Below are 110,155 nucleotides of genomic sequence, written 5' to 3'. Positions count from 1 at the left end.
AAGCCCGTGATCTGACATCGATGCACACGCGTTCCATCGATCATGCGGCGTCTCGCGCACGGGCTGCATCGCGTTCGTCGGAGATGCGCCGCGCCACCCGCATCAACGTCGGATAGTCGGCACCTTCCCCGAGTGCGACATAACCGGGACACATGAAGGCGGGCACGCCGGCATCGACCTTGCCAAGGGTCAGCGGGTGATAGCTGCCGCCGGCCTGTGTGAGGATCAGCACCGCTGCCGCCACGTCCCAGGGATTGGAGCCGAAGCCGGCTGACGCATCGACCCAGCCGGCAGCGACATGGCAGAGGCTGAGCGCGCCGCTGCCCGGCCGCCGCAACGTCGAAAACGTCTCGACCAGTTCGGCGAAATTGGCCAGCGTCTGCTCTTGCCCGTCGCGCCGGAAGTCGCGCGCCACGGGATAGCCCGTGATCAGCGTCGCATGTCGCTCGTCAGATATGGCGCACGAGCGCAGTGGCTCGCCATTCAGCCAGGCGCCAGTCAGATCGGCTGCAAACAGGTTCCCGGCGACAGGATCATAGACCGCGCCGGCAACGACCGCGCCGTCAATCGCCACGCCGACCGACACACACCAGAAGGCAAAGCCACGGGCGAAGTTGGAGGTGCCGTCGATCGGATCGACATACCAGCGCACCCGGCCGGCACCGCTTTCGCCGGCCTCCTCGCCTATCACCACGGAACCGGGCACCTCGGCCAGGATGAAGGCGCGGATCGCCACTTCCGCTTCCTTGTCGTATTGGGTCACCACATCATGCAGATCGACCTTGTAGTCGACCGCCATGTTGGAGCGGAACGCCGCCAGCAGCGGGGTGCGCATCAGCTGTGCTGCCTGTTCGGCAACCGTCCGCAGGCGCTTCGACTCTTCTATGCTCGTCATGCCGCGATCCCGCGCCCGGCTTCGCGGAAGAGGCCGAGCAGCCCGACAGGATCCGCCACGATGGCATCCGGCTTGAGCTTGAGGTCATAAGGCAGGTCGTATGTACCTTTGGCTTCCATCAGGATGTTGCCGCCGATGCCGGCGCGTTTGCCGCACAGCACGTCGCGGTCGAAATTGTCGCCGACATACCACGCCGCCTCCGGCTCGATGCCGAGCGAACGTGTCGCCAGCCAGATCATCTCGGGGTTCGGCTTGCGCAGCTTGACCTCGTCGCTGTGGACGATGGCGGCGAAGCGCGCGGTGAGGCCATGGACATCGAGGAAATCGATATGCACCTGGCCGCACAGCGCGTTGCTGACGATGCCGACCGGCACGCCTGCGCGATCTGTCGCGTCGAGCAGGTCGAGCATACCGGTGCGCAAGACACGCTCGCTCTTCCAGTTGCCCATCTTGCGGCAGAGGTCGTAGGCCTCGGCCACGACGACATCCCGCGCCTGCTGCGGCCAGTCGCCGGCGACGAAGTCGCCCCAGAACTCCTCGTGGCGCAGCTCGCGCGGCGCAAGTGGTCGCGACATCGCATCCTTCCAGTGCGAGTCGGCGATGCCGCCGGCCTTGATGTCGGCGGTGATCTGCTCGACCGAAAGTGCCGACGCCTGCGCGCCGGCCTGGACGAGCAGGCCATGCACATGCAAGGCCAGCCGCTCCCGCCAGCCGGGCAGGTGCGTCGTCGATACGATCACGCCGCCAAAGTCGAGCAGCAATGCCCTGGGTGGCGCGAGCTTTCGCCCCGAATTGTCAGACATCATCACGTCTCCAGTTGTTCCCGATGAAAGCGGAAAAAAGCGGGACGGAGCCGAAGGAGAAGGGCCCCGTCCCTAGCCCACCGGGAAACTATTTCTTGTAGGCGACGCGCCAGAGGTCCTGCCAATCCTGGCGCGCGTCCCAATCTTCGAGCGCGGTCGAGGCGTCGTATTGCTGCAGCTTGTCCAGCACCTTGCCGATGCCCGACGGCTCGTCGGCAGGCAGGCCGATGTCGGGGTTGGTCGGCAGCTTGCCGTCCTTCACCTGCGGCGCGATGCCCTCCGCGGTCAGGATGTAGTGGATGAACAGCTTGGCCGCGTTCGGGCTCTTGGTGCCGGTGGCGATCAGTCCGAGCTTGACATAGGTCCAGCCCGGCCAGGGATCGAGCCCTTCGCAGAGCCCGAGCTTGAAACCCTTGTCGGCATTGTCGCGGAACTTGGCCGAGCTCATCAGCCCAAAGAACGGTTCCTTTTGGCCGGGCGCGCCGACAGCTTCGGAGATCGCGTCGTCGGCATCCGCAAGCAGCGGCGAATTGCCAGCAAAGCCCTTGACCCAGGCAGCCGTCGCACTGTCTTCGCCGACCTCGATATCCTTGCCGAAATGCGCCTTGTAGGCAGCCTTCATCTTGTCGTCGTCATGCGTCGCAGTCTGGTTGAACCAGTCGGGATAGGTGCCCTTCGACAGCGGATCGTAGAAGGCGACCTTGCCTTTCCACGTGGCATCGGTGAGCTCCCAGATGTTCTTCACCGGGCAGGCATCGTAGGCCTCGGTGTTGTAGGCCCAGACAGCGGCATTGGTGGTGATCGCCAGCGGGTTCTGGAACTTGACCGGGATCTTGTCGGCCATGTCAGGCGGCAGGTAGCTCTCGACGAATTTCTGCGGCAGCAACTGCGCCAGGCCGGCTGGCGCGTCGGTAATCAGCACCACGTCGCCCTTGACGTTCTTGGCCTGGCCCTCGCGCACGATCATCTCGAGCTGCGCGCTCGCCGACACCTTGATGCCGGTTGCCTTCACTCCGTATTTGGCGGTGAAGTTCTCGGCCATTTCGACGATCTTGCCGGTGCTGTCATAGATATTGATCGGCGCTTCCTTCTTCGCCGCCTCGACCAGCGCGTTGAGGTCAAAGGTTTCCGCGCGCGCCGGAGCCGACGCCATCACCATGGCCGTCATCAGCCCGGCCAGCGCCGTCGTTGCCAGTGCAACTTTCCTGCTCGTTCCAAATGCCGGTTTCATCGTTTCCTCCCCAAAAATCCGGCTGAAACGCGCCCGGCGTCAGTGCCGGGCGCGACAATCGCAAGCGCTATTTCTTGTAGTTGATGCGCCAGAGGTCCTGCCAATCCTGGCGCGCGTCCCAGTCACTCTGGGCCGACGCCGAGTCGTAGGGGAAGATCTGGTCCAGCACCTTGCCGATGCCAGAGGGTTCGTCGTCGGGCAGCTTGGCGTCGCTGTTGGTCGACATCTTGCCGTCGGCCGCCTGCGGGGCGATGCCCTCCTCGGTCATCAGATAGTGGATGAACAGCCTGGATGCGTTCGGGCTGTCGGTGCCCTTGGCGATGAAGCCGAGGCTCGGATACATCCAACCGGCAAAGGGCTTCAAATCCTTGCACAGGCCAAGCTTGGAGCCGACGTCCTGGTTGTTACGGAACTTGGCCGAGCTGATCAGGCCGATGAACTGCTCCTTCTGGTCGGGAGCGCCGACCGCCTGGGCAGCTGCCTCGTCGGCATCGGTGAGCAACGGGCCGTTGGCGGCGAGCGCCTTGACCCAGGCGCCGGTAGCGCCGTCCTCACCCGCTTCGAGATCCTTGCCGTAATACTCCTTGTAGGCGGCAGCCACCTTGTCATCGGCGTTGGTCGCCATCTGGTTGAACCAGTCGACATAGGACGCCTTGTTGAGCGGGTCCTGCATGGCGAGCTTGCCTTTCCACTTGGCCTCCGTCAGCTCCCAGATATTCTTGACCGGGCAGCTTTCGTTGAGCTGGGTGTTGTAGGCAAAGACGTTGGCCTCGTTGGAGACGGTCAGCGGGTTCTGGTACTGCGCCGGGATCTTGGCGGCGAGATCCGGCGGCAGCCAGCTCTCGACGAAGCCCTGCGGCACCAACTGCGCCACGCCGGCGGGCACGTCGCTGATCTGGATGACGTCGCCCTGCACGTTCTTGGCCTGGCCCTCGCGGATCACCATTTCCAGCTGCGCCGCGGCATTGGCCTTGGTGCCGGTCGCCTGCACGCCGTACTTCTTGGTGAAGGCCTCGGCCTGCTTCACGATTTTGCCGGTGCTCGAATAGACATTGATCGGCGGTTCCTTCTTCGCCGCCTCGACCAGCGCGTTGAGGTCGAATTCCTCGGCCTGTGTCGCGCCGGCAAACGATCCGACAGCGGCAGCCAGTGCCGTCGCCGCCAGGAGCCGTTTCACACTGAAATCCCTGCTCATTCTCTCCTCCCTTGTCAGGCCGGCGCCATGCCGGCCGTGTCGTTCCCGATGGTCCTGCTTGCTTTGCCCCGGGGCAGTCCTCCACCGCCCGAAGGGAATTCTCCTCAATGCAGCTTCGCCGGCCGCATCAGCCTGTCGGCCACTTCTATGCGCTGGCCTGCCTTGTCGAAGACATGCAGCGCCTTTGATTTGGCCCACCAGGTCACGGCCTCGCCGACCTCGACCTCCGGCGACTGGTGCGTGGTCATGAACAGCTTCTCGCCGCCAGCGGTGAGCTCGATGATCCAGCTGCCGCCGGTGGGCAGGATGCCGGTCACCTCGGCCTGGCCGGCAACGGCGCCGTCGGCCACGCCGCGCTCGGCATCAGCCAGCCGGATCGCCTCCGGTCGGATGCCGATCGAGCCCGCGTCGCGCAACTCAGCGAAACGCGCGCCGAGATAGGCATTGGCGAGCTGCGACACCTCCGATTTTCCATCACCCAGCTCGACGATGTTGATCGGCGGATTGCCGACGAACTGCGCCACGAAGCGGTTGGCCGGCCGCTCGTAGATGTCGTTGGGCGTCCCGACCTGTTGCAGCTCACCCTCGCTCATCACCGCGATGGTGGTGGCCAGCGTCATTGCCTCCCACTGGTCGTGGGTGACAAACACGATGGTGGTCTTGAACTCGCGGTGCAGCCGCTTGAGCTCGGCCCGCATCTCAAGACGAAGAGCGGCATCAAGGTTGGACAGCGGCTCGTCGAGCAAGAGCACCTCCGGATTGACCGCCAGCATGCGGGCCAGCGCCACGCGCTGCTGCTGGCCGCCAGACAGTTGCGAGGGATAGCGATCTCGATACTTCTCGATGCCAAGCGTCTTCATCACCTGGTCGACGCGCTGCTCGCGCTCGGCCTTGGGCATTTTGCGCAGGCGCAGGCCGAAGTCGGTGTTGCGCTCGATGGTCAGATGCGGCCACAGCGCGTAGCTCTGGAACACCAACCCCATCTCGCGCTTTTCCGGCGGCACGAACACGCCATCGACGACCGAATCGACGACACGCTGGCCGACGCGGATCTCGCCCGCCGTCAGATGCTCCAGCCCGGCGATCATGCGCAATGTCGTGGTCTTGCCGCAGCCGGATGGGCCCAACAGGCACATGAACTCGCCATCGCCGATTTCGAGATCGAGATCGGCCACTGCGTTGGCCGAGTTGCCGCCGTAGTTCTTCTCGACGCCGCTCAGGTTGATCTTCGGCATGTCAGTTCCCCAGTCCTTGCGCGAGATTGGTCTTGGTCAGCTTCTGGCCGAGCAGCGCGCCGAAATAGGCGAGGCCGGCGATGATCAGCACGACGGCGTTGGCGGCCTGCGTGTAGTGGTAGTCGACGAGCCGGAGCGAATAGGTGGTCAGCACGTCGGTCGAAGGAACCGCCAGCACGACGAACAGGCTGAGGCCCTTGATGCCCGAGATGAAGGGCAACAGGATGCCCGTCGTCAGCGACCCCTTCTGAATCGGGATGACGATCGAGATCATGCGGCGGAACCAGCCGGCGCCGGCGATCTGAGCCGCCTCTTCCGGATCCTTTCCGAGCTGTGTCATGGCGGCGATGCCGGCGCGCGAGGCATAGGGCATCTGGTCGGCGATCAGCGCCAGCATCAGGATCAGCGTCGTGCCGTAGAGTGCCGGGATCGGCCCGCGCGGCACGGCAAACAGCGACAGATAGGCAGCTGCAAAGGCGATGCCGGGCACCAGATAAGGCAGGAACGTCACCTGGCGCAGGAAGGTACCGAGCGGCTTCACCGGAGTACGCGCCACCACATAACCGACCAGCAGCCCGAGGATACCTGAGGTGATCGAGGCGACACCGACGATGCGCAAGCTGTTCCAGGCTGCGTTCCAAAGATCCGGGCTGAGCAGGATGCCGGTCTGCAGCGCCACCGTGTTGAGGTTGGTGCCGATCCAGTAGTCGAGCGTGAAATTGTCGAGGTTGAACTGGCCGGGCACCCGCATCACAGTCGACAGGAACAGCGTGCCGATCGGCAGGCCAACGCTGAGCAGGAACATCAGCGCGGCAAAGCCGGTCGCCGGCAGCCTGAGGATGCCGAGCGGGCTCAGCCGGTTCATCGAGCCTTTCGAGCCGATGGTGACGAAGCGGCGCGCCTCGCGCATCAGCCGGGCATCGATGGTGATGGTGATGATGCCGATCAGCATGATGGCGCCTGCCAGCACCGCTCCCACGCCGACCTGGCGCGACGAGATGTTCTGGTAGAGCGAGGTCGCCAGGACGTCGAAATTGACCGGCAGGCCGAGCACGTAGGGCACACCGAACTCGCCGAGGCATTTGGCGAAGATCAGCACCATCGCCGACATCAGCGATGGGCGCATCAGCGGCATGATGATCTTGCGAGCCACCGTCAGCCTGCCGGCGCCGAGAATCCGGGCCGAGTCCTCGAGCTGCGAGTCGAAGCGGCGCAGCGCGTTGCCGAACAAAAGGATGACGAAGGGCGAGTAGTGCAGCGCCAGGATGATTGTCACCGGCAACTGGCCGTAGGACAGCCAGTCGGGCGGCGAAAAACCGATCGATTCCAGCCAGCCGGGCTGTCCGCCGACGGTTCGGTTCTTGAACAGGGTCGTCCAGGCCAGTGCGAAGGTCCAGGCCGGTAGCATGTAGGGCACGATGAGGGCGGTGGCGAACCAGCGGCGGCCGAACATGTCGGTGCGGCTGAGCAGCCAGGCAAGCGTGCCGCCGACAAGCATCGACAGCGTGATAGCGCCGGCCGCCACGCTCAGCGTGTTGACCAGCGGCTCCCAGAACAGGTCGTGCGAGATGCGCGAGAGAAAGACGCGGTCGATGTAGTACCAGGTCAGTTCGCCGACATCCTGCTTGATGCGGCGTTCGTCGCCGAACTGCACCCGCATCGCATCCGACAGCATCGAGATGATCGGCACCACGATGAGATAGGCAAACAGTGCCGCGGCGAGCACGCCGATGATCGTCGTCGGCTCGCGCAGCGCCACCTTGGTCCGGTAGCGCAGGCGCTGTGAGCGGGTCGGCGACTTCAGGGTAGCCACAGTCCCGTGGGTTACGGTCGCCGGCTTCACCACCGTCTGGACAGAACTCTGCGATTGGCCGCTCACGAGGTCACGCCCCGCCGGCAGATTCCGTCATGGCTGCTGCACACGTCACCGGGGACGACCCGGCGCAGATGCACTGCATGGCCTGCATGCGATGGCATGAGCATGAATTCTCCTCCGTTGGGCGCCTCGAAGCGGACCTTGCGCCCCGCAGCTTGAGCCGCCCGGACACACCTCACCCGTCCTGCTTCCGACACCACCGCCGCCTCCCGGCGGTGCGGCACATTCCCGTGCCTGTTGGCATATTCATTCCATCGACGGTACGTTCATGTCAATCCAGATTCTGCAAAAATTTGCACAGGCGTGCAAAACATATGATTTTGTCTGAAATGGCCAAATTTTGCCATTGCTGGCTTCATCAACCTCGATTGGACAATCCTTGCATGCCGCAAATATGCACTGCCGTGCAATGCACAAAATGTTGCTGCGGCAAAACATGGAGAAATGCCCGGGAAAGCGCACTCGGCGCATGACCCCAACGCCGCCTCTTTCGCAGTGCACTCAACATCTCTAGGGTGCGCCGCACGCAGGAACCGCAGGAATCGGGCAAGGAAACGGAATGTCGAACGAGCAGAAATCAGCGCCGGCAAAGAACGGCAAGGTGGCGCTGATCACCGGTGTAACCGGACAGGACGGCGCCTATCTCGCCGAGATCCTGATATCGAAGGGTTATGTCGTCCACGGCATCAAGCGCCGCTCGTCGTCCTTCAACACCGGCCGCATCGAGCATCTTTACGAAGACCCGCATGTCGCCGACCCCAGGCTGATCCTGCATCATGGCGACCTCACCGACGCCACCAACCTGATCCGCATCGTGCAGGAAACGCAACCGGACGAGATCTACAATCTCGGCGCCCAGTCGCACGTCCAGGTCAGCTTCGAGACGCCCGAATACACCGCCAACTCCGATGCGCTCGGGCCGCTCAGGCTGCTGGAAGCCATCCGCCTGCTCGGTCTCGTCGGCAAGACGCGCTTCTACCAGGCCTCGACCTCCGAGCTCTATGGCAACATCCCGGCGCCGCAGAACGAGACTTCGGGTTTCGCCCCGCGCTCGCCCTACGCCGCCGCCAAGCTCTACGCCTACTGGATCGTCGCCAACTACCGCGAAGCCTATGGCATCCACGCCTCCAACGGCATCCTGTTCAACCATGAAAGCCCGCTGCGCGGCGAAACCTTCGTCACCCGCAAGATCAGCCGCGCCGTGGCGGCGATCGAGGCCGGCATTCAGGACCGGCTTTATCTCGGCAATCTCGACGCCCGGCGCGACTGGGGCCATGCCCGCGACTACGCGCTCGGCATGTGGATGATGCTGCAACAGGACAAGCCCGACGACTATGTGCTCGCCACCGGCGAAGCCCACAAGATCCGCACCTTTGTCGAAAAGGCCTTCGCCGAGATCGGCACCAGCATCGAATGGCGCGGCGAGGGTGTCGGCGAAACCGGCATGGACAGCGCCACCGGCCGCGTTCTCGTCGAGATCGACCCGCGCTACTTCCGCCCGACCGAAGTCGACTATCTGCTCGGCGACGCCTCCAAGGCACGGCAGGCGCTTGGCTGGCACCACAACACCACCTTCGACCAGCTGGTGGCCGAGATGGTTCGAGAAGATCGTCGCGCGCTGGCAAAAACCGGTGAGCGCAGCAATGGCTGACATCCTCTATCCGCTCGCCGGCAAGCGCGTCTGGGTCGCCGGACACCGCGGCATGGTCGGCTCAGCGCTTATGCGCCGCCTCGCACGGGAAGGCTGCGAAGTCATCACCGCCGGGCGCGACACCGTCGACCTGACCCGGCAGGCCGAGGTCGAGGCCTGGCTGGCCGAGACCCGCCCACAAGCGGTGCTGCTCGCTGCCGCCAAGGTCGGCGGCATCCTCGCCAACGCCACCTATCCCGCCGCGTTTCTCTACGAGAACCTGGCGATCGAAACCAACGTCATCCATGCCGCGCACAAGATCGGCGTGGAAAAGCTTTTGTTCCTCGGTTCGAGCTGCATCTATCCGAAATTCGCGACGCAGCCGATCGCGGAGGATTCGCTGCTCACCGGCGCGCTCGAACCCACCAACGAGTGGTACGCCATCGCCAAGATCGCCGGCCTCAAGCTTGCTGAAGCCTATCGCAAGCAGCATGGGGCCGACTTCATCTCGGCGATGCCGACCAACCTCTACGGCCCGGGCGACAATTTCGATCTCACGTCCAGCCACGTCCTTCCGGCGCTGATCCGCAAGGCGCATGAGGCCAAGTTGTCTGGTGCGGCCGAACTGACGATCTGGGGCAGCGGCACGCCGCGGCGCGAGTTCCTCCATGTCGACGACGCCGCCGACGCCATGGTGTTCCTGCTCAAGTCCTATTCCGGCGACCAGCACGTCAATGTCGGCTCCGGCACCGACGTAACGATCCTCGAACTGGCCGAGACCGTGGCGCGTGTCGTCGGCTTCGAGGGCCGCATCGCCCTCGACACGTCAAAGCCGGATGGCACGCCGCGCAAGCTGATGAGCGGCGACAAGCTCGCCCATCTCGGCTGGCGCCCGCGCATCGAACTCGAAAGCGGCATCCGCTCGACCTACGACTGGTTTGTCAACAACGCGCTTTAGCCGAGACGGGTCGCGCCCGCCCGGGCTGGCCCGAATGCCTAGTTGACGATCTGGATGCTGGTGTTGGACGGGCCATAGGCCTGGACCAGCTCGTAGAAGTCGGCCGCATTGTCGGGGTGCAGGCGCACGCAGCCATGCGAGGCCGGGCGGCCGAGGCGGCTGATGTGGTTGGTCGCATGCACGGCGTAGCCGCCATTGAAGAACACCGAATGCGGCATCGGCGCATTGTCGTACTTCTTCGAATACCACATCTCGTGCATGCGCGTCGGCTTGTAGGAGCCCTTCGGCGTGACATAGCCGCGGCCCGCAGTCGACACTTTCCAGATGAAGGCCGATCGACCATCGATGATGACATGCATGCGCTGCTGGCTGATCGACACCCGCGCCACGATCTTGCTCGCGGCAATGGCGCTGCCCTGGCCGGCAGCCAGCAGCAGTGCAGCGCCGGTCATTGCGATGGCAGCAATGTTGATGATGCGCTTCTTCAGTTCGGAATTCATGACGTCCCCCTTGAGCCGGCCGCGCCGGCAGTAAAAATGCATTTTCGGAATGGACGTCTTTTGCCAGAGCCGTGTTTCAGACATATTTCGTTTAGATATTCTTTACGTTTCATATTCGTTTCCAAATTGCCAAGTTTGGTTTCGCAGTCATTGACGTCCCTAGGTTTGCAACAGCCGCGCGGCGACGCAAACTGGGCTGAAGCAGCGCTCGCAGGCCGCCGCCGCTTATGATTCGTTTGATATGACGCCGGGTTATGCCGCTGAAAGCGCAATGCAAGCGCCGGCCGGCCCGGCAACGTCCTTGAAACATTCGGAAGCACTAAAGGCCATCCGGCGGCATCTTCCCGATACAGCCGGCCGGCACATTCAGCCACGACGAAACGAACGTTGCGAAGGTTGGATGAGCGCGAAACGGCTGGCTGCGAGATGGTTCCTGCGGGTGGGCGTCGCTACGGCGATTCTGTCAGGAATCGGCTTTCTGGCCAGTCCGGGCAACGCTATGGCAGCTGAATTGCCACCGGTGCAGGACATGGCGCCGGTGGCCTCCGCAGCCATCTTCTTCGCAGCAGCCTTGTTCGTCGCAACTCTGCACATCGGCCGGGTCCATGGGCGTGGGTGCCTGGCCTGGGTGAGCAGACCCTCGCGCGTCATTCGCAGCGAGGACAGGATACCCGCGCCGTCCACGGCAGGTCAGGCGGCGCGGGTATCTCGGTAGCCATTTTTGATTGAACCCCTGAAACGGAAAACGGGGCCACTGCAATGAAGAGACAATTCGCAGCATCGGTGCTTTCGGCACTGCTCTATGCCCAGGGGCTGCTTGGCTTCGCGGGCGTAGCGAGCGTACTCCTCAAGGACAGGGCCCATGCCGAAGAGACGGCGATTGTCGAGATGGCCGCGCCGGCGGTCGTTGCTCCGGCAAGCTGACATTTTGGTCAACTCGGCGTCATCAGTTCGGGTTTTCGGTTGGAGTGGTTGTGCCGGCCTCCTGGCCGGCCGTCCTTGTCGGGGGGTCGAAACGATAGCCCGAACCCCGGATGGTCGTGATGCTTTCGGTGTCGAGCTTGCGGCGCAGGCGCACGATGCGCGAGTCGATCGAGCGGTCGAAGGCATCGGCACTTTCAGCCGGCGCCGCCGCCATGATGTCGTCGCGGGTCAGCACGCGCCTTGGTTGCGACAGGAACAGCTTGAGCAGCGCGATCTGGCCGGGCGACAGCTGCTCTTCCTCGCCGGTGCTGTGCATGACGAGTGCGGAGCGCAGGTCGACCGTCGAATTCTCCAGCACCACCAATTCCTGCGTGCCGCGTCCCCGGCGCGTGAGGAGGCCGCCGATGCGCGCGGCGAGCTCCCTCACCACGAGAGGGCTCTCCACGACATCGGCGGCGCCAAGTTCGAGCGCCAGCACCTTGTCGACCAGTTCACCGGGTCGGCAGATCAGCACGAAGTCGGGACCGCCCTCGCCGCCGAAACGGCGCAGCAGGTCACGCCCCTCGGCCGGCGTCACGCCGTCACCGACAACGACGACATCGATCCCCTTCGCCGACAAAAGCGGCTCGGCCTCCCACAGCCGCTTGGCACAACGCACGTCATGGCCGCGCCGTTCGAGATGATCGGTCAGGTCGGAGGCAATCACCTCCGCAATGGCGATAAGCGCTACGACCGATCTTCCAGCCACGTTCCACCCCGCATCGTCAGCCTCCGTGCGACCATGGCCTGCCGGCGCGGACTGCGCGGCGCCTGCCGTGGCAAGAAAATGCCCAGGGATGCGCTCGGCCGGGGATGGGTCCCCAGTCGCCTCGCCCCTAGCCCAAAATCGCCCCTAACGAGGCAGGAAGCCATTGGCAACTGCCCACCTGAAATGATCGCTGGACATCATGTTTATACCCAATCTACTTTCCGCCGGTAGCGGAGGCGAGACTAAACTGCGCGCTCGGATTGTCATCGTCGAAGATGAGCCCGACCTGAGGGATGCCGTCGCCGAATATCTCGGCGCGAACGGCTTCGACGTGACTGCTGTCGAGAGTGCCGCTGCCCTGCGCAGCATCATCGAAACCGAACAATTCCAGCTTGCCATCCTGGATATCGCCATGCCCGGCGAAGACGGGCTGTCGCTCGGCCGCTGGCTCAGAGCGAAAATGCCGATCGGCATCATCTACGCCACCGCCGCAGGCACGGCTCTCGACCGCATCGTCGGCCTCGAGATCGGCGCCGACGACTATATGGTCAAGCCCTACGAACTGCGCGAACTTCTGGCCCGCGTGCGCTCGGTCATCCGGCGCGTGCCGCAGCCCGAGAGTTACCGGCAGTCGCTGCTGGCCGCCCAGCCGCCGCGCCGCACCATCGCCTTCGGGCCGTTCCAGGCCGACCTCGACGGTCGCCTCGTCACCGGCAGCAGTGGCGCCATCATCGATCTCGCCAAGAGCGAATTCGACATGCTCGAGGTTTTCCTGACGCGGCCCAACCGGCTGCTCAGCCGAACCACGATTTCCGAGGCCATCGGCTTTGCCGAAGACCCCGAATCCTCACGTGCCGTCGACATTCGCATCATGCGCCTGAGGAAGAAAATCGAAGACGATCCGGCGAACCCGAAATTTCTGCGCACCGTGCGTGGCGAAGGCTACATCTTCTCCTTGCCCGGCAGCGAAGGCTACTAGCGCATCGACCCGATAATCGCGGTCGATTTTCGGAAAGCACGATGCGCAGATTATGAAACTGGAGCGTCCTTTGTGCGTCCTATTGGACGCATGGCGCACCAAAGCCTCCGGGCCCCGCCAGGAACCGCGATGACATTGTTGACCGTCTCCCGCACCGACAACCCGTCGGGCACGCCGAGCCCCACCATCGTGGCCGGACAGATCGTGCGCCGGCTGCGCGCAGCCCAGGATTGGCAGATCGAGATCGACACGATCCTGCGCAGTCTCGCTACAGGTTTCGGCGGTCATCGCACCATCCTGTTCCGGCTGCGCGACGTGCCCGGCCAGGGCTTCGCGCAGTCGATCGCCGCATTCTGGGTCGACCCGAAGATCGACGCCGTCGCTGCGCCGCCGACGACGATCAACCAGACGCTTGTCGATTCCGACCCGCTGCTTGAACGCCTCGCCGAGGAAGGCCGCCAGGGCAAGATCTTCACCGGCCTGACCCGCGACCTCAGCGGCTTCCTGCGCAATGACTTCGAAAAGCAGCACATCAAGTCGTTCCTGTCGGTGTCGGTGTCGGCGCATGGCCATCTCTGGGGCACGCTCGCCGTCAATGACTGCATCGTCGAGCGCCACTGGAACGACGACGAAATCGCAGCACTCGAGATCATTGCGGCCGCCCTTGGCGATGCCATCGAGCGTTCGCTGTCGGAGTATCATGTCAGTGAGATCATCCGCCGGACGATGCTGCAGGCCTCGCTCGACGCCATCATGGTGGTCGACGAGACCGGCTCGATCATCGAGTTCAACCCGGCGGCCGAGAAGATGTTCGGCTGGACCCGCGACGAAATCCTGGGCAAGGACCTGCTCGACACGGTGATCCCCACCTACTACCGCAAGGGCTACAACAACGGTGCCGAATATTTGGCCGGGCGTGGCTCGCCGATGGTCGGCCACCGGCTCGAGACCGTGACCCAGAACGCGTCGGGCGAGATCATTCCGATCGAGCTCACCGCCAACGAGATGCGGCTCGCCGACCGACGCCTCGTGCTCGGCTCGATCCGCGACCTCAGGGAAAAGCACCGCGCCGAGGAAGAAATCAACCGCCAGCGCGAAAAGCTGCATCAGAACGAAAAGATGGCGGCAATGGGCTCGCTGCTCGCCGGCGTCTCGCACGAGCTCAACAATCCGCTCGCCGTGGTGGTGGCGCAATCGACGCTGCTGCACGAATTTGCCACCGACCCACAGACCAAGGTCCGCGCCGAAAAGGTGCGGGCCGCCGCGGAACGCTGCGGCCGCATCGTCAAGAGCTTCCTCGGCATGGTCCGTCTGCACCCGACCTCGCGCGCCGAGACCGACCTCAACCAGGTCATCCGCGCCGCCCTCGAAGTCACCGCCTATGGCGCACGTTCCAGCGGCATCAGCATCGCCACCGAGCTTGTGCCGGGCACGCTGAGCGTCATGGCCGATGCCGACCATATGACCCAGGTGGCCGCCAACTTCCTGGTCAACAGCCAACATGCGCTGGCCGCGGCACCCGGCGACCGCATCATTCGCGTCAGGACGTTCCGCAATGCCGACGGCAGCGCCGGCTTCTCGGTCGAGGACACCGGCCCCGGCATATCAGAGGCGATCCGCGACCGCATCTTCGAGTCCTATTTCACCACCAAGCCGGTCGGCGTCGGCACCGGCATCGGCCTGTCCATCTCGAAGGCCATCGTCGACCGCCACAACGGCAAGGTCTGGTTCGAGCCGGTGATGCCGACGGGTGCCCGCTTCGTCGTCGAACTGCCGCCGATGGGCGACGGCCACGGCACGATGCTCGAAGCGACGCCGAAGTCGAGCGGGCTGCGCCATGCCGTCATCATCGACGACGAGCCCGACGTTGCCGCTTCGCTGGCCGACATTCTCGAACTGATGGGCGTCAAGTCGCGCATCGTTTCGACCTGGGACTCGGTCTCGGAGGCGCTCGCCGATCAGCCCGACATCATCTTTTCCGATTTGCGCATGCCCGACCGCAGCGGCATCACCATCTTCCGCGACATCGTCGCGACACAGCCCGAGATGGCGCCACGCTTCGTGCTCGTCACCGGTGACCTGATCGGCGCCAAAGCCGAGCTTGAGCAGCTGCCGCCCAACCTCAAGCCGCATATTCTGGAAAAGCCGTTCAGCACTTTCGACGTTCGCAGCGCGCTCAGCGCCGTCAGCGAACAGGTCGCCGACGGAGCCTGAGCTCACTGCGCCGTGTAGCCGCCGTCGATGACCAGTTCGGTGCCGGTCACGAAGCCCGATTCGTCCGAAGCGAGATAGAGCACGCCGTAAGCGACGTCCTCGGGTTCGCCGACCCGACCGAGCGGCGTCAGCTCGACCGCCTTGTTGCCTTCGCCGCTCGCAGCCAGCTTGTCCAGCGCGCCCGACGACATCGGCGTGCGGATCCAGCCGGGACAGATCGAGTTGACACGGATGCCGTAGCGCTGCTTGGCGCAGTGCAAGGCGGCCGACTTTGTGAACAGCTTCACCCCACCCTTGCTCGCGACATAGGCAGCCGTCGACGGGCTTCCAACAAGGCCCATGGTCGACGAAAAATTGACGATCGACCCGCCCTTGGCGGTCCTTCGCATCGCCTCGATGCCATATTTGGTGCCGAGGAACACGCCCTCCATGTTGACGGCCATCACCTGGCGCCAGTCGTCGAGGCTGAGGTCCTCGACGCTGCCGAAGGGCGCGCCGACACCGGCATTGTTGACCAGGATGTGGAGCCCGCCGAATGCTTCGAGCGTCCTTGCCATCACCTCTTGCCAGCCTGCTTCCGAGGTTACGTCATGTTCGGCATGGAGGCTGCGTCCACCGGCGATCCTGATCGCCTCGGCGACCTGGCGGCCCTTGTCGGCCTGCAGGTCGCTGACGACGACGGCGGCACCCTGGCGGGCCAGCAGCCTGGCGCTCGCCTCGCCCATGCCTGACGCCGCTCCGGTGACGATCGCAACTTTTCCTTCGACGCGGCCCATCGCTGCTCCCCTCGCTTGAGGGTACGACGGTCGCGCGACGACGGTCGTTGCTGCATCGTCCCGAGAGACTAAGGCCGGCCGACACCGGAACAAAAAAAGCCCCCGCAGCCGAGGCCGCGGGGGAGGTACGCGCTGGAGGATATCTGTGCAGGCGCGGGGATAGGTGGCAGCGCTCGGAGAGCGCTAGAAGATGTTGGGCGTGGTGCGGACCGGCTCGGCACTGGCGATCAGCCTGACCTTACGGGCTTCGCGCATGCCGGTTTCCTTGGCGATGGTCTCGACGCAGATCTTGCTTTCGGCGCCCCAGGCCTGCCCGCGGCAGGCGATATCGGTCTCGGACAGCGGCAGCCGGTCTGTCTTGGCGGTCGTGTGCGCGCCCTCGAACGCACCGAGCCGCGTGCCCATCGAGGCAAAGGCCGGACCACTGGTCGGCGCCAGGGCCATCGACGCCAGCGAGGCAAATACGAAAATCGAAAACATTGCCATCGGGTGCTCGTTGGCACGCTGGCGGATGGCAAGGCGCGGGCGGTGATAGATGTGTGAACGCGGCTGGAACTTGTGGTCGAACTCGGCAAGCTGGGTGGAACCGGACATTGGGCAGCTCTTTTCGTTAAATTTCATTCCCCTGTTAATGTGAATGTAATCGCGCTTTGTAACACAGCGATGCTGATCAGTGACTCCTAATGCAACAACCGATAAACATCACAAACAGTCAGCATTTCTGTCTAATCGGTCACAAACAGTCGACATTTCAGTCATTTCCACCTGGAGGCTGTACCATTTCGAGAAACAGACAGAGTCGCCTTTGTAACAGCCTGCCTGAAATTCAGGCACATTCGAAAAGAAACGAAAGGCCGATGCAGTCGCCTGCACCGGCCTTTCGCGATCGCTATGCTGCTGCCTGGCCGACGCCAGACAACAACTCTCAATGTCAGCTGTTGAGCACGTCGGCCCATTCGGGGTGACGGCGGAATTGCGCCGCCGCAAACGGGCAGAGCGGGATGATCTTCTTGCCCGCCGCGCGCGCGTCCTCGACCGCCCGCGTCACCAGCCTCAGGCCGGCGCCCTGGCCGCGGAACGCATCGGGCACCTCGGTGTGGTCGATGATGAACAGCGTCTCGCTGACATTGCTGTAGGTCATCTCCGCATCGGCGCCGCCGGCACCGCGTATGACATAACGTCCCTTGCTGCCGCGGTCCTCGCGCTCGATCGCCGCCAGTTCTTCAGTCATGCTGCCGCTCCTTTTGTCACGCCGGCGAAAAGGCTTTTCACCGCTTCGATTTCGTTGGGCCGCACTTCGTGGCCGCCGTCATGCCATTCGAGACTGATATCGGCGCCGGCTTGCCGCAAACAGGCGTCGAGCCGGCTCGTCAGGTCAGGCGGACAGATCGGATCGCGCCGCCCCGCCGTGATCAACACATGCCGGCCGCAGAGGCTGCCCTTCACGTCAGGCGCAAACGGGATCAGCGGGTGCATCAGTGCGACAGCATCGAACAAATCGGGCTCGGCAAACAGCACCGAGGCCAGGATGTTGGCGCCATTTGAGTAGCCGAGCGCCAGCACCTGCGACGGCTCCACTGCCGCGACATGCGTCTTGACGAATTCGGCCATCTTGCCGGTCGCCCTGGCGAGATCCTCCATGTCGTAGACGCCCTCGCCGGTGCGGCGGAAGAAGCGCGCCGCACCCATTTCGGAGACGTCGCCGCGCGGCGACACGATGGTCGCCCCCGGCGCCAGCTCACGGGCAAAGCCAAGCAACTGGTTCTCGTCGCCGCCGGTGCCGTGGAAGGCAAAGACCAGCGGTCCGCCGGGTTCCCCCGGCAGCACCTTGTGGATGTAAGCGTCCTTGCTCATCGGTCCCTCCTCAGTCGCCCAGCGGCTGCAGGTTGTTTTCCAGATAATCCCTGAGATGCGCGTGCTGCGACGGCAGCTTCAAAGCCTCGCCGAGATGGGCGGTGTCCTCGTCGCGGTCGAAGCCGGGTTCGTTGGTCGCGATCTCGAACAGCACGCCACCGGGGGTGCGGAAGTAGATCGCCCAGAAATAATCGCGGTCGATCACCGGCGTCACCTGGTAGCCCGTCTCCATCAGCGCCTTGCGCACCTCGAGCTGCTTGGCCCGATTCTCGACAGCAAAGGCGATGTGGTGCACCGAACCGGCGCCGAGACCGGCGAAGGACGCACCCGGCAACGTCTCGATGTCGATGACGTCGGCGCCATTGCCGTCCTTCAACGCCAGCCGCTTGATGTTGCCTGACGTGTCGACCGTCTCATAGCCCATGAACTTCAAAAGCTCTTCGGTCGCCCCGCCATCGCGCAGCCTGAGCGAAGCCGAGTGGAAGCCACGGATCGCCTCGTCATTGCCGACGCCGCCCTTGATCCAGGGCGCACGGCTGTCGCCCTTGGCTTCGACAAGCGCGAAACCGTCGCCATCGGGACCGGCGAAGCTCAGGCGCTTCTCGCCGAACTGCTCGTCACGCGCGAGTCCGCTGACGTCCTGCTCGGTGAAGCGCTTCTCCCAGAAGGGCAGCGTACCCTCGGGAACGGAGAACACAGTGGTGCCGACCTCGCCGACCCCGGGACGGCCCTTGCCGATGTTCGGGAACGGAAAATAGGTCATGACAGAACCGGGCGTGCCCAGCTCATCGGCATAATAGAGGTGGTAGACGTCGGGCGCGTCGAAATTGACTGTCTTCTTGACCCGGCGCAGGCCGAGCTTGTGGGTGAAGAACCGGTTGTTTTCAGCCGCATCCCCAGCCATCGAGGTAACGTGGTGCAGGCCCTTGATCTGGTTGAGCATCGTCTTGCTCCTTTCGCTTGCCGCGGCCCCTGCCGCTCTGTTGGGCCGAATATGGGCGCATCGATTGTCGCGTCATAGTAGCCGGTCACAGAATGGTCAGTATCCAAAAAGTGAACAATGAAGGCGAGCTCGTTCACACTTTCTGGTATGACCGCTGCGGCAGAGAGGACGCTTGCGCATGGCGGTGAATCCGGCTTCCTTGGCCCGCGATTTCAGTTCCAGGGGGCGAGCTTGGCAGGCACCGGCAGACGGCAGAACATTCTTCTCATCACTTGCGACCAGTGGCGCGGCGACAGCCTGTCGGCTGTCGGTCATCCCGTGGTGAAGACGCCAAATTCGGACGCTTTGGCGCGCGAGGGCGTGCTGTTTTCCCGCCACTATGCCGGTGCGGCCCCCTGTTCGCCGGCGCGCGCCTGCCTCTACACCGGCCTCTACCAGATGAACAACCGCGTCTGCCGCAATGGCACGCCGCTCGACGATCGCCACGACAACGTCGCCCGTGCCGCGCGCCGCGTCGGCTACGACCCGACCCTGTTCGGCTACACCGACGTCTCGCCCGACCCGCGCAACCGCGCGCCGGGCGACCCGTTCCTGCGCAGCTATGAAGGTGTCCTGCCCGGCTTCACCACGCGCCAGCTTCTGCCCGAGCACCAGAAGGGCTGGCTGTCCTGGCTCACCCAGCGCGGCATCGATTCCAGCGCCGGCTTCCCCGATGTCCACCGGCCGTCCAATGCCGATGCGCCCGAGGTCAGCAACGCGGTTCCCATTTATTCGAAAGACGAAACGCCGGCCGCTTTCCTCACCGGCGAGTTCCTGCGCTGGCTCGGCGAACAGGACAAGGGCGAGCCCTGGTTCGCCCATGTCTCCTTCCTCAGCCCGCATCCGCCCTTCATCGTGCCAGAGCCGTTCAACACCATGTACGATCCGGCGGAAGGCCCGGCCTACAACAAGGCGCCGAGCTTCGAAGCGGAGAAGGCAAGCCACCCCTTCCTCGCCTACCACCTCGAGCATCACCAGGGTAAGTCGAGCTTCATCCCCGGCGCCCCCGGCAAGGTCGGCGACTGGAGCGAGGACGAATTCCGCAAGATCCGCGCGCTCTATTACGGCATGATCTCGGAGGTCGATTCCCAGCTTGGGCGCATCTGGCAAGGCATCCGCGACAAGGGCGACTGGGGCGACACCATCGTCATCCTGACCTCCGACCACGCCGAAATGATGGGTGACCACCACATGCTCGGCAAGGGCGGCTGGTTCGACGGCTCCTACCACATCCCGCTCATCGTCAAGGCACCCGGTCATGAGCGGGCGGCCGGCAGCACCGTCGACCGCTTCACCGCTGCCGTCGACATCATGCCGACCTTGCTTGAGCTGGTCGGCGGAGCGGCGCAGCCGCATCTAGACGGCCAATCGCTGAAACCCTTCCTCGATGGCGACGAGCCCGCCGACTGGCGCGACGCCGCCCATTGGGAATACGATTTCCGCTCGGTCGCCAACGGCACCACGGAAGCCTATTTCGGCACCGGTTCGCGACAGCTCAACCTGTCGGTCATCCGCACCGAAGCGGTCAAATACGTGCATTTCGGCGGCGGCCTGCCGCCTTTGCTCTACGACCTCGCCAATGACCCCGGCGAAACACGCAACCTCGCCAATGATCCGGAGTGGCTGGCCGTGCGGTTGGAATTTGCCGAAAGGCTGCTGGCCTGGCGCGCCAGGCATCTCGACCAGTCACTGGCGCTATCGGAGCTGGCCGAGAATGGCCCGACAGGCCATTTCCTGCGCTTGCCATAACCTCAACGAAAAGGCCCGCGCCGAAGCGCGGGCCCCTCCTCTCAGGTACGCCGCAACTACTGAACGATGATCAGGCGCTGCTCGTCGCGCTTTTCGGCCCAGCTGCCCGCGTCATAAACGGGATGGCCTTCGAGCTGCTCCTTGGTGAAGGTGGTGTAGAGATATTTCTTGCCGTCGGCATCGACCATGAAGGCAAGGTTGTCGCTGCCGACCGCGACCTTCTTTTCACCGACGCCAAGGAAGCCGCCAACGTCGATGACATAGGCATCGATCTTGCCGTCGGCGGTCATCAGGATATCGCCGATCTCGCCGATATTGGCATCGTCAGCACCATAGACGGTGGTGCCCATCAGCTCTTCGGCGCGCAGATCGGCCGCCGGCAGCTCCTTCAGAGTCGACTTGTCGATCGCCGCCGTCTTGGTGTCGTCGGCCGTCGCCGCATCAGGCGTGGCGGCCGGCGCCTGGGCGGTCTGTTCCGACGCAGGAGGCGTCGCCTCGGGCGTTGCCGGCGCCTGCGCCGTCTGGTCGGTGGCCGGCGCGGCCGGATCGGTCGCTGCTACGGCTGCGGGAGCCGGATCATAGGCGCGGCGATTGAAATCGGGCAGCGCCTGCAGCTGCTCCTTGGTCGTCGACATCACCAGCCAGCGGTCGCCGTTCTTCTCGGCCCAGTCGAACTTGTCGAAGCTGACGGCGACATTCTTTTCGCCGATACCAAGGAAACCGCCGACACCAATCACCAACTGGTCGGCCTTGCCGTCGGCGGTCAGGACGATGTCGTTGACGTTGCCGATGTTCTCGGCGTCGTCGGCGGTGCCGTTATAGACCTTCTCGCCAATGATGTTGGCGGCAAGGAAGCCCTCGGCATGCGGGATCACTTCAGGTGTCGCGGGGGCAGCTTCCGTGGGAGCTGCCGGAGCAGGTGCAGGTGCTGTGGTGTCCTGGGCATAGGCGCCCGTCGCAAGCAGGCCTGCAATGGCGGTCGTGGCCAAGAGGTTGCGGATCATGGTAAAGTCTCCTCGTGCGTGTTGTTCATGCATGCCGCGCCTTGACCTGTCTTTTGCCGGAACGGTCGGGCGCGGCCTCCTACGGGTTCACAACGCCGTGACCCCGCCATGGTTCCGAATTTTTCCCCTGTCGGAATTGGCCGGCCTGGCCTTCGAAACCGTCGCCCGCAATTGGACGGGCGAGACGAAATCTCCATGGCAACCAAGATACTTAGCCGGGAGCCGTGGTCGTCTGGTTGGCATCTTGATCGATCATCTCGCCATAGAATTCTGCGGCACCCCATGCCGCCATGGCCAGCATCAGCGCTGCCAGAAGCACCAGCAGGACGTGACGGCCGCGCGTCCCCTGACGCGCCTTTCGGGCTGGAATGATCTTGCTCATCGCTGCTCTCCCAAATGGTTCCAGGAGGGCTAACGACAGCATAACGGCATGGTTCCCAAGTTTCGGCCAAGGCTTTTCAAGCGTGCCGCACCCGTCTAGTTTCCCCAGGCCAAGAGGGATGGCCAAGTGCAAGACGACAGAAGCAAGGCGAGCAACGACGCCGACGACAGCGCCGACGAGGCCCAAGGGCGCGCGCAGCGCGATCCTGATTTCGACCGGATGGCAAAGCTTGCAGCCGCCCTGATGTCGGCGCCGGCAGCACTGCTCACCCTCGCCGACCAGGACGGACGACAGCTTGTCCAGGCGGACGTCGGACTGTCCTCCGCTCAGATCACTGAGGCACTGGATCTGGCGGAAGGGTTCCTCGCAAACGGCCCTGCCGAAGCAGTCAACCGTACACTTTTTCTGCATGCCGGCGCGCCGATCGTCATGTCAGGACGCACCTTCGGAGCACTGCTGGTGCTCGACAACGAACGGCGCCCTGCGCCCGATCCGGACAGGCAGGCGCAGTTGCAGGACGTCGCCGCCCTTGCGGGCAGCCTCGTCGTCCTGCGCGACCGCTCGCAAGCTGGCGCGCGCGCCGAGGCCGCGCTTGTGCATGCCGAAACCCGCCGCGCGATAGCACTTGAAGCCGCTGCCCTTGCCAGTTGGGTCTGGGATCCGCGCACCGGCATCGTCGAATGCGACACGCTGCTGCCCGAACTCTTCAACATGCCGCCGGCTGCAAAAATGCGGGCGCGCGACATCGTCGTTTCCATCGACCGTCGCGACATCGGCAAGACACGCAAGATTTTCCAGGAAGCGCTTGAGGGCAGCGACGACTATTCCGGCGAATACCGCATCCGCGGCTTCGACCCGCCGCGCTGGCTCGCCGCCCGCGGCCGCGTCGTCGAGCGTGACGCCGACGGCCGTCCGACGCTGGTCTTCGGCGTCAACTACGACATCACGGAGCGCCGCAGTGCCGAGGAGCGCCAGCGCCTGCTGTTGCGCGAGATCAATCACCGGGTCAAGAACACGCTCGCCACCGTGCAAGCGCTGGCCACCCAGACGGTGCGCCACGCCCGCGAGCCGCGTGAATTCCTCGACGCCTTCAGCCAGCGCCTGCGCGCGCTTGGCCTCGCCCACGGATTGTTGTCGGAATATGAATGGCGCGGCATCGGCATCCGTGACCTCGCGCGGCTGGAACTCTCGCCCTTCGACGACGATGACGCCCCGCGTATTTCAATCTCTGGCCCCGACGCGCTGCTCAGCCCTGATCAGACGCTGGGCCTGGCTTTGATCCTGCACGAGCTGGCCAGCAATGCGCTCAAATATGGCGCGCTATCTGCGCCGGGTGGCAGCGTTGTGGTGTCGTGGACAGTGACCAGCGACAAGCGGCTGGAGCTACAATGGACTGAAAGCGGCGGACCGGAGGTCGTCCCGCCGAGCCATCACGGTTTCGGCTCGATCCTCATCCGCCGCAGCCTGGCAAAAGTCATCTCCAGCGAGGTGACGCACGAATTTCCGAGCGAGGGCGTGCGTGCGCACATTTCGATGCCGCTGGGTGAAACGGCCGAAGCCTGACATCTGGCGGGCCTATTCGCCCGCCACGCCATCGCCGTCGTCCGGCTTGCGATTCTCGCGATAGATCGCATAGGCGGCCAGCGCCACCACCGGTCCCAGCAGCGCACCGATGCCACCCTTGCTGCGCAGCAATGTCGGCAGCACTGCCATCACGGCCGTCGTACCCAGCGCCGCGATATCGGCGCGCCGGCGACGCTCGTCTTCGCGTGCCCGCGACCCGGCCATCAGCTTGTGCACGAGCAGGATCAACCCCGCCAGCAGCAGGAAACCGAGGCCAAAACCGATTGCCGCTTCGAGGTGACCAAATTTCTCAGCCGCCCAGATGAAGGCGGCGCCGACGAGAAAGCCCGCGCCGCATAGGCCAGCGATCCCGGCCGCCAGGTAGGCAGCTGCCGCGCGACGTGTCCGCCTCAGTGCCAAAATCGTCTCGCCGGTCGCGAAACTCGCAATCAGTGATGCCAGCATATGTCCCCCGGCTTGTGCCTGAAAATTGCGCATCGCCGATCGAAGATCGGTTGATCTCCGATCGGCGCGCTAGCGCCGCGCCAGCAGCGCGACGAGAAAACCAACGCCGGCGGCGATGGCAAGCGACGTCACCGGCTTCTCGCGCACGGTGGTCATGATCTGGTCTTCGATGTCACGGGCATTGCTGCGCAACGCTTCGACGGCTGCGTCGCTTTGCGCCTTCATCTGCTCTGCCCCCAGCGCCGCGGCACGCCGCGCAGCGCCGTAGCCATGTTCGCCGGTCGCCGCCAATTGCTTGGCCAACGCCTCGATATCGGCCTTCAATTGCTTGATGTCGGCCTCGAGGTCCGGCGTCGTCTTGGTGCCGTTGCCGGCCTTTCCTGCAGCTGCAGCCATGTCATTGCTCCTTGCGTTCGATGGGGTCGAAACGCCTCATGCGCCTGTCGGTTCCGTCGTTCCAAGGAACCATCGCCGACCACCGGACGTTTTGCCAGCCTCATTCAGCTGGAAAATCTTCGATGCCAACTCGCACCATCAAGAAGGCGCCGACCGTGCGCCTTCCGCCGAAATCCAACTTCGAGATTCTTCTCACGCGCGGCGCACAGGTATCGATCATCTTCATCGGCATCGTCGTCACGGTGTTCGCCCTGCATGCCGGCGAGTTCATCCTCACGCCCATCGGCCTCGGCGTCGTCATCGGCCTGATGCTCGGCCCGCTTGCTTCGCGGCTTGAACGCTTCAAGGTGCCGCCGGCACTGTCGGCGGCGATCGTCGTCCTGCTGTTCATCGTCTCGGTCTGCGTCTTTGCGCTGCTGGTCAGCTCACCGCTCAGCTTCTGGCTCCAACGTCTGCCGCAGATCTGGTCTCAGCTCGCCACCCAGCTGGCTGACCTCAAGGGGCCGCTCGAGACCTTCAAGAGCATGCGCGACCAGCTGCGCCAGGTCACCGGCGGCGAAGGCGTGTCGGTCTCGGTCGACGAAGGCATGGGCGTCGAGACGATGGCGACACTGGCGCCCGCGGTCATCGCCCAGATACTGCTGTTCTTCGCAAGCCTCTATTTCTTCGTCGCCACGCGCGACCAGACCAGGATCGCCATCCTCAGGCTCTGCTTCAACCGTCGCCTGCGCTGGCGCGTCGCCCATATCTTCCGCGACGTCGAGCAACTGGTGTCGCAATATCTGCTGTCGATCACCGTCATCAACGTCGCCGAGGGCATCACCGTCGGCATCGGCCTCTATCTGCTCGGCGTGCCCTCGGCGCCGCTGTGGGGCGCGCTCGCCATCCTCACCAATTTCGTCCCCTTCATCGGCCCGCTGGCCATGGTGGCGATCCTGTTCGCCGTCGGCTTGACCGAGTTCGACACGCTGGCTACGAGCCTGCTGCCGGTGATCCTTTATCTCGGCGTCAACACCGTCGAGGGCCAGTTCGTCACCCCGCTGGTCATCGGCAGGACGATGACGCTCAATCCCTTCGTCGTGCTGCTGGCACTGGCGTTCTGGATCTGGCTGTGGGGCGCCGTAGGCGGCTTCATCGCCATCCCGGCCTTGCTCGTCGGCTACGCCATCATCCGCAATGTGCTGCCCGGCGTGAACTGGGGCGTCGACGAACGCGACCGACAATACGGGCGCTAAGCGCAGTTCCAGGAAAAAATTGGCCGCGTTTTCCCGTCCGGAATTGCGCAAGCACAAGAAGACAACGCTCCTGTCAAAGCAGAGGGCGGACACCTTCGTCGAGGCCGCCCCAGTTCGCCAGCGCCATCAATCCCTCGATGTCGAGCACCTTGCAGCCGCCATCGCGCCACTGCACGAGTTTGCGGTCGATCAGCTTGCGGATGGTCTTGTTGGTGTGGACCAGCGACAGTCCGAGCGTGTCGGCGACGTGCTGCTGGGTGATCGGAATCTCCACCTTGCCGGTCCCGTCCATGCCGACCTTCCGCGCCCTGCTGGCAATGAAGGCGAGCAAATAGGCGGCTCGCTCCAGGGCTGACCGGCGCCCGACACTCAACAGGTTCTCGTCGAGCATGCGCTCCTCGCGCGAGGCGATCCAGGTGATGTCGTAGGCCAGCCCCGGATAGCCGCGATAAAGCTCCATCAGCCTGTCGCGCTCGAACATGCACAAAAGCATCGGCGACAGCGCCTCCACCGAGTGCTGCATCTCGCCCATCAGGCTGCCCTGCAGGCCTATCATGTCGCCAGGCAGCACGTAGTTGAGAATCTGGCGGCGCCCGTCCTCCAGCAGCTTGTAGCGAAATCCCCATCCCGCCAGCACAGTGTAGAGATGGGCACTGTTGCTGCCTTCGGAAAGCAGCGTCGCGCCCTTGTCGACGGACAGCTCGCCGCGCTTGAAGCTGCTGACGAAAGCCAGCTCGTCATTGTCGAACGGCCGGAAGGTCGGCAACGGCCTGAGCGGGCACTTCTCGCACGAAACCTGCCGCACAGTGTCGGTCGGAATGCCTTGCTCGGTCATGAATTCCTCCAGAAATGTGACCGGCAACGCCTTGATGGCGCCGAAGGTTCCTCACGGGTGCGCCGCTGCCGCAGCATGTCTTTTTTAAATGACAGCAGCCGCGACTGCCGTCATGTTCGGCTTCGATTCCATGGAGTGCCCCACGACGTGTCGAGCCCGCTTTCAGGACTGCGTATACTTGTTCTCGAAGACGAGGCGCTGATCGCACTCGACGTCGAGCAGCTTTGCAGGGACCACGGCGCCGGCGAAGTCGCCATCGCTGGCAATCTCCGCGAAGCACGTGAAATCTCCGCGCCCTTTGATGCCGCCATCATCGACGTCATGATCGGCGGCGAGCCGACCTTCGACTTCGCCCGCTCGCTGGAAGCGGCTGGCGTTCCGTTCGTATTCGCTTCGGGCTACGACAAGCTTGACGAGATCTTCGTCGACTTCCCTGACGTGACCCTGGTGAGCAAGCCTTACGCCGGCGCCGATCTCATCGAGGCAGTCACCGAGAGCATTCGCAAGCGCGCGCGCTCAGCTGACAGTTGAGCCCATCACCTGGGCCGCGATCGCGTCGGGGCCGTAGTCGGCCTCGCCCGAGATGTCCAGTATCTCCTGCAGCCTGTTGCGGGCGCGGCTGACCCGGCTCTTGATGGTGCCGACGGCACAGCCGCAGATTTCCGCCGCCTCTTCATAGGAAAAGCCCGACGCGCCGATCAGGATGATCGCCTCGCGCTGGTCTTCCGGCAGTTGCTCGAGCGCCTTGCGGAAATCGTCGAGATCAAGTCGGCCGGGCTGGCTCGGATGCACGGCGAGCCGTGCGGTCAGAAGGCCGTCGCTGTCCTGCACCTCGCGGCCACGCTTGCGCATCTGCGAATAGAACTCATTGCGCAGGATGGTGAACAGCCACGCCTTGAGGTTGGTGCCGGGCTGAAAGCTCGACTGCTTGTCCCACGCCTTGACCAGCGTTTCCTGGACAAGGTCGTCGGCCCTGTCGGCGTTCTGCGACAGCGACATGGCGAAAGCGCGCAGGCCAGGAATGGTCGCGAGCAGGTCGCCCTTGAAACCTTGGGAAGCTGCCATGCCCGGTCAGTCCTTCTGCTGCTCAGGTTCGGCTTGTTCCAGCTGGCTCAACAGCTGGGCAAATCGATCCGGCACCTCGTCGGACACCAGTTCATCGTAATATTGCTTGAGCTTGCGGCCGATTTCTGAATTTGCCCCAAGGGGCTCACCGTCGCGAAGACGGTTCGGCCTGGCGCTGGCGGCGCCACTTGTCTGCCTTGTCATATGCTTGCTTTGCCCTTTTGCCCCGTCGGACGTCCCGCCCCAAACGGCGCGCAACAACCTTTGCGGTTTATCGAATTTTGCACCCAACTCCTCAAATGCGGATAGGTTCCACAAAAGAGGAACTTTTGCATAGACCAAGCGTTGTGTGTCGCTTCACAACAGTTTCAGCAACGTCACATGAGGGAGACGTCGACCATGACATTATCCACGAGAATTGCCCCCCACCTGCCTTATCTCCGTCGCTTCTCGCGTGCGGTGGCAGGATCCCAGGAGAGCGGCGATGCGCTGGTGGCTGCGATGCTCGAAGCACTGATCGATGACATCGATGTGTTCCCGTCCGCTTCCAACGATCGCATTGCGCTCTACAAGATATTTGCCCGTCTTTTCACCTCAGTCTCCATCCGCGTTCCCCAGGATGGCCCGAGCCTGGCCTGGGAAAAGCGCGCTGCCGCCAATCTCTCCGCACTCTCGCCGCGTCCGCGCCAGGCATTCCTTCTGGTTGCCGTTGAAGGTTTCAACGAGGCTGAAGCTGCCGAAGTGCTCGACGCCGACGAGGAAGAGTTCACCAAGCTGCTCCATGAAGCGAGCGGCGAAATCTCGCGCCAGGTCGCGACCGACATCCTGATCATCGAGGACGAACCACTGATCGCCATGGACATCGAGGAGATGGTGGAGAGCCTCGGCCACCGCGTCGTCGGCACGGCGCGCACCCGTGCGGAAGCGATAGCGCTGTTCAAGCGGACGCGCCCGAAGATGATCCTGGCCGACATCCAGCTCGCGGACGGCAGCTCGGGCATCGACGCCGTCAACGAGATGCTGTCGTCAGCGCCGTTGCCTGTGATCTTCATCACCGCCTTCCCCGAGCGCCTGCTGACCGGCGAGCGCCCCGAGCCGGCCTTCCTCGTCACCAAGCCGTTCAACCCTGAAATGGTCAAGGCGCTGATAAGTCAGGCATTGTTCTTTGACAGACAGGCAAAGGCTGCGGCATAGGGCTTTTTGGCCTCGCCTCAGGGAACCATCCTTGCGGCGGCACGTTTTTCATTCATCATTTGAAGGAGATAGATCATGCTGTATTGGGCGCTCGTATTCCTTGTCGTCGCGATTATCGCCGGCGCCCTCGGCTTCGGCGGTATCGCCGGAACTTCTGCCGGCATCGCGCAAATCTTGTTCTTCATCTTCCTGGCGTTTCTTGTCATCTCGCTCATTGCGGGCCTGTTCAGGCGCGCGTGATGACGTCGGTAACATGAAGAACCAACCCGAGACTGGAAGCCGGCCCCCTCAGTCGGAGTCCAGCGCCGCCGGGTAGCGCTCAGCACTGACGCGTTACCCGGCGGTCCCATTTGGTTCCAGCCGAAATCATTCGGCTGAACCGCAAGAAGCAGAGCAAAGGCTCTCGTGGCATGGCCAATCCCTCAGCATCAATGGGACCGAGCTCACGATTGGACGCCGCTCTTCTCCACGTCTCCCGCAATGCCGGCATCGCCGTGCTTTACCAGGATCACACCCTGCAGACAGTGTGGTCACACAATCTGCAGCCGCCTTGGGCGGAGGTGCTGGAGGAGCAGTCCGGGACGGTCAACTCCCTGCCGCAACAGCAGGCCGACCGGCTCGTGGCTGCAAAGAAGAACGTCCTTGCCACCGGCAATTCGGACGGGCTCGAGGTCAGCATCGCCGACAACTCGGCAGGCATGCGTTGGTACGATGTCTGTATCGACGCCGACCATTCGTCGAGCGGCCAGGTCCAGGGTGTCGTCGTCACCGTCATCGAAACCACAGAGCAGAAGCGGCGCGAGCAAACGCTGAAGGCGCTGCTGCGCGAGGTCAGCCACCGCTCCAAGAACCTGCTTGCCATCATCCAGAGCATTGCCAGCCAGACCGGTCACTATTCCGGCTCCATCGACGTCTTCCTCGAGCGTTTTCGCGGCCGGCTGCAGTCGCTCGCCTCGTCGCAGGATCTGGTCACGTCGTCGAACTGGCGCGGCGCAGGCTTTCGCGAACTCGTAATCGGCCAGGTCAAACGCTACAGTAACGACACCGAGCATGCCGTCCACATCCTTGGCGAGGATCCCTATCTCACCCCCAATGCCGCCCTGCATATCGGTCTTGCCGTGCACGAGCTGGCGGTCAATTCAGTGAGCTTTGGCGCGCTTTCGCGTGCAGACGGTCACGTCGAGGTGACGGCCAGCAGGGTATCCGGTCCCGATGGCGAAGGGCAGTTGGCGCTGCATTGGTCGGAGGCAATCGGCCCGACTGCCGACGCGACGACACGCAAGAAGCGCTTCGGCTCGGTCGCGCTCGAGCGCGTCGTCCCGGCGGCGCTGAGCGGCAGTGCCGTACTCGAAATCGGCGTCGACAGGCTGCAATACCGTCTCCTCATGCCCCAGGCGAACTTCGAAATCGACAGGGATTAGCCGTCGCCACATGACACCGGAGATTCAAACGGTTTAGCTCGATTGGATCACGGAACTTTTGCCCGCCACCCGCCGTTTCTTGGCCGAGGTGGTTTGTCATGGAACACATCGCAGCGTTTCTGTTGGTCGTTTCCTGCTCGCAGGATTTGACGGGTTGCCGCGAGACACCGGCGCCAGCGCCCTTGTTCGAGGCATATGACGCCTGCCAGGCCGAGTTGCCGAAGGTTCTGACCGCGTTCACATCGCGCGACAGACGCGCCTTTGCCAAATGCCTCGAGGTCGATCCCGCGCTAGAGGACGACTACGACCAACTGACCTGGAATGTGCTGCCCAACGGTATGCTCGAAGCGTCGCTGTCGGTTTCGAGCGTCGTCGTGGCGGCGGATGCGGCGAGCGGCAAGCCGGCATATCTCCACTGATGCGCAAGCGTATCAGCCTGTCCCCTTCAGACCGAGGAGCCGACATCATGCGGATACGCTAAGCCGTTGAATTGATGCGGCGAGCGGAAAAACGATTCCGATTTTTGGACCGATACGCTAAGTATTCACCGGGCGATGTTAAAGTGAGAGGACTGACCACATGAAGAAGCTTATCCTTGTCGTTGCAGCCGTCGTTGCAATCTCAGGCTGCACGACGACCGAGCGCGACGTAGCCACCGGCACGGGCGTAGGTGCTGTTGCCGGCGCTCTCATCGGCGGTGGCCGGGGCGCACTCATCGGCGGTGCGGTCGGCGCGGCCTCGGGCCTGCTGGTCCGCAACCTGCGCAATGGCTACTGCGAATACCGCAACAGCCGTGGCCAGATTTACACGGCGCGCTGCCGCTAAACGGCTTTGCAGACAAAACCCGGCGAAGGCTCTGGCCTCGCCGGGTTTTTCTTTGTGAACCGGGTCTTCTTGCCGATGTCGCGGCGTTCAGCCGCGATAGGGTATGTCGATCTCCACCAGCAGTCCGTCCTTGGCGTAGCGGCGCATGATCTTGCCATCGAGCTCGCGGGTGATGTTCATGTCGATAAGCTTGGTGCCAAAGCCGGTCCTCTCAGGCTCCGATACGCCATTGCCGTTGCGTTCGGCCCAATTGAGCACCAGCCGCCGTTTCTTGCCCTGGCCGTTCATGCGCCAGTTCACCTTCAGGCCGCCAACCGAGTTGTCGCCGTCGCCATATTTCAACGCGTTGGTCGCAAGCTCATGGAAGGTCAGCCCAAGTGCCTGCGTCGTCGTCTCGTCCAGTTCGACCGTCGGACCATGCATCATGTCCTCCGGCAATTCCTTGCCGAACACCTGGCCCAACTCGATGCGCAGCAATTCGCTGAGATCGGCCTTTTGCCAGCGCGAGCGTGTCAGCATGTCCTGCGATGCTGCCATTGCCTGAAGCCGCGCCGAGAAGGACGACGAGAAGTCATTGATGTTCTCGGAGTGCGCCGCGGTCTGCCGCGCCATCGCCAGCACGCGGGCAATCGAGTTCTTGATGCGATGCTTCATTTCCTGAAGCATCAGGTCCTTTTCCAGCAGGCTCTTCTCGGTCGTCTCGTGCAACTGCGCCGCGGCTTCATAGGCGCGCTGCTGATAGCGCGCGACAAGCGCGATCGCACCCGCCAGCACGAGACCGAAAACCCCGAGCATCAGCGGCGCGGCACGCGGCGATGGCGGCGCAAACGCTGTGCTCGGCCTGAAATTGACGGTCCATCTGCGGCCGGCGACATTGGCCTCGCGCGTCACCGAAAACTCGTTGCCATAGCTGGGATCGGGTGGCACCTGCGAGCGGAACAAAAGCGTGTCATCGCCCATCGTCCCGTCGAATACCTCCACCGCCACCGGCAGTAGCGGCGCCTTGCCGAGTGCTGCCTGGAAAAGCTCCGACGTGCGGAAGGCGACATAGAGAAAACCAGCGGGTGCCGGACCTTCTGCCGCCGGGCGGTCGACGCGTGAAAGCACCAGGATCCCGGGCTGCTTCTCGTTGTCGCCCTGGCCGAGCAGCACCCTGCCCGTCGCCCTGGGTTGGCCCTGGGCCGCCATTGCCGATTCGATGGCGGGCCGGCGCAGCGGGTCGGTTGCCATATCGTAGCCCATCGCATCGAGGCTGGCCTTGCTCATCGGCTCGAACAGCACGATGGGCGTCCGCCAGTTCAGCGTCGTCTCAGGAAACAGCGCCCGGTCGATGCCGTAGCCGTCCTTCAGTTCGCGCATGACCGTCTCGCTCTGGCTGGTCTCGATCAGCCTGAGGAAGCCTATGCCGCGCAGGCTGGGGAAATTCTTCTCCGCATCGAGCGAAGCGAAATAGTCGCGGAACTGGTCGCGCGAAAGATGGCCCTTCTGCGCCACGAACATGGCTTGCGTCGCATGCAGCAAGGCAAGGTCGAATTCCAGCCTGCCCTCGATGCGGTTGAGCGCGTCGTCGGCGACGGACTGGAACTTGATCCGCGCCGCCTCCACGGTCGCCAGATACACGAGCCCGGCCATCGTCAGGCTGACGAGGGTCACGGCGATAAAGATCAGACTGGGGAAGTACTTTCTCAATTCCGGCTGGCTCGCGTCACCCACGCACCATTAAAGCACGATCGCGCAAAGGTGAAACTGCTTTTCGCGATCGTGCATTGAGCCAGACGTGCGGCCTGCTTGAGCCGGCAAAGGGCCTGTTCAGGCAGCGATCTGCATTGCCCCCGGTCCGGGCGTTGCGCCAGGCGGACACTTGCCGAGAATGATCATGCCCAACACCTCATCCTTGGTCACGTCCTCGGTGCGGGCCGTGCCGACGACCTGGCCGTTCTTCATCACGCAGACACGGTCGGCGAGATCGAACACGTCGTGGATGTCGTGGCTGATGAGAAAGATGCCGATGCCATCGGCCTTGAGCTGCTTGACCAGTTCGCCGACCTGCGCCGTCTCCTGTGGTCCAAGGGCTGCCGTCGGCTCGTCCATGATCAGTATGCGGGCATTGAACAGGATGGCACGTGCGATCGCCACAGACTGACGCTGGCCACCGGAGAGCTTGCTGACCGGCTCCTTGAAGCGCTGGAAGCGCGGGTTGAGCCGGCCCATCACCTTGCGCGCCTCGGCTTCCATGGCGACATCGTCGAGCGTGCCATAGGCGGTCATGATCTCGCGTCCCAGGAAGAGGTTGGCGGCGGCATCGACATTGTCGGCCAGCGCCAATGTCTGGTAGATCGTCTCGATGCCGTATTTCTTGGCGTCGCGCGGGTTGGAGATCGCGGCCTCCTCGCCCCGGACCATGATGGTGCCGGCGTCGCGCTTGTAGGCACCCGACAGGATCTTGATCAGCGTCGACTTGCCGGCACCATTGTGACCGAGCAGCGCCACCACTTCACCGGGATAGAGGTCGACCGAAGCATCGTCGACGGCACGGATGCCGCCGAAGGCGATGGAGATGTTCTTGAGGTCGACGAGCGGGATACGGGTCTGTTCCATGATCTTGGCTCCCGGATTTCGTTAGACGCGCTTGCGATAGAGCGTGTCGAGCCAGACGGCTACGACCAGCACCATGCCAACGACGATGTTCTGCAGCGGCGTGTCGATGTTGAGCAGCACCATGCCCGACTGCAATGACTGCATCAGAAGCGCACCCAGCATGGCACCGGCAACGGTGCCGGAGCCACCGGCGAGCGAGGTGCCGCCAATGACCGCTGCCGCGATGACCAGCAGTTCGTCCAGGGTACCGAGCGAGTTGGTAGCCGAGTTCAGGCGAGCACTGGAGACTGCCGCCGAGATCGCCGCCAGCACGCCCATGATCATGAACACCTTCATGGTGATCCAGCGCGTGTTGATACCGGCGAGGTTGGCTGCTTCCGGGTTACCGCCGATGGCGAAGACATAGCGGCCAAAGCGTGTGCGGTTGGTGACGAAGGTCATGACGATGCCCACTGCCACCGCGATCAGGACGGGAATGGCGATGCCATGGGCGATGAACAGGCCGCCTTCAGGGATGGTAATGCCGTTGGCCTCGGCGTAGCGACGCACGATACCGATCGGCCAAGGGTAGGAGTTGGCGATCCAGATCGCGCCAAGGATGACCCCGCAGGTAACGGCGCCGAGCAATGCCTCTGCCCAGACCGGCCGCAGCGGAAACTTGAAGCGCTTGCGTTGCTGGCGGCCACGCAGCAGCAGGAACACCACAGCCAGGCATGCGACAAGGCCGACGATCCAACTCCACGTCGCTCCGATGGCGCCCTGCGGACCACCACCCATGAGCTGGAAGGTGGCATCGAGCGGCGCGATCGTCTGGCCTGACGTGACCCACCAGGCCGCCCCGCGCCAGATCAGCAATCCGCCCAGCGTCACGATGAAGGCAGGAACCTCCATGTAGGCGATGACGAAACCTTGCAGCGCGCCTATCATCAGACCAAGCGCAATACCAATGGCAAGTGCCAACGCCCAGATCCACGGATTACCAAGTTCGAGACCGACGGCTTTGACCAGGAAATGCACCTGGGCAAAGCCCATCACCATGCCGATCAGGCCTTCGGCCGACCCGACCGACAGGTCGATATTGCGCATGACGATAACCAGCACCATGCCGGTCGCCATAATCGCCACGGCAGACGCTTGCACCGACAGGTTCCACAGATTGCGGGCGGTTAGGAAGGTGCGGCTGTCGAATTCGAACGGGTTGACGCCAAGGCGCAAGCTCGAAATCACCTGCAGCCCGACCCAGATCAGGAGCAGCGCACCGACCATGCCGAGCATGCGCGTATCGATCTCGGTTGCCTTGAGAAAGCGTCCGACCGGGCTGAGTTCGGTCGTTCGCGCTCGGTCTGCCGGCGCGTTGGTTGTCGTGTCTGTCATTGATACCTCCCGACCGGATATCCGTCTAAGCGGCAGCCGGTGTGCGCATGATAGGGTCAATCCGCCATGTCATGAAGCGGGCGCTTTTGAAAAACGCCGCGGGCAAGCCGCGGCGTTTGACCGACCGGATCGAACCGATCTCAGTTGCAGGCTGCGACCGAACCGGCCGCCACGCCCTGGCAGACCACGTCCTTGCCAACCCAGCCGGCGTCGATGACGACGTTGAGGTTGTCCTTGGTGATCGGAACAGGCGTCAGGAAGACCGAGTTCAGCTCGAGGCCGCCAGGCGTCTTGAACTTGGTGACGTTGGCGATCTCTTCCATCTTCTTGCCATCGGCGAGCTGCGAGGCGATTTCGGCGGCGTTCTTGCCGAGCTCGCGCGCGTCCTTCCACACCGAGACGGTCTGAGTGCCGAGCGCGATGCGGTTCAGCGCGGCATGGTCGCCGTCCTGGCCCGACACCGGCACCGAGCCGGCAAGGCCCTGTGCCTGAAGCGCTGCGATCGCGCCGCCGGCGGTGCCGTCGTTCGAAGCCACGACCGCGTCGATCTTGTTGTCGTTGGCGGTCAGGAACTGTTCCATGTTCTTCTGGGCATTGGCCGGCAGCCAGCCATCGGTATAGGCCTCGCCGACATTCTTGATCTTGCCGGCGTCGACGGCTTCCTTGAGCACTTCCATCTGCCCGGCGAACAGGAAGTCGGCGTTCGGATCTGCACCGCTGCCCTTGATGAAGACGTAGTTGCCTTCAGGCTTGGCGGCGAACACGCCCTTGGCCTGCATGCGGCCGACTTCCTTGTTGTCGAAGGTCAGGTAGAAGGCGTCCTTGTTCTCGATCAGGCGGTCGTAGCCGACAACAGGAATGCCTTCGGCGACGGCCTTGTCGACAGCCGGTCCGATGGCCGAGGCGTCCTGAGCCAGGATGATCAGGGCGTTGGCGCCCTGGGAGATCAGGCTTTCGACGTCGGTCAGCTGCTTGGCCGGCGACGACTGCGCGTCAGCCGAGATGTACTTGTCGCCGGCGGCCTCGATGGCTGCCTTCATGGCGGCTTCGTCGGTCTTCCAGCGCTCTTCCTGGAAGTTCGACCAGGAGACGCCGATGACCTTGTCCTTTGCCGAAGCCACTGCCGTAAGCGACAGAGTCATGGCAACGCCCGCCAGGATGGCGGTGGTAAACTTTTTCATTATTTCCTCCCTGCGCCCAATGGGCGCGCCTACTTCGCGATAGCCCTTGGAGAAGCTCTTTTTTTCGAGCCTCGAAAAAATACTGACTCAATGCCTGGCCACTGTCAACATGGTTTCGCGAGCGCTCCTTATTTTTTTCGGAGCCCGAAATAAATGGAGACATTTGGCGCTGGCTCTGTCACAATCACTTGGCGCGTAAGGGACTGCCGCTTAAGAAGGGCAGCGCTTCGCCGGGAGGAAGACGAGCACATGTCGGTCGGCATACGTCACGACGATCTGAGACGGCGCAACCGCGCCATGGTTATATCCGCGGTTCGCCGAGCCAGCCAGCCATCGCGCACCGAAATCGCCGCCACCACCGGCCTCAGCCATTCGACGATCTCGACGATTTCCTCTGATCTCATATCAGAAGGCATCCTTGCCGAGGCCAAGTTCAGCGAACCCGTCTCCATGAAACGGGGGCGGCCGCAGGTCGGGTTGATGCTCGATGCCGACGCTGCGTCTGTCGTTGCGGTCGTGCTCTCGCTCAACAGCCTGTCCGCCGCCGTCATCGACTATGCCGGCAACACCGTGACCGAAGAGACCCGGCGGCTTGTCACGCAGCAGATGCCTGCGGAGGCGCTGGTCGACGAATGCGTCGGAATGGTCCGGCGCCTGATCGACGGCGCCGGCGTTTCGGGCGGCGCCGTCCTACGCATCGCCATCGCCGTCCAGGGCATCACCGACGCCGCCTCGCGCAAGCTGTTGTGGTCGCCGATCACCCGCTACGACGACATCCCCTTCGCCGACCGGCTGGAGCAGGAGTTCGGCGTGCCTGTGTCGGTCGAGAACGACTGCAACATGATCGCCGAGGCCCTGCGCTGGCGCGATCCGGTGCGTTATCGCGACGACTTCATCGCCATCCTGCTCTCGCACGGCATCGGCATGGGCCTCGTCATCAAGGGCGAGCTGTTCACCGGCACGCAGTCGTCGGGTGCCGAGTTCGGCCACATGATCCATCGCCCGGACGGCGCGCTTTGTCGCTGCGGCCGCCGCGGCTGCATCGAGGCCTATGCCGGCAACTACGCCATCTGGCGCAACGCAAGGGTTGGCGACGAGAATGCCGAGCCGCTGGCCGACCTGTCCGACGACGACATCAGGGCCGTGGCCGATGCGGCACGTGACCATGATGGCCCCGAACGCGAGGCCTTCCGCAAGGCCGGCGAAGCCATCGGCTTTGGTCTCGGCTCGATGTTTGCGCTGTTCGACCCCGCCCCCCTCGCCTTCGTCGGCGTCGGCGCAACCGCCTTCGACATCATGGAGCCACATGTGCGCGCGGCCATCGCCAAGACGGCGGGCGGGCTGCACTCGAAGGCGATCTCCTTCGACACCGAACCCAACGAGGTTCCACTCAAACGCGAGGGCGCGATGATGCGCGCGCTGCTTGCCGTTGATCAGGAGGTCTTTGCCGCAGGCACGGCTCCACGCCGTGCCGATGCCGACGTCGCCTAAAGCAATTCCAGGAAAAGTGTGCAGCGGTTTTCCGTCCGGAATTGCTCAAAAAGAAAGACATAGAGAGATTCCGCGATTCGAAGAAAAGCGGAAACTCTCTAGCTGAGCGGAAAGAGCCCGAAGCGGCTCAGTCCTCACGGATGGCGTAGCCGGCACCGCGGATGGTCCGGATCACGTCAGGCATGCGGCCGTTGTTGACCGCCTTGCGCAGGCGCCCGACATGCACGTCAACGGTGCGCTCGTCGATATAGATCGTCTCGCCCCAGACATTGTCGAGCAGTTGGCTGCGCGAGAACACGCGGCCCGGGTGCCGCATCATGAATTCGAGCAAGCGGAATTCGGTCGGCCCGAGCTTGATCTCGCTCTTCTTGCGGTAGACGCGGTGCGACTCGCGGTCGAGCATGATGTCGCCGACCTTGAGCACCGAGGACAGCACCTCGGGTTTGGCCCGGCGCAGCAGCGCCTTGACGCGCGCCATGAATTCCGGCGTCGAGAACGGCTTGACCAGATAGTCGTCGGCACCGGTCGAAAGGCCACGCACCCTGTCGCTTTCCTCGCCCCGCGCCGTCAGCATGATGATCGGCAGGCGTTCGGTATCGGGACGCATCCTGAGCCGGCGGCACAGTTCGATACCCGACAGCGCCGGCACCATCCAGTCGAGCACCAGCAGGTCGGGCACGTTTTCCTGGAGCCGGATCTCGGCCTCGTCGCCACGCGTGACGACCTCGACCTGATAGCCTTCGGATTCGAGATTGTAGCGAAGCAGCACGCCCAGCGGCTCTTCGTCTTCGACGACCATGACCTTGGGAGCGATCATTGGCTATACCTTGTCCTTGCGCATGGCCGCTTCTGGACCATGCGCTGATTTAACCTATGCAGCGCCCCCGCGCCAAACGCATGCGGTTGCGGAAATGCTCAGGCCGGAACCGTCGTCGTGGTCTCGTCGACCTTGGGCCGGTTCAGCGGCAGCTGCGTACCCGTCACGACGAAATAGGCGTTCTCGGCGATGTTGGTGACATGGTCGCCGATGCGCTCGAGGTTCTTGGCGCAGAACAGCAGATGCGTGCAGGCCGTGATGTTGCGCGGATCTTCCATCATGTAGGTCAGGAGTTCGCGGAACACGGCGGTGTACTGGATGTCGATCTTCTGGTCGTCGGCGCGCAGATCCTTCAGGCCCTCGGCCTGACGCGCGACATAGAGATCGACGACGCCGCGAACCTGGCCGAGCACCAGCTGCGCCATCGCATCGATCGAATGCGAGAGATTGCGCGGGGTCGGCGACTGGCCGACGGCGCCGACGCGCTTGGCAATGTTCTTGGCGAGGTCGCCGATGCGCTCGAGGTCACCCGCCATGCGGATGGCACCGACCACGGCGCGCAGATCCTGCGCCATCGGCTGGCGCTTGGCGATCAGCGTGATCGCCGAATTGTCGAGATCGCGCTGCTTGGCGTCCATGATCGTATCGTCGGCAACGACGTTTTGCGCCAGTGCCTGGTCGGACGTGAGAAGCGCGCGGATGGCGCCGGCCACCATTGCGCCAGAAAGATCGCCCATGTCGCGGATGAGCTGGTCGACGTGCTGAAGTTCTTCGTCGAAGGACCGGACTGTATGTTCGCCCATGATTTCTTCCTCGTATCGTGTGCCGCGACGAAACCCACTCAGCCGAAGCGGCCGGTGATGTAGTCCTGCGTCCGCTTGTCGTCGGGGTTGGTGAACATCTTGTCGGTCGGGCCTTCCTCGACGAGATAGCCGAGGTGGAACATCGCCGTGCGCTGCGACACGCGCGCCGCCTGCTGCATCGAGTGCGTAACGATGACGATCGTGTAGTTCTCGCGCAGTTCGTCGATCAGCTCCTCGACCTTGGCGGTGGCGATCGGGTCGAGCGCCGAACACGGCTCGTCCATCAGGATCACCTCGGGCGAAACGGCGATGGCGCGCGCGATGCACAGGCGCTGCTGCTGGCCGCCCGACAGGCCGGTGCCCGGCTCGTTGAGACGGTCCTTGGCTTCGTTCCACAGAGCGGCCTTCTGCAGGCTCTTCTCGACGATCACGTCGAGTTCGGCCTTGTTCTTGGCGAGACCATGGATGCGCGGGCCGTAGGCGACGTTCTCGTAGATCGACTTCGGGAACGGGTTCGGCTTCTGGAACACCATGCCAACGCGGGCGCGCAGCTCGACGACGTCGATCTTGGGATCGTAGATGTCTTCGCTGTCGAGTGTGATCTTGCCGCCGACGCGGGCTGCGTCGATGGTGTCGTTCATGCGATTGAGGCAGCGCAGGAAGGTCGACTTGCCGCAGCCCGACGGGCCGATCAGCGCCGTCACCTGATTCTGGCGAACGTCGAGATCGACGCCGAACAGCGCTTGCTTCTCGCCATAGTGCACGGTCACCTTGTCGCCGCGCATCTTGATGATTTCGTTCGTTCTGGCGTTCATCTCAGCATTCACCGCGTCGTCGAGGGATTTTTCGGTCATGATGTTCATAGCAGGATGCTCCTTGTCCATGCCCTACCAGCGGCGCTCGAAGCGGCGGCGCAGGACGATGGCGACGATGTTCATGGCCATGAGGAAGATGAGAAGAATGATGATGGCGCCCGACATGCGCTCGACAAAGGCGCGTTCGGCCTCGTTCGCCCACATGTAGATCTGCACCGGAAGTGCGGTTGCGGGATCGAACGGCGTCTTGGGATAGTCGGCGACGAAGGCGACCATGCCGATCAAGAGAAGCGGTGCTGTCTCGCCGAGCGCACGCGCCAGGCCGATGATCGTGCCGGTCAGGATGCCGGGGGCGGCCAGTGGCAGGATGTGCTGGAACACCATCTGCATCTTCGAGGCGCCGAGGCCAAGCGCTGCCGAGCGGATCGACGGCGGCACGGCAGCCAAGGCGGCGCGCGTCGCGATGATGATGGTCGGCAGCGTCATCAGCGTCAGCACCAGACCGCCGACGAAGGATGCCGAACGCGGCAGGTCGAGGAAATTGATGAACACGGCCAGGCCGAGCAGACCGAAAACGATCGACGGCACGGCGGCGAGGTTGTTGATGTTGACCTCGATCAGGTCGGTGAAGCGGCTCTTCTTGGCGAATTCCTCGAGATAGATCGAGGCGGCGACGCCGATCGGCAGCGCCAGCAAAAGCACGATCACCATCATGTAGAACGAACCGATGAGGGCTACGCCGACGCCCGACGTTTCAGGACGGCTTGATGCGCCGTAGCTGAACAGGCCGGTGTTGAAATGCTCGGCCATCACGCCTTCGGCCTTGAGCTTGTTCATCCACTCGACCTGCTGGTCCGACACCTTGCGGCGGCTTTCCGGCACGTCGAGGTCGATCTGACCCTTGAAGGCCGAGTCGAGATTGGCGGCGGCGAGGATGTCGACGTTGCGGGTCGTGCCGATGACCGACGGGTCGGCGGCGACGATCGCCCGGAGCTGTACCCGCGAGCTGTCGGACAGGAAGCCCTTGAGCTTGCGCACATCGGCCTTGTTGTTCGGGTCGATGCCGAGCTTCTCGATCAGCGCCTGTTCGGCGAGCTTGGGATAGTTCGCAGTGATCAGCACATTCGGATCGGTCGCCCGCTTGTTGGACGGGTCGATGATCTTTTCGTCGAAGTTGATCGGCAGCGTCACCGTCGTCTGCCAGAAGGCCGTGTAGCCCTTGGAAACGATCGAGGTCAGCATCACTGCCAGGAAGGCCAGGCCGATGGCGATCGCCAGCACACCATAGAGTCGGAAGCGGCGTTCGGCGGCATAGCGCTTCTTGAGGCCGATGTCGCGGCGCGGACGGGCAGCTGACGCGGTCAGCGTGTCGAGCGAAATATCGGTCATTCGTACTGCTCCCGGTACTTCCGGACGATGTAAAGGGCGACGATGTTCATCACCAGCGTCAGCGCGAACAGCGTGATGCCGAGCGCGAAGGCGACGAGCGTCTGCGGCGTGTTGAATTCAAGATCGCCGGTCAGCTGGTTGACGATCTTGACGGTGATGGTGGTCATCGCCTCGAAAGGGTTGAGTGTCAGGTTGGCGGCAACGCCCGCTGCCAGCACCACGATCATCGTTTCGCCGATGGCGCGCGAGGCGGTCAGAAGGATGGCGCCGACGATGCCCGGGAGAGCGGCTGGGAGGATGACGCGCTTGATCGTTTCCGAGCGCGTGGCGCCAAGGCCGAGCGAGCCGTCGCGCATGGCGCGCGGCACGGCGGTGATGATGTCATCGGAGAGCGAAGAGACCACCGGGATCAGCATCACGCCCATGACCAGGCCGGCGGTCAGGATCGACTGCGCCTGGATGAACGGGGTGCCGCCGGTGAGCGCCGCGCTGATGTCGCGCAGGAAAGGCCCAAGCGTGACGAGCGCGAAGATACCATAGACGATTGTCGGGATGCCGGCGAGCAGCTCGAGCGCCGGCTTGACCACCGCGCGTACCTTGGGTGCTGCGTATTCCGACATGTAGACCGCCGACATCAGGCCGATCGGCACTGCGACCAGCAGCGCGACGAAGGCAATGTAGAGCGTGCCGGCAAGCAGCGGGATCAGGCCGAACTGGCCTTCGCTGGCGCCCGCACCAGCAGCGGCGAAGCGCGGATCCCACACCGCGCCGAAGAAGAAGTTGGTCAGCGGCACCTTCTCGAAAAAGGCGATCGTCTGGAACAGCATCGACAAAACGATGCCGATGGTCGTGAGAATGGCGAGCGTCGAGGCGCCGAGCAGGCTCCACAGCATCACCTTCTCGACATTGTTGCGTGCCCTGGCGCGCGGGCTGATGCCCTTCAGCCCGAAGCCGACGCCGATCAGGGCGAGGCCGATCGAGACGACGGCCGAGATCATGCCGAGGCGGTCGGAGACGCTGTTGGTCTCAGTCGCGATCGGAATCATGTAGTCCTGTGTGTCGGGAGCCAGCGCCACGCCCTTGGCGGCAAGCATCGGCTGCAGCTCGGTAAAGGTCGAGGGCAGTGTTGCAAGCGTCTGGCTGTCGAGCTTGCGCAATCCGCTGGCGAGGCTCTTGACCAGGCCTGCGGACAGATCTTCATGCGCGACGGTGCCGTCTGCGACATCGGCCGGCAGGGACGAATGGATGTGGCTGTTGAGATAGGCGCTGGCGCCGATGTCCCAGGCGGCGAGGAACAGCACCGCCGGCACGACGCCGGTCAGGAATGCCCACCAGCCATGGTAGTGCGCCCGCGAGTGCGGCTTGACGGTTCCATCATCCTGCGCGCGCGCCCTTTGCCGGCCAACCACGAAGGCGGCCAAGCCTATTGCGAGCACGATGGCGAAGACAAGCAGGAATGACATGGGCCGGCCTCGGTGAATTCGGTTCTTTGTGCCGAACGGGACAGTCGGCGAAATATTCCACGGGGCGCCGGATTTTTCCGACGCCCCGTGGCAGTTCGTTGATTACATGGTCTTGCCGGCGCCGAAGGCTTCGCGCTGGGCAGCGCGCTCTGCGTCCGGAGCAGCAACCAGACCGTAGTCGGCGAGCGGGCTTTCCGGGCCGACCATCTGGTCGTCGAGGAAGAACTCAACATATTCCTTCAGGCCGGGAACAACGCCGAGATGCGCCTTCTTGACGTAGAAGAACAGCGGACGCGACACCGGATACTCGCCCTTGGCGATCGTCTCGACCGAAGGCGTGATGCCGCCGACGGTGGCGACCTTCAGCTTGTCGGCGTTGTTTTCGTAGAAGGCCAGGCCGAACACGCCGACGCCGGTCTTGTTCGAGTCGATGCGGGCCAGCGTCTCGGAGTAGTCGCCGTCGATGTCGACAGCCTTGCCGTCCTTGCGCACGGCCTTGCAGGCGGCTTCCGCGGCCTTGTCGTCGAGGCCGGAAGCCTTGCCGGCGTCAACGCCGCCGAGCTTCTTGCAGCCGGCGATCAGCAGCTTTTCTTCGAACACTTCGCGGGTGCCGTGCTTTTCGCCCGGGATGTAGGCAGCGATGTCCCAGTCGGGCAGGTTCGGGTTGACCTGGTTCCACTTGGTGTTCGGGTTGTCGACCAGCTTGCCGTCGACAGCGATCTTGGCCGCGAGCGCCTTGTAGACGTCTTCCGGGGTCAGCGCCCAGTCCGGGCCCTTGACGTCGGTCGCGAAGACGATGCCGTCATAGCCAATCTTCACTTCCTGGATGTCCTTGACGCCGGCGTCGACGCAGGACTTGATCTCGTCCTTCTTCATCGGACGCGAGGAGTTGGCGATGTCGATGGTGTTCTCGCCGACGCCCTTGCAGAATTCCTTGATGCCAGCGCCCGAACCGCCCGATTCGACGACGGGGGTCTTGAAGTTGGTGAAGGTCTCGCCGAACTGTTCGGCAACGATCTTTGCATAGGGCAGAACGGTCGAGGAACCGGCAACCTGGATCTGGTCGCGGGCCGAGGCATAGCCTACCGAGGCTGCGATCGCGAAGGCAGCAGCCGACGCAGTGAGAAGAGCTTTTTTCATTGGGGCCTGCTCCTGTTGGAGTATCTCTTATGACGCCTTTCCTCGGCGCCCGGTGAGCCAATAGCCCCCCTCTATTACAGTTGCATGACAGTTTCGTGTCACCCCTGTAACGGTTGCTGTGCATGGCGCTGAAGGGGTCGTTTCCTCGGTCCTTTGCCGGCGCGAGGCAAACAACAGGCAGGCAACGAAAGCAAGCCGCCTACGCAACGGCAGGCCGGTCTTTGTCGCCGCAGACTGTCACATTTCCACAATCTTTCAGAGCCGATCCGGCGCGTGTTCCGGATCCGGGTCAGACGGCGCCGCGGCGCTCCTCGTCCTGCCACGACCAGCGCTCGATCTTTTCGAGCAGGGCCCGCGGACTGATCGGCTTGGGCAGGTAGTCGTCCATGCCGGCTTCGAGGCAGCGTTCCTTGTCGCCTTTGAGTGCGTGCGCAGTGACACCGATGATCGGCACGCGCATGCCGGTGCCGCGTTCGAGCTTGCGGATTTCGCTCGTCGCCTCGAGCCCGTTCATCTCGGGCATCGACACGTCCATCAGGATCATCCTGGGACGACGCTCGCCATAGGCTGAAACCGCGCGCCTGCCATTGCCGACAATCTCGAAGCTGAGCTCGGTTTCGGCCAGGATCTGGCTGAACACCATCTGGTTCACCTCGTTGTCCTCGGCAACGAGAATGTCGAGCCCGCCATCGCCGCCCGGCCGTTGGCCGCCGCGGAGGCGCGTTGCTTGCGGCGCAGGGCTGCTGGGAAGCTTAGCCGGCACCTGCGCTTCAACCATCTGCGCCGGCGTGAGGTTGGGCGCCCGCTTGCGCTGGATCGCCGCGACCAGCGCCTCCAGCAGAGCAGACGAGCGCGCCGGCTTGATCAGTTGGGCATCAATTGCGAGATCGCGGTGCCCAGGACCAGAAAGCGACTGGTCGACCGAGGTCAGCATGACGACGGGCGTGTCCGACAGGGTCGGCGACTGCCGCACGATCCGGGCCATCTCGGCACCGGTCATGCCCGGCATCTGGTAGTCGAGCACGATGCAGTCGACATTGATGCCCATCGCCTGCGCGGCCTGCAGCACCTGCAGTCCCTCGGCGCCGCTCTTGGCGGCACAGGAATCAAAGCCCCACGACAGCATCTGTTCTGTCAGGATCGTGCGGTTGACGGCATTGTCGTCAACGATCAGCACGCGCGCACCGGTGACGTCGATCAGTGCTGCCGGCCGCGTCTCCAGCCGGCCGGCGTTGGGCAGGGTCAAGGAGAACCAGAAGGTCGAACCCGCCCCCTCACCGCTCTCCACGCCAATCTCGCCACCCATCATGTCGACGAGGCGCGAGGTGATGGCAAGGCCGAGGCCGGTGCCTTCGTGCCGCCGCGTCGACGACGAGTCGACCTGGCTGAACTTCTCGAACACCAGCTTGAGCTTGGCCTCGGGGATGCCGATGCCGGTGTCGGTCACCGCGACATGCAGCTTGGTCTGCTCGCCGTCGCTGCGGCCTGTCACGTCGACGAGCACATGGCCGGAATCGGTGAACTTCACCGCGTTGCCGAGCAGATTGGTGATGATCTGCCTGATGCGGCCGACGTCGCCGACATAGAGATGCCGGAGATCGGGCTGCATCCTGACGATCAGCTCGAGATCCTTCTCCTTGGCCCGCGTCGACATCAGCGTGGCGACGTCCTCGATCGCTTCCGACAGGTTGAACGGGATCGGGTCGAGCACCAGCTGGCCGGCGTCGATCTTCGAGAAATCGAGGATGTCATTGATGATCGTCAGCAGGGCATTGCCCGATTTGACGATGATGTCGGTGAAGGTCTTCTGCTTGGGGTCGAGGTCGGATTTCGCCAGAAGCTCGGCCATGCCGAGCACGCCATTCATCGGCGTGCGGATTTCGTGGCTCATATTGGCAAGAAATTCGGATTTGGCGCGGTCGGCCAGCACGGCCCGGCGCTGCGCTTCCTCGAGTTCGACTTCACGCTGCTTGAGCTCGGTGATGTTGGTTGTCGAGCCGATCAAATAGAGCGAACCGTCGGAGGCCACCATCGCGCTCTTGCGCGCGAACTGGTGGCGCATCGTCCCGTCGGCGCATGTCGCCGTCTCTTCGATCTCAACCGTCGTGCCGCGGCGCATGACCTCGCGGTCGGCCTCCATGAAGGGCTCGCCTTCGGAGCCGAAAATCTCGAGATCGGTCTTGCCGATGGCCTCTTCCTTGGAATAGCCGGTCAGCTCGCACCAACCCTGGTTGACATACATCAGCCTGAGGTCGTGGTGCTTGGCGTAGATCGACACCGGAACATTGTCGATCAGGCTGCGGAACACCTCGTTCTCGCGCATCGAGTCCTGCAGCGCACGCTCGCGCTGCTTGAGTTCGGTGATGTCGACACGCACGCCGATGAAGGTGCCGTCGGCCAGCCGCTGGTCGAAGATCTGGTACCAGCGGCCATCGGGATTGCGCCGCTCCCGCACCGCCTGGCTGGAATGATAGCGTTCCATCATGCCCTCGACCCACGCCTCAGGATCGGCGTCATAGAGGGCATCAAGGTCGTCGTCGCTGGTGTCGCGGAAGTAGCCCGAGCGCTGCGCTGCCACCATGCTGTCGCGCAGCGTGCGACCTTCGGTGAGTACGTCATGGAGTGCCGGCAAGGCGCTCTTGAGCTTGCGGTTGGCAAGCACGAAACGGTCGTCGCGGTCATAGATGACGACGCCGGCCGGCAGCGATTCCAGCACTTCGGCCAGCCGATGGCGGGCTTCGACCGCTTCGACCTCACGGCGCTTCATCTCGCTGACGTCGTAATAGGAAACCAGCCGCTTGCCGCCGGACAGGGCAGTGACCGAATAGATCATGGTACAGCCGTCGGCGCGGCGGAATTCACGCGGCGCGACATCACCGGCCGCAATCTCGGACTCGCGCAGGGCGACGTAGCTTTCCCAGTCGGCGTCGGCGACGGCATAGACACCGCTGTAGCGATTGATGTCCATCAACGCCCTGAACGGGCAGCCGACGGCGACCTGGCCCACTGTCAGCCTCCAGATGTCGTGGAAAGCCCGGTTGATGAACTGCACGTTGAGGCCGGCATCGACCAGCACCACGCCCATGTTCATCGATTCGATGGTGCGTTCGAGATCGGCATAAGGCAGGTCGAGATCGTCCAGGGCCCGCGCGCCGCCAGCCTCGTTCGTCAGCGCCCGCTCATTGGCCGGCTCGCCGGTCGGATCGTTGACGTCCGAGCCCAGAATTTTCCGCATCCGTCAGCCCTGCATGCATGGAGCGATGCTGCTCCCCCGCAGACCGCCACGACAAACCTTGCCGCAGAAGCATTAACGACTGACTAACCTTAACATCGCAGCGCCGCACATCAGCAATTGCAAATGTAACTGGAGCGAGAAACCACGAAAAACCACACCTGACCTGCGCTTACTTTCCGCGACGTCAGCATCGGGCAACCGGGAAATCGCCACGAGCGGTGCCAGGTCGGCCTGAAACCTCCGCGCTAATCGTCATTGGCCGCGTTGAGCTCTTCCGGCCGCATGCCGCCATTGGGATCAACGAGGCCGAGCGACCGCGCCAGGATCAGCCGGCGCGACTTGAGCAAGGGCGAAAGTGCCGCCTGCACATCCGGCATGCGCGGGTTCCGCTCATGCGCGGCAACAGCCGCTTCATCGGCATAAAGTTCGTTGACCATCACCTTGTTCGCGATCGGCGTGCCGTCGCGCTCCACCGGCTTGATGACCTCGAAGCGCAGGCAGCCCGGCTCTTCCTGCAGCGTGGCACGGGCGTGTTCCGAGATCAGGTCGAGGAACTGCTCCTCCGCCCCGTCCACTGTCTCGAATTCGACGATGATGGTCATTTCAGCCAAGAGCTTATGCCTTTCCTGCGATCCCGCGGCGAGCCAGCGGGCAGCGGCGATAGCGTCAGGCTAAGTCATGCAGGCAGCGTTGGGAAGGCCATGTCAGGGGCCTGAGGCGCACCGGCGGGCGAAGGGTTGTGCAGCCCGCCGGGCGTTGCCAAAGACGCGCACTCGATACATTGCGCACATGAATGGTGGGGAGTTGATGGTGAACAAATGATGAAGGCAAATGATCACTGTCGATGTCCTGATGTAAAGCAAGCGCGCCTGAAGGGAACCATTTCCCACCCCGAAGAGTTGCGTTCTGGCACACCGGGCGTGGTCTTTTCCTTTCAGCCACGTCCAGAAAGGGCCTGCCGTCCCCCTCCTGGCGGGCCCTTTCACCTTCATTCGAGCACCTTTTCCTGCAACTCCGTTGCAACCCAGAGTGACTCGACATCACACAGGTTGTAGAGCAGAATTTCCGCCCTGAAATGACCCACGCCTGCATGCAACCTTTGCCTCAAGGAGGCATATTGATGCGATCGCCTGCGGCAGATGCTTCCACATACGTGACGATGCTGAACTCTATCCTCGTTCTATACCCAAGGGCATGAGCGCGGATTTGGTTCTTGATCGCGATCAGCTTTGCTGACCGCGGCAGCTAGCAGGAAAAAACTCAGCAGCAAAGCATAAGACAAAAGAACAAACACCATATGGGAGAAGACTATGGAGCACGTACTTTTCACCCAGCCTAACTCCCCGATTTATCCCAGGGATCTCGCGCTTCTTCAGCATGTGTTCGACCAGATCTGCCACGAACGCGGCGAAGACCCGAGTTCCGTCTGGGCAAGCGAGATAGCGAGGACGCTCCTCAAGCTTTATCGTAGCGGCGTGCGTGACAAGGATCTGCTGCTGGCAAGCATACCCCGTTTCAGGGCAAGAGCCGCCGCCTGACGAAAAGGCGGTCTGCAACCCCGAATTGCTAGCCCGAAAGCATCAGGCTTTCGGGACCGGGTGAATTGGACGCCAGCCTGTTGGCGCGCTTCACCAGGTTCTGGCATCGACCTGATGCCCGTACGCAGGAGGCGTTCGGGGTTTTCACCCCGATTCAATTTTCCCAAGATTTTTTCCGATCGGCCCTGCCCTGTTGCGGTCCGAAGGCAGAAATCATCCCGCCATTGATCCCGCTACGGCAAGCGGCGACAATGATGTCGACTGATTCTTTCCCGAAAACTGGGAAACAGGTTCGCGGGCAAGGTCACGCTCCAACGAGCGCTCGTTCCTATCCGGGATGGGCTCTGAGGCCCGGGCACATGTCGCGACGCATCGCAATGCTGCTTGCTGCCATCGCCGCCGTCGCCATGGCAACGGCGGCCCATGCTGCCGAGAGCCGTGCTCGCCAATTGCTTGTCGATCCGCATCCGCACGGCGTCGGCATGCTCTATGCGCGCTGGCCGTCCATCGCCGCCGACTACACCACCGCGATGATGCGCTATCGCCTGGCGGCCGAATATGAAGACCTGCCGCCCAGGACCTATCCCTTTGTCATGTTCTCCCGGCCGCCTCTCGGCGGACCCTGGACCTGGACTGCAACCAACGGCTCCCATGCGCGGCGCCTCAAGGACGGCGCCTTGCGCATCAGCCTGACCGACCAGCTCGGCAACTGGTTCGTCGAGATCCTGTGCGCCGACAGCGGCTGGCCGGTGTTTACCTGCAGCGACGGCGTCCAGCGCATCGCCGCCGCACCCGAGCCACACCTGCTTGTCATCGACGGCGTCGAATTCGTGCGCAGCCTGCCAGCCGAGTGAGGTCCAGCCGGACCAGCCGTTCCATGACGCAAAAAGCCCGGCGCGAAGCCGGGCTCTTTTCTAGTCGGGCAGTGCCGGTCAGAACTTGTAGCTGATGCCGGCGCGCACGGTGTGCTCGTTGAGACCGATTTTGATGTCGCCCGGAAACGTCTCCGAACCGAAATCGGCATAACGGTATTCGAGGCGGCCGATCCAGTTGTCGGTGAACGCGTGCTCGATGCCGGCACCCACTGTCCAGCCGAGGAACGTCTTGCTCTCGTCATAGGCCTGCATCTTCACGTAGGTTTTGGCGAAGCCAACGCCGCCCGTCGCGAAAAGCAGCGTACGGTCCATCGCATAGCCGGCGCGCAGGCGCGCGCTGCCTTGCCAGTTGGTCCCGGCTTCGACGGGAATGTCCATCGGCGGGAAATCGGGAACGCTGACACGGACGACCAAGTCCCGCTTGGTCCAGGCATGCGAGAGGTCAACCTCGATACCGCCGACGAAACCGCCGCCAAGCTGCCAATTGTAGCCGGCATGGACACCCAGCAGCCCGTTGTCGAAGCCATCGATATCGAAGGGCCGTTCGGCCGTGGCGACATCGACCGTACCATTGAGCCAGGCGTAGCCGCCATGCAGGCCGACATAGCCACCGGTCCAGACAAAACCAGCGGGCGCCTCCGCCGGCGCCGGCTCGTGGGCAACCACATCGGCGGCAAGCGCGCTGCCCGCAACGGCAAGCATCAAGGTCGAAGCAAGAAGAACTGTTTTCATGAAAAACCCCTGGAATGAAGGGGCACGGCACGACAACCTTTCGTTGCCCTGAACCTGACTGCCGCACGCCCTTCAGCGCGTGATAAGGGCTGCCTGCGCGTCCGGAAACGACCAAATCTGGTTCTATCTTGCCGCCTGTTGATGTCGCGGCATTTCTACATCGTCGCGCTTGGATCAGCCGGTTGCAGAGTGGTTGTGCCCGACAATGTTCTGGACCGCCCAGCAATAGGCCTCGTCAAGGGCAGCGAATTTCTGCGCCTGCCACAGGAAATAGTCGTCCAGGAACGTCGCCGACAGCCACAACACCCTTTGGTCCGATGCCTCCGACCAGCCCATCAGCCCGCTTGTTTCCGCTTTCTTGAACATTCTGCGCAGGTTCGTGACGGAGATGAAGTATCGCGTGGCGAGTTCCGCCAGGCTGGAGGGACCGACGATCACCTTGCCGTCTTGCGGGATGAAATCTTCGATGCGCGATATGAGCTCGTGCAGGATCATCCCGCCCAGTTCCGACTGCAGGAACGAATTGATGCTTTCGGCCGGATAACGCCACACCGGGTTCTCGATCAGCCGCCGGGCTGCGCGTGGCTGGGCGGCGCGGAAGATCCTGTCGTCGGCGGTGCAGCGGGCGTGCCGCCCGCCATTGTCCAGTTCATCGAGGCAGCTCATATGCCCCATGAACCAGCCGGTCATCGCCTTCCGACTCGCCTCGGTCGTGTCGAGCAGGCGTAGCCGCTTGTCATGCGGGGTGGGGATCTCGGTCAGAAACTTATAGGTCAGCAATTCCTGCAGAAAGGCTCGTGCCGTGTTGTGGCTGACAGCGCCGATGCTGGTGGCGATGTCGACCAGGCGCGACTGCGAAAGGCCGGAATGAGGGTCGTCCTCCGTGCGCTCGAGCGTAAGCGCATAGAGCGACTGGGTCATCAGCCATTTGCGGTGCGAAGCCTTGAGCCGCGCCAGCCTTGGCGTCTGCTCGTGGATGGCGATCAGATGGAGAGCCAGGCGCCGGTCGATGCGTGGAAAGAGCGGATGCGCAGTCAGCTCCGCTGCGCTCATCGGGTCTGTCGGGCGGCGGGGCGGATTCTGGGCGGGCATGTGCATGAAAGTCGCGATGGCAATTGCATTTTTGGCAATGAGCCCCCTTCAAAGGCGGCTCCAGTTCCGGTCAGTAACTCGGCCAGTTGATATCAAGCAATCCTGAATTGAACCTTGCCGATCCCTACAGGAGAACCGATAGCACAGGATGATTTCGCGGCGGCATGGCACCTCGAGCGTTGTCGGCCGATGCCCTCTCTTGTTAAGAAAAAATGCTATCGATCGACTGCGCACTGAGGCCCGCCGATGCAACTCTCCGCCATCGGGCGCGTTTTGGTGGATGGATTTTACACCGAACGTCTGGGTCAAAGATGGAGAGTTTTCGCTGCGCGAGGTCGTCTCGGTGCCGGATGCCGTGGAGTTTCTTGACGGCTGGCCGCAAGACAAGCGCAACCCGTTCTTCTATCTTGCAGAAAACGCCCTCCAGGCCGCGATCAACGGCTCGATCCCTGTCGATGAGGCAAGGGAAGCTTTCGAAAGCTTTTGCAACGAGGCCGGAATACTGGCCGCGTCGCCGGATGCGGCTTGAACTCCATTCTTGACGGGAAAGGCTGCCGTCGCCATTTTCCTGGTCTGCCTGTCGCGCCGAAAGCCGGCAGGTTCGCTTGCTCGAAAGACGGTCCATGACCCGGGAGGAAGTGATGACAGCCAAAACCTTTTCCACCCCGATCTTCGTCAGGGACGCCGATCAGGCCATCCTGCAGATTGCCAGTGTCGCCGATGCGCTCGGCTTCCTCGCAAGGTGGCCCGAACAAAGGCGCGGACCGATCTACAACACGGCGATGCGCGCTTGCCATGCGGCACGCGAGGACCGGCTGTCGGTCGATGGTGCCCGCAATGCCTTTGCCGGCTTTGCCCGCTCCGTCGGCATCCGCGAAACCGAAGCGGTGTCGATCGAGCCATGGATCGTAACGCCGAAACGCGGCCGCATGCCCCTCTAACCCAGGGAACGTTTGCCTGTGGCTTTCCTTTGAAGCGGAAAGGAGCTCTGCCATGGAAAACTGTCGCAGCGAGACAATCCGATTCGGCAGCTGCTATTGCCGTGCCGTCACATTCCGCGTGACCGGAGAGCCTCTGCGTGTCGGAATCTGCCACTGCGCCGATTGCCGCAAGACCAGCGGTTCGGCATTTTCCGCCTATGCCGTCTGGCCGGTTTCGACCCTCGAACAGACGGGCCAGGTCAGCACATATGGCAACCGCAGCTTCTGCGTCACCTGCGGCAGCCGCGTCACCTTCGTCAGCGACGACGAGGCCGAAGTCATGCTCGGCAGTCTCGACGTGGTGCCCTCCGATCTGACGCCTCAATATGAACTCTGGACTGGCCGACGGGAAAACTGGCTGCATCCTCTGCCCGAGGCGCAGCAGTTCGACCACGACCGTGAGGCAGATGTCGAGCCCGAACCCGAAACCGGACAGCTGGAGCGGATTCGAACCGACGAGATGGAAGTGCCACGTTCGAGTGAACTCGTTCGACCGGTTTGAGACTGGGCGGGCAACAATCTCAGTGTGTGGTAGCCGTGGCAGTGGCACTCGGCTTCGCGGCCGGCTTGCGGCGACGCTTGGGCTGAGCCGAGGGCGCCGGCACCGGATCGAAATCCGACGGCACGCTGGCGATGAACTCCCGACCGACCCGGTAGGCAGCGTAGCCGACAACAAGCAATGCTAACGTTCGAAGCATGGCAACATTCTCCTCTGCCACCCGCAACGCTTCGGCAAAGGCGAAGTTCCGCAATCGTCACCAGCTGCTGATCGAGCACGTCCAGCGTCATCGAAAAGATCGATGGCGACACCATCACCGTCCGCTACGACGACAACGAGCGTGAAACGACCGTCGCTACGACTGGATGATTGGCTCCAAGGTCGAGTGCAACTTCAAGAGCGCCGGCGAGTGGTACAGGGCACTATCACCTCGCTTGCCGGCGAAAAGGTCGGCATCGCCTATCACGACGGCGACAAGGAAATCACCAAGACCGGACTTTGCCGGACGAAGTGAGTGTTTCGGGCTTTATGCCTGCCCGTTCACCTGCGGCCGTTCGATTAATGAATGGGCCTGGAGAAACTGCCGGCTTTTCCGGATCATCTGCGCCATCGAACTGTCACCGCTTCGGCCGCCCGTAAAAGATTGCTCCCGAGTGGCCAATCAGCCGGACAGCTTCCACCATTCGCGAAGCCAAGCGCTTTCCAAGCAGGCTCAGGACATGCAGCGGGCGACGTGCCGATACAGCTAATTTTGACCCGCAGCACATTTCAGGGAGACGAATTTGTCTCTCCACCGGGAGCCAATCTTGACTTCCAGGGGCGGTCGCAGATGTCCTACGAATTAGAGACAACTAGTCTAGGTAGCACGTAAGCGTCCAGTAGCACGCAACACTACGCCTCTGGCCTAGTCAGTTTTGTCTCCCAGTCCCGCCTCTTGGAGCCCTTGTGCTAAGCACGGGTGATGAGCATATTCGCCTCATGACAAATGAAATCGCGCCAACAACTGCCACCGTGATCAAGCTACCCTTCGCCAAGAAGGACAAGCGCCGGGCCGAAGACAAGTTCGGCGCGCCCGTGATGAAGCACGGATACACGATGCTGCCCAACCTTCTTATGGAAGCACAAGGCAGACTGGAAATCGGACATGCCGAGTTCAATGTGCTTGTCCAACTCATCCACCATTGGTGGGATGCCGACAAAGAACCGCATCCCGCCAAGGAAAGCATAGCACGCCGTATGGGTCTCAGCCCCCGGCAAGTCCAGCGGCATCTTACGACGCTGGAAAAGGACGGCTTCATCCGGCGCATCAACCGCTTCTCAGGCCGCAAGTCCCAGATCGCCAATGGATACGACCTGATGCCTTTGGTTTGGAAACTGGGAGCCGTGGAGCCGGAGTTCCGCAAGGCAAAGGAACAGAGAAAAATCCGGCAGAAGAAGGTAGAAGGAGCCGCATAGAGTTTCGCGACGTAGCTCAACTGGATAGAGCACCCGCTTGCTAACGAAATCCTTGGTCGCGCTCGGAGAGTAGTGGCGGGAAGATGCAGGTTCAAGTCCTGTCGTCGCGCCCACCCCTAAACGGGATCATGTCCAAATCCCAGCTGAAGCCGCTAGACGGCTTGTCAAGGCTTGGCAGATCTGCACAAAGTTTCGCGATGTAGCTCAACTGGATAGAGCACCCGCTTGCTAACGAAATCCTTGGTCGCACTAGGAGAGTAATGGCGGGAAGATGCAGGTTCAAGTCCTGCCATCGCGCCCATCCCTAAAACGGTATGTCATCGTCCAAATCCCGGCTGCCCCCCCCTAGTCGGTTTGTCCGGGCTTGGAAGAGCCTTCTTGGGCGGCTCGATTTGTTTCCGCTCGCTCCACGGCGGGAGCGCGTCCTTCAACTTCTTGGCCTTTTCGATCCAGTCAAAAATGCGGTCGATAGTTTGTTGCAGGGGTTTGAGTTCGTCATTGACGTGTTTGCTGGTGCGGGCAGCTTGTACTGCGAAGGCAAAGAAGGCTTCCGTGCGCGTCCGGGTGCGGTCAACCTCGGAAGCAAACGTGTTGAGCTTATTGAACAGAGACTGCCGAAGTTCCTCGGGCAACACCATTTCGGTGAGCCGCTCACGTATCGCCGCGATTAGCGTGTGGATCGTCTGGCGGGCAGTAGCGTCCAGCACTATGATGTTCTCGGCGTTGACCTTCTGACGCCGTGCCGCTTCCATAAGTATTTTTTGCGACGAGATTTCCGCATGTCGTCGGAAGTCCTGAAAGAAGTTGGAGAACTCGTTGTCACCCTTGGGAGGGTTGCGGAAAGCTATCAGCAAACCAAGCGCGTGAACTTCATCGAACGCGGTCAGGTGATCGACGTATTGCCGTTCGAGATACCAGGTGCTGTTGCCCTCATTGTTATTCCAAGCCTCCTCCAGTTTTGCATACTTGCGGCGCTGCAATACCGCGAAACCCTCGTCGGGATCGTCGGGAAGCTCAAGATACTCGTTCTCGACTTCTGTCATTCAGGGATCCCCCGCGGGCTGTAAGACTAGCCGCCCACGCCAATGTAAGATCGCGTAATCTTCGCGGCAAGCATCGACACTATAGACAGCGGGTCGCTGGCAGGAGTGAAATCAATTAATTTCCGTGAACGATTTGCTTAAGCGAGCAGCCTACGGGTGACGGTGAACCCTCAACAATAGCCGAGCAAGGACCACGCGATCACGAACGCCACCTCGCCTGACCGTCATCTGACGGCTTCGGCCCGAAGTAAAACAAGTGCTTGGAAAACTTGGTACGCCCAAGGGGAATCGAACCCCTGTTCCCGCCGTGAGAGGGCGGTGTCCTGACCGCTAGACGATGGGCGCAGCCGAGATCGGCCATATAGGCTGGCGTTTTCGAAAAAGCAACAGCCCGGCACGCGTTATTTGCACTTGTCCAGGCTGCCGCAGGGGCATCAACGCTTCGGTTCGATCAGATCCCACAGATTGCCGCAGAGATCGGCGAACACGGCGACGGTGCCATAGGCCTCGTGGCGCGGCGCTTCACGGAATTCGACGCCATTGGCCAGCATCGCCGCATGGTCGCGGGCAAAATTGTCGGTCTCCAGAAACAGGAACACACGCCCGCCGGTCTGGTTGCCGATTGCCGCCACTTGGCTCTCGCCATCCGCTTTGGCGAGCAGCAGCCTTGCGCCCTGCCCGCTGCCCGGCTCGACAGTTATCCAGCGCTTGCCGCCGCCGAGGTCGACATCCTCAACAAGCGAAAGCCCGAGCTTGCCGACATACCAGGCGATCGCCTGGTCGTAATCGGCGACGACCACCGAGACGGTGGCGATGCGGCGCCGGGCGGCGAAGCCGCTCACTTGGTGCGGACCTGGAACTGGCCGATCAGGCGCCGTTCTGACATGTCGTAGAGGAAGATGGTCCTGCTGCCGTCGACGAGTTCGGCGTCTATCGAGATGCGGTTGCCCGACAGCGCCTGCGACATGATCTTGGCGCCCACCGGCAGGATGATCTCGCCGCTGATCTGGCCGCCCGCCGGCACCTGGATGTCGCCGCTCGCCACCGGAGCGGCCGCCTCCGGCGTCCGCGATTTGTAGACAACGCCGCCGAGGACGGCCATAAGGGCGATGAACAACAGCCCTATATTGATGATGAAGAAGCGGACCAGTTTCCTGCGGACACGCTCAACCGACGGGTCGAGCGGCTTGTCTTCTTCTTCGATAGCGGGCCGAGACATGGCAAAACTTCCGGAACAATTGTTATGAGCGCATCAGATAGCGAAGCGACAGGCACTTTGATAGTGCTCGAAGCCGACGCCGATGCCGCAGGTGTGCGGCTCGACCAGTGGCTGGCCGGCCGCCTTGCGCCCGATCTGTCGCGCAGCCGCGTCCAGGCGCTGATCAAGCAGGGTGCGGTCAGCATCGGCGGCAAGGTCGTCGAGGAGGCCAAGCGCAAGCTGGATGCCGGCGACGAAATAGCCATCGACATGCCCGAGGCCGAACCGGCCGAACCCGAGGGCGAAGCGATACCGCTCGACATTCTCTATGAGGACGACGAGCTGATCGTCATCAACAAGCCGGCCGGCCTCGTCGTCCATCCCGGCGCCGGCAACTGGACCGGCACGCTGGTCAATGCGTTGATCCACCATTGCGGCGACAGCCTGTCGGGCATAGGCGGCGTCAAGCGGCCGGGCATCGTCCATCGCCTCGACAAGGAGACCTCGGGCGTCATGGTCGTTGCCAAGACCGACCGCGCCCACAAGTCGCTGTCCGAGGCCTTTGCCGACCATGGCCGCACCGGCGACCTCGAACGCGCCTATGACGCGCTGGTCTGGGGCTTTCCACAGCGCATGACCGGCACCATCGACGCTCCGCTCGGCCGCCACGCCGACCGTGTCCGCCGCGCCGTGGTGCCCGAACACCGCGACGACGCCCGCCACGCCATCACCCATTTCACCGTGCAGGAGCGGTTCGGCCAGGACCAGGCCGAATTCACCACGGCAAGCCTTGTCGAATGCCGGCTGGAAACCGGGCGCACCCACCAGATTCGCGTTCACATGGCCCATATCGGCCACCCCGTCGTCGGCGATCCCGACTATGGCCAGGCCTTCCGGACCAAGTCGAACCGGCTGCCCGAACCGTTGAAGTCCGCGGTCAAGGCATTTCCACGCCAGGCTTTGCATGCCCGCCTCCTTGCATTTCGCCACCCGGCTTCCCATCTCATCATGCGGTTCGAGGCGCCCTTGCCTCGCGACATGGGGGAATTGGTCGAAGGCTTTCGCAATCTCTGAACCTTCGATCAGAAAACCTGACTCGTATTGTTCACTTAGGCGTGACACTCTGTTTCGCGTTGAACAAATAGTGTCTTTTCTGGTTTTGTTCCTGTATAAGACCCATAGCGCGACAGGCATTCGGCAGCCGCGCCACATGCTCGCCTGGATCAGGGGGCATATCTCGCAAAGAGGGAGGGTGCTTTATGGCCCAGTCACTACCCAGTATCGTTTCCGGCGAGGGCGGCCTCAGCCGCTACCTGGAAGAAATCCGTCGCTTTCCGATGCTCCAGCCGCAGGAAGAGTACATGCTCGCCAAGCGGTACAACGAGCATGAAGACACCACCGCCGCCCACAAGCTGGTCACCAGCCACCTGCGTCTCGTGGCCAAGATCGCCATGGGCTATCGCGGTTATGGCCTGCCCATCGGCGAAGTCATCTCGGAAGGCAATGTCGGCCTGATGCAGGCCGTCAAGAAATTCGAGCCGGAGCGCGGTTTCCGTCTCGCCACCTATGCCATGTGGTGGATCAAGGCCTCGATCCAGGAGTACATCCTGCGCTCGTGGTCGCTGGTCAAGATGGGCACCACCGCCAACCAGAAGCGTCTGTTCTTCAACCTGCGCAAGGTCAAGGGCAAGATTCAGGCGCTCGACGACGGCGACCTGAAGCCCGAGCACATCACCGAGATCGCCACGCGCCTCAATGTCTCCGAGGCCGAGGTGGTGTCGATGAACCGCCGCCTGTCGGGCGACGCTTCGCTGAATGCACCCATCCGCGCCAGCGAAGGCGAGTCGGGCGAGTGGCAGGACTGGCTTGTCGACGACCATGACAGCCAGGAAACCATGCTCATCGAGCAGGACGAGCTCGACAACCGCCGCGGCATGCTGGCGAGCGCCATGTCGGTGCTCAACGACCGCGAAAAGCGCATCTTCGAGGCGCGTCGCCTTGCCGACGAGCCACTGACGCTGGAAGAGCTTTCGGCCGAATTCGACATCAGCCGCGAGCGCGTCCGCCAGATCGAGGTCCGCGCCTTCGAAAAGGTCCAGGACGCGGTCAAGGCCGCTGCCAAGAAGCAGGCCCAGGCGCTGCGCACCATCGACGCCTGACAATCGGCCTCAACTTGAAACAAAAAACGCGCCGGCATGCCGGCGCGTTCTTCTTTCGGTCTCCATCTTCCCCCGAAGGTGGAAGCCCGTCCCAGAACTTTCCCCGCGCTCAGGCCTTTTTCGTCAGGCTCAGCGCCAGCTGCTCCATGCGCTCGGCCAGCGAGCCCAGCGCGCCGATCAGCGCCGCATCGTTCTTATCGGCCTTGGTCAAGGCATCGTCGCGCGTCTTGCGCAGCGTCAGCACTTCGGTTTCCATGCCCTTGACGCGCTTCTGCAGCTCGGACAACTCGTCCATCACCATGATGCCGGCCATCACGGTCAGTCGCTGGTCGCCGATCTCGCCAAACGAATCCTTGAGATGCAGCACGTAGCGGTCGAAACGGTTGGCAAGGTCGATGAGGTGCTCTTCCTGGCCCTCGTCGCAGGCCATGCGGTATTGCTTGCCATCGATGGTAACGGTGACTTGCGCCATCTCCACCCTACCTGTCCAGCACGGCGCGGATCGTCTCCATCGCCGTCACGAGCCGCCGCGAGACTTCCTTGTTGGCTTCTTCCAGCCGTTCGGCCCGGGCTTCGGAATTGTCGAGTTCCTGCGCCAGCCGCGCCCGGTCGGCATTCATGCGCTGGACCTCGGCTTCGGCTTCGCCGTAGTCCTGATCGTGCTCGAGCCGCGCGGCGACCGCGCCCTCGAGCGTATCGATCGCCCTGCCTAGCCGGCCAATGACTTCCCTGAGTGTCGTATCCCCGGTCATGGCTCTCGTAGACCCCCGCCCATCACCGAATCGCGCACGTTTCAGAACGCGTTATCAAGGAAACATTAGGCACCGGTTGAAGGAGGCGTCAACAAAGCTGTTTTGTCTTTCCCCCACTAAGCGTGTCCAAGCCGACACAGCGAAGCGACCGGGGCGTGACTTCGCGCCGCAATGAGGGCGCGAAAACGCACCGATTTGTTGACTCAAGCCCTGTGCCTGCTATGTGTCCCCCCACCTTTCTGGGGCCGTCGGCGGCCCCTTTTCTCGGCTATGGGAGGGACGATGTCCTCGCGCGAAAAACACGACCGGATGGCCAATGCGATCCGCTTTCTGTCCATGGATGCGGTCGAGAAGGCCAACTCCGGCCATCCCGGCCTGCCAATGGGCGCCGCCGACATCGCGACCGTGCTCTACACCCGCTTCCTCAAGCATGATCCGGCAAACCCGCACTGGCACGACCGCGACCGCTTCGTGCTGTCGGCCGGCCATGGCTCGATGCTGCTCTACTCGGTGCTCTACCTCTCGGGCTACGAGGACATCAGCCTCGACGAGATCAAGAATTTCCGCCAGCTCGGCTCCAAGACCGCCGGCCACCCTGAATACGGCCACGCCGCCGGTATCGAGACGACCACCGGTCCGCTCGGCCAGGGTCTCGCCAACGCCGTCGGCATGGCGCTCGCCGAACGCATCATGAATGCCCAGTTCGGCGACAAGCTCGTCGACCACTACACCTACGTGCTCGCCGGCGACGGCTGCCTGATGGAAGGCATCTCGCAGGAGGCGCTGTCGCTTGCCGGTCACCTCAAGCTCAACAAGCTGATCGTCTTCTGGGACGACAACAACATTTCCATCGACGGCCCGATCTCGATGTCGGATTCGACCGATCAGCTCGCGCGTTTCGCTGCATCCGGCTGGAACACGCTGGCCATTGACGGCCATGATCCGGAAGCCATTGCTGGTGCCATCGAGGCCGCCAAGCGCTCCGACCGCCCGACGCTGATCGCCGCCAAGACCACCATCGGCTTCGGCTCGCCGGCCAAGGCCGGCACCAACAAGGTGCATGGCTCGCCGCTGGGTGCTGCCGAAATCGAGGCGACCCGCAAGGCACTCGGTTGGGAATACCCTGCCTTCGAGATCCCCTCCGACATCCTTGACGCATGGCGTCTCGCCGGCCTGAACTCGGCCAAGAAGCGCGTCGACTGGGAAAAGCGCCTCGCCGAGGCCGGCACGGAAGTCCGTGGCGAGTTCGAGCGCCGCATGCGCGGCGACCTGCCCGCCAGCTTCGACGCCGCCATCGCCGAGTACAAGAAGAAGCTCGCCGCCGACAAGCCGAAGGTCGCCACCCGCAAGTCGTCGGAAATGGCGCTCGAGGTGATCAACGGCGTCGTGCCCGAAACCATCGGCGGCTCGGCCGACCTGACCGGCTCCAACAACACCAAGACCAGCCAGACTAAGAACATCACGGCCGAGGACTACGGCCAGCGCTTCGTCCACTACGGCATCCGCGAGCTCGGCATGTGCGCGGCGATGAACGGCATGGCGCTGCATGGCGGCGTCATCCCCTACTCCGGCACCTTCCTGTGCTTCTCCGACTATGCCCGCCCGGCCATGCGCCTGGCGTCGCTGATGGGCATCCGCGTCGGCTTCGTCATGACCCACGATTCGATCGGTCTCGGCGAAGACGGCCCGACCCACCAGCCGGTCGAGCATCTGGCGGCCCTGCGCGCCATCCCCAACCACATCGTCTTCCGTCCGGCCGATGCCACGGAAGCTGCCGAGTGCTGGCAGCTGACGCTGGAGAATCGCAAGACCCCTTCGACGCTGGCGCTGACCCGCCAGAACCTGCCGGCGGTACGCACCGAATATGTCGAGGAAAACCTCTGCGGCTACGGCGCCTATGAACTCGCCACTGCCGACGGCGATGCCGAAGTCACCATCTTCGCCACCGGCTCCGAGGTCGAGATCGCGCTCGACGCCCGCAAGCTGCTGCAGGCCGCCGGCCACCCGACCCGCGTCGTCTCGGTCCCCGCCTTCGAGTTGTTCGAACAGCAGAGCCCGGAATATCGCAAGGCGATGATCGGCAATGCCAAGGTCAAGGTCGCCATCGAGGCTGGCATCCGCCAGGGCTGGGACAGCTTCATCGGTTCCGACGGCGTCTTCATCGGCATGCACGGCTTCGGCGCCAGCGCCCCGATCGAAGAGCTCTACAAGCATTTCGGCATCACCGCCGAGGCTGCCGCAAAGGCCGCCACGGCTCGGCTTCAGGCATAAGACGTCCCCCAGGAGAACCAACATGACCGTTAGAGTTGCCATCAATGGTTTCGGCCGCATCGGCCGCAACATCGTGCGTGCCATCTATGAGTCGGGCCGCAAGGACATCGACGTCGTCGCCGTCAACGATCTCGGCCCGGTCGAGACCAACGCCCACCTGCTGCGCTACGACAGCGTGCATGGCCGCTTCCCGCACGAAGTGAAGGTCGAGGGCGACCAGATCAACATCGGCACCGACAAGTTCAAGGTCACCGCGATCAAGGACCCGTCGCAGCTGCCGTGGAAGGAACTCGGCGTCGACATCGCGCTCGAATGCACCGGCATCTTCACCTCGAAGGACAAGGCTTCGGCGCACCTCGCCGCCGGCGCCAAGCGCGTCATCGTCTCGGCACCCGCCGACGGCGCCGACCTGACCGTGGTCTACGGCGTCAACCACGACAAGATCACCAAGGACCACATCGTCATCTCGAATGCGTCCTGCACCACCAACTGCCTGGCTCCCGTCGCCATGGTCCTCAACAATGCCTTCGGCATCGAAAAGGGCTTCATGACCACGATCCATGCCTACACTGGTGACCAGCCGACGCTCGACACCATGCACAAGGATCTCTACCGCGCCCGCGCCGCGGCGATGTCGATGATCCCGACCTCGACCGGTGCCGCCAAGGCCGTCGGCCTGGTGCTGCCGGAACTCAAGGGCAAGCTCGACGGCGTCTCGATCCGCGTGCCGACCCCGAACGTCTCCTGCATCGACTTCAAGTTCCTGGCCAAGAAGAACGTCACGGTCGAAGAGGTCAACGCGGTGCTCATCGCTGCCGCCAACGGCCCGCTCAAGGGCGTCCTCGCCTTCACCGACGAGCCACTGGTCTCCGTCGACATGAACCACAACCCGGCCTCGTCGACCTTCGCGCTCGACCAGACCAAGGTCATCGAGGGCAACCTCGTGCGCGTCATGTCCTGGTACGACAACGAGTGGGGCTTCTCCAACCGCATGGCCGACACGGCCGTCGTGATGGGCCGCACCATCGGCTGATTGCCGCGCCCGCCTCGGGCGACTACAGCGCCGCGCGTCCGCCAGGACGCGCAAAGGACGCTGTAGCACTTAACGGCTGCATGATCCTTTCCGAAATCGACTTTCGATTTCGGGGTCATGCACTAACCTATTGGCAACGCCCGGCTTCGGCCGGGCGTTTTCATTTCTACCGCAATGCAAAAATGTTTGGTCCAAGCCGGCAAAAATCCATTCTTGCTTGGACATGGCCTTTTCTTCGCCGCACTCTCAACCGACGCAGCTAACAGGTGGTTCGCAGACGGGTCGGGGATGGAACAGGCGGTATATCTCATCACGCTGGTAGGCACCGCGCTGGTCGTGGCGGCGGCGTTTTCGAGCCTGATCGCCTTCCGCTTCGGCGCCCCGCTGCTGTTGCTGTTCCTCGGCATCGGCCTTGCCAGCGGCGTCGACGGTCTCGGCATCGTCTTCGACAATGCCCACATCGCCTATTTCGTCGGCGCCATAGCACTTGCCGTCATCCTGTTTGACTCAGGCTTCGGCACGCCCGTCGGCGTGTTGCGCCAGGCCGGCATGCCGGCTCTTACGCTCGCCACCATCGGCGTCGGCATCACCACAGTCGTCTTCGGCATCGCCGCCTATTATCTCACCGGCTTTACCTGGCTCGAATCCTTCCTGCTCGGGGCCGCCGTTGCCTCGACCGACGCTGCCGCCGTGTTCTTCCTGCTGCGCGCCGGCAACATCAACCTGCGCGAGCGCGTCCGCTCGACCCTCGAAATCGAGTCCGGCACCAACGACCCGATCGCCATCTTCCTGACCATCACCCTTGTCGAGATCATCGCGCTCGGGGCCAAGCCCGACACCGACCTTTTGCTTGTCGATCTCGTCGTCGGCTTCTTCGTCCAGATGATCCTCGGTGCTGCCATCGGCCTGCTCGGCGGCTTCCTCATCGTCAAGCTGGTCGAACGGCTCAACCTCGACCGTGGCCTGTTGCCGATCTTCGTGCTGACGCTGTCGCTGCTGGTCTTCGCCGCAGCCGGCGCTGTTGGCGGCTCGGGCTTCCTCGCCGTCTATCTCGCCGGCCTCGTGGCCGGCAATTCCGACATCCGCGCCGTATCCACGCTCAAGCGCTTCCAGGACGGCATGTCCTGGCTCGCCCAGATCATCATGTTCCTGGTGCTTGGCCTGTTCGCCACGCCGTCGCAGTTCCCTGAAATCCTGGTCGCAGCACTGGTGCTGGGCCTGTTCCTGATGTTCGTCGCACGCCCCGTGGCGGTCTGGCTCTGCCTCATCCCGTTCAACATCCCGCGCCAGGAAACGGCCTTCATTTCCTGGGTCGGCCTGCGCGGCGCCGTCTCCATCCTGCTCGCCATCACCCCCGTGCTCGGCGGACTGGAGAACGGCAGGGATATCTTCAACATCGCCTTCATCATCGTGCTGACGTCGCTCGTCATCCAGGGCTGGACGGTCGGCCCGCTCGCCCGCCGCCTCGGCCTCATCGTGCCGCAGCGCTTCGGCCCGCTCGACAAGGTCGAGCTCGAACTGCCCGGCTCCGCTCACCACGAGCTGCTCGCCTATCGCGTCGTACCGGGCTCGCCGGTCGCCAAGGGGCAGCGAATCCCGCGCTGGGCGCGGCCCTCGCTGGTCGTGCGCGACGGCCGCTCGATGCGCTTCCAGGACATGGGCCGCCTTCAGGCAGGAGACAACGTCTACATCTTCGTGCCCGACCGCTACCCGCGCCTGCTCGACCGGCTCTTCGCCAGCCGTGCCGAGGTCGATGCCGAGGACGAAGATTTCTTCGGCGCCTTCACCGTCGACCAGACCCATCTCGCCGGCGAGCTGGAAGCCGCCTATGGCGCGACCGTCAAGGAAGAAGAGCGCAAGCTCACCATCGCCGAGCTGATCAAGCTGCGCCTGCGCGGCCATGTCGAATATGCCGACCGCGTCTCGCTCGGCCTCATAGACCTGATCGTCCGCGACGTCGACGAAAAGGGCCGCATCGTCTCTGTCGGCCTGTCGATCGAGCCCGCCCCGCCCCCGCCGCCGGTCCCGGTGTTCCTCAGCGGCGGCGAGATCAGCGACCGCATCAGGCGCTTCTTCGCCAAGCGGCCGGAGAAGCAGACCAAGACGGAAGCGTCGACGACCTCCGAGGGGTTATCCGAGGACGCGTGAGGCGCACCCCTCCGCTTGTGGGGTACACGTCGCGCGACACCCCAAAACACCCCTACAGCCCTCCCCACAAGGAGTAGGGAGGGCATCGACGTCGCGCCTATCAAGCACTCAGCCTCTCTGCTTGCAGCCCGTCTGCGACAGGGGCCGCGCCCTGGAAGGATCGCCTGACAGCAACCGCCCGTCCTCAACCTCACCCGTTGTAGACCACCGCAAGCTTGTTCCCGGCGGGATCACGCACATAGGCGGAATACCAGTCCGGCCCGTAGTGCGGACGCGGGTTCGGCCCGCCTTCATCGGTTCCGCCATGCTGCATCGCCGCCACGTGGAACGCATCCACCTCTGCGGTGGACTTGACCATGAAGCCGACCATCGAGCCGTTGCCACCGCTGGCGAGCTCACCATCGAACGGCTTGCAGACCCAGAGCACGAAGCCATCGCCCTTGCCGCCCTCCGAATAGGCGCGCCAACCCGGAAACTCCGTGTGCTTGCTCCAGCCGATCGTAGCTAAGGTCGCGTCATAAAAGGCGTTCGACTTGGCACCGTCGATCGCACCAACAGTGGCATAAGCACTCATCGTCATTATCCTCCAGCATTCCGCAGAAATGTATCAGCCGGACTGGAACATATCAAGAACATCTAAGGCCGGACGGTGCGCGGATTCGGCATCCCGCAGATTGCCGGCAGACTGCGCGGCAAGCAGCGCCGTCTTCACCCGGCCACAATCTCCGCAAGCCGCGCCAGCCACTCCGCCCGCGTGCCCCGCAGTTCGAGGATTTTGGGGCGCCCTTCGAGAAGCCCGAGCTTGTCGTCGCGGATGATCGCCTTCAGCCGCGTATCCACCTTGCTGCGCAGCCGTGGAAGCTCGATCGTCACGTCGATCTCGTCCGGCCGCGACAGCGGCAGGAAGACGACGAGGCCGAGCGACGCGAGTGCCTTTTCGATCCTGCCGAGCAGCTTGCCGCTCGGCACCCACTCGAAGCCCTCCCGGACTGCGACCACTTCCAGATAGGCGACGAAATCGAGCGGGCAGCGGTCGTAGACGATGTCGGGCGAAGCAACTGACGCCAGGATCATCGCGCAGCTCTGCTCCAGCTGCTCCTCGAGATCAGCCGATGTGGCACCGTCGGCGAATGGCGTGCCATGCTGCGCCAGCGCCCAATAGGGCTCCTGCTCGTGCTCATAGGCTGGATGTGCGGCGACAAGGTCGTCGATGAGGGTCGTCTTGCCGCTGCCGTGCGTGCCGGTGACCGCGATGCGCATGCTTCCCCTCGTTTCTCCGGCGATAGCCGCTCACGACCGCAACAGGAAGGGCCGTGAGCATCAAAATTTCACCCACTCCGCCGCGCAAACCTTGCATCCGCGCCCGCGATTTGTATGGTCCGCGCAATCTCTCCATAGGAAAGGGAACCTTATGGCCGCCTTCAAGACTCTCGACACCATCGGCAACGTCAGCGGCAAGCGGGTTCTCGTCCGCGTCGACCTCAACGTGCCGGTCGCCGACGGCAAGGTGACGGATGCCACTCGCATCGAGCGTGTCGCACCCACCATCACCGAGCTTGCCGGCAAGGGTGCCAAGGTCATCCTGCTCGCCCATTTCGGCCGCCCGAAGGACGGCCCCGATCCGGCCCTGTCGCTGGCGCCCATCGCGACCGCCACATCGCAGGTCATCGGGCGCCCGGTCGGCTTTGCCGCCGACTGCATCGGCAAACAGGCCGCCGCCTCCGTCGGCGCCATGAAGGACGGCGACATCCTGCTTCTCGAAAACACCCGTTTCTACAAGGCCGAGGAAAAGAACGACCCTGTTTTCGTCGAGCAGCTCGCCGCCAATGGCGACATCTTCGTCAACGACGCCTTCTCTGCCGCCCACCGCGCGCATGCCTCGACCGAAGGCCTCGCCCACAAGCTGCCCGCTTTTGCCGGCCGCACCATGCAGGCTGAGCTCGAGGCACTGGAAAAAGGCCTCGGCAACCCGGTCAAGCCGGTCGTCGCCATCGTCGGCGGCGCCAAGGTCTCGACCAAGATCGAGCTCTTGATGAACCTGGTTAAGAAAGTCGACGCACTCGTCATCGGCGGCGGCATGGCCAATACCTTCCTCGCCGCGCGCGGCACCGATGTCGGCAAGTCGCTGTGCGAGCATGACCTCGCCCCTACCGCCAAGCAGATCATGATCGAGGCTGCCCAGTCCGGCTGCGCAATCATCCTGCCGTCGGACGGCGTCATCGCCCGCGAGTTCAAGGCGGGTGCCGCCAACGAGGTCGTCGCCATCGAGGCAGTGCCTGCCGATGCCATGATCCTCGACGTCGGTCCCAAGACCGTCGCTTCAGTCAACGACTGGATCGACCGCGCCTCGACGCTGGTCTGGAACGGCCCGCTCGGCGCCTTCGAGATCGAGCCTTTCGACAAGGCGACTGTCTCCGCCGCCCAGCACGCGGCCGCCCGCACCAAGGCCGGCAAGCTGGTCTCCGTCGCCGGTGGCGGCGACACGGTGGCAGCGCTCAACCATGCCGGCGTGGCCGACGATTTCACCTATGTCTCCACCGCCGGCGGCGCCTTCCTCGAATGGATGGAAGGCAAGGAACTGCCCGGCGTCGAAGTGCTCAAGGCCTGACGTGCAGCAGTCTGTCTCCCTCGCGATCGCGAGGGAATACCCTTTTCATGCGACGCCAGCTTAGTCGGCGCCAGGCACCCCTCTCCGCCTCGCTGCGCTCGGCACCTTTCCCCAAAGGGGCGAGGAAGCCGGTCCTGAACCGACAGCTCCCTGGCATTCTCGGTGGAAGCATCCGCGGTTCGGTTGACACACCAGAGGCCAGGCTGAGCTACCCGCAAGCTCAGCTAAGACGCGGATTGGGCGCGAGGCTTCTCCAGCTTGGGTTCCTCGCCCCTCTGGGGAGAGGTGGCTCGCCCGCAGGGCGAGACGGAGAGGGGTCCACACCGTCTGCGCCCGTCCCGTCTAGCTTCCCAGCCCAAGCCTGAACCCACCTATGCCGGCTTGGCATACTGCTCGGCGCTCATCACCTCGATGCAGGTGAAACGTTCGTTGCCTTCGACCCAGGCGTCGTGCCCAGGCGGAATGGTGTAGGAGGTGCCCTTGGTCAGCGTCTTCTGCGTCCCGTCATTCAGCCTCACCGTCAGCGTGCCCGAAACGACATAGCCGACATGCGAGACCTGGCAGCTGTCGGTCTTCACCACCGGCTTCACGCATTCCGACCAGCGCCAGCCCGGCTCCATATTGAGCCGGCCGAGGGTGAAGCCTGTCAGCCGCACCACTTCGACACGGGTCTTGTCCGGCGAGCGGATCTCGTCCGGCTCATTGTGGGACTTGAACTCGAATTTCGAGACATTCATTGCGCCATCAGCCATGGCAGCCTCCCATCATCGTCATGCGCACAGGCGCATGCGGCAAGCTAATATTTTAGCATCCACTGATATAATAGATAGACAGACGCCGGCACGGTCGGCCGAGATGACCCGATCACGTATGGTCAGACCGAGTCGAATTGACCGGTTCCGATACCTCGCATCCTGTACCTTTTGCTATTCGTCTAGTCATAAGTTCAAATCTGTAACAACCGGTCGTAAATCTTGCCCGCGAGCTAAAACGATTGAAATAATTTCAATCGGTTATAGGCTTGTTGCCGGCATTCCGTTCAGGAAAACCATCTGCTATGCGCGCCGCATCTGACCAGGAGGTAATTGTATGAGCGAACGTCTCGAAGACATCGCCGTCGCCATGGTGGCGAACGGCAAGGGCATTCTGGCTGCGGACGAAAGCTCCGGCACCATCAAGAAGCGTTTCGACGTCATCGGCGTCGAGTCGACGGCCGACAGCCGCCGCGACTATCGCGAGATGATGTTCCGCACCAAGGAGGCGATGACCAAGTACATCTCCGGCGTCATCCTCTACGACGAGACAATTCGCCAGTCCGCCGCCGACGGCACGCCGCTGGTCGATCTCATCAAGGCATCGGGCGCCATTCCCGGCATCAAGGTCGACGCCGGCGCCAAGGCCATCGTCAATTTCCCCGGCGACACCATCACCGAAGGCCTCGACGGCCTGCGTGAGCGCATGGCCGAGTACTACAAGCTCGGTGCCCGCTTCGCCAAATGGCGCGCCGTAATCGACATCGACACCGGCAAGAACGTGCCGTCGGCCTACTCGCTCTCGGCCAACACCCAGGCACTCGCCCGCTACGCTGCACTCTGCCAGGAAGCCGGCATCGTGCCGATCGTCGAGCCGGAAGTGCTGATGGACGGCGCACATGACATCGACACTTGCTACGACGTCACCAAGGCAACACTGGTCAAGCTTTATGACGAGCTCTACGCCGCCCGCGTCGTGCTCGAAGGCACGATCCTGAAGCCAAACATGGTCATCTCCGGCAAGAAGGCCGCCAGGCAGGCCAGCGCCGAGGAAATCGCAGAAAAGACCATCAAGCTGTTCCGCGAGACGGTTCCGGCTGCGGTCCCGGGCATCGCCTTCCTCTCGGGCGGCCAGTCCGACGAGGAGGCTACCGCCAACCTCAACGCCATCAACGCCATCGGTCCGCACCCGTGGAAGCTGACCTTCTCCTACGGCCGCGCGCTGCAGGCAGCGCCGCAGAAGGCATGGTCGGGCAAGGCCGAAAACCTCGCCGCCGGTCAGGCCGCCTTCACCCACCGCGCCCACATGAACCACCTGGCCGCCCTCGGCCAGTGGAGGTCCGCGCTGGAAAAGGCCGCGTAAGCCAGGCCATCAGGCAGAAATGCGAAAGCCCCGGAGCGATCCGGGGCTTTTTTTGTTTATGCCGGCAAGAATGCGCCGCGAACGTCAATGTCGCACAATTGCAGGCGCCTCCTTGATCGCCTGGATTTTCTCCATGCCCGGAGACCCCAAATTCACGGCCCAAGCATTTTTTGTCATGCTTGTTGTTGGCGCTTGCGTCTGGATGGTTGGAACATTGTTCGGAGCGGTCGGTTGGTTTCTTGGAGCAGGCATCGGTCTGGCGGCATTTTTTGCCGTCATCTTCACAATTGCTGACCAAGAGGATCGCCGCCGCGACAAGGGAAACCGTGCGGCGCGCTGTCCTCAAACCAGCAGGCGCCACCGAAACAGTAGCTCGGGCACCCCCCACCAGCTCCTATCAATCCTGATACGTATACGACGCGCACATATCCGCGCTGCTTTCCGGCGGTTCGTCGCCGGTGAACACAGCAACGGTCGTCAGGCCCTCGCCGCCGGACCAACTCGCCAGGTAAGTCACGTCGCCGGCGCCGCACAGCCTATTGCCGTTTTCCAGCTCGGGATCCGAGGGGTCCTCGACGCTGTAGACCGAGGCGTTCACCCGTTCGCCGTCGACAGTAAAATGGTCGCCCAGCAAGGCGGCGAACTTCAGCGATCGGCCATTGGCGAAGGTGATGGAGAAATCGTCCATCGAGATGTCGCCGGTGATGCTCTCTGCGGTGGTGCTGAAGGCCCGGTAGCGGTCGCCTTCGGCCGATGACGGCGCGGCACTGGCAATCAACAGGCCTAGAACAGCAGGCAGTATCCGTTTGCTTGTCATTGTTCCCCCTCGTCCGGCACGATGCATGCCGAGCCCGCCTCCTCTCTCATGCCAGCTCCAGCCTCACAAGTGCCAGTCTGTTCTCAACCAAATGTGGAGGCGCTGCGCCGCATGCTGGCCACGCTTCAACCACCAGGCGTTATGCGGCTCGCTTCCCCCAGCACTTTCGCGTATGAGAGCGACCATGGAAAACATCAGGTTCGAAACGCCCATCACCGTAAAGGGCGACCCCGCCGGTACGCCCCTGCTGCTTCGCAGCGCCAAGGAAGCCTCAGCCTTCCTGCTCAACAGCTGGTCTGGCAAGAAAAGCCCGAAGCATCGGGCCGCCCTTCAGGCATGCTCCGACGCTATTTCGGGCGAAAAGCCGGCCATGGCGGCGCGGCGGGCTTTTGTCGCCGCGGCGCGCGAAGCCAGCATCTTTATCAACGACAAGGACTGACCGGCGCACCGGCCAAGGCCGGATACACAGGTTCGTGTTTCACATGCGCCCGGTCGGGCGCATTAAGCACCTTACTCTTCGGTTTCGCTTTCGGGCTCCGACTGGAGCTCCGAGCCGGCCTTGCCGCGCAGCCGGGCTTCGGCCTTGGCGGCCAACTTGTCGGCCTTCTTCGCTGCCTTGGCGCGGTCGCGGTCGCGACGGTCCTGATTGTAGTTCGTTGGCCTGGGCATGTTCTGTCCTCTTCTTCTCGTTCATGCCTGCCTAGGGCGATACGCCAGCGAATACAACCCGGCCATGGCGGTTTGTGGCCGACAAGGGCCGGAATCGGCTGTATCTCAGCCGCCGATGGCGGCGAAGAAATTGTCGTTGATGCGGCTCGCCGTCTTGCGGAATACCGGCAGGTGCGGCGCCACCGTCTGCGCCAGGCGTGCAGCTTCCTCGGCCCCCAGCGCCTGCTCCAGGCTCGCGGCATATTCCGGAATTTCCGACCAGTCGCCGACGGTGCGGTCGGTGATTTCCATGTGATACTGGAAGCCGTAGGCCCTTTCGCCGACACGCAGCGCCTGGATCGGACAGGCAAGGTTGGCGGCGAGAGATTCGCCACCCTCCGGCAACACAGACACCTCCGCGCCATGCCATTGCAGCGTCTCGATGTCAGGGCCGATGCCCGCAAACAGTCGGTCGGTGCGACCGGCTTGCGTCAGCTCGACGGTTGCCAGCCCAACCTCCGGCGCCTTCATCAGCCCGACCTTGCCGCCTAGCGCGTCAGCCAGAAGCTGGTGACCGAGGCAAATGCCGAGATAGGGCCGCTTGAGCTCGCGCACCCAGCGCCGGATCGCTGCCTTCTCCGGCTTCAGCCACGGATGCGCCTCCTCCTGCCAGACGTCCATCGGTCCGCCCATGACGGCCAGCATGTCGAAGTTGTCGAGGTCGGGAATCCCCTCGCCCTCATCCAGCTCCACGACATGCTCGCTATGTCCAGCCTCGCGCCAGAACGCGGCGAAGATGCCGCTATGCTCGACCCTGAGATGCTGGAAAACAAGGATCTTCATTCTGCCCCCGCGGCTGCCTCACGCCGCGCCATCTGAAAACAATCGAAGCAGCGCGGCATGTGGCACGACGGCAAAAGGGTTGAGGCAGAGCTCACCTTTGGTCGTTATAGGGCTCCTTCATCTGGCCAACCATGCGGGCCAGCGCCGAAAACGACGGCATATCCGTTTCCGGCTGGCACTGGTTGGCCAGTTGCAGCAGGCGGATCGGAAAATTGACGGCGTCGCGATTTGCCGGCGACAACTCTCCGGAGCGCTCTGCCGCTGTCTCGCCGGCTTCGGCCTTGCGTAGCGCGATGTCGATCTCCTCGCTGGAAACCACGCCCTTGCGAACCAGCACGTTGTTGATCGTGGCGATGGCCATCAGCAGGCCCTCGAGCTGCAGGTTAGCGACGTTCACGTGGCTCACTCCTCTCCTGACCCGGTGGGCGGCTTTGATTTCGGCGGGTTCCGGCCGTCCGAGACCTTCTCCGGCGCCTCAACGACCCGTTCCGTGTTGCCATATTCGTCCGCTGGCTTCCTGTTCCTCGCTGCGTGCCGAGAAACCGCGCCACCAGGATCGGATCGGGGCCAAACCCGCGGCGCGCGTGCACCCGTTTCGCGGCCATTCTGGTTTCCGAACGTGATTGGCCGCCCTCTCCATCGTTCCAGGGATGCCCTGATCAGGGAGCCTGCGGCGTCGTAGCGATAGTTCATCGCTCGCGCTCGGAAATCTGCTCGTGGATCGCCTGGAAACAGGTATCAAGATCGCTATGCAGGCGCGCGCTGACGCTCCCGGTGGCCGCCTCGTCGGGCAAGGCGTCGCCAACTCCCTCGGCGGGCTGGCCGTACCAGGTCGCGGCCAGAAGATTCTGCAAAAGCTCGTACATCGCAGGTTCCTTCGTCTCGTCATGAGACAACCCCTGATGCGGCAGAGCGTTCCATCAACGGCGTTCAAAACGCCATGATGGCCGAGGCGGAGGGTTATTCTTCCTCGTCGTATCCGAGCAGGGTCAGCAGCTGATCGACGATCAGTTCGGCCATCGTGCGGTTGATCGCAAGCTCGACGGCGCCGTCATCGGTCTCGAGGTTGAGCAGCGCCAGCAGCGGCTCTTCGTTCACCACCATCGTGTCGACGGCCAACACCCGGTTCGGAGCCGTGTTCGTCAATCTCGCCATAACCCATCATTCCATCAAGCCTGGAGCGCGGCAACGCAGATCTTGCCAACGTCAACACACTGCCATGGCCTTCGCCAGCGAGGCGACGCCGGCATTGGCGGCAAAGACCGTGATTACTTTTCCTGGACCGAAATGCCGGTCTCGTCGATGCGCAACTCGACACCCTTGGGCTTGGTCTCTTGGCGATAGACATAGATGCCGAGCGCGATGACGGCAGCCGCGAGTGCGCCGATGATGAGATAGAGATTGTTCTGCTTCATCAGCCACAGGTAGCTGCCGGCAGCCGGCAAGTCCAGCAGCTCGCGCCCGATTGCCGATGGTGCGGCAGGTCACGCGTCAGGCCGGATCGGGCTGCTCCCCGATCAGTCGGACCTGATGATGCCGTTGCCCATGGTGATCGGCGAACGATCGGGCCAGAACCAGATGAAGGCGCCGACGACGGTCGCGACCAGTTGCGCCAGCACCACGGCGCTTTCGGCCAGCGATCCCGAGTACCAGCACTTGGCAAGGCCGGCCGCGGCGAGCACGGCCATGGCGTAAAACACCGCGCGCGGCACATAGGCGGCGAAGGCGAAATCGCAGACCGCCCGCGCCACCCAGACACCGGAAAACCCGCCCGCGGCAGCGCCAATCATCGCGGCAAAAATCCTGATGTAGCGCGCCTGCTGGAACGTGCCCGCGATCAGATCATCGAGCATCGGCAACCACCCGACAGCAATCGTCAAAGCAGCCATCACGAAATAGGCGACAAGCGTGCAGATCATCAGCGAAAGAACGATCGCCGCAGCGGTCGTCGGCCCGAACGGCACCTTGGCAACACCTTGGGAATTCATCCCCCGCTCCCAACGCTGGACGTATCAAGATACCACAAAACGCGGCTGCTGGGTCTTACATCGCCATCGGTCATTGTCATCCCCTCGCCCTTCATGACGGACCATCAGCCGATCGCCAAGATCTTACGTCGTCAACTTGTAGGGCGACAGCCCGGCGCCTTGTCCCAATCCGGCACAGAAACAGCTGGCACGCATCCTGCTTGATATGAGCTGCCGGCGATGGCCGGAGCCTGACCCTTGCGGTCAGGTAAGGTTCGCCGGGGTTGGGATGGGGTTTTGCCCCGGCGAACCCCCCATAACTGTGGGGGGCACTTGCCTGTATGTCAGGCACCATTGCATGGTCACGGCCATGCCTGAGCCCTACCTGCTCATCATCGTCGTCGGCGCCGTCTTCGTCCTTGCCGGGCTGGTCAAGGGCGTGGTTGGGCTTGGCCTGCCGACAGTCGCCATGGGGCTGCTCGGCCTCGTCATGCTGCCGGCGGAAGCCGCCGCCATCCTGCTCTTGCCCTCCTTCGTCACCAACATCTGGCAGTTGCTCGCCGGCCCCGATGTCGCAGCACTCGTGCGGCGCCTGTGGCCGATGATGACAGCCGTGTCCGCGGCAACGCTCGCCTTCACCGGGCTGATCGCCAGCGGCTACACATCAATCGTCACCGCGGGCCTCGGGCTTGTACTGCTCGCCTATGCAGCGCTCGGCCTGCTCAAGCTGAACATGTCGGTGCCGCCGGTCGCCGAACCTTGGGCCGGCCCTGTTGTCGGTGCGCTCACCGGCATCATGACCGGGGCCACCGGTGTCTTCGTCATCCCGGCCGTGCCCTATCTCGGCGGGATCGGCCTTGGCCGCGACGATCTGGTGCAGGCGCTGGGGCTGTCCTTCACCGTCTCGACCGTCGCGCTCGGTATCGGCCTGTGGGCCAACGATGCGGTTCCGCTCCATCAGGTCGGCATGTCGGCCTTCGCGATCCTGCCGGCGCTTGCCGGCATGTGGCTCGGCGGCTGGCTGCGCGGTCGCATCGCGGCTGAAACCTTCAGGCGCTGGTTCTTTGCCGGCCTGGCCCTGCTCGGCGCGCATATTTCGTGGCAGGGCCTGGCGCCGGCTTTCTAGTGCCCCAGCAGCGCGGTCGCAGAAATCGCCGCCAGCGCCAGCACCGCGAGCTTCCAGAAATCGCGGCGCCGCCTCAGGCCGGGCAGGCCGAGCGGCTTGACCAGCTGGATCGCCATGATGGCGAGGATGAGGAGCGACAGCGCCTTGGACATGCCGTCTTTGATCAACTTCGCGCGTGCCTGTCAAAGGCGATGAGCCGATCTGCTACAGTGCGGCAGCAAGCACTACGATTTGAGAACAGCGGCAGTGCACCAAAACGCGTCGAAAACGGCATTTGCGGACAGCCTCTTAAACCAAGGTCAAATGGACGCCCGGTCGAGCCGGCGGGTACAAACTAAGCCAACAATGACGGCCTCAAGGGCCACTGTCCTGGGAAGGAAACGCCATGCCATCTCGCTATCACGAGGTCTATGACGGTTGGGCCCACGATCCCGAGGGGTTCTGGGCCGAGGCTGCGCGGGCGATCGACTGGTTCAAGCCCTGGGACAAGGTCTTCGACGCCGAGGGCGGCGTTTATGGCCAGTGGTTCGCAGGGGCCGAATGCAACACCTGCTACAACGCGCTCGACCGCCATGTGCAGGACGGCCGCGCCGAACAGGTGGCCCTCATCCACGACAGCCCGATCACCGGCACGCAGCAGAAATTCACCTATGCCGGGCTACTCGCCGAAGTGAATGCGCTCGCCAGCGTGCTGCAGGACCAGGGCGTGCAAAAAGGCGACCGCGTCATCATCTACATGCCGATGGTCGCAGAAGCTGCTTTTGCCATGCTCGCCTGCGCCCGGCTCGGCGCCATACATTCGGTGGTGTTCGGCGGCTTTGCCGCCAAGGAGCTCGCCACCCGCATCGATGACGCCACGCCGAGGCTGATCATCTCGGCCTCTTGCGGCATCGAACCTGGCCGCGTCATCGCCTACAAACCGTTGCTCGACGGTGCCATCGAGCTCGCCAGCCACAAGCCGGAACACTGCCTCATCCTGCAGCGGCCGCAGCTGGCCTGCGATCTCGTCGCCGGCCGCGACTTCGATTATGCCGCAACGGTCGGTGCCGCCAAGGCTGCCGGCCGCACGGTCGAATGTGTCCCCGTTGCCGCCACCGATCCGCTCTATGTGCTCTACACCTCGGGCACGACAGGCCAGCCCAAGGGCGTGGTGCGCGACAATGGCGGCCACATGGTCGCGCTCAAATGGTCGATGGAAAACGAGTTCGGCGTCAGGCCGGGCGAAGTCTTCTGGGCAGCCTCCGATGTCGGCTGGGTCGTCGGCCACTCCTACATCGTCTATGGCCCGCTGCTACACGGCGCCACCACCATCCTGTTCGAGGGCAAGCCGGTCGGCACGCCCGATGCTGGCACATTCTGGCGTGTCATTTCGGAACACGGGGTCGTTGCCCTGTTCACCGCTCCCACTGCCTTCCGCGCCATCAAGAAGGAAGACCCGCAAGGCCTCTTCGTGCCGCAATACGACCTTACGAAATTCCGCACCCTGTTCCTCGCCGGCGAGCGCGCCGACCCAGAAACCATCAAATGGGCGGAGAACAAGCTGAAAGTCCCTGTCATCGATCATTGGTGGCAGACCGAGACCGGCCACCCGATCAGCCAGAACCCGGTCGGGCTCGGTCTGCTGCCGGTCAAATACGGCTCGCCCTGCGTGCCGATGCCTGGCTACGACGTGCGCGTACTCGATGATGCCGGCCATGAGGTCGGGCGCGGCACGCTCGGCAATGTCGTGGTCAAGCTGCCTTTGCCGCCCGGCTGCCTGCCGACGCTGTGGCATGCCGACGAGCGCTTCTTCAACGCCTACCTCGCCGAGTTCCCCGGCTACTACAAGACCGCCGACGCCGGCTACATCGACGACGAGGGTTATCTGTTCATCATGGCCCGCACCGACGACATCATCAACGTCGCCGGCCACCGCCTGTCGACCGGCGGCATGGAGGAGGTCGTGGCCGAACACCCAGATGTCGCCGAATGCGCCGTCATCGGCATCGCCGACGCCATGAAGGGTCAGATCCCTTGCGGCTTCATCGTGCTCAACTCGGGCGTTTCCCGCGACACGGCAGCGATCGAGAAGGAGGTCGTTGGCCTCGTCCGCGACCGCATCGGTCCCGTCGCCGCCTTCAAGATGGTGGTCACCATCAAGCGGCTGCCCAAGACGCGCTCCGGCAAGATCCTGCGCGGCACGATGCAGAAGATTGCCGACCGCGAGGACTGGAAGATGCCCGCCACCATCGACGACCCCGTCATCCTCGACGAGATCACGGAGGCGCTGAAGGCGCGCGGCATCGGCGTGGCCTGACGGCCCTCACGGCACCAAATCCTCATGGTTCGACAGGCTCACCATGAGGATTTGAGTGGGCGACGCCAAGATCCCGAAAGGCTGCAGTTTCAACTGCGCCCGAAACGTGAAGATGCCAGCGGACCGCAACATGGATGCGCTCGCTCCCAGCTAAGGCTTTGCCTTTCCCTCAGATTTGGACGCTGTGCCATTGCCTGAGCACAAGGCACGCGGCAAGTTGGCCTGATAGGATTGGGGGCATAGGCATGCTGCGCAACTGGGCCGTCCGCTACTGGTTTTCGTTCTCGACCACCGGCCTGCTGCTCGGCACGCTGTTTTTCGCAGCGTCACTGACGCCCACGCTGATCCCGCGCAACTACCTGACCCAAGGTGTGCTGTCGGGCCTTTCCGCTGCCGTCGGTTATGGCTGCGGCTTCTTCCTGCGCTGGCTCTGGCGTTATCTCGAGCTGCCCGAACTCCGCGCCCGCATCCTGATCACCGGCAAGCTGATCGCCGCCATCGCCTGCGGCATCGTCGGTCTCGCTTTCCTGTGGCAGGCGTCGGAATGGCAGAACTCGATCCGCCGGCTGATGCAGCTTGCCCCGGTCGACACCGCCCATCCGCTTGAGGTTGGCGCCATCGCGCTGGTCACCTTCGTCGTGCTCGTGGCGTTCGGCCGTCTGTTCAAGCGGACCCTTGTCTTCGTCTCGGAAAAGCTGCGCCGCTTCGTGCCGACGCGCGTCTCCTACGTCATCGGCACCACGATTGCCGTATTCCTGTTCTGGTCGGCCGCCGATGGCATCATCTTCCGTTACGGCCTGCGTGTGATGGACAGCTCGTTCCAGCGCCTCGATGAATTGATGCCAGCCGAAACCCGCCAGCCCGCCGAGCCTGGCAAGACCGGCAGCGCCGCGTCGCTAGTGCGCTGGCAGGATCTCGGCCGCATGGGGCGCTCCTACATCGCCTCCGGCCCGACTGCCGCCGACATCGGCCAACTCACCGGCAAACCGGCCAAGGAACCCATCCGCGTCTATGTCGGCCTGCAGTCGGGCGACACGCCGCAGCAACGCGCCAAACTTGCGTTGGAGGAGTTGAAGCGCGCCGGCGGCTTCGAGCGTTCGACGCTCGTCATCGTCACGCCCACCGGCACCGGGTGGGTCGACGAGCAGGCGATCGACCCGATCGAGTTCCTGCACAATGGCGACGTCGCCAGCGTCTCCGCCCAATACTCCTATCTTGCCAGCTGGCTGTCGCTCCTGGTCGAGCCCGGCTACGGTGCCGAGCAGTCGCGCGCTCTGTTCAGCGAAATCTATGGCTACTGGCACACCTTGCCCAGGGATACGCGCCCGAAACTCTATCTCTTCGGCCTCAGCCTTGGTGCGCTCAGCACCGAACTGTCCAACGAGCTGTTCGAGGTCCTCGGAGATCCCTATCAAGGCGCGCTGCTCAGCGGCCCGCCCTTCGCCAGCCGGATCTGGCACTCGATCACCGACGACCGCAATCCCGGCTCGCCGGAGTGGCTACCCGAATTCCGTGACGGCTCCTATGTCCGCTTCACCTCACAGAAGAACGCGCTCGACATTCCGGGCGCTCAATGGGGTCCACTGCGCCTGGTCTACCTGCAATACGCCTCCGACCCGATCACCTTCTATGAAACCCACGCGCTCTACAGCGAGCCGGACTGGATGAAGACGCCACGCGGCCCCGACGTCTCGCCCGAGTTGCGCTGGTACCCCGTCGTCACCTTCCTGCAGTTGACGCTCGACCTCGCCATGGCGACCACCGCGCCGATGGGCTATGGCCACGTCTACGCCGCCGAGCACTATATCGACGCCTGGATGCAGGTCGCCGACATCAAGGACTTGTCGCCTGACGAGATCGCCAGGCTGAAGCAGCATTTTGCCGACAAGCGGAAGTAGCGATTGACCCGTGCGGCCCTGAAAACAGCGGTGCTGCCGGACTTGCATCGACTTGGCAGAAAGAAGCTTACCGGATCGAAACGTCAGCGGATCAGGTCGGCGGCCTTGGCGCCCAGTGCCGCGATCAGGTCACCGGGCCGCATGCGAATCTGCAGGCCCCTCTGCCCGCCGTTCAGGAAGATCTCGTCCTCAAGCGTCGCGAGTTCCTCGACCGCCGTCGGCACCTGCTTGCGCTGGCCGAAGGGACTGATTCCACCGACCTTGTAACCGGTCAGTCGCTCGGCAGCGTCGGGCTTCATCATCTGCGCCGCCTTGCCGCCGAAGGCGGCCGCCACCTTCTTCATGTTGACCTCCTTGTCGGAGGGCACCACCACGCAAGCCGGCCTGCCGTCGACCTCGACCATCAGGGTCTTGAGCACGATGCCGGGCGAGACCCCCATCGCCTCCGCCGCCTGCAGCCCGACACGCTCCGCCCCGGCGTCATACTCATAGGTCGCGAGCGCAAACGGAATGCCGGACTTGGTCAAGGCGAGTGTGGCGGGAGTGGCCTTCGACATGCCCTGTTGTGCAACAGGGTCCCGGCATTTCGCAAGATGCCGGCGCGACCCGGTCGCCCCCGGCGAAATGGACCATCTGGTCGGCCGGGGCCTTGGCGATGCCGGCCACGCCGGGACGCAGTCCATATTTGCGCGGCAGTGCGGACAGGGCGCCAGCCAGCCGAAACGGCCTGCGAGCCACGAGCACAACCTGACGGAGCCCGACGCAAAATTCCTCAATCACCGATTTGGTGATTTTCTTGACAATGACGAAATCACCTCCTAAGTGATTGAAGTAAGGAGGCAAGCATGAAGTCTGCGAACTACAAGCTTATCCTAGATGAAAGCGGCCGCAATGATCTTGCGGACACATTTCGCGCCTATGCCGGTATTCGCGACATCTTGGACGCCCACACGCCGTCAAACCGCGCCGATACCTTCGAGCTGCAGCGCCTCGCTTACGAGCAGATCAGATTGCAGACCGGTCTGCCGGCCCGTCTGGTGACCAACGGTATCCGCGAATACGCAGCCGGATCGTGGTCGGCCGACAGGCTGCCGCTCGACGAAAAGCTGATGTCGTTCAAGGGCGTCGACACCCTCTCGCTGGCCAGCCTCCACGGCCGCGTGCTCGCCGGCTTCCTGGTCACAGGATACAGCGACATTCCTGAAAAGATTTCGCTTTCTCACCTCATCCGACAGGATGGGACCTATTCGCTATCCGTGCCTCTTTCCCGAGAAATGCAAAACAAGGAGATCGACGCCATGCAGACCGAGTCCATTTCCGGCCGGGTTTCCCGCCTCGCGGCAGGCCTCGTCACCACCGTGATCGAAAGCCTGGAGCAAAAGGCACCTGAGGCCGTCGCCGAACAGGCCATCCGCGAGATCGACAAGGCTGCCGACGAGCTGAAGTCGGGTCTGGCCGCCCTCATCGCCGAACGCAAGCGTTACGCCATGCAGCGCGACGATCTACTTGAGGAGCACACGGCGCTGGAGGCCAATATTCTGGTAGCTCTGCGTTCCGGCCGCGAAGACTTGGCGCGCGCGGGCGTTGGCCGGCAGGACGACATCAACGCCCAGGTTGCCTCGATCGACAAGCTGATCGACGACGTCGACATCCGCATCGCCGATTCACGCGCCGCTCTCAATGCCGCCGCCGCCGCGCGCCGCGATGCCGAGGAACGGGTCAAGATCGCACGCCGCGCCAACCAGCATCGGGCGCAGGGCCGGCCGACACCCGCCGGCATCCGGCATCCGTCGCCGGAGGACAGGATCGCCGCAGCCCTCAGCGCCGTCGGCCGCCTGACCGAACTGCCCGCAGGCGTGTCCCGCAGCGACGACCTGGCCGAGTTGGAGGCATTCGGACGCGACCGCCGGATCGACGACAGGCTCGCCGCCCTGCGTGACCAGATCAAGGACAAGGAATAAGCGATGCTCCAGGACTTCGCGTCCGCCTCAGCGCTTTATCTCTATCCTCTGCTCGCCGGGCTCTGCCTCGGTGTGTTGCAGATCGTCGTCTACTTCGCCGGCAGTGTATCGCTCGGCGATTCCGTGGCCGACATGATCGACGGCACCAGCATCGGCGAGCTGTTCGACTGGCTGAATTTCGGTCGCGTGCCATTCTCGATCCTCGGCATGCTGCTGCTCACCACCTTCGGCGCAACCGGCATGCTGGTCGACGGCACGGTCCCTGGCCTGCCGGCCTGGGCTTACCTGGTGGTTGCCGTCCCGGCCAGTGTCACCGTCACCAAGCTCGTCGGCAACGGCATCGCCAAGGTGCTGCCACGCGACGAAAGCTACGCGGTGACACGCGAACACATGATCGGCCGGCGTGGCGTCGTCACACTCGGCCCGCTCGATGACGGCGTTCCCGGCGCGATCCGCGTGCGCGACGAACATGGCGACCTTCACACGATCAAGGCGCGCCCCGCAGACCAGGGCAGCGTCATCCAGAAGGGTGCCGAGGTCGTCGTGGTTTCGGCGGCACCCGGCAGCGACCGCATCTTCCTTGTTATCCCCTTCACCAGCGACTGAGATCGCCTGAAGGACTGGCTTTCCTGGCCGGCAAAGCCGCCGGCTGCACATTACGATAGGAGCGGACTTTGGAAGCTATCCAGGAATTCCTGATCTGGGCCGCCATAACAGCGGTCATCGTCGCCGCCATCGGCTTCACCTTCGGCCGGCTCTACCACCGCGCCGAGCGCGATGAGGCCTTCGTCCGCACCGGCGTCGGCGGCCGCCGCGTCGTCAAGGACGGCGGCGCGCTCATCCTGCCGGTCGTCCATGCGCTGGCGCGGGTCAAGCTCAACACCGTCAAGCTGGTGGTCGATCGCCGCCGCGAGGACGCCTTCATCACTGCCGACCGCATGCGCGTCGACATCCGCGCCGAGTTCTACGTCCGCGTCGACGGCACCGACGACGGCATCGGCCTGGCCGCCCAGACGCTGGGTGACCGGGTCAACGACCCCAAGGCAATCCAGGACCTGGTCGAAGCGAAGCTGGTCGATGCGCTGCGCTCGGTGGCGGCCCGCAACACGCTCGACCAGTTGCACGAGAGCCGCTCCGACTTCGTCAAGGCAGTGCAGGACGCTGTCGAGACCGACTTGCGCTCCAACGGCCTCGAGCTGGAATCAGTCAGCCTCACCGGCCTCGACCAGACGCCGAAGGAGTTCTTCAACGAAACCAACGCGTTCGACGCCGTCGGCCTGGCCAAGCTCACCATCATTACCGAGCAGCGCCGCAAGGAGCGCAACGAAATCACCCGCCAGACCGAAGTGGCGATCGCCGAGCAGGACATGACCGCCGCCAAGCAGCGCTTCGCGCTCAAGCGCCAGGAAGAAGAGGCCCGCCTCGACCAGCAGCGCGACGTCGCCAACAAGGAGGCGCTGACCCGCGCCGAAAAGGCCAAGGCCGAGGAAGACGCCAAACTTGCCGAGCAGAGCGCCCAGATCGAGCGCGAGCGCGAGATCGCCGAGCGTTCGGCAGCGGCCAGCAAGGCCAAGGAAGAGGCCCGCATCAACTCCGAGCGCGACGTCGAGCTGAGCCGCCAGACCATGGCGGTGGCCATTGCCAAGAAGAGCGAGGAGACCTTGCGCGCCGAGGCCAAGGCCCGCGAGGCCGAGGCGCTCAGCGTCGCCGCCCACGAAAAGGTGCAGACGGCGCGCGAGCGCGAAATCGCCGACCGTAACCGCCAGATCGCCATCTTGCAGGCACAGGAAGCGGCCGAATCCGAAGCCATCACCGTCACCGTCAGCGCCACCGCCGAGAAGGCCGCGGCCGAGGACCGGGCCGAGGCGACCCTCGTCGAGGCCCGCGCCAGTGCCGAGGCGATGAAGGTGCGCGCCGAAGGCATCCAGGTCGAGGGCGAAGCCCACGCCCAGACCATCCGGGCGCGCAACGAAGCCTCCAACACGCTGTCCGACAAGATGATCCAGTTCGAGCTGACGCAGGCTCGCATCAGCATGCTGCCGGAGGCGCTGAAGGCACTGATGGAGCCGGCCAGCCGCATCGAGAGCATCCGCGTGTTCGACACTCAGGGCTTCTCCGCCGGTCGCTCCGGCAGCGACGGCGCCAACCGCTCCGGCGCCGGCCGACCTCGCCGACCAGCTGCTGCGATTCACCGGCAACAAGCCGCTTGTCGACGCGCTCCTGGCCGCCGCCGGCATGGATGGCGCGGGCGGCAGCCTGAAAGACCTCGTCACGCCCACCGCCGTCTATGCCGAGGCCGAGCCCGAGCTTGTCGAGGCCTACGACATCGAAGACGTCGAGACCGCGTCACCACAAGGCTGATCTGGCTCAGGAGCCAGCCTATTCCGACGCAGATCGCCGCCGCCGACATGGGCGGCGGCATGACATTTCTATCCCATATTGACAATCCCATACCCAAATGGCTATGCATTAACTCATAGCCATTTGGGTATGACTCATGACCGAACCCCAGGACGCGATCTTTCGCGCGCTTTCCGATCCGACACGCCGCGGGCTGTTCGAGCGTCTCTGCCGCAATGGCGACACCACTGTTGTCGGCCTGCTGGGCGAGGCCGGTGTCTCTCAGCCGGTGGTCTCCAAGCATCTGAAGATCCTGAAGACGGCCGGACTTGTGCGCGACCGGCAGCAGGGCCGCTACACCTATTACAGCGTCGAGCGCGATGCGCTGCGGACGCTGATCGACTGGACGTCCGAAATGTCCGGCTTCTGGAACGACCGCTTCGACGATCTCGACAATTTACTCAAGAGGATGGACCAATGACCGAAACGATGGAAACCACGCGCTCGGTCGTGGTCGAACGCGATTTCCCCTATCCGCCGGAAAAGCTCTGGCGCGCGCTGACCCAGCCGCACCTCATCGCCGAATGGCTGATGAACAACGACTTCATCCCTGTCGCCGGCCGCCGCTTCACACTGTCCGCCGACTGGGGCCAGGTCGATTGCGAGGTCGAGACGGTCGAGGAGCACCGCGCTTTGTCCTATCGCTGGGACACCAAGGACCTCAGGAGCATCGTCACATGGACGCTTGCGCCGACCGCGGCGGGCACCAGCCTGCGCATGGAGCAGCACGGCTTCACCACCGCCCAGAAATCCTACTTCCAGGGTGCATCAGTCGGCTGGCCGCGCTTCTTCGACCAGTTGGGCAACGTCGTCTCGAAGCTCGACTGAGCAGACGTCGATTTCAGGGAGTAATGCAAATGAACTCAGTGATCCGCATCATCCATCGCTGGACCTCGCTCCTCTTCAGCCTGGTCGTCGCCTCGATCTTTGTCGGCATGGCCGTCACCACCCTGCCCGATTGGTACTACTACCTGCCGCTGCCGCCGCTGTTCGTGCTGATCCCGACCGGCATCTACATGTTCTTCGCGCCCTATTTCAGCGGTCGACGGGACACGCTGCCGGCGGCAAAGGGCCATGCCTAATGGCCAAGGACGCGGCACCCAAGCTGTTGTCGGGCGGCAATCCGCAGATCGCGAAGGGTTATGGCGACGCCGTCCTCCAGTCGTATATCGACGCCATGCCCGGCTGGAAACAGGATGTCGGCCGCCGCATCGACGCCCTCGTCACGGCGGTGGTCCCCGACGTGGTCAAGGCGGTGAAGTGGAACTCGCCCTTCTACGGCATGGAGAAGGACGTCTGGTTCCTCGGCTTCCACTGCATGAGCAAATACGTCAAGGTCGCCTTCTTCAAGGGCGCGCAGCTTGTGCCGCTGCCGCCGGGCGCCTCCAAGCAGGCCGACGTGCGTTATCTCGACATCTACGAGGACAGACGGTTCGATGAAGTCCAGTTCTCCGACTGGGTCAGGCAGGCAAGTGCCTTGCCTGGCGAGAAGATGTGAGGCTTGCACGCAAATACACGCCCTGCTCGACCTGCTGCATCAATCCAGGAATTCCCATGGAGTTTCTGTCTTGAACTTTGATATGGCTTCCTCAACATATTCCAAGGGAACATCTTTCTCGTAGAGTGTTACCTCACGTGTTTTCTTGGTGTCGTCGCGGAAAATCTCAACTACAAGATTGCCATTGACGTAAAGTTCGACGCCAATGCCGTCCCGGTCAGCGACATCGCTCGCAATCAACCAGTGTTTCGATCGTTCAACCGCCATTGCGAACTCCGGAACTTGCATGTCAGCAAGCATATCGACCGCGTCGGCCATTCGATAACCGCTCTACAGTTCGAGGTAGCCGCGTGACCACCGAATACACGATCGACGGCTCCCGCATCGGCTCGCTGGAAGAATTCTACGACGAGATCAGCCGTGTTCTGATCCCCGGCCATCGCTGGGGCCGCAATCTCGACGCGTTCAACGACATCCTGAAAGGCGGCTTCGGGACGCCTGAGCCGATTGCGCTGAGGTGGAGGCATTCCGAGAAATCGAGGCTAAACCTCGGGCACCCGGAGACGGCCCGCCAGTTGGAGCTCCAGCTCGCACAGTGCCATCCAGCCAATAGGGTCAACGTCAAGCAAAAGCTTGCCGATGCCCGTGCCGGCATTGGCCCGACAGTCTTCGACTGGCTGGTCGAGATCATTCAGTGCCATGGCCCGGGTGCAGACGAGGCCGAGGACGACGTCCAACTGGTGCTCGAATGATGTCACTGGCCGAGGGACTTGGACCGACCGTCAGTATTCGACCCGCTCGCACCGAGGATCGCGACATCCTCGGCGCGCTCAAGCTGCGCTCTTCGCTGGCCTGGGGAGACCATGTCGAGGAGCTGCTTGCGATGCCGGGGGCAAGGGAGGTTCCGGCCGCGCACCTGCCGTATGTCGCCATCGCCGAACTGGCCGGGGAGATCGTCGGTTTCGTGACGGTTCTTCCGGGTGACGACGCCGCTCGGGCCGAGCTGGAGGATCTCTTCATCGCACCGGAAGCATGGCGCAAGGGCATCGGCACCCGGCTTGTCGCCGAAGCCGAAAGACGCGCCAAAGCGCTCGGCGCGCAAACGCTCGAGGTCGTGGCCGGCGAACGGGCGCGCCGGTTCTACGAGACATCAGGCTTCCGCTTTACCGCATCCGTGCAGACGGATCTGGCATCAGCCGTCCGGCTGGAAAAGGACCTTTGCTAACCTGCCTTGCCGGTTGGACAAACCCTACTGCGTCAGCATCACCCCCGCCGCGCCGCCTCTATAGCGGCGACGTCGATCTTCTTCATGTCCATCATCGCCGCGAAGGCGCGCTTGGCTTCAGCGCCGCCGGCAGCCATGGCATCGGTCAGCACGCGCGGCGTGATCTGCCAGTTGAGGCCCCATTTGTCCTTGCACCAGCCGCAGGCACTTTCCTGGCCGCCATTGCCGACGATTGCGTTCCAGTAGCGGTCGGTCTCTTCCTGGTCGTCGGTGGCGATCTGGAACGAGAAAGCCTCGTCGTGGGTAAAGACAGGGCCGCCATTGAGGCCGATGCAGGGAATGCCGGCGACGGTGAATTCGACCGTCAGCACGTCGCCCTCCTTGCCCGAGGGATAGTCGCCCGGCGCGCGATGCACGGCCGTAACCTTGCTGTCGGGAAACACGGTAGCGTAGAATCGGGCCGCGGCCTCCGCATCCTTGTCGTACCACAGGCAGATCGTGTTCTTGGCAGTTGGCATTGTGCGCTCCTCTCGCATGTGGCCAGTTCGGCGTAACCGTCCCGCCCTTCCGACATAGGGGCGCGGCGGCCATTGTCCAGCCCACTGGCAAGTTTGCGTGGCCTGCCAATCGACAGCTTGGAGGCTGGCTTTTGTCAAGCTTGGTACAGAAGCTCCACAATTCGAAGGGCCAGCCGTGCAGTGACGTAAATTGCCAAGCCACATGTCATAAGAACAAACATCCAGAACGCGACTTTGGCGCGTGCCACCATGAATTCATCGTTGGGTCGGTTGTCCGACTCACCCACCCACGCAGCGGCATCGAACTCCTTGGCGCCTTCACCGCTTGGCAGAGCGGCAGGCCTGTCATCGGTCATAAGGGCGCCTTTGGTGTTGGCTGACTAGCCGCGCTGGATGGTCGAAACGGAATACGGGAAATACATTACTGATTTCATTGTGAAACTTGCCACGCCTGTCGAAGAAAATTCGGGCGCCTGTCGGAAACCCTGCCTGCCATTCGTCCTCTGGAGGCACCAAGCAAGGATATGCACCAACCCGGAGCCTGCCGATGATCCCCACCATCACCGCTTTTGAGGCCTCGCCCGACCAGGGCATGGGCCTGGCGCGCGACATGCGCGTGCGCTGGGCGCTCGAGGAGGTGGGCCAGCCTTACGACGTCCGTCTGGTGTCGTTCAAGGCGATGAAGCAGCCGGCGCATCTGGCGCGTCATCCCTTCGGGCAGATCCCGACATATGAGGAAGGCGACCTCGTCCTGTTCGAATCGGGCTCGATCATCTTCCACATCGCCGAGCGCCATGCCGGGCTGCTGCCCAGCGAAGCCAACGCCCGGGCGCGCGCCATCACCTGGATGTTCGCCGCGCTGAACACTGTCGAGCCGCCGATCGTCGAGCTCGAACAGGCGCCTTTCGTGGAGGGCGACAAGCCCTGGCTCGCGGAACGTATCCCGATGCTCAAGGATCGCATCCGTGTCCGGATGGACCAGCTTTCCGACAGGTTTGGCGAAGCCGAGTGGCTCGACGGCGCGTTCAGCGCCGGCGACCTCATGATGGTCATGGTGCTGCGCCGGCTGGAGGGGGACGGCATCGTCGAGGATTATCCAAACCTAGCCGCCTATGTCGCCCGCGGCCAGGCCCGCCCCGCCTACAAGCGCGCCTTCGACGCTCAACTGGCGGTCTTCATCGCCGCATCGGGCGACTGAGCAGGACGGCGGTCGTCACCCATCCCCGTTGACCGCGCTTGCCCTTCCCGCCAGTGTCCGCCACAGGATTCGCCCGCGCGGCGACAAGGGCAGGAGCGGACAATGAAGCTCAACGGCAAGACGGCGATCATCACCGGCGGCGCCAGGGGCATCGGCCATGCCATCGCCGAGCGCTTCCTGCGCGAGGGCGCGCGTGTCGTCATCGCCGACATCGACCAGGAAGAGGGCAATACGGCCGAGCGCGATCTGGAAAAGCTCGGCGAGGCGCGGTTCGTTCGCGCTGATGTCGGCAAGCGCCTCGACGTCCACAATCTCGTCGCTTCGACCATCGACGCCTTCGGCGACATCGACGTGCTGGTCAACAATGCCGGCATCGACCACCAGGCCAGTTTCCTCGACCTTGCCGAAGACGATTTCGACCGCGTGCTGAGGGTCAATCTCAAGGGTGCTTTTCTAGCCGGCCAAGCCGTCGCCCGCATCATGGCCGAGAGGGTCAAGGCAGGCGGGCCTGCGGGCACGATCATCAACATGTCGTCGATCAATTCGGTCGTCGCCCATCCCGACCAGGTGCCCTATGCCGTGTCAAAGGGCGGTGTCGGCCAGCTGACGACGGTGATGGCGCTCGGCCTCGCGCCCTATGGCATCCGCGTCAACGCCATCGGCCCCGGCTCGATCTCGACCGACATGCTGGCCCGTGCCAAGGCCGATCCGGTGGCCAAGGCCCGCATCCTGTCGCGCACCCCGCTCGGCCGCATCGGCGAACCTGAAGAGATCGCTTCCATCGCCGCTTTCCTCGCTTCCGACGATGCTTCCTACATCACCGGGCAGACGATTTTCGCCGATGGCGGGCGCCTCGCGCTCAACGGCACGGTTGCTGCCAAAGCCTGACGGAAACATAGTCGCGCACGACCGCGTGCTCCTGACAGACTGCTGTCAGGAGGGGTGTGCGATACTCCTCCCGTACAAGATAAGGAGGACCCGCCATGAACACGTTTACGCCTGTCATCTTTCGCACCATCAGGCATTATGCTGGCAAGGTCAGGACCATGCACAATGAGATCCGCACCGAGCGCCTCATGAATTCTCTGCCGACAAGCATCCGCAAGGATATCGGCTGGCCCGACCGTTTCGACGCCCGCCGTACCGACCGCAATTGACACACCCGACAGAGGGGACACGCCCATGACCACAGCCAAGACGATCGGTGTCCTGTTCATCGAAGGTTATGCCGACTGGGAGTATGGCCTTCTGGCCGCTTCGGCGGCCGAATGGTTCGGCGCGCGCGCGATCGCGATTTCGCCGCACGAGGCACCGCTGACCTCGATCGCCGGCTTCAGCCTGTCGCCGACACGCGGCGCCAACCCCGCGGAAAACATGGATCTTGACGCTGTCGCCGTCATCGGCTCGGATCGCTGGGCGTCGAAGGACGCGCCTGATGTCTCGCCACTGCTGAAGGCTGTCGCCGGGCGCGGCGGCGTCGTCGGCGGCATCTGCGCCGGCACCCTTGCGCTCGCCCGTGCCGGCCTGTTCGACGGTGTCTCCCACACCAGCAACGGCCGCGACTGGATCCTCGGGCATGAGCCTGCCTACGCCGGCGCTCAGGGCTACCAGGACGTGCCGCACGCCGTCGCCGACAGCAACATTGTCTCCGCCCCCGGCTCCGCGCCCGGCACCTTCGCCGCCGCCTTCCTCGAGATGCTCTACCCCGAACTCGTCAGCCAGATCGGCGAGATGCGCGCCATGTTTGCCCGCGAGCATGCCGGGGCAGCGCACGGACATGGTGACGGCTCCTGACAATACGCTGTCAGGAGCCTTGTGCGATGATAGGATGAACGGTTCGCATATCGGTCGCCCTGTGCCAGGCGCCTAGCGACATTACAGACTGAGATTGTGACGACGCGCATTGTCATCGACGCCAGGCGCCCCCACTTGGCCAAGAACAGCGCGAGACTTGAGGGGTAATCGATGAGACGCGCCGACAGGCTGTTCCAGATCGTACAGCATCTCCGCGGCGGCCGCCTGGTGACCGCGCACAAGCTGGGCGCGTGGCTCGAGGTTTCCGAGCGCACGATCTATCGCGACATCGCCGACCTGCAATCGACGGGTGTGCCGATCGATGGCGAGGCCGGGGTGGGCTATATGATGAGGGAGGGTTTCGACCTTCCGCCGCTGATGTTCACACGGGACGAAATCGTAGCATTGGTTGCCGGCGCCCGCATGGTCCGCGCCTTTGGTGGCGCCGCCATGGCGCGTGCCGCCGACGAAGCGCTGGTCAAGATCGGCGCGGTCCTGCCCGACTCGGAAAAGGACCGCATCGCCCGCACCGAGATCCACACGCCGATGTGGGTGGTGTCAGACGCCGACCGCGAGGCGATCGACCTGATCGAGCGCGCCGTCGAAAAGCGCCAAGTGCTCAAGCTCGACTACAATGACGAAGCCGGCCGCGGCTCTGCCCGCGAGGTCCGCCCGCTCGGCCTATGGTTCTGGGGCAAGGTCTGGACGCTGATCGCCTGGTGCGAGATGCGCAACGACTTCCGCGCCTTCCGCATCGACCGCATCTCGGCGGTCACTTCTGCCGGCCGCGGCTTCAAGCCCGAGCGCGGCAAGCTGCTTGTCGACTACTACCGCAGCGTCGAACGCAGCGAATCCTATGGCACACACGACCGCAGCTCCGGCGGCTGACAACCGCAGTTTCCCTCCCCGCCCCTCCCAAACTGTCCCGGCAACGCGCCGGGACTTTTCTTTTGTGCCCCGCAGCCATACCCAACCATCCTGCATGCCACTAGGTTCGGGATACGAGGCGGAAGAGGTGACTGCACATGGACATGGATATCCGAGAAATCGACGGCGCATGCCATTGCGGCACGGTGCGCCTGCGCGTCAGGCTGTCGGACGGCCTGCGCAGCGCTCGGCGCTGCACCTGCTCTTATTGCCGGATGCGAGGCGCGGTTGCACTGTCGGCCGATCTCGGCGGCGTCGATGTCCTGGCCGGCCAGGAAGCCCTGACCACCTACGAATTCAACACCCGGGCGGCGAAGCACTACTTCTGCTCGAAATGCGGCATCTACACCCATCACCAGCGCCGCTCGAACCCCAACCAGTTTGGCGTCAATGCCGCTGTCCTTCAGGGCATCAGCCCGTTCGACTTCATCGAGGTCCCGGTCATGGACGGCATCAACCATCCGTCCGACCGCAAGGACGGCACCACGGGCTCGGGCATTGCCGGCATCCTGAAATTCATCGCCAGCACATAAGCCGGCTCGACTTTTGGCGCGTTCCGGACCGTCTCCGCGAGACGGTCCGCCACACGCAATGCTCTCGCAACCCGGACCAGCCACCAAGCTGTCCCGGATGATTTACGAGACATGTGCGAAATGACTGGCCCAGCCAAGAAGAAGACGGCGCTCCAGGGCGTAATGACAGCCACCGCCGCGATCCTGACGATCGCCGCCTTTTCGAGCGGCCTGCTCCATCTCGACCGCCTGATCGAGCGCCCCTTGGTCACCTCGACGGCGAATGCCGCCGGCAGCATCCCGGCAGGCGCCAAGGTTCGCGCGCTGCTTGCCGAGCGTATCGACGAACACAAGCAAGGCGTCGGTATCGTCGTCGGCATCGTCAGCCCCAAGGGCCGCAGCGTGGTGTCGCATGGCAAGTTCGGCATCGCCGATCCACGTCCCGTCGATGGCGACACGCTGTTCGAGATCGGATCCATCACCAAGGTGTTCACCGCCATGCTGCTTGCCGACATGGCCGAGCGTGGCGAAGTTGCCCTGAACGACTCTGTTGCCAGATACCTACCCGAAGACGTCACAATGCCCGGACGCGACGGCAAGACGATCTCGTTCACCGACCTTGCCACCCACATGTCGGGGCTACCGCGGCTGCCCGACAATCTGGCGCCAGCCGATGAGGCCAATCCTTATGCCGACTATACCACTCAACAACTCTACGCCTTCCTGTCGGGCTACATCCTGCCGCGCAGGATCGGCGTCGAGTACGAATATTCCAATCTCGGCTTCGGCCTGCTCGGCCATGCGCTCGCCCGCCGCGCCGGCGTCGACTACGCAACGCTTGTGAGGCTGCGGATCACCGACCCGCTCGGCATGTCCAGCACGGCAATCACGCTCACCCCCGACCTCGCGAAACGCATGGCGCGCGGACATGACAGCGCGCTGGCCGGCGTTCCCAACTGGGACCTTCCCACACTCGCCGGCGCGGGCGCGCTGCGCTCGTCGGTCAACGACCTGCTGGTCTTCCTCGAAATGGCGCTTGGCCAGCGCCAGACACCCCGGGCCGTGCGGCTTTCCAAGACGCTTGCCACAACGCTCGCGACACGCAGACAGATCACCGACGGCGGAGCCACCGCCCTTGGCTGGGTCGTGACCACGAACGCCACCGGCGAGGTCATCTGGCACAATGGCGGCACCGGCGGCTTCAGCTCGTTCATCGCCTTCCACCCCCGAACGAAAGTCGGCGTCGTCATCCTGTCCAACACCAATGTCGGCATCGAGGACATCGGCGTGCAGGTGCTCAGGTCGCTCGTCCTGCCCGCCAATGGCCCCATTCCCGGTTGACCAGCCTCTGACCTCCAGCATTGGCGTCAACGAAAAAGGCTCACCCAGGCGGGGACTTTTTTGCTCATCGGACAAGGCATGCCCCCGCAATGCTCTTGCAATCTCATCCTGTCAGATGGGCACCAGTTCCCAAGCGACAACGCCAGTTCGAAAAGCAAGCCGATGAAATCCGCAAGAAAATCCTTTATGCGCTCACGCGCGATTGCTGCCGCCACCGCAATCCTGTCCGTCGCCACATTTGTGACCGGCCTGCTTTCCCTTGACCGCCAGATCGAAGGACCTTTTGCCGTGACCAAAGCCTCGGCCAGCATGCCGTCCAGTTCCTTCCCCGCCGACAAGGAGATCGCCAAGATCCTTGCCGAGCGTATCGACATAAGGCGCGAAAGCGTCGGCATCGTCGTTGGCACGATCGGGCCACATGGCCGCAGCATCGTTGCCCATGGCAAGTTTGGCGCCAACGATCCGCGCAAGGTCGACGGCAACACCGTCTACGAGATTGGTTCGATCACCAAGGGCTTCACCGGCCTGCTGCTCGCCGACATGGTGGCCAGTGGCGAAGTCGGGCTCGACGACCCGCTTGCCAAATACATGCCTGAAGGCGTCACCATGCCCGAGCGCGCCGGCAAGTCGATCACCCTTGCCGACCTGGCCACCCATCACTCCAGCCTGCCGAGCCTGCCCGACGACCTGGAGCCGCCGGACACGCTCAATCCTTATGCCGCCTACACCACCGAACAGCTCTATCGCTTCCTGTCGCGCTATCAGCTGCCGCGCGACATCGGTGCCGATTTCGAATATTCCAACACCGGTTTCGGCCTGCTCGGCCATGCGCTGGCTCGCCGCGCCGGCGTCGACTACGAGACGCTGGTGACCCAGCGCATCACCAACCCGCTCGGCATGTCGAGCACGGCCATCACGCTTTCGCCCGAACTCGCCGGACGCATGGCCACCGGCCATAATGGCGACCTGCAGCCTGTTCCCAATTGGGATCTTCCGGCCATAGCCGGTGCCGGCGCGTTGCGCTCGTCGGCCAACGATCTGCTCAACCTGCTGGCCATGGCGGTGAGCACTGAAAAGTCGCCGCTCAGCGACGCTGTTGCCGCGGCGAGCGTCAAGCGCAAGCCGGTCAATGACGGCACGCAGGTCGGCCTCGCCTGGATGATCACCGAAAGCTCATCGGGCGACATCGTCTGGCATAGCGGCGGCACCGGTGGTTTCGTCAGCTTCTTCGGCTTCCATCCGGCCTCCAGAACGGGTGTCGTCGTGCTGTCCAATTCCGACGCCGACGTCAACGATATCGGCATGCACCTGCTCAACCGGGACATTCCGCTTTCCGAGCCGAAGCCGAAGCCGGTCGAGGCCGTCATCGACCCGAAGCTGCTTGACGGTTATGTCGGCCGCTATCAGCTGGCACCGAAGATGGTGTTCGACATCACCCGCGATGGCGACAAGCTGTTTGCCCAGCTGACCGACCAACCCAGGTTCCGTCTCTTCCCCGAGGGAGGACACCGCTTCTTCTACAAGGACGTCGAGGCCGCGATCACTTTCACACAAGCCGATGCCAGCCCCTCGCCAAGCCTGACCTTGCATCAGTTCGGCGAGCACATTTCAGCCCCGCGCGTGACCGACTGACCTGCCCATGAACAAAGAACAGGCCCCGTCGACGCGGGGCCTTTCGCTTTGGGGCGGGGAGCCGGGAACGCCTCCGGCGCGTGGCCGCCGATCCACTGGGCGCAGCGCGCCTGTCGTTTTGGCTACCCGTCACGCCAAACGGGCGGCGCGCAGTTCGTGCTGATTGCCACCAATCGCATTGGCGATGACGTGATCAGGCTGACTCTTCCATCAACCCGGCTTGACGGGCTCTGTCACCAGAAACCCTTATGGTCGTTGACGATCTCGTCTTCGAGCTCAGGGAATGGACCACGAACCGCGACATGGCGCCGTCCGGCGGCAAACACCTGATGGCAGCTGAGGTCGAGCGTCAGGTTTTCCGGGTTGTCTCCGGTGAGCTCGGCCAACCGCTTTTCGCTCAGCCCATAAACCACGGTGCCGATGCCAGCCCAGTAACAGGCCCCGGCGCACATGCAGCACGGCTCCACCGAGGTCACCAAGGTGCATCGTTCGAGAAGGGCCGGTTGGTATTGCTGAGCGGCCGCGCGGGCCACATTCGCCTCTGCATGGCCAACGCCGCGATCCTGCGCGTAGGTGTTGCCGGAGGAAAGCAGCACGTCGCCCTCCGGCCCGACAAGGACCGCCCCGAACGGATGGTTGCCGCTGGCCCGGCTCTCCCCGGCGATCTTCACGGCAAGACGTAGATACTCGGTATCGCTGCTCATGGCCGCCTCCCTGGGATTCACAACCACACGCCCAAACGCTTTGCGCCCACATCTTCCCGGAGCGCTTGGCGGCTGTCCAGCCGGCAGTTGAAAGAGGCGTTCATCTGAAGGCGGCGACGTCAAAGATTGGCCCGACGACAACGAGGGAGCGGCGGCGACCGACGCGCCGTCTGCAAACGCAAGCGACGTCTTCAACGAGCCGCCAACCCGCGCCAAGCGCGGCAGCCGCAATGCTCTCGCAATCTGCCGGGACCAGACAGTGCTGTTTGATTTGCCAGTCGCGCCGAACAAGCGCCGAGAGACAGCATCGCCATGAGACGCCTCAGGACACCCTCCGCATTTTCAGGTGCACTGACTGCAGCCGCCGTCATTTTCACCGTAGCGGCCGTGACCGGCGGACTGCTCTATCTCGACCGCAAGCAAGACAGGCCCATTGTCTTGTCCGCAGTTGCCGGCGACTGGTCGGGTCAGATGCCAACCGGGGCGGAGATTCGCCGCATCCTCGCCGACCGGATCGACGTCCAAAGGCGAAGTGTCGGCATCGTCGTCGGCACCATCGGGCCGGACGGGCGCAGCATCATTGCCCATGGCGACCTCGGCGGTTTCGATCCGCGACCGGTCGACGGCGACACCGTCTTCGAGATCGGCTCGGTGACCAAGGTATTTACCGGGCTGTTGCTGGCCGATATGGCAGCGCGCGGCGAAGTCGCCCTGACCGACCCGGTGGCCAAGTACTTGCCGATGAACGTCGCCGTGCCTGAACGGGGCGGCAAGGCGATCACCCTCGTTGACCTCGCGACGCAAACCTCCGGCCTGCCACGCATGCCCGACAATTTCGAGCCGGTCGATGAGACCAATCCTTATGCCGACTACACGGTCGATGAAATGAATGCCTTCGTGTCAGGCTACAAGCTGCCACGCGACATCGGTACAGAATATGAGTACTCAAACCTGGGCTCAGCGCTGCTGGGGCAGGCTCTTGCCCACCGCGCCGGCAAGGGCTTCGAGGCCCTCGTCCACGACCGCATCAGCGGCCCGCTGGCCATGCGCAGCACGGCGATCGAATTGCCGCCTCGTCTCGGCAAGCGCCTGGCCACCGGCCACAACGACATGCTGGAGATTGCGCCCAACTGGGAGATGCCCGCTTTTGCCGGCGCCGGCGCATTGCATTCAAGCGCCAACGACCTGCTCGACCTGCTGCAGGTGACGGTCAGCACGAACAAGACTCCGCTGACCATTGCCCTGGCCGGCACGCTGGCGACACGGCGGGCCATCGGCGGACAGGAGACCTCGGCGGCGCTCGGCTGGATCGTCACCAAAAGCAGCAATGGCGAGATTGCCTGGCACGATGGCGGCACCGGCGGCTACAGCGCCTTCATCGGCTTTCATCCCGGCTCGCGCAGAGGTGTCGTCGTCCTGTCCAACGCCAACACAGGCGTCAGCGACATCGGCCTGCATCTGCTCAATCGCGAGATCCCGCTGACAAGGGTCAAGCCACGGCACAGCGAGGCCGCCGTCGATCCCAGCCTGTTCGACACCTATGTCGGCCGTTACCAACTCGCCCCCGACGTGGTACTCACCGTCCTGCGCGAGGACGACGCACTTTACGCCCAGTTCAGCGGCCAGCCGAAACTGCGGCTGTTCGCCGAAGGCGAGCACCGCTTCTTCTACAAGGAAGTCGAGGCGGCCATCACCTTCGCAGCCCCTGCATCGAACCGATCACCTGGCCTCACCCTGCACCGCTTCGGCCGCGACATGCCGGCATCCCGGCTGTCGGACTGACCTGCTGACCGCAGACATCGGAGCAACCCGGAAACGAAAAAGGCCCCGCAATGCGGGGCCTTAGTTTGTGTGAGGAAAACCTCAGAACTTGTCGTCTTCGTCCTCGTCCGGCGTCTTCGAGCGAAGGGCCGAGAGCTTGGCGAACACGGCGTTGGCGTCGAGTTCCTTGTCCTCGTCCTTGGGTGCGGCCTGCTCCGGCGTCAACCGCTCGGTCAGCGAGGCCGGCAGCAAGGTGTCGCCGACAGGGGCGGCGGCTTCGCGGCCGCGCGAGGCGCGCTGCACTTCGATGTCGAGGTCGATCTGCGAGCACAGGCCGAGCGCCACCGGATCGAGCGGCGTCAGCGTCGCCATGTTCCAGTGCTTGCGCTCGCGGATCTGCTCGATCGTCGCCTTGGTGGTGCCGACGAGGCGCGAGATCTGCGCGTCCTTGAGCTCCGGATGGTTCTTGACCAGCCAGTAGATGGCGTTCGGGCGATCCTGGCGCTTCGACAGCGGCGTGTAGCGCGGGCCCTTGCGCTTGGTCTCGGGCACGCGGACCTTGGGATCCGACAGCTTGAGGCGATGATTGATGTCGCCCTCGCCCTTGGCGATCTCGGCGCGCGTCAGCTGGCCGGTCATGATCGGGTCCATGCCCTTGATGCCCTGGGCCGATTCGCCGTCGGCGATCGCCTTCACCTCGAGCGGGTGCAGCGAGCAGAACTGCGCGATCTGGTCGAACGAAAGCGCTGTGTTGTCGACCAGCCAGACAGCGGTCGCCTTGGGCATAAGCAGCGTATTGGCCATGCGATATATCCTCTTCGCTCGCCCGCGTCCCTCACGCGGGCGGTGGTCAGACCACCAGAAAATGGGAAATTCGGCCCGTATATAGACGCATTCGCCCGCCACCGCAACGATTTTGGAACCATCCCGAAGCGGCCTTCGGAGCCGCATTCCGAATACGGGCCGCCCTCTGGCAAGGCCGCAGATGCCCCGGGCCGAAATGAATAGCCGCCAAGTGTAGAAACCGACCTTGAGCCGGTTGATCTATAAGCAAAAGCTTATTACTTAGTGGAAAGGGGCAATGCAAATTTTCTGAAAGCTATTCGTCCGGTATTCAGCTCTTGCGATACGCAGGCGACGTCATCACTTGGACGGAATTGCTGGTGGCATATTTGAACACTCCACTCGAGCGGTAGCCTGCTGCTGTGGAGCACCATTTTTGAGACAGCGATTTTTTTGGGGATCTATCATGACAACTGACCACAGCATGGCCAAGCGCGGATTTTTGCGCGCTATTGCGATGGCCGGCATGGCCAGCACTGTCTTGTGCGGCCTTGCCGCCGCTTCTCATGCCCAGACCTGGGAGGGAGATCAAAGCAGCGACTGGTTCAACGGCGACAACTGGTCGGCCGGCAGCACCCCCGCCGGAACAGCCGTCATAGTCAACCAGCCGGGCGCACCCAATGCCCCAAGCATCGGAACCCCCGGGGCCAGCACGAGCACCATCTTCATCGGCGGCGTCACCGGTGCCTCGCTCGACATCGTCAATGGCGGCAGCCTGACCTCGACATCGGCGATAATCGGCAACTCATCGGTCAACGGCGCGCCGCCTGCCAGCAGCCAGACAGGCGAAGCGACGGTCACGGGCGGCTCCACTTGGACGACCGACACACTCGATGTCGGCTTCTACGGATCAGGGACACTGAACATCGCGGCTGGCGGCAGTGTTGAAGCCGCGCAGGCGTCGCTTGCCACGCAGGAGGGCAGTGTCGGCCTGGTCAACGTGACCGGAGCGAACTCGAAATGGCTCAACACCGGCAACGGTGGCACCATCGTCGGCGATGGCGGCGAGGGAACCTTCAATGTCAGCCAAGGCGCAAGTGCGAGCAGCTATGTGGCGACCTTGGGCCAGCAGGCGAGCGGCCACGGCATCGCCAACGTCTCGGGGACCGATACGCTGTGGCAGATCACCAACGCCAACCTCGTCCTCGGCCAGTCCGGCGTCGGTGAATTGCATATCTCTGGCGGCGCGAAGGTTACGGCCAACAATCGTACCTTTCTGGGCAGCGGAGCCGGCTCCTCGGGCACACTGACCATCAGCGGCACGGGCTCTGCCCTCACCTCGACAGTCGACATCAGGATCGGCGTCAAATCGGCTGGTTCGGTCAGCGTCACTGCAGGCGGCAAACTGCAAAGCGCAGCTGTGATCGTCGGGGCCGACGCATCCGGCGTGGGCGACCTCATCGTCTCCGGCTCGGGCTCCCGCGTCGAGTCGGGCACATATGTCATGCTGGGATGGAATGGCGACGGTACCGCCACGGTCAGCCACGGCGGCACGATCTCAACGGCAGCTGCCGGCATACAGATCGGCTTCGCCGGCGGTTCCACCGGCACGCTCAACATCGGCGCAGCCGAGGGCGACGCGGCCGTCGCTGCGGGCAACATCGCTGCACCGAAAATCGTTTTCGGACCAGGCAGCGGCACGCTCGTCTTCAATCATACCGACGATGCCCATGATTTTGCCGCGGCCATTTCGGGCGACGGCTCAATCAGGCATCTGAGCGGAACGAGCCGCCTGCTCGCCAACAGCTCAAGCTTCACCGGAACAACCGACGTGCTTGGCGGGACCTTATGGATCGGCGATGGCCTCGGCGGCGGGATCGACGTCTTCTCGACCGCCAGGCTTGAAGGCAGCGGCGATCTCGGCGACGTCACGATCCGCTCCGGTGCAATCGTCGCGCCCGATGGAACCTTCGATGTGGCGGGCGATTTCGCCTTTCAGGCAGGCTCGCTCTATGAAGTCGGCATTGGCGGTGCAGCCAGCCGCATCGCCGCCGGCACCGCCACCATCGATGCGACGTCTTCGGTCAATGTCGTCGCCAACGGCATGGATGCGCTGTCGGACGAGTATCTGATCCTGTCGACCTCCGGAGCGCTGACCGGCGCCTTTGGCGGCGTCACCGACGACTTTGCCTTCCTCGACAGTGCACTCGACTATAGGAACGCCAGCGAGGTCTGGCTCACCCTGCAATTCAACGGTGCCGCGTTCGGCACCGTCGCCATCACCGACAACCAGCATGCCGTGGCCGGCGCTCTCGACAACCTTTCGGCCGGCAACCCGATGGTCGGCGGCCTGCTTGGCCTTTCCTTCGGCGGCGCGCGCGACGCGCTCGACCAGCTGTCGGGCGACATCCACCCCTCGCTGATGAACGCCGGCATCATTGCCTCGACGCTGGCACAGGATGCCGTGCAGAACCGCATCCGCCAGACCTTCGACAGCCACGCGACGGCCGGCAAGCCGTCGCGTGCCTTTTGGGTCGAGGGTGTGGGCAATATCTCGGAATTATCCGGTGTGGACGACACGGAAGGCTTCAAGGTCAAGGCCGCGGCACTGTTCGGCGGCCTCGACGGCGAAGTCGCCGAAGGCATCCGCCTCGGCGCCATGGCCGGCTATTCCAGGAGCAGCATCTCTCGGGGTGGGCAGGCCTCGACCGGTACCGCCGACACCTTGCATGCCGGCCTCTATGCCGGGGCCGAACTTGGTGCGCTTCGCCTGCAATTCGGCGCCATCCAGGCGTGGCACGATCTGTCGACCGAACGCCGCGTCGCCTTCGGCGGCTTCTCCGACAGTCTCGCCGCCGGCTACGACGCAACAACGACCCTCGTCCATGGCGACGTCGGCTACCGCCTTGGCCTCGGCGCGTCCTATGTCGAGCCGTTTGCCGGCATCGCTTATGTCAGGACCGGCAGCGACGGATTTGCCGAGACCGGCGGCGCCGCGGCACTGACCGGGGCAGCCGGCGATCAGGATGCGACTATCTCCACCCTCGGCATAAGGGCAAGCACCGAACTGCCGGCCGGCGCGCGATCCGTCACGCTGCAGGGCATGCTCGGCTGGCGTCACACCGACAGCGACGCACCGCTGTCGCGCCTCGCGTTTGCCGGCACGGCACCGTTTTCCGTCCTCGGCGACAGCCTAGCGTCGGATGCCTTCGTCTACGATGCCGGCCTGAGCTTTGCCGTCAGGGACAATGCCCGCATCGATGTCAGCTATGCCGGTGCCGTCGGCGACGGTACCGCAGCGCACCAGTTGCGCGGCACCTTCGCCATGGGCTTCTGACCCGCGCCAGCACACGAAAAGGCCCCGCCTCCCCAGATGGGAAGCGGGGCTTCGTTATTGCCGGCAATGTGCCGGACAGGCTTACTTCAGCTTGTCGGCAGCCTTTTCGATGCCCACAACGGCGCAAGCCTCGTCGAAGTTGCCGCCCGGCGCGCCGCCGACACCGATGGCGCCGATGACAGCGTCGCCAGCCTTGATCGGCATGCCGCCGGCGAGCACCAGGAAGCCGTCAATGTCGACCAGGCCGGCAGCGCCCGGATTCTTCTGCACGTTCTCGGCCATCTTGGAGGTCGGCGTACGCGACGAGGCCGAGGTGAAGGCCTTGTCCTGGGCAGCCGAAACGGTGTGCGTGCCGGCATTGTCGGCGCGGACCAGGGCGCGCAGCACGCCGGCGCGGTCAACCACTGCGGCAGTGACGTTGTACTTGTCGGCGGCGCAGGCTGCGACCGCGTTCTGGGCGATCTCGACGGCGAGGCTCGACGAGATGTTCTTCTCGGTCAGCACCTGTGCGGAAGCAGCACCGGAGATGGCGACGGTGGCAGCGGCGGCGAGGAAAATGCTCTTGATCATGACTGGGTTCCTGTCCTGATGTTGCTCGGGAGAAAGCGTCTTGCTTGTCCGATGCCAGAACTACGCCGAACCGCCGCCGGGCAGAATCCGCGATGCCACCACCTGCCCTAGGTAGGATTACCTACTGCCTTCGGATGCCGGCACATTTTTCCGCAAGCGCTGGACCGCGCAAGGCGCAGTCACCCGCTTATGCCGACCCCGCCGTGCATCACTGATCGCGTAGACCGTTTCCCGGAGAGCCGCCGCCTCGCTAAGCGAGAAGCGCCAGCCGCACCTGCTCGGCCACAGCGCTGGTGCCGAGCTTCTCCGCGATCTTCGCCCGGTGCGCGTCGATGGTGCGGGCCGAGACCTCGAGGCTCGCGGCGATTTCCTTGCTCGCCCAGCCTCGCGCCACCATGTCGAGCACCTCGCGCTCGCGCTCTGTAAGCCTGGCCAGAAGCGCCCGGGCTTCGCGCTTCTCCAGCCCAGCGTCTAGGCTGGCAAAAGCCTGCTGCAGCGCATCGACCAGCACCTCGCCGTCGACCGGCTTGGTCAGGAAATCCTGGATGCCCGACTTGAACGCCCGCCGGCAGGCAGCCACGTCGCCATGCCCGGTGATCATGATGGTCGGCCAGTCGATGTCGCGCTCGCGCAGCTTCTGGTGCAATTGCTGGCCCGACACCAGCGGCATGCGCAGATCCACCACCAGCACGCCCGGCCGGCTCTCGTCGACATGTGCCAGGAATGTCTGCGGGTCGCCGAAGGTCTCCGCCGTAATCCCGTAGGTCGAGAGCAGGAACGCCAGCGCCTCGCGCACCGCCTCATCGTCGTCGACCAGATAGACCTTATGCATCATCTCTGCCTTCCGCGCTCGGCGACCCGTTGCCCGCCGCCGCCCGCGCTCCCCTGGCCTCCCCTGCCAGGGGCAATGTCACCGTAAAGCGCGCCCCGCGCGGCGCTCCGTTTTCCGCGGCGATGCGTCCATCCACCCGTTCCACCAGCGACGCGCACAGCGACAGTCCCAGCCCCATGCCGTCGGCCTTGGTGGTGAAGAACGGCGTGAACAGCTTCGGCAGCACCTCGTCAGGGATGCCCGGCCCGTCGTCGCTGACCACAAGCTTCGCCTCGCGCTGCTCCCGCAGGGTGGCAATCCTCACTGTCCCGCCGCGGCCGGTCGCCTCCGCCGCGTTGCGGATCAGATTGTGCAGCACCTGCTCCATCTCGATCGCGTCGACCACCGCCTCCGGGGCCGGCTGCGCGAGTTCCAGAACCAGGGCAACCCCGCGCCGCTCGAGGTCGGTGCAGGTCAGCGCCACAACCTCGGCCACGATGGCGTTCAGGTCCTGCCGCGCCCGTTCAGGCGCCTTGTTGGAGGCATAGTCGCGCATCCGCTTCAGCATCTCGCCGGCACGCTTGGCCTCGCGCACATTAACGTCGAGCGCCTGCGAAATCATCGCCATGTCAGGCCTGTCCGCCTGTGACAGCCGAAGGGCAGCCTGGCTGCGGCTCAGCAGCGCGGTCAGCGGCTGCGTCAGCTCATGCGCGATGCCCGACGCCAGTTCGCCCATGGCGTTGACGCGCGAGGCATGCGCCAGAAGCGTCTCTCGCTCCTGCAACAGCGCCCGCGCCTCGGCCGCCTGCGCCACAAGCTCGGAGCGCTTCACCGCCGCCCTCTGCCCCAGCCCGAAGCTCAGGGCAGCCGCCAGCAGCCCCGCCACCACGGCAAAACCCAGCAGCCGCCCGGGCGGCACCAGGGCTGCCAAGGGCAGCGATCGGTCGAGCGACAGCAACAGCCGCTGCCCCTCGCCGTCGATCACCTTCTCGAAATGCGGCGGCTTTAGCCACGACACGCCGGGGCCGAATGAAGCATCGGCAGGGAGGTCGACCAGGGCAGCATCGTCGAGGCTGATCCGGAGATGCGCAAAGCCTGGTCGCTCTTCCGGCTCCACAAGCCTGGCCGCTTCGATCATCAGCACCACGGCGTGGTCGGACGGCGCCGGCGCGCGCTTGGCCAGGAGATAGCGCCCCGCGCCGGCGGCGTAGACGCTCGCTCTGCCGCGCACCTGCGCGGCAATCTCCGCGGCGAGCGGCGTCAACTCGGGCCCGCCGCCCGCGGGCACATCGACCACCTCGCGCACAAGAACGGCCGAAGTGCCTGCCGGATACGATGCTCCCGAACTGCCGGACGTCGCTGCTCCCTGACTTCCGCCCATCTCGCCACCGGCCGCCGTCTGGGCGTCGAGCGAGACAAGCGACAGCCAGGCGATGCGCGGATAGAAGCGCGAAATGCTCTCCATCACCTGCCGCACGGCGCCGCCGGACGCCGGCTCGGCCCCGCTCGACAGGGCGATCAGCGTGGTCAGATGCGCGTCGTGCTGCGCCACGCGCTGCGAGATCAGTCGGTGCAACGTTCGTGCCGCCACCTCCAGCTCGTCCGCCATGCGCGTCCGCGACGTCTCCACCGATAGAGCGACGAAGACCGCCATGGCTGTGAGCCAGAGCGCGAGGCCAAGGAGGCGGGGATTGGAGAGGGGTGAGGTCACGTCGGGTTGATGCTGGCCAGAAGTCGGCATCACCATAGTCGCGGACCAATCAGAAGGGAACGGCGTGTCTGTTCGACGCAAAGGCCAATTGATGCAGACCTATTGCGCTCAGTCCCGACGGGCGCTGGCACGGCGATCACACGAGACGAGAGAAACGAGGTCCCTTCAGGCACATTTTGTAAGCGTAGCCTCGAGCAGGTCCTTGACGACCTTGCCCTGCGGGCTGGTCGGCAATGAGGATCGGACCTCGACGCTGCGCGGGCACTTGTAGTTGGCCATGTTGGCACGCGACCAGTCGATGATGTCCTTTTCGGTGGCGCTAGTGCCCGGGCGCAGCACGACATAGGCCTTGCCGACCTCGCCGAGACGCTCGTCAGGCACGCCGATGACGGCAACGATGCCGATGGCGGGGTGCTGGCTCAGGATGCGCTCGATCTCGGCCGGATAGCAGTTGAAGCCGCCGGTGATGTACATGTCCTTGAGACGGCCCTCTATGCGCAGGTTGCCATCCGTGTCGAAGCAGCCGATATCGCCTGTGTGCAGCCACCCCTCCGGATCAATGGTCCTGGCAGTGGCTTCCGGATCGTTGAAGTAACCCTTCATGACGATGTAGCCGCGGATCACCACTTCGCCGGGCTTGCCGTCGGGCAGGAAATGGCCGTCGTCGGCCATGATACGCACTTCCACGCCGGGAGCAGCCTTGCCGGCGGTGTTGGCAATCACCTCATCCGGATCGGTCGCCAGGCACATCGTGCCATAGCCGCCGCATTCGGTCAGGCCATAGCCTGTCACCACGCCCGCTATGCCAAGTTCTGTTCGCATCCGATGGACCAGAATAGGCGGAATTGTCGTGCTTCCCGTAACGGCCAGACGCAGGCTGGAGGTGTCGAATTTTGCCAGTCCCGGATGCTGGAGCATGCCCTGGAAGATGGCGGGCGGACCGGGGATGACGCTGATCTTCTCTTCGGCGACGCGCTTGAGAATTTCGCCGGCATCATAGGTGAGATGCGGCAAGAAGACGGCGCCGCGCATAAGTGCCACCATTGCCCCGGCACGATAGCCGAAGACGTGGAAAAGCGGCGGGATGACCAGGATGCGGTCATGCTCGCGGATGCCGACACGCGTCGCCCAGGCGTCGATCGCCCGCAGGCACTGCTGGTGACCGTACATGACGCCCTTGGGATAACCCGTGGTGCCCGAGGTGAACAGCATGTCGCAGAGATCATCGGGACCGACAGTGGCCTCGCGTGCGGCAAGCTCGGCATCGCTGATGCTGTCGCCCGATGCAACGAAGCTCTCCCAGTCGCGATCGCCTTTGCTGCCGTCGCCGATGACGACCACTTCGCGCAGCAGGTCGCGCGTCTCGGCACGGAGCTGGTCAGGGTAATAGGTGCCCAGGAAGTCGCCGACCGAAAACAGCACCGAGGTGCCGCTGCGCTTCACCAGTTCGGCGATTTCCGCGCCCTTGAAGCGGGTGCTGGCGGGAATGAGCACGGCGCCTGCGGTGACGAGGCCAAGGGCTGTGGCGAACCATTTCCAGGTGTTGGGCGCCCAGACCATGATGCGGTCGCCCTTCTCGACACCGGCTGCGATCATCGCCTTGGCGACGCGCTTGCGCATCGTGTCGAGCTCGACGAAGTTCAGCACGACGCCATTGTCTTCAACTGCCGTGCGTGTGCCATAGAGCTCGGCGGCGCGCGCGCAGAGGGCAGGAATGGTGGTGAACTTCCAGTCGGCGTCTTCTGAGATCATCTGATTGCCTTGGGTACGATGAAGGTCGTCGTTGGCCCCACGCGGGGCGAACGAGTCTGGTTGGAAATTGTCGTGAGGATCGATGGGCTGCTAGAGCTCGAAGGCCCGCAGAAGGGTCGTCACGACAAGCGAAGTGGCGAAAAACACCAGCACGGCCGCCCCCAAACGGGCGAAAAGCCGAGACGAGGCAAAATGCCGGAAGCGTCGGGCGATCCCTGCACCGATCAGGGTCCAGATGGACCCGATGGTCAGGATCAGCAGCGACAGGTACGCCAGATATGGCAGCGCGGCCGGAACATCGCCTTCACGCAGGTGTGGAACGATGGTGAGTGCAAACAGCAGCGCCTTGGGATTGCAAAGCGTTACGATGAAGATGTCGAGGGCTCGTGAGCCGCGACGGCTCTGACGCGCCATATCCCAGCTCCAAAGCTTGCGCGCCGACACAAGCAGTGCAGCCGCAGCGATTATTGCGGCAAACGATGCGGCCGAATGAACGAAGCCGGTGGCGAGCGACAGGCCGAGCGACCAGCCAAGGATGGCGCAGAGGTATCCGACCAGCTCTGCAGGCAAAAGCCTGAGCGCAGATTTCCAGCCGAGCAGCGCACCGTTGCTTGCAATCAGCGTGTTGGTCGGTCCTGGAACGAAAAGCAACGTTATCGTAGCGGCCGAAAATGCGAGCCAATTCTCCATCGCAAGACCTCATAGCATCGCCAGATCCTGGTCGCCTCGGCGCCCAGGACAGATGTCGGGGAAAGGGCCGGGCTGTTGCCCGGCCCTGGCTCTTTAGGCTGCGGTCTGAGCCAGCATGATCTCTGGCTGCGTCACCACATAAAGGCCGTCGATCGCCGCGTTGGCCTGCAGGAACTGCAGTCCGTTGAGAGCATCCATGAACTGCATGTTCTCGCGCTTGGTCTCGTCGCCGATCTGGCCCGTTCCGCGGCGCATGTCGACACCTTGCCTCAGCTTTTCGGCAACCTGCTTGGCAACGATTTCGCCGTAGCGGCCATCACTGACCTCGGTGTAGTCGGCGCCGCCAGACACGATGCTGACGAACGCCTTCTTCATGTCGCGGTCCGAATAGTCCTTGGAGGTCAGCCGCTGCGCTTCCCAGAAGTAGCCTGCCTGTCCTCTGTTGAGGTCATAGAAGGAGGAAACCATCATCAGGAACCTGAGATAGGCCTGCCGGTAGCTGGTCTCGAAGAAATTGACCGCCCGCGCCTCGTCGACATGGCCTTTCAGGATGCTCGCAATCGACGCGGCGGCAACAAGGCTCGAGACCATCGCAAGGTGTACGCCGCTCGAGAGCAGCGGGTCGAGAAAGCACGCGGCATCGCCGCACATGAAGTAGCCCGGCCCCGAGAAGCGCTCCGACGTGTAGGAATAATCCGTTTCCATCTTGATGTCGGTGCGCTTGGCATCCTTCAGGATGATGCGCGCCTCCTCATTGTCGGCAAGCAACCGGTCATAGACCTGTTCGGCGCTATGCCCGGCATCGCGTTCCTTGCGCAGCTGATCGCGGGTGATCACCGTACCGACGCTGACCGTGCCGTCGTTGAGCGGAATGAACCAGATCCAGCCGGCCTCCACCGAGATGATACGGGTCGAGCCGGCGGGCAGATCGTCGTAAAAGAGGTCGGTCCCGGACCAGTAGGACCAGATGGCGACGTTCTTGAAGACGTTGTGGAAATGCCGGTCCTTCGCATATTCGTTGGCGATCACGCCGCTGCGGCCGGAGCAGTCGACCAGGTACTTGAAGCTGATGTTGCCTCTCGTCTCTGAGGTTCGGTCGAGGTAGCTCGCCGAGACCGCCCGGCCATTGTCGAACTCGACCTTGCTGACCTTGACGTTCTGGTGAACGCTCGCGCCATTTTCCGCAGCGTGGTCGAGCAGCAGCTTGTCGAACTCCGAGCGCTTGACCTGGTAGGAGTGGTTCGGTGCGCCCTCGATCTCGTCGAAGCGGAACGACCACTTTTCGTTACCCCAGTTGAAGTAGCCGCCAGGCTTCTCGACGAAGCCATGCTTCTTCATCTTTTCCCCGGCGCCGATCGCGTCGAGCATCGGCATCAGCGAGGCAAGAAGCGACTCGCCGATGTGATATCTCGGGAACACGTCGCGTTCCAGAACAGTGGTCTTGATCCCTTGCCGGGCAAGGATGGTTGCGACAGTGGAACCGGCCGGTCCGCCGCCGATGACAAGTACGTCCGTGGTATTCGATATCATCAAGGTCTCCTAATTGATTGACGAGGCCAGATGTGGATGTGGGCGAGTAGGCAAGTCTCCAATCGGGACTCGGAATATGCGGGGCGCCCTCGACGACAATATTTTACGAAATCTACCTATAAATCGTCTATTTGGACGATATATTTTGCTTTACTTAAGTAGTTATAAGAAACAAAAAAATACATCTCCGACAAAACCTGGTCGGATCACTCATGTTGTTCGTGCTGGAGTGATGTTTTATTGATTCTGCCTAGTTCATCCTCTCAATGATGGTGACGTTTGCCTGCCCTCCGCCCTCGCACATGGTCTGCAGGGCGAACTTGCCGTTGCGTCGTTCCAACTCGAACAACATCGAAGTCATGATGCGCGCCCCGGTGGCACCGAGCGGATGACCGAGCGCGATCGCGCCGCCATTGACGTTCATCTTTTCGTGCGGCACTTCGAGCTCGCGCATCCAGGCCATGGGGATGGAAGCGAAAGCCTCGTTGCATTCGAACAGGTCGAAGTCGTCGATCCGCATACCCGTCTTGGCCAGCGCATGCCGGGTGGCCGGGATAGGGGCGGTCAGCATCCAGACAGGATCGGCAGCGCGGACCGAGATGTGGTGGATTCGTGCGCGCGGTTTGAGCCGGTGGTCCTTCACGGCCTGTTCGGACGCAATCAGTATGGCAGCGGCAGCGTCGGTGTTCTGGCTGGCGACACCAGCATGGACCCGGCCGCCGGCGCGCAGTGGAGCCAGGGCAGCCATCTTAGCGAGGCTGGTATCACGGCGTGGCGCCTCGTCGACGGAAAAGCTGCCGATGGGAACGATTTCGGATTGGAAGAGTCCCCGATCGATGGCATCGATGGCGCGCCTGTGGCTTTCAAGCGCAAATCGTTCCATGTCTTCGCGGCTGCAGCTCCACCTCTGAGCGATCATGTCGGCGGCCCTGAACTGGCTGACTTCCTGCTGACCGTAGCGTGCCTGCCAGCCCGGCGAGCTGCTGAACGGGTCGTCGAAACCGAACTGCGTGCCGACCGACATGGCCGCCCCCATCGGAATGAGGTTGAGGTTCTGCACGCCGCCGGCAACGACAAGATCCTGGGTTCCGCTCATGACGGCCTGGGCGGCGAAGTGGATTGCCTGCTGCGACGATCCGCATTGCCTGTCGATTGTCACCCCCGGCACATGTTCGGGGAGGCCGGCCACCAGAGCGCAGGTTCGAGCAATGTCGCCGGCCTGCGGACCGATGGTTTCCGTACAGCCGAAGATGACGTCGTCGATGCCTGCCGGATCTATGTCGCTGCGCTTGACCAGTTCCCTGATCGGATGGGCGCCAAGATCGGCTGAGTGAATGCTGGCGAGAGCACCCTTCTTGCGCCCAACGGGCGTGCGCACGGCATCGATGATGTAGGCTTCAGGCATCGGAAAAGGCTCAGCGATTTCAACTGTCCCGGAGGCTAGCGCGAGAACCGATCCTCCACTATTCCTATAATGGTCATATGACTTCAACGGTTTCTGAATAACGAGCGGTATATGGATCTCAGACTTCTCGAGTGCTTCTTGCGTGTCGCCGAATTCGGCAGCATGAACCGTGCGGCTGCCGATCTGAACCTGTCCCAACCCTCGCTTTCCCGAAAGATTGCCCTTCTCGAGGGCGAAATCGGAGCCTCGCTGTTCCGCCGGGACACGACAGGAACCAAGCTGACCGAGGCCGGCTTGCTGCTCGCCGGACGTGCGCCGCAGCTTTTGCGCGAGGCCGTCCTGATCAAGGAGGAGATCGCCCAGGAAAGCTCGACGTCCGTGTCGCTGGCGTTGCCCTCTTCGCTGAACCGCCTGCTGGCCATCCCCTTTCTGGAGAAGGTCGTCCGCGAACATCCGCATTACACGTTGCGTGTCAGCGAAATCGTCTCCAACGCACTCGAGGTGTGGATGCAGCGGCGGACCCTCGACGTTGCCATCACTGCGCTGCAGCCGCGAACGCAGCGTTTCAGCCTGACGCCGCTTGTTCGCGAGCCGATGATGCTTCTCGGAACCGAAAGCGCGGAACTGGGCGTCGAAGGGATGGTGTCGGCCGACTTCGTGGTGCAGCACAAGCTGGTGCTGCCTGAGTCCGGCAATCCGATACGGCGATATCTCGAGCAGAAGCTCGGAACCGGAAATCTCTCGATCAACACTGTTGTCGAA

General features: G+C 63.4%; 117 protein-coding genes and 3 tRNA genes (1 of these 120 only partly in view). 54 read left to right on the top strand and 66 right to left on the bottom strand.

The genetic code is table 11. The annotated features are described in order from the left end of the window. Window positions 1-40: 40 nt before the first annotated feature. From H5P29_RS08960 to H5P29_RS08935, 6 genes are all read right to left on the bottom strand, one after another. The gene (locus H5P29_RS08960) at window positions 41-895 is read right to left on the bottom strand and encodes an inositol monophosphatase family protein (RefSeq protein WP_154385663.1); all 855 of its coding nucleotides are present in this window, start codon (window positions 893-895) and stop codon (window positions 41-43) included. After that, on the bottom strand, window positions 892-1,701 hold the full coding sequence (locus tag H5P29_RS08955; protein ID WP_246670796.1) for an HAD family hydrolase: 810 nt from the start codon (window positions 1,699-1,701) through the stop codon (window positions 892-894). The genes H5P29_RS08960 and H5P29_RS08955 overlap by 4 nt, the downstream gene beginning before the upstream one ends. 85 nt (window positions 1,702-1,786) lie before the next feature. Beyond that, window positions 1,787-2,929, bottom strand: coding sequence for an ABC transporter substrate-binding protein (locus tag H5P29_RS08950; protein WP_154385664.1), 1,143 nt, complete (start codon window positions 2,927-2,929; stop codon window positions 1,787-1,789). Window positions 2,930-2,996: 67 nt separating this feature from the next. Further along, window positions 2,997-4,124, bottom strand: coding sequence for an ABC transporter substrate-binding protein (locus tag H5P29_RS08945; RefSeq protein WP_067957376.1), 1,128 nt, complete (start codon window positions 4,122-4,124; stop codon window positions 2,997-2,999). Between the two features lie 104 nt (window positions 4,125-4,228). After that, window positions 4,229-5,359 (bottom strand): ABC transporter ATP-binding protein, encoded by a 1,131-nt coding sequence (locus tag H5P29_RS08940; RefSeq protein WP_154385665.1) that lies wholly within the window; start codon window positions 5,357-5,359, stop codon window positions 4,229-4,231. Between the two features lies 1 nt (window position 5,360). Beyond that, window positions 5,361-7,202, bottom strand: coding sequence for an ABC transporter permease (locus H5P29_RS08935; protein WP_371746554.1), 1,842 nt, complete (start codon window positions 7,200-7,202; stop codon window positions 5,361-5,363). Window positions 7,203-7,794: 592 nt separating this feature from the next. Here H5P29_RS08935 and gmd point away from each other — a divergent pair. Together gmd and H5P29_RS08925 are read left to right on the top strand one after the other, a co-directional pair. Beyond that, complete coding sequence (gmd, locus tag H5P29_RS08930; RefSeq protein WP_067957370.1) at window positions 7,795-8,886, top strand: GDP-mannose 4,6-dehydratase; 1,092 nt, start codon at window positions 7,795-7,797, stop codon at window positions 8,884-8,886. Next, window positions 8,879-9,823 carry a GDP-L-fucose synthase gene (locus H5P29_RS08925; RefSeq protein WP_154385666.1) on the top strand — a complete coding sequence of 315 codons (945 nt, stop codon included), beginning with the start codon at window positions 8,879-8,881 and terminating at the stop codon, window positions 9,821-9,823. The genes gmd and H5P29_RS08925 overlap by 8 nt, the downstream gene beginning before the upstream one ends. 38 nt (window positions 9,824-9,861) lie before the next feature. Here H5P29_RS08925 and H5P29_RS08920 read toward each other — a convergent pair whose 3' ends face one another. Next, entirely contained in the window at window positions 9,862-10,323 is a 462-nt protein-coding gene (locus tag H5P29_RS08920) for a L,D-transpeptidase (protein WP_154385667.1), read from the bottom strand. Between the two features lie 759 nt (window positions 10,324-11,082). Here H5P29_RS08920 and H5P29_RS08915 point away from each other — a divergent pair. Next, entirely contained in the window at window positions 11,083-11,247 is a 165-nt protein-coding gene (locus tag H5P29_RS08915; RefSeq protein ID WP_169808315.1) for a hypothetical protein, read from the top strand. Between the two features lie 22 nt (window positions 11,248-11,269). On the opposite strand, the gene H5P29_RS08910 is transcribed toward H5P29_RS08915, so the two are convergent. After that, window positions 11,270-11,995, bottom strand: a complete 726-nt coding sequence (locus tag H5P29_RS08910) for a response regulator transcription factor (protein ID WP_067957358.1) — start codon at window positions 11,993-11,995, stop codon at window positions 11,270-11,272. Window positions 11,996-12,194: 199 nt separating this feature from the next. On the opposite strand from H5P29_RS08910, the gene H5P29_RS08905 reads away from it, so the two are divergent. Both H5P29_RS08905 and H5P29_RS08900 read left to right on the top strand, forming a co-directional pair. After that, window positions 12,195-12,974, top strand: coding sequence for a response regulator (locus H5P29_RS08905; protein ID WP_154385668.1), 780 nt, complete (start codon window positions 12,195-12,197; stop codon window positions 12,972-12,974). A 129-nt stretch (window positions 12,975-13,103) separates the two neighbouring features. Beyond that, complete coding sequence (locus H5P29_RS08900; RefSeq protein WP_154385669.1) at window positions 13,104-15,188, top strand: PAS domain S-box protein; 2,085 nt, start codon at window positions 13,104-13,106, stop codon at window positions 15,186-15,188. Between the two features lie 2 nt (window positions 15,189-15,190). Here the strand turns inward: H5P29_RS08900 and H5P29_RS08895 are convergent, their stop codons facing one another. The 5 genes from H5P29_RS08895 to H5P29_RS08875 all read right to left on the bottom strand — a co-directional run bounded on the left by H5P29_RS08895 (window position 15,191) and on the right by H5P29_RS08875 (window position 18,761). Further along, on the bottom strand, window positions 15,191-15,964 hold the full coding sequence (locus tag H5P29_RS08895; RefSeq protein WP_154385670.1) for a glucose 1-dehydrogenase: 774 nt from the start codon (window positions 15,962-15,964) through the stop codon (window positions 15,191-15,193). A gap of 183 nt (window positions 15,965-16,147) precedes the next feature. Further along, window positions 16,148-16,558, bottom strand: coding sequence for a hypothetical protein (locus tag H5P29_RS08890; protein WP_154385671.1), 411 nt, complete (start codon window positions 16,556-16,558; stop codon window positions 16,148-16,150). Between the two features lie 337 nt (window positions 16,559-16,895). Continuing rightward, a complete protein-coding gene (locus H5P29_RS08885) occupies window positions 16,896-17,195 on the bottom strand; it encodes a GNAT family N-acetyltransferase (protein WP_067957347.1) in 300 nt (99 codons plus the stop codon). Then, on the bottom strand, window positions 17,192-17,818 hold the full coding sequence (locus tag H5P29_RS08880) for an alpha/beta hydrolase (RefSeq protein WP_154385672.1): 627 nt from the start codon (window positions 17,816-17,818) through the stop codon (window positions 17,192-17,194). The genes H5P29_RS08885 and H5P29_RS08880 overlap by 4 nt, the downstream gene beginning before the upstream one ends. 10 nt (window positions 17,819-17,828) lie before the next feature. Next, window positions 17,829-18,761 carry a VOC family protein gene (locus tag H5P29_RS08875; protein ID WP_067957341.1) on the bottom strand — a complete coding sequence of 311 codons (933 nt, stop codon included), beginning with the start codon at window positions 18,759-18,761 and terminating at the stop codon, window positions 17,829-17,831. Window positions 18,762-18,992: 231 nt separating this feature from the next. Between H5P29_RS08875 and H5P29_RS08870 the strand changes: the two genes are divergently transcribed. Then, on the top strand, window positions 18,993-20,549 hold the full coding sequence (locus tag H5P29_RS08870; protein ID WP_067966101.1) for an alkaline phosphatase family protein: 1,557 nt from the start codon (window positions 18,993-18,995) through the stop codon (window positions 20,547-20,549). Window positions 20,550-20,605: 56 nt separating this feature from the next. Here H5P29_RS08870 and H5P29_RS08865 read toward each other — a convergent pair whose 3' ends face one another. Together H5P29_RS08865 and H5P29_RS08860 are read right to left on the bottom strand one after the other, a co-directional pair. Continuing rightward, complete coding sequence (locus tag H5P29_RS08865; RefSeq protein WP_154385673.1) at window positions 20,606-21,553, bottom strand: PRC-barrel domain-containing protein; 948 nt, start codon at window positions 21,551-21,553, stop codon at window positions 20,606-20,608. Between the two features lie 211 nt (window positions 21,554-21,764). Continuing rightward, window positions 21,765-21,935, bottom strand: coding sequence for a hypothetical protein (locus tag H5P29_RS08860; protein WP_169808314.1), 171 nt, complete (start codon window positions 21,933-21,935; stop codon window positions 21,765-21,767). A 126-nt stretch (window positions 21,936-22,061) separates the two neighbouring features. On the opposite strand from H5P29_RS08860, the gene H5P29_RS08855 reads away from it, so the two are divergent. Further along, window positions 22,062-23,498 carry a sensor histidine kinase gene (locus H5P29_RS08855; RefSeq protein ID WP_067957336.1) on the top strand — a complete coding sequence of 479 codons (1,437 nt, stop codon included), beginning with the start codon at window positions 22,062-22,064 and terminating at the stop codon, window positions 23,496-23,498. Window positions 23,499-23,510: 12 nt separating this feature from the next. Here the strand turns inward: H5P29_RS08855 and H5P29_RS08850 are convergent, their stop codons facing one another. Continuing rightward, a complete protein-coding gene (locus tag H5P29_RS08850) occupies window positions 23,511-23,963 on the bottom strand; it encodes a hypothetical protein (protein ID WP_154385674.1) in 453 nt (150 codons plus the stop codon). Between the two features lie 69 nt (window positions 23,964-24,032). Beyond that, complete coding sequence (locus H5P29_RS08845) at window positions 24,033-24,359, bottom strand: YqjD family protein (RefSeq protein ID WP_067957331.1); 327 nt, start codon at window positions 24,357-24,359, stop codon at window positions 24,033-24,035. A 122-nt stretch (window positions 24,360-24,481) separates the two neighbouring features. On the opposite strand from H5P29_RS08845, the gene H5P29_RS08840 reads away from it, so the two are divergent. Then, window positions 24,482-25,594 carry an AI-2E family transporter gene (locus H5P29_RS08840; protein WP_154385675.1) on the top strand — a complete coding sequence of 371 codons (1,113 nt, stop codon included), beginning with the start codon at window positions 24,482-24,484 and terminating at the stop codon, window positions 25,592-25,594. 73 nt (window positions 25,595-25,667) lie between these two features. Here H5P29_RS08840 and H5P29_RS08835 read toward each other — a convergent pair whose 3' ends face one another. Beyond that, window positions 25,668-26,429 carry a Crp/Fnr family transcriptional regulator gene (locus H5P29_RS08835; protein ID WP_067966099.1) on the bottom strand — a complete coding sequence of 254 codons (762 nt, stop codon included), beginning with the start codon at window positions 26,427-26,429 and terminating at the stop codon, window positions 25,668-25,670. Window positions 26,430-26,576: 147 nt separating this feature from the next. Between H5P29_RS08835 and H5P29_RS08830 the strand changes: the two genes are divergently transcribed. After that, the gene (locus tag H5P29_RS08830) at window positions 26,577-26,960 is read left to right on the top strand and encodes a response regulator (RefSeq protein WP_067957325.1); all 384 of its coding nucleotides are present in this window, start codon (window positions 26,577-26,579) and stop codon (window positions 26,958-26,960) included. On the opposite strand, the gene H5P29_RS08825 is transcribed toward H5P29_RS08830, so the two are convergent. Both H5P29_RS08825 and H5P29_RS08820 read right to left on the bottom strand, forming a co-directional pair. Next, complete coding sequence (locus tag H5P29_RS08825) at window positions 26,946-27,494, bottom strand: RNA polymerase sigma factor (protein WP_067957322.1); 549 nt, start codon at window positions 27,492-27,494, stop codon at window positions 26,946-26,948. The two genes, H5P29_RS08830 and H5P29_RS08825, sit on opposite strands and share 15 nt — an antisense overlap. Window positions 27,495-27,500: 6 nt before the next feature. Continuing rightward, window positions 27,501-27,698: a NepR family anti-sigma factor gene (locus H5P29_RS08820; RefSeq protein WP_154385735.1), complete on the bottom strand. Its 198-nt coding sequence runs from the start codon at window positions 27,696-27,698 to the stop codon at window positions 27,501-27,503. 195 nt (window positions 27,699-27,893) lie between these two features. Between H5P29_RS08820 and H5P29_RS08815 the strand changes: the two genes are divergently transcribed. From H5P29_RS08815 to H5P29_RS08795, 5 genes are all read left to right on the top strand, one after another. Then, window positions 27,894-28,688: a response regulator gene (locus tag H5P29_RS08815; protein ID WP_067957319.1), complete on the top strand. Its 795-nt coding sequence runs from the start codon at window positions 27,894-27,896 to the stop codon at window positions 28,686-28,688. Between the two features lie 75 nt (window positions 28,689-28,763). Beyond that, on the top strand, window positions 28,764-28,928 hold the full coding sequence (locus H5P29_RS08810) for a DUF1328 domain-containing protein (RefSeq protein WP_018429836.1): 165 nt from the start codon (window positions 28,764-28,766) through the stop codon (window positions 28,926-28,928). Between the two features lie 209 nt (window positions 28,929-29,137). After that, complete coding sequence (locus H5P29_RS08805) at window positions 29,138-30,109, top strand: sensor histidine kinase (RefSeq protein ID WP_246670797.1); 972 nt, start codon at window positions 29,138-29,140, stop codon at window positions 30,107-30,109. Between the two features lie 98 nt (window positions 30,110-30,207). Next, window positions 30,208-30,528 (top strand): hypothetical protein, encoded by a 321-nt coding sequence (locus H5P29_RS08800; RefSeq protein WP_067957315.1) that lies wholly within the window; start codon window positions 30,208-30,210, stop codon window positions 30,526-30,528. 160 nt (window positions 30,529-30,688) lie between these two features. Continuing rightward, complete coding sequence (locus H5P29_RS08795; protein WP_067957313.1) at window positions 30,689-30,934, top strand: YMGG-like glycine zipper-containing protein; 246 nt, start codon at window positions 30,689-30,691, stop codon at window positions 30,932-30,934. An 87-nt stretch (window positions 30,935-31,021) separates the two neighbouring features. Here the strand turns inward: H5P29_RS08795 and H5P29_RS08790 are convergent, their stop codons facing one another. From H5P29_RS08790 to xylF, 4 genes are all read right to left on the bottom strand, one after another. After that, complete coding sequence (locus H5P29_RS08790) at window positions 31,022-32,623, bottom strand: CHASE domain-containing protein (protein ID WP_154385736.1); 1,602 nt, start codon at window positions 32,621-32,623, stop codon at window positions 31,022-31,024. A 120-nt stretch (window positions 32,624-32,743) separates the two neighbouring features. Next, a complete protein-coding gene (locus H5P29_RS08785) occupies window positions 32,744-33,532 on the bottom strand; it encodes an ATP-binding cassette domain-containing protein (RefSeq protein WP_067957308.1) in 789 nt (262 codons plus the stop codon). 21 nt (window positions 33,533-33,553) lie between these two features. Beyond that, complete coding sequence (locus tag H5P29_RS08780; protein WP_154385676.1) at window positions 33,554-34,906, bottom strand: sugar ABC transporter permease; 1,353 nt, start codon at window positions 34,904-34,906, stop codon at window positions 33,554-33,556. A gap of 140 nt (window positions 34,907-35,046) precedes the next feature. After that, window positions 35,047-36,087: a D-xylose ABC transporter substrate-binding protein gene (gene xylF / locus H5P29_RS08775; protein ID WP_154385677.1), complete on the bottom strand. Its 1,041-nt coding sequence runs from the start codon at window positions 36,085-36,087 to the stop codon at window positions 35,047-35,049. A gap of 249 nt (window positions 36,088-36,336) precedes the next feature. On the opposite strand from xylF, the gene H5P29_RS08770 reads away from it, so the two are divergent. Continuing rightward, on the top strand, window positions 36,337-37,578 hold the full coding sequence (locus tag H5P29_RS08770; protein WP_154385678.1) for an ROK family protein: 1,242 nt from the start codon (window positions 36,337-36,339) through the stop codon (window positions 37,576-37,578). Between the two features lie 127 nt (window positions 37,579-37,705). On the opposite strand, the gene phoB is transcribed toward H5P29_RS08770, so the two are convergent. From phoB to H5P29_RS08730, 8 genes are all read right to left on the bottom strand, one after another. Then, complete coding sequence (gene phoB / locus H5P29_RS08765) at window positions 37,706-38,395, bottom strand: phosphate regulon transcriptional regulator PhoB (RefSeq protein ID WP_067957297.1); 690 nt, start codon at window positions 38,393-38,395, stop codon at window positions 37,706-37,708. A gap of 98 nt (window positions 38,396-38,493) precedes the next feature. Continuing rightward, window positions 38,494-39,198 carry a phosphate signaling complex protein PhoU gene (gene phoU / locus H5P29_RS08760; protein ID WP_067957295.1) on the bottom strand — a complete coding sequence of 235 codons (705 nt, stop codon included), beginning with the start codon at window positions 39,196-39,198 and terminating at the stop codon, window positions 38,494-38,496. 38 nt (window positions 39,199-39,236) lie between these two features. After that, window positions 39,237-40,061 (bottom strand): phosphate ABC transporter ATP-binding protein PstB, encoded by an 825-nt coding sequence (gene pstB, locus H5P29_RS08755; protein WP_154385679.1) that lies wholly within the window; start codon window positions 40,059-40,061, stop codon window positions 39,237-39,239. Window positions 40,062-40,085: 24 nt separating this feature from the next. Next, window positions 40,086-41,402, bottom strand: a complete 1,317-nt coding sequence (gene pstA / locus H5P29_RS08750) for a phosphate ABC transporter permease PstA (protein ID WP_154385680.1) — start codon at window positions 41,400-41,402, stop codon at window positions 40,086-40,088. Continuing rightward, entirely contained in the window at window positions 41,399-42,865 is a 1,467-nt protein-coding gene (pstC, locus tag H5P29_RS08745) for a phosphate ABC transporter permease subunit PstC (protein WP_154385681.1), read from the bottom strand. The genes pstA and pstC overlap by 4 nt, the downstream gene beginning before the upstream one ends. 102 nt (window positions 42,866-42,967) lie before the next feature. Beyond that, window positions 42,968-44,005, bottom strand: a complete 1,038-nt coding sequence (locus H5P29_RS08740) for a PstS family phosphate ABC transporter substrate-binding protein (RefSeq protein ID WP_154385682.1) — start codon at window positions 44,003-44,005, stop codon at window positions 42,968-42,970. A gap of 289 nt (window positions 44,006-44,294) precedes the next feature. After that, window positions 44,295-47,240, bottom strand: coding sequence for a response regulator (locus H5P29_RS08735; protein ID WP_154385683.1), 2,946 nt, complete (start codon window positions 47,238-47,240; stop codon window positions 44,295-44,297). Between the two features lie 245 nt (window positions 47,241-47,485). Continuing rightward, on the bottom strand, window positions 47,486-47,842 hold the full coding sequence (locus H5P29_RS08730; protein WP_067957278.1) for a putative quinol monooxygenase: 357 nt from the start codon (window positions 47,840-47,842) through the stop codon (window positions 47,486-47,488). A gap of 708 nt (window positions 47,843-48,550) precedes the next feature. Here H5P29_RS08730 and H5P29_RS08725 point away from each other — a divergent pair. Continuing rightward, complete coding sequence (locus H5P29_RS08725; RefSeq protein ID WP_067957276.1) at window positions 48,551-48,778, top strand: hypothetical protein; 228 nt, start codon at window positions 48,551-48,553, stop codon at window positions 48,776-48,778. A gap of 359 nt (window positions 48,779-49,137) precedes the next feature. Then, entirely contained in the window at window positions 49,138-49,632 is a 495-nt protein-coding gene (locus H5P29_RS08720; RefSeq protein WP_154385684.1) for a hypothetical protein, read from the top strand. Window positions 49,633-49,710: 78 nt separating this feature from the next. Here the strand turns inward: H5P29_RS08720 and H5P29_RS08715 are convergent, their stop codons facing one another. Next, on the bottom strand, window positions 49,711-50,385 hold the full coding sequence (locus tag H5P29_RS08715) for an outer membrane protein (protein WP_154385685.1): 675 nt from the start codon (window positions 50,383-50,385) through the stop codon (window positions 49,711-49,713). A gap of 174 nt (window positions 50,386-50,559) precedes the next feature. Next, complete coding sequence (locus H5P29_RS08710; RefSeq protein ID WP_154385686.1) at window positions 50,560-51,438, bottom strand: hypothetical protein; 879 nt, start codon at window positions 51,436-51,438, stop codon at window positions 50,560-50,562. Window positions 51,439-51,676: 238 nt separating this feature from the next. Here H5P29_RS08710 and H5P29_RS08705 point away from each other — a divergent pair, with 238 nt between their 5' ends. The 3 genes from H5P29_RS08705 to H5P29_RS08695 all read left to right on the top strand — a co-directional run bounded on the left by H5P29_RS08705 (window position 51,677) and on the right by H5P29_RS08695 (window position 52,959). After that, window positions 51,677-52,006 carry a DUF982 domain-containing protein gene (locus H5P29_RS08705; RefSeq protein ID WP_185910312.1) on the top strand — a complete coding sequence of 110 codons (330 nt, stop codon included), beginning with the start codon at window positions 51,677-51,679 and terminating at the stop codon, window positions 52,004-52,006. 112 nt (window positions 52,007-52,118) lie between these two features. After that, window positions 52,119-52,418 carry a DUF982 domain-containing protein gene (locus H5P29_RS08700; protein ID WP_154385688.1) on the top strand — a complete coding sequence of 100 codons (300 nt, stop codon included), beginning with the start codon at window positions 52,119-52,121 and terminating at the stop codon, window positions 52,416-52,418. 52 nt (window positions 52,419-52,470) lie between these two features. After that, complete coding sequence (locus H5P29_RS08695; RefSeq protein WP_154385689.1) at window positions 52,471-52,959, top strand: GFA family protein; 489 nt, start codon at window positions 52,471-52,473, stop codon at window positions 52,957-52,959. Between the two features lie 19 nt (window positions 52,960-52,978). On the opposite strand, the gene H5P29_RS08690 is transcribed toward H5P29_RS08695, so the two are convergent. Continuing rightward, window positions 52,979-53,155: a hypothetical protein gene (locus tag H5P29_RS08690; RefSeq protein ID WP_154385690.1), complete on the bottom strand. Its 177-nt coding sequence runs from the start codon at window positions 53,153-53,155 to the stop codon at window positions 52,979-52,981. 779 nt (window positions 53,156-53,934) lie between these two features. Between H5P29_RS08690 and H5P29_RS08685 the strand changes: the two genes are divergently transcribed. From H5P29_RS08685 to H5P29_RS08675, 3 genes are all read left to right on the top strand, one after another. After that, the gene (locus tag H5P29_RS08685) at window positions 53,935-54,411 is read left to right on the top strand and encodes a helix-turn-helix domain-containing protein (RefSeq protein ID WP_154385691.1); all 477 of its coding nucleotides are present in this window, start codon (window positions 53,935-53,937) and stop codon (window positions 54,409-54,411) included. Between the two features lie 5 nt (window positions 54,412-54,416). Continuing rightward, a tRNA-Ser gene (locus tag H5P29_RS08680) sits at window positions 54,417-54,524 on the top strand. A gap of 80 nt (window positions 54,525-54,604) precedes the next feature. Then, a tRNA-Ser gene (locus H5P29_RS08675) sits at window positions 54,605-54,712 on the top strand. 16 nt (window positions 54,713-54,728) lie between these two features. On the opposite strand, the gene H5P29_RS08670 is transcribed toward H5P29_RS08675, so the two are convergent. The 4 genes from H5P29_RS08670 to H5P29_RS08655 all read right to left on the bottom strand — a co-directional run bounded on the left by H5P29_RS08670 (window position 54,729) and on the right by H5P29_RS08655 (window position 56,673). After that, window positions 54,729-55,454 (bottom strand): hypothetical protein, encoded by a 726-nt coding sequence (locus H5P29_RS08670; protein WP_154385692.1) that lies wholly within the window; start codon window positions 55,452-55,454, stop codon window positions 54,729-54,731. A 270-nt stretch (window positions 55,455-55,724) separates the two neighbouring features. Beyond that, window positions 55,725-55,799, bottom strand: a tRNA-Glu gene (locus H5P29_RS08665). An 89-nt stretch (window positions 55,800-55,888) separates the two neighbouring features. Beyond that, the gene (locus H5P29_RS08660) at window positions 55,889-56,296 is read right to left on the bottom strand and encodes a VOC family protein (protein ID WP_185910311.1); all 408 of its coding nucleotides are present in this window, start codon (window positions 56,294-56,296) and stop codon (window positions 55,889-55,891) included. After that, on the bottom strand, window positions 56,293-56,673 hold the full coding sequence (locus H5P29_RS08655) for a fimbrial protein (protein WP_067957196.1): 381 nt from the start codon (window positions 56,671-56,673) through the stop codon (window positions 56,293-56,295). The genes H5P29_RS08660 and H5P29_RS08655 overlap by 4 nt, the downstream gene beginning before the upstream one ends. A 24-nt stretch (window positions 56,674-56,697) precedes the next feature. Here H5P29_RS08655 and H5P29_RS08650 point away from each other — a divergent pair, with 24 nt between their 5' ends. Together H5P29_RS08650 and rpoH are read left to right on the top strand one after the other, a co-directional pair. Continuing rightward, complete coding sequence (locus tag H5P29_RS08650; RefSeq protein WP_154385693.1) at window positions 56,698-57,726, top strand: RluA family pseudouridine synthase; 1,029 nt, start codon at window positions 56,698-56,700, stop codon at window positions 57,724-57,726. A gap of 185 nt (window positions 57,727-57,911) precedes the next feature. Further along, entirely contained in the window at window positions 57,912-58,811 is a 900-nt protein-coding gene (rpoH, locus tag H5P29_RS08645; RefSeq protein WP_067957191.1) for an RNA polymerase sigma factor RpoH, read from the top strand. Window positions 58,812-58,920: 109 nt separating this feature from the next. Here rpoH and H5P29_RS08640 read toward each other — a convergent pair whose 3' ends face one another. After that, complete coding sequence (locus tag H5P29_RS08640) at window positions 58,921-59,283, bottom strand: cell division protein ZapA (protein ID WP_154385694.1); 363 nt, start codon at window positions 59,281-59,283, stop codon at window positions 58,921-58,923. A 7-nt stretch (window positions 59,284-59,290) separates the two neighbouring features. After that, window positions 59,291-59,563, bottom strand: a complete 273-nt coding sequence (locus tag H5P29_RS08635) for a DUF4164 domain-containing protein (protein WP_067957185.1) — start codon at window positions 59,561-59,563, stop codon at window positions 59,291-59,293. Window positions 59,564-59,845: 282 nt separating this feature from the next. Between H5P29_RS08635 and tkt the strand changes: the two genes are divergently transcribed. The 3 genes from tkt to H5P29_RS08620 all read left to right on the top strand — a co-directional run bounded on the left by tkt (window position 59,846) and on the right by H5P29_RS08620 (window position 65,015). After that, on the top strand, window positions 59,846-61,834 hold the full coding sequence (tkt, locus tag H5P29_RS08630) for a transketolase (protein WP_067957181.1): 1,989 nt from the start codon (window positions 59,846-59,848) through the stop codon (window positions 61,832-61,834). Window positions 61,835-61,856: 22 nt separating this feature from the next. After that, window positions 61,857-62,867, top strand: coding sequence for a type I glyceraldehyde-3-phosphate dehydrogenase (gap, locus tag H5P29_RS08625; protein WP_154385695.1), 1,011 nt, complete (start codon window positions 61,857-61,859; stop codon window positions 62,865-62,867). Between the two features lie 288 nt (window positions 62,868-63,155). Next, window positions 63,156-65,015 (top strand): potassium/proton antiporter, encoded by a 1,860-nt coding sequence (locus H5P29_RS08620; RefSeq protein WP_154385696.1) that lies wholly within the window; start codon window positions 63,156-63,158, stop codon window positions 65,013-65,015. Window positions 65,016-65,205: 190 nt separating this feature from the next. Here H5P29_RS08620 and H5P29_RS08615 read toward each other — a convergent pair whose 3' ends face one another. Continuing rightward, a complete protein-coding gene (locus H5P29_RS08615; RefSeq protein WP_154385697.1) occupies window positions 65,206-65,589 on the bottom strand; it encodes a VOC family protein in 384 nt (127 codons plus the stop codon). Window positions 65,590-65,723: 134 nt separating this feature from the next. Then, the gene (locus H5P29_RS08610) at window positions 65,724-66,275 is read right to left on the bottom strand and encodes an AAA family ATPase (RefSeq protein WP_154385698.1); all 552 of its coding nucleotides are present in this window, start codon (window positions 66,273-66,275) and stop codon (window positions 65,724-65,726) included. Between the two features lie 151 nt (window positions 66,276-66,426). Here H5P29_RS08610 and pgk point away from each other — a divergent pair, with 151 nt between their 5' ends. Further along, window positions 66,427-67,623, top strand: a complete 1,197-nt coding sequence (pgk, locus tag H5P29_RS08605) for a phosphoglycerate kinase (protein WP_154385699.1) — start codon at window positions 66,427-66,429, stop codon at window positions 67,621-67,623. A gap of 371 nt (window positions 67,624-67,994) precedes the next feature. Here the strand turns inward: pgk and H5P29_RS08600 are convergent, their stop codons facing one another. Beyond that, complete coding sequence (locus H5P29_RS08600; RefSeq protein WP_154385700.1) at window positions 67,995-68,375, bottom strand: cupin domain-containing protein; 381 nt, start codon at window positions 68,373-68,375, stop codon at window positions 67,995-67,997. A gap of 337 nt (window positions 68,376-68,712) precedes the next feature. On the opposite strand from H5P29_RS08600, the gene H5P29_RS08595 reads away from it, so the two are divergent. Next, window positions 68,713-69,738, top strand: a complete 1,026-nt coding sequence (locus H5P29_RS08595; protein WP_154385701.1) for a class I fructose-bisphosphate aldolase — start codon at window positions 68,713-68,715, stop codon at window positions 69,736-69,738. A gap of 397 nt (window positions 69,739-70,135) precedes the next feature. Here the strand turns inward: H5P29_RS08595 and H5P29_RS08590 are convergent, their stop codons facing one another. Beyond that, complete coding sequence (locus tag H5P29_RS08590) at window positions 70,136-70,555, bottom strand: hypothetical protein (protein ID WP_154385702.1); 420 nt, start codon at window positions 70,553-70,555, stop codon at window positions 70,136-70,138. Window positions 70,556-70,739: 184 nt separating this feature from the next. On the opposite strand from H5P29_RS08590, the gene H5P29_RS08585 reads away from it, so the two are divergent. Next, on the top strand, window positions 70,740-70,994 hold the full coding sequence (locus H5P29_RS08585; RefSeq protein ID WP_067957155.1) for a DUF982 domain-containing protein: 255 nt from the start codon (window positions 70,740-70,742) through the stop codon (window positions 70,992-70,994). 71 nt (window positions 70,995-71,065) lie between these two features. On the opposite strand, the gene H5P29_RS08580 is transcribed toward H5P29_RS08585, so the two are convergent. From H5P29_RS08580 to H5P29_RS08550, 7 genes are all read right to left on the bottom strand, one after another. Continuing rightward, window positions 71,066-71,224, bottom strand: coding sequence for a hypothetical protein (locus H5P29_RS08580; RefSeq protein ID WP_169808313.1), 159 nt, complete (start codon window positions 71,222-71,224; stop codon window positions 71,066-71,068). A gap of 105 nt (window positions 71,225-71,329) precedes the next feature. Further along, on the bottom strand, window positions 71,330-72,046 hold the full coding sequence (locus H5P29_RS08575; RefSeq protein ID WP_154385703.1) for a type 1 glutamine amidotransferase: 717 nt from the start codon (window positions 72,044-72,046) through the stop codon (window positions 71,330-71,332). A gap of 91 nt (window positions 72,047-72,137) precedes the next feature. Further along, a complete protein-coding gene (locus H5P29_RS08570; protein WP_185910310.1) occupies window positions 72,138-72,443 on the bottom strand; it encodes a hypothetical protein in 306 nt (101 codons plus the stop codon). Window positions 72,444-72,735: 292 nt separating this feature from the next. Next, complete coding sequence (locus tag H5P29_RS08565) at window positions 72,736-72,912, bottom strand: hypothetical protein (protein ID WP_154385704.1); 177 nt, start codon at window positions 72,910-72,912, stop codon at window positions 72,736-72,738. A 94-nt stretch (window positions 72,913-73,006) separates the two neighbouring features. After that, window positions 73,007-73,201, bottom strand: a complete 195-nt coding sequence (locus H5P29_RS08560; RefSeq protein WP_154385705.1) for a hypothetical protein — start codon at window positions 73,199-73,201, stop codon at window positions 73,007-73,009. A gap of 113 nt (window positions 73,202-73,314) precedes the next feature. Further along, the gene (locus H5P29_RS08555) at window positions 73,315-73,491 is read right to left on the bottom strand and encodes a hypothetical protein (protein ID WP_154385706.1); all 177 of its coding nucleotides are present in this window, start codon (window positions 73,489-73,491) and stop codon (window positions 73,315-73,317) included. A gap of 72 nt (window positions 73,492-73,563) precedes the next feature. After that, entirely contained in the window at window positions 73,564-74,034 is a 471-nt protein-coding gene (locus H5P29_RS08550) for a hypothetical protein (RefSeq protein WP_067957146.1), read from the bottom strand. A gap of 349 nt (window positions 74,035-74,383) precedes the next feature. Here H5P29_RS08550 and H5P29_RS08545 point away from each other — a divergent pair, with 349 nt between their 5' ends. Further along, entirely contained in the window at window positions 74,384-75,139 is a 756-nt protein-coding gene (locus H5P29_RS08545) for a sulfite exporter TauE/SafE family protein (protein ID WP_185910309.1), read from the top strand. On the opposite strand, the gene H5P29_RS08540 is transcribed toward H5P29_RS08545, so the two are convergent. Next, window positions 75,136-75,291: a hypothetical protein gene (locus H5P29_RS08540; RefSeq protein ID WP_183195089.1), complete on the bottom strand. Its 156-nt coding sequence runs from the start codon at window positions 75,289-75,291 to the stop codon at window positions 75,136-75,138. The genes H5P29_RS08545 and H5P29_RS08540 overlap by 4 nt on opposite strands. 233 nt (window positions 75,292-75,524) lie before the next feature. On the opposite strand from H5P29_RS08540, the gene H5P29_RS08535 reads away from it, so the two are divergent. Together H5P29_RS08535 and H5P29_RS08530 are read left to right on the top strand one after the other, a co-directional pair. Next, complete coding sequence (locus tag H5P29_RS08535; RefSeq protein WP_067957143.1) at window positions 75,525-77,435, top strand: propionyl-CoA synthetase; 1,911 nt, start codon at window positions 75,525-75,527, stop codon at window positions 77,433-77,435. 245 nt (window positions 77,436-77,680) lie between these two features. Beyond that, window positions 77,681-79,333 carry an alpha/beta-hydrolase family protein gene (locus H5P29_RS08530; RefSeq protein WP_067957140.1) on the top strand — a complete coding sequence of 551 codons (1,653 nt, stop codon included), beginning with the start codon at window positions 77,681-77,683 and terminating at the stop codon, window positions 79,331-79,333. 83 nt (window positions 79,334-79,416) lie between these two features. Here H5P29_RS08530 and ybaK read toward each other — a convergent pair whose 3' ends face one another. Then, on the bottom strand, window positions 79,417-79,890 hold the full coding sequence (gene ybaK, locus H5P29_RS08525) for a Cys-tRNA(Pro) deacylase (RefSeq protein ID WP_067957138.1): 474 nt from the start codon (window positions 79,888-79,890) through the stop codon (window positions 79,417-79,419). A 288-nt stretch (window positions 79,891-80,178) separates the two neighbouring features. Here ybaK and H5P29_RS08520 point away from each other — a divergent pair, with 288 nt between their 5' ends. From H5P29_RS08520 to H5P29_RS08490, 7 genes are all read left to right on the top strand, one after another. Then, complete coding sequence (locus H5P29_RS08520) at window positions 80,179-81,294, top strand: PspA/IM30 family protein (RefSeq protein ID WP_067957134.1); 1,116 nt, start codon at window positions 80,179-80,181, stop codon at window positions 81,292-81,294. Window positions 81,295-81,297: 3 nt separating this feature from the next. Then, entirely contained in the window at window positions 81,298-81,900 is a 603-nt protein-coding gene (locus H5P29_RS08515; RefSeq protein WP_154385708.1) for an OB-fold-containig protein, read from the top strand. A gap of 68 nt (window positions 81,901-81,968) precedes the next feature. Beyond that, window positions 81,969-83,774, top strand: coding sequence for a flotillin family protein (locus H5P29_RS08510; protein WP_154385709.1), 1,806 nt, complete (start codon window positions 81,969-81,971; stop codon window positions 83,772-83,774). Between the two features lie 17 nt (window positions 83,775-83,791). Next, window positions 83,792-84,115: a helix-turn-helix transcriptional regulator gene (locus H5P29_RS08505; protein WP_154385710.1), complete on the top strand. Its 324-nt coding sequence runs from the start codon at window positions 83,792-83,794 to the stop codon at window positions 84,113-84,115. After that, entirely contained in the window at window positions 84,112-84,522 is a 411-nt protein-coding gene (locus H5P29_RS08500; RefSeq protein ID WP_154385711.1) for an SRPBCC domain-containing protein, read from the top strand. The genes H5P29_RS08505 and H5P29_RS08500 overlap by 4 nt, the downstream gene beginning before the upstream one ends. A 29-nt stretch (window positions 84,523-84,551) precedes the next feature. After that, complete coding sequence (locus tag H5P29_RS08495; RefSeq protein WP_246670798.1) at window positions 84,552-84,776, top strand: hypothetical protein; 225 nt, start codon at window positions 84,552-84,554, stop codon at window positions 84,774-84,776. After that, window positions 84,776-85,192, top strand: a complete 417-nt coding sequence (locus H5P29_RS08490; RefSeq protein ID WP_154385712.1) for a DUF1801 domain-containing protein — start codon at window positions 84,776-84,778, stop codon at window positions 85,190-85,192. The genes H5P29_RS08495 and H5P29_RS08490 overlap by 1 nt, the downstream gene beginning before the upstream one ends. A 39-nt stretch (window positions 85,193-85,231) precedes the next feature. Here the strand turns inward: H5P29_RS08490 and H5P29_RS08485 are convergent, their stop codons facing one another. After that, complete coding sequence (locus tag H5P29_RS08485; protein WP_208993685.1) at window positions 85,232-85,510, bottom strand: hypothetical protein; 279 nt, start codon at window positions 85,508-85,510, stop codon at window positions 85,232-85,234. 32 nt (window positions 85,511-85,542) lie between these two features. Here H5P29_RS08485 and H5P29_RS08480 point away from each other — a divergent pair, with 32 nt between their 5' ends. Continuing rightward, window positions 85,543-85,944 carry a barstar family protein gene (locus tag H5P29_RS08480; RefSeq protein ID WP_185910308.1) on the top strand — a complete coding sequence of 134 codons (402 nt, stop codon included), beginning with the start codon at window positions 85,543-85,545 and terminating at the stop codon, window positions 85,942-85,944. Next, window positions 85,941-86,417, top strand: coding sequence for a GNAT family N-acetyltransferase (locus tag H5P29_RS08475; RefSeq protein WP_154385714.1), 477 nt, complete (start codon window positions 85,941-85,943; stop codon window positions 86,415-86,417). The genes H5P29_RS08480 and H5P29_RS08475 overlap by 4 nt, the downstream gene beginning before the upstream one ends. 38 nt (window positions 86,418-86,455) lie before the next feature. On the opposite strand, the gene H5P29_RS08470 is transcribed toward H5P29_RS08475, so the two are convergent. Both H5P29_RS08470 and H5P29_RS08465 read right to left on the bottom strand, forming a co-directional pair. Then, window positions 86,456-86,935, bottom strand: a complete 480-nt coding sequence (locus H5P29_RS08470; protein ID WP_067957106.1) for a VOC family protein — start codon at window positions 86,933-86,935, stop codon at window positions 86,456-86,458. Window positions 86,936-87,069: 134 nt separating this feature from the next. After that, window positions 87,070-87,291 (bottom strand): hypothetical protein, encoded by a 222-nt coding sequence (locus H5P29_RS08465; RefSeq protein ID WP_154385715.1) that lies wholly within the window; start codon window positions 87,289-87,291, stop codon window positions 87,070-87,072. Window positions 87,292-87,482: 191 nt separating this feature from the next. On the opposite strand from H5P29_RS08465, the gene H5P29_RS08460 reads away from it, so the two are divergent. The 8 genes from H5P29_RS08460 to H5P29_RS08425 all read left to right on the top strand — a co-directional run bounded on the left by H5P29_RS08460 (window position 87,483) and on the right by H5P29_RS08425 (window position 94,339). Next, window positions 87,483-88,133, top strand: a complete 651-nt coding sequence (locus tag H5P29_RS08460; protein ID WP_154385716.1) for a glutathione S-transferase family protein — start codon at window positions 87,483-87,485, stop codon at window positions 88,131-88,133. 102 nt (window positions 88,134-88,235) lie between these two features. Beyond that, window positions 88,236-89,021 carry an SDR family NAD(P)-dependent oxidoreductase gene (locus H5P29_RS08455; protein WP_154385717.1) on the top strand — a complete coding sequence of 262 codons (786 nt, stop codon included), beginning with the start codon at window positions 88,236-88,238 and terminating at the stop codon, window positions 89,019-89,021. A gap of 95 nt (window positions 89,022-89,116) precedes the next feature. Continuing rightward, window positions 89,117-89,290 carry a hypothetical protein gene (locus H5P29_RS08450; RefSeq protein ID WP_182573752.1) on the top strand — a complete coding sequence of 58 codons (174 nt, stop codon included), beginning with the start codon at window positions 89,117-89,119 and terminating at the stop codon, window positions 89,288-89,290. A gap of 25 nt (window positions 89,291-89,315) precedes the next feature. After that, window positions 89,316-89,927: a DJ-1/PfpI family protein gene (locus H5P29_RS08445; RefSeq protein WP_154385718.1), complete on the top strand. Its 612-nt coding sequence runs from the start codon at window positions 89,316-89,318 to the stop codon at window positions 89,925-89,927. 171 nt (window positions 89,928-90,098) lie between these two features. Beyond that, a complete protein-coding gene (locus H5P29_RS08440; RefSeq protein WP_067957091.1) occupies window positions 90,099-90,815 on the top strand; it encodes a YafY family protein in 717 nt (238 codons plus the stop codon). A 137-nt stretch (window positions 90,816-90,952) separates the two neighbouring features. Then, window positions 90,953-91,387: a GFA family protein gene (locus H5P29_RS08435; RefSeq protein WP_154385719.1), complete on the top strand. Its 435-nt coding sequence runs from the start codon at window positions 90,953-90,955 to the stop codon at window positions 91,385-91,387. A gap of 120 nt (window positions 91,388-91,507) precedes the next feature. Further along, window positions 91,508-92,707 carry a serine hydrolase gene (locus tag H5P29_RS08430; RefSeq protein WP_185910307.1) on the top strand — a complete coding sequence of 400 codons (1,200 nt, stop codon included), beginning with the start codon at window positions 91,508-91,510 and terminating at the stop codon, window positions 92,705-92,707. Window positions 92,708-92,893: 186 nt separating this feature from the next. Further along, window positions 92,894-94,339: a serine hydrolase gene (locus H5P29_RS08425; protein WP_210252522.1), complete on the top strand. Its 1,446-nt coding sequence runs from the start codon at window positions 92,894-92,896 to the stop codon at window positions 94,337-94,339. A gap of 233 nt (window positions 94,340-94,572) precedes the next feature. Here the strand turns inward: H5P29_RS08425 and H5P29_RS08420 are convergent, their stop codons facing one another. Further along, window positions 94,573-95,043 carry a nucleoside deaminase gene (locus tag H5P29_RS08420; protein ID WP_154385722.1) on the bottom strand — a complete coding sequence of 157 codons (471 nt, stop codon included), beginning with the start codon at window positions 95,041-95,043 and terminating at the stop codon, window positions 94,573-94,575. Between the two features lie 312 nt (window positions 95,044-95,355). Between H5P29_RS08420 and H5P29_RS08415 the strand changes: the two genes are divergently transcribed. Next, window positions 95,356-96,825: a serine hydrolase gene (locus H5P29_RS08415; protein WP_210252523.1), complete on the top strand. Its 1,470-nt coding sequence runs from the start codon at window positions 95,356-95,358 to the stop codon at window positions 96,823-96,825. A gap of 81 nt (window positions 96,826-96,906) precedes the next feature. On the opposite strand, the gene H5P29_RS08410 is transcribed toward H5P29_RS08415, so the two are convergent. Continuing rightward, window positions 96,907-97,608: a DUF1013 domain-containing protein gene (locus H5P29_RS08410; RefSeq protein ID WP_067957072.1), complete on the bottom strand. Its 702-nt coding sequence runs from the start codon at window positions 97,606-97,608 to the stop codon at window positions 96,907-96,909. 445 nt (window positions 97,609-98,053) lie between these two features. Here H5P29_RS08410 and H5P29_RS08405 point away from each other — a divergent pair, with 445 nt between their 5' ends. Continuing rightward, window positions 98,054-100,924, top strand: coding sequence for an autotransporter domain-containing protein (locus H5P29_RS08405; RefSeq protein ID WP_154385723.1), 2,871 nt, complete (start codon window positions 98,054-98,056; stop codon window positions 100,922-100,924). Window positions 100,925-101,005: 81 nt separating this feature from the next. Here the strand turns inward: H5P29_RS08405 and H5P29_RS08400 are convergent, their stop codons facing one another. From H5P29_RS08400 to H5P29_RS08370, 7 genes are all read right to left on the bottom strand, one after another. After that, window positions 101,006-101,494, bottom strand: a complete 489-nt coding sequence (locus tag H5P29_RS08400; RefSeq protein ID WP_154385724.1) for a heme-binding protein — start codon at window positions 101,492-101,494, stop codon at window positions 101,006-101,008. Window positions 101,495-101,744: 250 nt separating this feature from the next. After that, complete coding sequence (locus tag H5P29_RS08395) at window positions 101,745-102,329, bottom strand: response regulator transcription factor (RefSeq protein ID WP_067957063.1); 585 nt, start codon at window positions 102,327-102,329, stop codon at window positions 101,745-101,747. Next, window positions 102,319-103,959, bottom strand: coding sequence for a sensor histidine kinase (locus H5P29_RS32865; RefSeq protein ID WP_154385725.1), 1,641 nt, complete (start codon window positions 103,957-103,959; stop codon window positions 102,319-102,321). Before H5P29_RS32865 ends, H5P29_RS08395 begins: the two co-directional genes overlap by 11 nt. Window positions 103,960-104,181: 222 nt before the next feature. Further along, the gene (locus H5P29_RS08385) at window positions 104,182-105,768 is read right to left on the bottom strand and encodes a FadD3 family acyl-CoA ligase (RefSeq protein WP_185910306.1); all 1,587 of its coding nucleotides are present in this window, start codon (window positions 105,766-105,768) and stop codon (window positions 104,182-104,184) included. A gap of 90 nt (window positions 105,769-105,858) precedes the next feature. Next, window positions 105,859-106,458: a LysE family translocator gene (locus H5P29_RS08380; protein WP_154387260.1), complete on the bottom strand. Its 600-nt coding sequence runs from the start codon at window positions 106,456-106,458 to the stop codon at window positions 105,859-105,861. Between the two features lie 93 nt (window positions 106,459-106,551). Further along, complete coding sequence (locus H5P29_RS08375; protein ID WP_154387259.1) at window positions 106,552-107,988, bottom strand: NAD(P)/FAD-dependent oxidoreductase; 1,437 nt, start codon at window positions 107,986-107,988, stop codon at window positions 106,552-106,554. A gap of 250 nt (window positions 107,989-108,238) precedes the next feature. Continuing rightward, on the bottom strand, window positions 108,239-109,393 hold the full coding sequence (locus tag H5P29_RS08370; RefSeq protein WP_154387258.1) for an acetyl-CoA C-acetyltransferase: 1,155 nt from the start codon (window positions 109,391-109,393) through the stop codon (window positions 108,239-108,241). Window positions 109,394-109,504: 111 nt separating this feature from the next. Between H5P29_RS08370 and H5P29_RS08365 the strand changes: the two genes are divergently transcribed. Continuing rightward, a protein-coding gene (locus H5P29_RS08365) for a LysR family transcriptional regulator (protein WP_154387257.1) crosses the window boundary here: on the top strand, window positions 109,505-110,155 show its 5' portion. 261 nt of this gene lie beyond the right edge of the window; the window shows 651 of its 912 coding nt (coding positions 1-651); the start codon lies at window positions 109,505-109,507; its stop codon lies beyond the right edge, outside the window.

Origin of the sequence: Aminobacter sp. MDW-2 (genome assembly GCF_014250155.1) — a bacterium.
GTDB classification, from domain to species: Bacteria; Pseudomonadota; Alphaproteobacteria; order Rhizobiales; family Rhizobiaceae; genus Aminobacter; species Aminobacter ciceronei.
This window is presented reverse-complemented; position numbering and strand designations above follow the sequence as displayed.

Coding starts and splice junctions, on each gene's coding strand:
- H5P29_RS08960 (WP_154385663.1), bottom strand. CDS start 895: ATGACGAGCATAGAAGAGTCGAAGCGCCTGCGGACGGTTGCCGAACAG.
- H5P29_RS08955 (WP_246670796.1), bottom strand. CDS start 1,701: ATGATGTCTGACAATTCGGGGCGAAAGCTCGCGCCACCCAGGGCATTG.
- H5P29_RS08950 (WP_154385664.1), bottom strand. CDS start 2,929: ATGAAACCGGCATTTGGAACGAGCAGGAAAGTTGCACTGGCAACGACG.
- H5P29_RS08945 (WP_067957376.1), bottom strand. CDS start 4,124: ATGAGCAGGGATTTCAGTGTGAAACGGCTCCTGGCGGCGACGGCACTG.
- H5P29_RS08940 (WP_154385665.1), bottom strand. CDS start 5,359: ATGCCGAAGATCAACCTGAGCGGCGTCGAGAAGAACTACGGCGGCAAC.
- gmd (WP_067957370.1), top strand. CDS start 7,795: ATGTCGAACGAGCAGAAATCAGCGCCGGCAAAGAACGGCAAGGTGGCG.
- H5P29_RS08925 (WP_154385666.1), top strand. CDS start 8,879: ATGGCTGACATCCTCTATCCGCTCGCCGGCAAGCGCGTCTGGGTCGCC.
- H5P29_RS08920 (WP_154385667.1), bottom strand. CDS start 10,323: ATGAATTCCGAACTGAAGAAGCGCATCATCAACATTGCTGCCATCGCA.
- H5P29_RS08915 (WP_169808315.1), top strand. CDS start 11,083: ATGAAGAGACAATTCGCAGCATCGGTGCTTTCGGCACTGCTCTATGCC.
- H5P29_RS08905 (WP_154385668.1), top strand. CDS start 12,195: ATGTTTATACCCAATCTACTTTCCGCCGGTAGCGGAGGCGAGACTAAA.
- H5P29_RS08900 (WP_154385669.1), top strand. CDS start 13,104: ATGACATTGTTGACCGTCTCCCGCACCGACAACCCGTCGGGCACGCCG.
- H5P29_RS08895 (WP_154385670.1), bottom strand. CDS start 15,964: ATGGGCCGCGTCGAAGGAAAAGTTGCGATCGTCACCGGAGCGGCGTCA.
- H5P29_RS08890 (WP_154385671.1), bottom strand. CDS start 16,558: ATGTCCGGTTCCACCCAGCTTGCCGAGTTCGACCACAAGTTCCAGCCG.
- H5P29_RS08885 (WP_067957347.1), bottom strand. CDS start 17,195: ATGACTGAAGAACTGGCGGCGATCGAGCGCGAGGACCGCGGCAGCAAG.
- H5P29_RS08880 (WP_154385672.1), bottom strand. CDS start 17,818: ATGAGCAAGGACGCTTACATCCACAAGGTGCTGCCGGGGGAACCCGGC.
- H5P29_RS08875 (WP_067957341.1), bottom strand. CDS start 18,761: ATGCTCAACCAGATCAAGGGCCTGCACCACGTTACCTCGATGGCTGGG.
- H5P29_RS08865 (WP_154385673.1), bottom strand. CDS start 21,553: ATGATCCGCAACCTCTTGGCCACGACCGCCATTGCAGGCCTGCTTGCG.
- H5P29_RS08860 (WP_169808314.1), bottom strand. CDS start 21,935: ATGAGCAAGATCATTCCAGCCCGAAAGGCGCGTCAGGGGACGCGCGGC.
- H5P29_RS08850 (WP_154385674.1), bottom strand. CDS start 23,963: ATGCTGGCATCACTGATTGCGAGTTTCGCGACCGGCGAGACGATTTTG.
- H5P29_RS08845 (WP_067957331.1), bottom strand. CDS start 24,359: ATGGCTGCAGCTGCAGGAAAGGCCGGCAACGGCACCAAGACGACGCCG.
- H5P29_RS08840 (WP_154385675.1), top strand. CDS start 24,482: ATGCCAACTCGCACCATCAAGAAGGCGCCGACCGTGCGCCTTCCGCCG.
- H5P29_RS08835 (WP_067966099.1), bottom strand. CDS start 26,429: ATGACCGAGCAAGGCATTCCGACCGACACTGTGCGGCAGGTTTCGTGC.
- H5P29_RS08825 (WP_067957322.1), bottom strand. CDS start 27,494: ATGGCAGCTTCCCAAGGTTTCAAGGGCGACCTGCTCGCGACCATTCCT.
- H5P29_RS08820 (WP_154385735.1), bottom strand. CDS start 27,698: ATGACAAGGCAGACAAGTGGCGCCGCCAGCGCCAGGCCGAACCGTCTT.
- H5P29_RS08815 (WP_067957319.1), top strand. CDS start 27,894: ATGACATTATCCACGAGAATTGCCCCCCACCTGCCTTATCTCCGTCGC.
- H5P29_RS08810 (WP_018429836.1), top strand. CDS start 28,764: ATGCTGTATTGGGCGCTCGTATTCCTTGTCGTCGCGATTATCGCCGGC.
- H5P29_RS08800 (WP_067957315.1), top strand. CDS start 30,208: ATGGAACACATCGCAGCGTTTCTGTTGGTCGTTTCCTGCTCGCAGGAT.
- H5P29_RS08795 (WP_067957313.1), top strand. CDS start 30,689: ATGAAGAAGCTTATCCTTGTCGTTGCAGCCGTCGTTGCAATCTCAGGC.
- H5P29_RS08785 (WP_067957308.1), bottom strand. CDS start 33,532: ATGGAACAGACCCGTATCCCGCTCGTCGACCTCAAGAACATCTCCATC.
- H5P29_RS08780 (WP_154385676.1), bottom strand. CDS start 34,906: ATGACAGACACGACAACCAACGCGCCGGCAGACCGAGCGCGAACGACC.
- xylF (WP_154385677.1), bottom strand. CDS start 36,087: ATGAAAAAGTTTACCACCGCCATCCTGGCGGGCGTTGCCATGACTCTG.
- H5P29_RS08770 (WP_154385678.1), top strand. CDS start 36,337: ATGTCGGTCGGCATACGTCACGACGATCTGAGACGGCGCAACCGCGCC.
- phoB (WP_067957297.1), bottom strand. CDS start 38,395: ATGATCGCTCCCAAGGTCATGGTCGTCGAAGACGAAGAGCCGCTGGGC.
- phoU (WP_067957295.1), bottom strand. CDS start 39,198: ATGGGCGAACATACAGTCCGGTCCTTCGACGAAGAACTTCAGCACGTC.
- pstB (WP_154385679.1), bottom strand. CDS start 40,061: ATGAACATCATGACCGAAAAATCCCTCGACGACGCGGTGAATGCTGAG.
- pstA (WP_154385680.1), bottom strand. CDS start 41,402: ATGACCGATATTTCGCTCGACACGCTGACCGCGTCAGCTGCCCGTCCG.
- pstC (WP_154385681.1), bottom strand. CDS start 42,865: ATGTCATTCCTGCTTGTCTTCGCCATCGTGCTCGCAATAGGCTTGGCC.
- H5P29_RS08740 (WP_154385682.1), bottom strand. CDS start 44,005: ATGAAAAAAGCTCTTCTCACTGCGTCGGCTGCTGCCTTCGCGATCGCA.
- H5P29_RS08735 (WP_154385683.1), bottom strand. CDS start 47,240: ATGCGGAAAATTCTGGGCTCGGACGTCAACGATCCGACCGGCGAGCCG.
- H5P29_RS08730 (WP_067957278.1), bottom strand. CDS start 47,842: ATGACCATCATCGTCGAATTCGAGACAGTGGACGGGGCGGAGGAGCAG.
- H5P29_RS08725 (WP_067957276.1), top strand. CDS start 48,551: ATGGAGCACGTACTTTTCACCCAGCCTAACTCCCCGATTTATCCCAGG.
- H5P29_RS08720 (WP_154385684.1), top strand. CDS start 49,138: ATGTCGCGACGCATCGCAATGCTGCTTGCTGCCATCGCCGCCGTCGCC.
- H5P29_RS08715 (WP_154385685.1), bottom strand. CDS start 50,385: ATGAAAACAGTTCTTCTTGCTTCGACCTTGATGCTTGCCGTTGCGGGC.
- H5P29_RS08710 (WP_154385686.1), bottom strand. CDS start 51,438: ATGAGCGCAGCGGAGCTGACTGCGCATCCGCTCTTTCCACGCATCGAC.
- H5P29_RS08700 (WP_154385688.1), top strand. CDS start 52,119: ATGACAGCCAAAACCTTTTCCACCCCGATCTTCGTCAGGGACGCCGAT.
- H5P29_RS08695 (WP_154385689.1), top strand. CDS start 52,471: ATGGAAAACTGTCGCAGCGAGACAATCCGATTCGGCAGCTGCTATTGC.
- H5P29_RS08690 (WP_154385690.1), bottom strand. CDS start 53,155: ATGCTTCGAACGTTAGCATTGCTTGTTGTCGGCTACGCTGCCTACCGG.
- H5P29_RS08685 (WP_154385691.1), top strand. CDS start 53,935: ATGACAAATGAAATCGCGCCAACAACTGCCACCGTGATCAAGCTACCC.
- H5P29_RS08670 (WP_154385692.1), bottom strand. CDS start 55,454: ATGACAGAAGTCGAGAACGAGTATCTTGAGCTTCCCGACGATCCCGAC.
- H5P29_RS08655 (WP_067957196.1), bottom strand. CDS start 56,673: ATGTCTCGGCCCGCTATCGAAGAAGAAGACAAGCCGCTCGACCCGTCG.
- H5P29_RS08650 (WP_154385693.1), top strand. CDS start 56,698: ATGAGCGCATCAGATAGCGAAGCGACAGGCACTTTGATAGTGCTCGAA.
- rpoH (WP_067957191.1), top strand. CDS start 57,912: ATGGCCCAGTCACTACCCAGTATCGTTTCCGGCGAGGGCGGCCTCAGC.
- H5P29_RS08640 (WP_154385694.1), bottom strand. CDS start 59,283: ATGGCGCAAGTCACCGTTACCATCGATGGCAAGCAATACCGCATGGCC.
- H5P29_RS08635 (WP_067957185.1), bottom strand. CDS start 59,563: ATGACCGGGGATACGACACTCAGGGAAGTCATTGGCCGGCTAGGCAGG.
- tkt (WP_067957181.1), top strand. CDS start 59,846: ATGTCCTCGCGCGAAAAACACGACCGGATGGCCAATGCGATCCGCTTT.
- gap (WP_154385695.1), top strand. CDS start 61,857: ATGACCGTTAGAGTTGCCATCAATGGTTTCGGCCGCATCGGCCGCAAC.
- H5P29_RS08620 (WP_154385696.1), top strand. CDS start 63,156: ATGGAACAGGCGGTATATCTCATCACGCTGGTAGGCACCGCGCTGGTC.
- H5P29_RS08615 (WP_154385697.1), bottom strand. CDS start 65,589: ATGAGTGCTTATGCCACTGTTGGTGCGATCGACGGTGCCAAGTCGAAC.
- H5P29_RS08610 (WP_154385698.1), bottom strand. CDS start 66,275: ATGCGCATCGCGGTCACCGGCACGCACGGCAGCGGCAAGACGACCCTC.
- pgk (WP_154385699.1), top strand. CDS start 66,427: ATGGCCGCCTTCAAGACTCTCGACACCATCGGCAACGTCAGCGGCAAG.
- H5P29_RS08600 (WP_154385700.1), bottom strand. CDS start 68,375: ATGGCTGATGGCGCAATGAATGTCTCGAAATTCGAGTTCAAGTCCCAC.
- H5P29_RS08595 (WP_154385701.1), top strand. CDS start 68,713: ATGAGCGAACGTCTCGAAGACATCGCCGTCGCCATGGTGGCGAACGGC.
- H5P29_RS08590 (WP_154385702.1), bottom strand. CDS start 70,555: ATGACAAGCAAACGGATACTGCCTGCTGTTCTAGGCCTGTTGATTGCC.
- H5P29_RS08585 (WP_067957155.1), top strand. CDS start 70,740: ATGGAAAACATCAGGTTCGAAACGCCCATCACCGTAAAGGGCGACCCC.
- H5P29_RS08580 (WP_169808313.1), bottom strand. CDS start 71,224: ATGCCCAGGCCAACGAACTACAATCAGGACCGTCGCGACCGCGACCGC.
- H5P29_RS08575 (WP_154385703.1), bottom strand. CDS start 72,046: ATGAAGATCCTTGTTTTCCAGCATCTCAGGGTCGAGCATAGCGGCATC.
- H5P29_RS08565 (WP_154385704.1), bottom strand. CDS start 72,912: ATGTACGAGCTTTTGCAGAATCTTCTGGCCGCGACCTGGTACGGCCAG.
- H5P29_RS08560 (WP_154385705.1), bottom strand. CDS start 73,201: ATGGCGAGATTGACGAACACGGCTCCGAACCGGGTGTTGGCCGTCGAC.
- H5P29_RS08550 (WP_067957146.1), bottom strand. CDS start 74,034: ATGAATTCCCAAGGTGTTGCCAAGGTGCCGTTCGGGCCGACGACCGCT.
- H5P29_RS08545 (WP_185910309.1), top strand. CDS start 74,384: ATGCCTGAGCCCTACCTGCTCATCATCGTCGTCGGCGCCGTCTTCGTC.
- H5P29_RS08540 (WP_183195089.1), bottom strand. CDS start 75,291: ATGTCCAAGGCGCTGTCGCTCCTCATCCTCGCCATCATGGCGATCCAG.
- H5P29_RS08535 (WP_067957143.1), top strand. CDS start 75,525: ATGCCATCTCGCTATCACGAGGTCTATGACGGTTGGGCCCACGATCCC.
- H5P29_RS08530 (WP_067957140.1), top strand. CDS start 77,681: ATGCTGCGCAACTGGGCCGTCCGCTACTGGTTTTCGTTCTCGACCACC.
- ybaK (WP_067957138.1), bottom strand. CDS start 79,890: ATGTCGAAGGCCACTCCCGCCACACTCGCCTTGACCAAGTCCGGCATT.
- H5P29_RS08520 (WP_067957134.1), top strand. CDS start 80,179: ATGAAGTCTGCGAACTACAAGCTTATCCTAGATGAAAGCGGCCGCAAT.
- H5P29_RS08515 (WP_154385708.1), top strand. CDS start 81,298: ATGCTCCAGGACTTCGCGTCCGCCTCAGCGCTTTATCTCTATCCTCTG.
- H5P29_RS08505 (WP_154385710.1), top strand. CDS start 83,792: ATGACCGAACCCCAGGACGCGATCTTTCGCGCGCTTTCCGATCCGACA.
- H5P29_RS08500 (WP_154385711.1), top strand. CDS start 84,112: ATGACCGAAACGATGGAAACCACGCGCTCGGTCGTGGTCGAACGCGAT.
- H5P29_RS08495 (WP_246670798.1), top strand. CDS start 84,552: ATGAACTCAGTGATCCGCATCATCCATCGCTGGACCTCGCTCCTCTTC.
- H5P29_RS08490 (WP_154385712.1), top strand. CDS start 84,776: ATGGCCAAGGACGCGGCACCCAAGCTGTTGTCGGGCGGCAATCCGCAG.
- H5P29_RS08485 (WP_208993685.1), bottom strand. CDS start 85,510: ATGGCCGACGCGGTCGATATGCTTGCTGACATGCAAGTTCCGGAGTTC.
- H5P29_RS08475 (WP_154385714.1), top strand. CDS start 85,941: ATGATGTCACTGGCCGAGGGACTTGGACCGACCGTCAGTATTCGACCC.
- H5P29_RS08470 (WP_067957106.1), bottom strand. CDS start 86,935: ATGCCAACTGCCAAGAACACGATCTGCCTGTGGTACGACAAGGATGCG.
- H5P29_RS08465 (WP_154385715.1), bottom strand. CDS start 87,291: ATGACCGATGACAGGCCTGCCGCTCTGCCAAGCGGTGAAGGCGCCAAG.
- H5P29_RS08460 (WP_154385716.1), top strand. CDS start 87,483: ATGATCCCCACCATCACCGCTTTTGAGGCCTCGCCCGACCAGGGCATG.
- H5P29_RS08455 (WP_154385717.1), top strand. CDS start 88,236: ATGAAGCTCAACGGCAAGACGGCGATCATCACCGGCGGCGCCAGGGGC.
- H5P29_RS08450 (WP_182573752.1), top strand. CDS start 89,117: ATGAACACGTTTACGCCTGTCATCTTTCGCACCATCAGGCATTATGCT.
- H5P29_RS08445 (WP_154385718.1), top strand. CDS start 89,316: ATGACCACAGCCAAGACGATCGGTGTCCTGTTCATCGAAGGTTATGCC.
- H5P29_RS08440 (WP_067957091.1), top strand. CDS start 90,099: ATGAGACGCGCCGACAGGCTGTTCCAGATCGTACAGCATCTCCGCGGC.
- H5P29_RS08435 (WP_154385719.1), top strand. CDS start 90,953: ATGGACATGGATATCCGAGAAATCGACGGCGCATGCCATTGCGGCACG.
- H5P29_RS08430 (WP_185910307.1), top strand. CDS start 91,508: ATGACTGGCCCAGCCAAGAAGAAGACGGCGCTCCAGGGCGTAATGACA.
- H5P29_RS08425 (WP_210252522.1), top strand. CDS start 92,894: ATGCGCTCACGCGCGATTGCTGCCGCCACCGCAATCCTGTCCGTCGCC.
- H5P29_RS08420 (WP_154385722.1), bottom strand. CDS start 95,043: ATGAGCAGCGATACCGAGTATCTACGTCTTGCCGTGAAGATCGCCGGG.
- H5P29_RS08415 (WP_210252523.1), top strand. CDS start 95,356: ATGAGACGCCTCAGGACACCCTCCGCATTTTCAGGTGCACTGACTGCA.
- H5P29_RS08410 (WP_067957072.1), bottom strand. CDS start 97,608: ATGGCCAATACGCTGCTTATGCCCAAGGCGACCGCTGTCTGGCTGGTC.
- H5P29_RS08405 (WP_154385723.1), top strand. CDS start 98,054: ATGACAACTGACCACAGCATGGCCAAGCGCGGATTTTTGCGCGCTATT.
- H5P29_RS08400 (WP_154385724.1), bottom strand. CDS start 101,494: ATGATCAAGAGCATTTTCCTCGCCGCCGCTGCCACCGTCGCCATCTCC.
- H5P29_RS08395 (WP_067957063.1), bottom strand. CDS start 102,329: ATGATGCATAAGGTCTATCTGGTCGACGACGATGAGGCGGTGCGCGAG.
- H5P29_RS32865 (WP_154385725.1), bottom strand. CDS start 103,959: ATGGCGGTCTTCGTCGCTCTATCGGTGGAGACGTCGCGGACGCGCATG.
- H5P29_RS08385 (WP_185910306.1), bottom strand. CDS start 105,768: ATGATCTCAGAAGACGCCGACTGGAAGTTCACCACCATTCCTGCCCTC.
- H5P29_RS08380 (WP_154387260.1), bottom strand. CDS start 106,458: ATGGAGAATTGGCTCGCATTTTCGGCCGCTACGATAACGTTGCTTTTC.
- H5P29_RS08375 (WP_154387259.1), bottom strand. CDS start 107,988: ATGATATCGAATACCACGGACGTACTTGTCATCGGCGGCGGACCGGCC.
- H5P29_RS08370 (WP_154387258.1), bottom strand. CDS start 109,393: ATGCCTGAAGCCTACATCATCGATGCCGTGCGCACGCCCGTTGGGCGC.